Below are 115,343 nucleotides of genomic sequence, written 5' to 3' on the forward strand. Positions count from 1 at the left end.
CGGGGTCGGCGGTGGCCAGGTCCCGGCGGATTTCGACGGCCTCGCTGATGGCGTGCAGGGCCCCGTCATGGTCACCATTGTCCGCAAGGCGAATCGAGAGGACATTGAGGCTTCTTGCCAAACTGACGGGGGTGCTCATGCCGGGAACCGTGTGGGATCGAAGCCATGAGACCTCGTGCTGGAGGAGCGCGACGGCCAGCGCGTTCACGTGCGGGACGAAGTGTCTGGGCAGGACGGCGAGCGACTCGGCGACGTCTCCGAGATGCGGGCTGAGGGCATTCACGATCTGGCCGAGGGCGGAGGCGATGGTGGGGCCGCTCGGCAAGCCATCCCGCGCAATCGCCGCTTCCTTGACAGCAGCGAGGGTGAGTGCGGGAAGGGCGGCTTGGAGGGCCTTCCCGGCGGCCGCGTTGAAGCCCGGATAGGCGTGCATGGTTTGGGTTGTGGCAGCTATACGGGCCATGACGATCAGAGGCTGGGCAGTGGTTGGTCCGCGTGCTGGGTCGATGGTTGCTGCCAAAGTCGCGGGGAACTCGGTGAGGGTGGTCGCAATGAGGTGTTCGCCGAGGAGATCGGGTTCGAGAGGATTCCAGAATCGGGGACCCGGGTAAAAATGCCGATACCAGCGCGCCCAGGCCATCCGGACGCCCAAGGCTGTTTCCTGGAAGTCGGGCACGTGCTGGAGGAGCCCGGCTCCCTCGGTTTCGCTGTCGGCTCCGGCGAGCGTGGCCATGGCAGTGGCACGGCGTGTGACGATCCCGTCCGGGTCTTTGGGCCGTTCGGCACTACGGGTCCAATGGCTTGCTTCGTGGCTGACGATTCCTTCGAGGAGACCTTCCCGGGTGTCGGGGAGCGCGCTACCGGGGTCGTGGACGGTTAGGTACGCGGTGGCGGCGACAAGGAGTGGGTTTCCGAAGCTGGCCGCGGTAAGATCCGGCAGCGTTGGGGCGGTGGGGCTGGCGCCGCTGAACTCCTGGGAGCGTTCAGCGAACGCCTTCCAGCTTCTGCGGAACAGGTCTTGTCGGTCGTCGAGGTCCCAGGCTGCTTCCTCGAGGATGACTTGATGGCGGGCGGCGGCATCGAGTATGGCGTCGAGGTCGTCATCGCCGGTGCGCAGGGCGTCCGTCCAGTCCGTGCCTCTGGGGGTACGGCGGACGAGGAGGAGGATGCGAATTCGGTGCGCTGGTCCAGCGGCGCGCTGGAGAGCTGGCAGAAGGGCCTCAAGCTCCCTGGTGCGGGTCTCGGCGTAGTCGATGACGACCAGCATTCCGGGCGCACCGGGGCCGGTGTCGGTGCCTATGGTTCGTTCGATCGGGATTGATTCGGGCCGGAAGGGGCCGAGGAGGCCCGTAGCCCAGTCCTCTCGGGCGGCGCGACAGAGTTCGACGGCGAGGCGGGTCTTCCCGGACCCGCCCCGTCCGCCGACCGTACGGACGGAGAAAAACTCTGACCCGGTAAGCCAGCCGCGCAGCGCCTCGATATGCCCTGCGGGATCAAGGTAGGGGACAAAGGCAGCGCGGGCCCGCAGAAGCCTGGATGGGTCCCTGACGGTCATGCCAACGGGGACCCAAGCCGACTTCAGGTTGTAGGCGAAAGGCTGCCCGCCGTACACGACGGTGACCGTGGAGTCGCTGACGGACCCAAAGGCCGGGCTCTGATGCCCGACCGTGTCCGCTGTTCCTTCGCCCACCGCGTCCCCCTGACTAGGCCGGAGGCGCGTGAGGCGGCGAGGCGGTGCCGTAGCTGAGGCTCAGGTTGCCTCCAGAGACCTGGCCGAAGGCGGGGGACTGATCACCGGAGGTCGCCGCCTGGCCTTGCGCGGCCGCGGGCTGGGACTTCTCCAACAACTTGGCGAGTTGGTCCAGAAAATCAGGGTCTGCCTGGGCCTGGTCCACAATAACGCCTTCGAGGGCCTTTACGCGTGAGGAGCTGTCCGGGGCATCCTCTACCCGGGCGAGGGCTTGTTCCCCGACCTCGTGGCCTTTGAACCGGCCCTTGATCCACGCCGTCAGGCCGGCAGCGGCGTCCTCGCCGGCCTTGGACACGGCACCTTCATAAAACTTCGCGATTAGTCCGGCAGCGGCGACCGCTAATGTCACAGGATCCACAAGTGAGCCCCCAATTGTTCTGCGGCGCACCGCCTCAACCGGCACGCCTCCTACACGCACCCTAGCCTGCAGCACTCGGCATCGGAAACTAGGCGCGGCAACAATTGCCGCCGACCCCATACAACTTGTGGCATCGGGCTGGTCCTACCGGCGATAGAGTCCCGCGGGGTTTGGCCACCGCGAGGTTGCATGTATTCGCAGTCCAACCATCGGATGCGGAAGACTGTTGCCGTGAGCAACTCTCCCCGCACTGGCAAGCAGACCCGCCACCGCATTGGCCTTGCCGTGGCCGGCCTCAGCCTCGGCACGTCGCTGAACCCGCTGAACTCGTCCATGATCGCCGTCGCCCTCGTGGTGCTGCGTGAGGACTTCCGGCTCGACGTCGCGACCGTCACCTGGGTGATCACCGCCTTCTACATCACCTCGGCCGCGGGGCAGCCGCTGATGGGGAGGCTGGCTGACAGGTTCGGTCCGCGGAAGCTCTTCATGCTGGGCATGGCACTCGTCATCGCGTCCTGCGCGCTGGCGCCTTTCTCGCCGAACTTCGTGTTCGTCTGTATCGCCCGCGCGCTCATGGCGCTGGGGACGGCGACGGCTTACCCGAGCGCCGTCGTCATGGTCGGCACCCTGGCTCGGCTGGCCGACACGACCTCGACAAGGCCGCTGGGGCGCATCCAGATGGCGAACACCTCCGGTGCGGCGGTGGGTCCGGTGGTGGGCGGGCTGCTCGTAAGTCTGGTCGGATGGGAGGCGCTGTTCCTCATCAACGTGCCGCTGGCTCTGGCTGCCCTGCTCATCGTGCGGAAGGCCTCGCCGCCAGATGAACCGCGGGAACAGGGCAGCATCGCCACCCTCCTCCGCGACTCGGACATCCCCGGCATCCTCGCTTTCGTGGGCAGCATGGTGCTGCTGCTCATGGGTCTGCTGAATGCCCTGCCCGGACTCCGCTGGTGGCTGCTCGGCGGTGCCATGGTGTTCGCCGTGCTGTTCGCCTGGCGCGAGCTGAGGTTCGACAGGCCGTTCCTGGACCTGCGGCTGCTCGGCAGGAACCGCCCGCTGTTGCTGGTGTACCTGGGCTTCACAGTGTTCAGCGGCGTCTACTACTTCGCATTCTTCGGTTTGCCGCAGCTGCTGCAGGAGGCCGCGGGTTACAACCCCGGGCTGGTGGGAGTGCTGATGCTGCCGCTGGCGGCCATGTCGGTGGTCATCACCCCGCTCGCCGTGAAGGCGATCGACAGGTTCGGCGTGCGGCGGGTGCTGATTGCCGGCGTCGTACTCCTGGCGGTGGCGGCGGCGGCGCTCTGGCTCCTGACGGCGTCCTTCTTCGTTCCGCTGGTGCTGGTGCTCACCGCACTAATGGGCGTCCCGTATGGCTCGGTCAGCATCGCCTCGAACCAGGGGCTGTACCTCTCCGCCGCGCCGGAGGACAGGGGAGTGGCCGCCGGGATCTTCCAGACCTGCCGGTACGTCGGCGCCATCAGCGCCACTGTGATGATCGGCATCTTCTACAGCACCGGGGTCAACCAGGAGAACTGGGGCCGCATCGTGCTGGTCATGCTCGGGCTGAGCGCGGTGACGTTCGTGGTGTCGCTGCTGTGGCGGGAGCGGAAGACGGCGTAATCGTCCCGGCGATGTGTCGTCAGCGGCGTGCGCGGCCGCTTCGGCGTGTACTTCCTGTCGGCAGGGTGCGGACGGCAATGACCAATGTAAAGGCTGTCGCGAGGCCCAGAACCGTCCAGGCGTAAATCTCCCGGCCGGGGAGGTCGGTTGTGGCAAGCCAGCGGATGGAATAGTTCGCGGTTGCACCAATAGGAAAGGTGAAGACCCAGAACATCGGCGTGAAGGAAAGCTTGCGGTACTCGGGGAGGAGCATGACCTGCATCAGCGCCATGATCACCAGCACGCCTGTGAGGGCGAGCTGCACTGCCCCCACGGGTCCTGGATGTGACACCATCCAGGCGATATTGGCCGTTGCAGGCGCTGCCAGATATGCGGACAGTCCGGTCGTAGCGGCTGGTGGCAGCGCGCCCCCTGTCATCAGGCGCACGGTGACGACGGTTCCTACGACCAGCCAGAAGAACGCGCCAGCACCAAACGCGGCCATAGCCGCATCATGGGCGTGGATGCTTGAGAATCCGATGCTGGCAACGAAGGATCCGGCCACGACGGGCAGCAGGTAACCGGGATGGATGAATTGCATGGATACCCCGCCGGTGACCCAGTGGGCCAGGAGCTGCGCAGCGACGATGGCAAGGGCGGCAATGAAAGCCACACACAGCCAGGCGCCCCATGGCGGCAGATACTGGCCGTAGTGCGACGAAAGCAGGATCCCCACCAGCGGGATGAAGGACGCAAAGGGCCCTGCCACCTCGTGTCGCAGGTCGGCCCGGAATGTTCCCTTCCGGCGAAGGCCCCGGAACACGTAGACGGCGGTCAGAACCAGCCACAGGGAGCCGGCTGCTCCGAACAGGATTTCCTCCGGCCACATCGGGGATCCGAGTGTGCTCCTCGCGGCGGACCAGCCGCCGCCGAGGCCGGCAAGCCCCAAGGGAATGCCGAAGCGGCTCAAAGCGGCCATTCCCGAATGGGTGGCCGAGGGCAGGGCGCCACCCTGGGCGGCAGGCGTGAGCGCTGCGATGGTGGCGGTATCAGTCATCGCGTCAGTCCGCCCGGTTGGTGGGGGAAGATGAGCAGCGTGCTCGTTGCGGTGGCGAGGAGTTCTCCGCTGGCGGTGCTGAGGCGGCCTTCGGTGAATATCACCCGCGGGCCGGATTTCACCACCGACCCCTCTGCACGAAGAGCACCCTTCTGGAGCGTGATGGGCCCCAGGTATTTAACCGCCAGATCGATGGAGGTGTAGCCGACCCCTGCTTCCAAAGTGCTGTGTGCTGCGCAGCCGAGTACCGTGTCGAGGAGCGTGCACGCCAGGCCGCCGTGCACCATCCCAAGGGGGTTGTAGTGCGCTTCACCGGGCCAGCACTGGAACTCGACGTGACCGTATTTAGCATCGACGAGATCGAAATTCATCAGTGAAGCGATCGGCGGGGGCGCAATGCTGCCGTCGCGGAGGCCGGAAAAGTAGTCCAGACCCGACAGCCGTGGCAGCTGTTCGAGCGCGACGGCCGGGTCCGTCCAGGTGAAGGTTTCCGAGCGCTCCGCCGAGGCGTTGGTTGACACGGGGGTTTCCTCCTTAGGTTCTCTGCAGGTCTTCAGGGTTTGCCGCTGTCACACCGCGGCGTTGGCTGCGAGAGCCGGGTACAGATCCGCGATTGGACCGGACAGGCCGAGCTTCACGCCGGCGCTAATGTCGTCCACCATGACCTCGTAATCACCCTGCTCGAGCCCGTCGTACGACTTCCGTGCGACTTCCTCCGGGGAGGTCTTCGGGGCATCCACGCCCTTGGCCATGGCTGTGTCGATGTAGCCGACGTGCACACCCGTGACCTGCGTGCCCTGGGGCGCCAGCTCTACTCGGAAGGAGTTGGTGGCTGACCATAGTGCGGCCTTTGATGCGCTGTAGGCGCCGGTGAGTGCGATCCAGCTGAGCACCGAGTGGATGTTGAGGACCGCCGAACTCTCGCTGGCGGCGAGCACCGGCGCAAATGCCCTGGTCAGGGCAACCGGTCCGAAGAAGTTGGTCTCCATGACTTCACGGAACTCCTCGTCGGAGAGCGACAACAGCGTGTCCGATTCGACGCTCATGCCGGCGTTGTTGATCAGGACCGTGACGTCCCGGGCCTGGGTAACAGCGTCCCGGATCGAGTCGGCCATGGTGATATCGAGCGCGAGAGGGACGATCCGGGAGTCGCTCCACTCTTGCGGACGTCGGGCTGTTGCGTACACCTTCGCGGCACCCCGGGCGAGGGCCTGTTCCACGAGTTCGCGGCCCAAGCCGCCGTTCGCACCGGTGACAAGGACGACGGCGCCAGATAGCAGTGGCATGGTTTCTCCTGGTGTCGGATCGGGTGGCGGCACGGTTGCCGCGGCCTCACAGTCTCAGGTTAGCCGAGTCGGTTGGATTTTCCAACTGACTGTATGATTGGAGAAAGTACTGAAAGCAGGTGAACGATGCACCGGCCGACCGATAAGGCAATGGATGCTCCGAGGGCATGTTTCATCGCGGCAGGCCTGGACGTTCTAGGGGAGCGGTGGGCGCTGCTGGCGCTTCGCGAGATGTCCCTGGGCGTTCACCGGTTCGATCAGATCGCACGGAATACCGGTGCGTCCCGCGACATCCTGACGGGCCGGCTGCGCACCCTCGAAAGCCGTGGCGTGATCGAGCGCGTCCAGTACTCCGAGCGCCCCGCGCGCTACGAGTACCACCTCACAGCTTCCGGGGCCGAAGTGGCACCCATTCTCATTTCACTCGCGGCGTGGAGCAGCACATGGATGCGCGATGAGACGCCCCGTGCCTCGTACCGGCACAGCTGCGGGGCCGACTTGAAACCGTTGGTGTTGTGCGCGGAATGCGGTGAGGAGTTCACGCCAGGAAGTCTGATGCTGGGACCGCTGGTGTCAACGGGCGGAACGGACCCGGCGTCGGGCCAGTAAGAGCAAAACCGAAACAGAGGACGACGGCGGTACCTCCCGCCGTCGTCCTCTGGCCACCGCTACTGGGCGGAGTGCCGGTTGCGTGCCTGGCGCGCCAGCCGGCTGAAGGCAAAGACGAAGACGGCCTCGATCAGCACCATCAGACCGAGCAGCAGCCACCGGCCCTGGCTGATGAACACGACCGCGCCGGTGAGGACCAGGACAGTTCCAAGCGCCAGGGCGTAGACGGCGAACCCGAGGGCCACCCTTGCACTGCGCACGCCGGTGCGGAAGCCAAAGCCCTGCGGCAGTCCGCCGGGCAGTCCCTGGACGCGGTCGGGCCCTGCGGGTGGGAGCCGGTCGAACTCCTGCCACAGCTCCTCGTCGTGATCCCTGTCGGTCATGCTTCCATTATCCCGCGCTAGGGGTTGCTCCTGCTCCCGGTTCGACAGGAAGCCCCGCCGCCTTCCACTCCGGGAAACCTTCCTCGAGCCTCATCGCCTGGCGCCCGTGGCCCGCAAGCTCACGCACGGCGTCGTCCGCGTACACGCAGTAAGAGCCGCGGCAGTAGGCGACCACTTCGGTTTCTCTGGGAATCCGCCGGAGGCGGGCCTTCAGATCGTCTACGGGCACTGAAAGAGCGCCCGGGATGTGGCCGGCGTCGTACTCGGGGCGTGGCCTCACGTCGAGCACGACGACGTCACCCTGCCGCAGCCTCCGCTGCAATTCATCCCGGCTGATCGTACCCAGACCCGCGCGGTCGCCTATGTATAACCGGGCCAGCTCGCCCAGCTCCCCGGCGTGTGCTTCGGCGGTTTCGCGGAGTGCCCGCCAGAGCCGCTCTACTGAGGGCCCGGCCAGGGAGTAGTACACGCGCGTCCCGGACCGGCGGGATGTGATGACCCCCGCCCGTAGAAGGCGCTGCAGGTGCTGGGAGGTATTGGCGACGCTTTGCCGGATCTCCCCGGCCAGCTCATCCACCGAGCGCTCGCCCTGGGCAAGAACGTCGACAAGTTCCGCTCTCCGTCCGTTCCCCAGCGCCCGCGCCGCTTCGACGAGGGCGTCGTAGAGCGCCTCCTTAGCCTTATGGTCTCCCATACCAAGCCTCTCCCTAACTATTCAAGCATTCTCTTGACAAGGGTACCGCTCCGGGCGTCTTATTCAAGTACCTACTTGAATAAGAAAGGAGTGGCGGCAATGGCCACCATTCAGACTTCCGAGCATCAACAGTCGCGCCTCCGCGCAGGAGCGGTTCTCATGGCATTGGCGGGCCTGGGATTCATCGGTTACGGCGTGGTCTTCCTCGTCCTCAACTTCACGGACGCCTTCCTGGAGTTGGGCATTGGCCCCGAGCAGGTGGACAAAGGTAAGGAACAGATCGAGGCCTTCAGTCCGCAGCTTTACCACTACATCAGTCACCTGCACATCGCGCTCAGCGGATTCATCGCAGCGGCAGGCCTGGCCGTCGTGGCCTTGTCGTGGTACGGCGTGCGCCGGGGCGAGCGGTGGGCCTTGATCACGGCCATCGTCGTACCGGTCGTCGCGCTCGGCGTTGCCCTGCCTGCCCACTACCCTTGGGGTCTGGCCACCCTCGGCCACCTCGGGCTGATCTACCTCGCCGTCATCATCTTCCTCGTCGGGGTTGTCGTTGCATTTAGTGCTATGAGAGGCCGGGTGGCGAGGGCGTAACCTCTGGCTCCAAGACCGGCAGGGGCCCGACCGGGCTTGCCGCAGTCGGCGTTAGCCTGCAATGCCGAAGTCCTCGGGGGGATCTGCAGACCGTCCGGCCCCTGGAGCATCCCAGGCGACCACAGTGAATTCATCCGACAAATCTTCCAGCTGCCGCTGCCAGGTGGTGGGGCCGTCTCCAACGTAGCCGGGAAGGAGCACCAGCGGTGGTCCGTCGCCAACACGCGTATAGGCCACACTCAGCCATCCAGATCGACCAAGTCCACATCAACACCCCCATGCTTGACCTCGTGGGTAACTCGATGATCCAGCCAGAAGTGTTGTCAGGCAACAGGCGGAGGAGGGCCAATGAATGTGCCAGTCCGCGGGCGGCGAGTGAACCGTCTTAGAGGCCCATGGCAACGCCGAGGAACGGCGCATGACGGCGGAGGCCGAGTCGTGTGAACGGGCTGCGGTTTTTCATTGTTGTGCCAGTAGGCCGGTGGGAAGATGGTCGGAGAGTTGGGCCTCCACCGAACGGGGATGCCGGCGAACTGACGGCACGTGCCCAGCCTGAAAACAGGCGGTGACCGAGCCATGACAGAGCACCATCTGCAGCAGCGGCGATTGCGTGTGTCCGACGTCAACGTCGTCAACCACCGGACGCTGAGGAAAGCGCTCGGCGGGACCATCGTGGGCAACACCATGGAGTGGTACGACGTCGGCGTGTTCGGCTACCTGATCACCACGATGGGTCCGGTGTTCCTGCCCGAAGCGGACAGGGCGGTGCAGAACCTGTTCCTGCTGGGAACGTTCGGCGCCACGTTCATCGCCCGCCCGCTGGGCGGCATCTTCTTCGGCTGGCTGGGCGACAAGATCGGGCGGCAAAAGGTCCTGGCCATGACCCTGATGATGATGGCCGCCGCGACGTTCGCAGTCGGCCTGCTTCCCGGGTACGCGGTGCTGGGCATCTGGGCCGCGGTGCTGCTGGTGGTCACCAAACTGGTCCAGGGCTTTTCCACCGGCGGCGAGTATTCCGGCGCCACCACCTTCGTATGCGAGCACTCACCGGACCACCGCCGCGGCTTCTTCGTCAGTTTCCTGGACATGGGCAGCTACCTCGGCTTCGCGCTGGGCGCCGCACTGGTGTCAGCGCTCCAGCTGATCCTGGGGCAGGGGCAGATGGAGGCCTGGGGCTGGCGCATCCCGTTCCTGATCGCAGGCCCCCTGGGCATCGTGGCCATCTACTTCCGCATGAAGATCGAGGAGTCACCCGCCTTCAAGGCCACGCAGGAGGCGGAAGCCGTGGCCGCCAAGCATCACGAGACCGACGACGAGCTCCGCCCCGTCGGCCCGGTGGGGATCTTTAAGGACCACTGGCGCCGCATCGTGCTGGCCATGATCCTGGTGGCCGCCGGCAACACCGTGGGCTATGCCCTCACGTCCTACATGCCCACGTACCTGACCACCAACAAGGGCTACGACGAGATCCACGGGACGCTGCTGACCGTTCCGGTGCTGGTGGTCATGTCCCTGTGCATCCCGCTGACGGGACGCCTCTCAGACAGGATCGGGCGGCGGCCCGTGCTCTGGATCGGGGCTATCAGCACTGTGGTGTTTTCACTTCCCGCGTTTCTTCTGATCTCGATCGGGACCGTGCCGGCCACGCTCGCCGGGCTGGCCCTGGTCGCGTTTCCCGTGGCGTTCTTCGTGGCCATTCTCGCGTCGGCGCTGCCGGCGCTGTTTCCCACGGCCCACCGCTACTCTGCCATGGGCATCGCCTACAACTTTGCCGTAGCGATCTTCGGCGGCACCGCCCCGTTCATCATCGCCGCGCTCATCCAGGCAACAGGCAACGACCTGATGCCGGCGTTCTACCTGATGGCGACGTCGGCCATCGCGGCGGTCGCCATCTACTTCCTGCCGGAATCCGCGCAGCGGCACCTCCCCGGGTCCATGCCAAGTGTGGATTCGGACGAAGCCGCCCGCGAGCTGGTGGCGACCCAGGACCACAACCCCCTGCTGGAGATGGACACCCTGCCGTTTGACAGCAGCTATGAGGAAGCGCGGGCGTCCCATACGGGAGGTCCCGGGCGTCCGACGGTGATGTGATCGATTGGCGTTTGGTGTGGCTAGTGGTGGAGTGATGGCTCCTTGGCTTCCCGCTGCGCGTCGTCGACCAACCGCGCTGTTTTTGTGGCCCAGCGAACAGGGTGCCTCCGGCCCGCCTGTATAAGGACAGGATCGACGGCGACCGCCACCGCCGCTGCGACGGGAACCATGAGCCGGACAGCCAGTTACTCGACCTCTTAAAGCAATCGCGTGTGTAAGGTCTCACAGGAAGAACTCAAACACTGCTGCTTTAGGTCGCTAAACGCGGCTAAGCCCCCAGCGGTGCACCGGGGGCCTAGCCTGCATTCGGAGAGCTACTTGACGGCTACAAAGACCTTGTCACCCAGCATGCCCGGCCTAACAGCCAGGACGCCTTGGCCAGCAGTGGCGGTGGGCACTTCAATGGCCATGTTGCCGGTTGCGGTCCCATCCTTATACAGCGTGCTCGTCGTATCGATGGGCTTGGGAGCTACGACAGGGTTGTCGAGTCCGTTGACGGTGGTGCCCTTTGCCGTGACGTACTCGACTGAGACGAAAGCGGGCATCTGACCATCAGCGTCATCGCCGATATACGTAGCGGAGTAGTTCACGAGGATGTACTCGGAACCCTTGGCCGGCGCTTCATTGAACTGATTGGCCGCGACCACGGCATCCGTGGCATTCAGCGTGACCGAATTGATGACTACGCGCCAGTCGTCTGACTCTACGACGGAGCGGATCGGGTACGGGTTCTCACGCGTTCCGGCTTTGGCGGCAGGATCTTCCTTTGCCGCTTCCTGGCCGTTCGCACCTGCGTCACCAGAGGGTGCCGCGACTGTGGTGCCGCCGCTGCCGAAAGCGTCGTCAAACGATGTCGCGACGACAGCAGAGAAGACGACAAACCCGACGATCGTGCCAACGATCGAGACGATAAGTGCGGTCACCCCCGTCCATTTGACCCTATCTTTCAAAAAGAGTGAAACGATGGCCAGAACAAATGCAATCGGCAGCAGTACCCAGCCAACGATGAGTGCACCGGGCATGCAGGCAAAAATGAACCCGAGCACCGCTGCGATAAGCGCGATGAGCCCGACGACGTTCGATTGCTTCTTCGCCTTCGCTGGCCGGGGCATGCGCGTCTGTGTTGGCGGACCATAACCTGGCTGCTCGAGAGGTGGCTGCTCAGGCCGGCCCGGTGCCGTCTGCTGGTAACCCTGTTGATGTGACATTTGTTCCCCAGATTTCTACTAGTCGTGCAAATTTCGGCTTCAGCCAGATTGCAAGCCGAAGTCGGTAAAGGTGTTGTGGCGGTTGTTTCAGCCACGAACATCAGCGGGAGGTTTTTAAGTCCTGACGTGCCGAGAGGGCGCCGAAGGCGTTTCCGATTACCTTCCCAGACAGGGCCTTCTCATCCGGAACCAGGAGGCACGGCTTTTTGGGTCAATTTCGAGGGGGAAGCTTGGCTATCCGCAGGACCTGTTGGCAGGTGCTCTACTGTTCGAAGGTTAGGCGTCGCCGCCGGCATTTCAGGAATCCCTTGGGAGGGATTATTTTCGCTCACGAATGATGCCCCCAGGTTTGCGTGCAAGTTACTTCTTTCGGACTGCCAGTCGGTCAAAGAGGTCATCCCATTGATTCTGGTTTCCGCTCGGATGCGGACATTCAGCATTTGCCGGTGTCGCTACAACCTTGTCGAGAATGAGCTTATTTGCTTTCCCGGGGGACGGATGCGGAGCTGGGCTAATCCTCGGTCAACATTCGGGCTTTCTTGAGCTGATCCTGAGGTTCGATGACGCCTATCGGTTTCTTACGCGCTGGGGTGCCACCTAACGAAGGCACCCGGAATAGTGGCGCTGGTTGTAGACCACCGTCAATCCGCCAGCCCCGTGCCTCCCCCCGGGGCGGGGCTCATCCACCCTCTTGGCCGCGTTCACTTTCCCGACCGGCGATGTCCCCTCGACACGCGACAGCTGCCAGATCCGCACCGATGTGAGCCGCTTGGGCCCCGCCTTCTTGACCCGGCTTACTGGCCGAATCCCACAATCGTTTCGCCTCTCAAGAATCTCGACCGGGCTTGAGTCCGCGTAGGCCGTGGAAGTCATCGACGGTGAACCCGACACAATAGATGGAGCGCACCCAGCCCGGGACTTGCGCGGCTATAGAAGTACATTTCGAGTTGGCCGTGCCAGCAGCCGCATTCATGCACGCCGTCAGATGCGGGCGGGCTAGTGCTTGAGCGCCGGTTCCTTGAGGTCCGGCTTTGACCAGCCGCGCTCTCTGCGACCGGGCGGGTAGGCGTGCCTCCGGCCCGCCAGCGTGATGACAAGAGCGATGACGACCGGCAGCGCCGCTGCGACGGGCACCATGAGCGGGCCGGCCACCACCAAGGCAGCGGAGCCGTAGAGCGCGCCGATGGTGATACCGAGCTGGATGGTCAGGACGGTGAGGCCGTTGGCCGCGTCCCGGTCCTCGCGCCCGGCGCGGAGGATGGCGGCCTGGTTGTAGATGCCGATCGCGCCGAGGCCTGCGCCCCAGACGGTCATGAGGATCATGGCGCCGGGGATGGTTCCGCCGACGAGCGGAAGGAGGAGCATCGCGGCGGCGATGGCCGCCGTCGTGATCAATAGCGAACGGCGGGGCCGGGAGTCAACGGTGATGCCCGCGATCCAGATGCCGATGAGGCCGGAAGCGCCGAGGACGGTGAGGGAGAGGCTGGTGGCGTAGTCGGGCAGGCCGGCTTCGCGGATGAATGGCGCGATGTAGGTGAAGAGCGCGAAGTGGGCCAGGACCAGCAGCGGCCAGGCGATGGCCACGGACTTCACCCCGGGTTGGGCGATGGCCTTGCGCATCGAGGGGCGGACGGCGTCGGGGACCTGGCGGACCTGGGGTAGCAGCCAGACGGCCAGACCAGTCAGGAGCAGGCCGAAGCCGGCCAGGAAGAGGAAGGAGGCGCGCCAGCCGAGGAGCGCGCCGAGCGCGGTGCCGACGGGGGCGCCGATGGCCATGCCCAGGCTGTTGCCGCTGAAGACGATGGCCAGGGCCTTGCCCACCTTGTCGGCCGGGACCACGCGCGAGACGAACGGCGCCACGGTGGTCCAGAGCAGGCCGTGCGCCAGGCCGCCGACAAGCCGCGCGCCCATGGCCGCTGCGAAGTTGGGTGCGAGCCCGACGAGGACGTTGCTGAGCGCGAAGGTGAGGACGAGTGAGATGAGCAGGGTCTTCCGCGGGATCCTGGCCAGCAGCCGGGCTGCCGGGATCACCGTGACCACGATGACGGCGGCATAGGCTGCGGTAAGGTAGCCGGCCACCGGCTCGGTGACGTTCAGGCCTTCGCTGATCTGCGGCAGCAGGCCGGACGGCATCAGTTCGGTGGTGATGGCCGTGAACGTGATGGTGGGAAGGACCAGCATCGCGGCAAGCGGGAAGCGTTTGGGCGCAGGCAGGGGCACGGCGGAAGACATGGGGGAGCGGATCCATTCAAAGGGAGGAGCGGAAAGGGACGTCGCTGGCCCGGAAGTTCCAACCACAAAGGTGCCCGGTTTATCCACCGTGAGGCAGGCCCTGCCAGACCCTGTTTAGGGGCATGCCATTTAGGGCACGTCGCGGGTTAAGCCGGTCGATGATCCGCTGTGGACGCCGGGCCCGGTCGCTTGCGACCCTATCCCTTTCCGTCCGGAGCAGCTACAAAAATTTTCTTAGGAGTTTGCGCAATTTTTGTAAGTGCTGCAGATGTCGGTGGCGGGGGATACATTTCAGCCATGACCACTGAAGCGCAGTCCGCAAAGAAGAGAACGGCCGTCCGCAATTGTCCCGTGTGCGGGCAGGAAGCCTGGCGGATCGCATACGGCATGATGATGCCCGACGCCATGGCGGAGCACCCGAAGACGGAGTTTGCCGGCTGCTGCCTGACGGAAGAGGTGAGGATCTATCCGGCCACCGGCAAGGTTGAGTCCGGCGTACCCAGGTGGGCATGCCAGAACCCGGAGTGCCGGCACCGCTGGTGGTGACGGCTGGCGGAGCGTTGTTCTATTAGGAGGCCGGGATCATCCAGAAACCGGCAACGGCAGTGCGGCCCGGCTCGGTGGTCATGCGAGTGAAGTGCGCGGATACGGGTCCCACCTGAAGATCCACTTTCACGCTCGTTCTGGTTCCGCAGTCGAGGGCCAACTCATGCGCTGTTCCTCCTCGTCGGTCGGGCTGTGAGATGGTCAGCGATGCTTTGACTACTCCAACGCAGGCAGCTGTGACTCTGTACCTGCCCTCTGGTATTCCGGCGGCCGATGTCCGGAATCCGTCGTTGCCGAGTCCGCCTGATCCGGCCAATACAAGACCGTCAGGCTGGGGGCCCAAGCGGGCGTCCAGTTGCGTCTGGTTTCTTGCCTGCGCCTTGGCAACGCCCGGGTCCGCCTTCGGCAGGGGAGGTGGTGCTGGCGGGGAGGTTTGGGTTGGCGTGCTACTCGAAGCCGGGCTATCGTCCTGGTACTCACAGGCACTCAGTGCGACTCCGGAACCGGCCAGAACCAGCAAAAGCGCGCTAGCCCCCGCCCAATGATTTTCCCCAAGTGCTGACATGCCCCAACCCTATCGGCATCCAGGGTGAAGTCGTCTCGGTGCTGGCTGAAGCGGCGTGGTCACGCCCCCGGCACAGGTCGCGGACGTCCCGGTGGGGCTGGGGACTGGCCCGGACGGAGCCGTTCTTCAACGGCACGTCCAGCTTTGCCACCATCTCCGCCGGCGCGGCCATCGCGGCGTACTCGTTCGCGGGTTCGACGCCGTCACTACCCTCACCAAGGAGACCGCGGACCCGCGCCGGACCGTGCCCGTGCCCATGCCGTCATGCTCCTAGCGCTGATCGGGGGCAGCTTTCGTGGCCGGTCTCCTACGTTGGTCCGCCCCGGCGCTCATCGCCTTGCAGATCAGCGGGCAGCTGTTTGGCGCGGTATTCCTTTCCGGCCTCGTGGTAGCGCAGTTCGCCTCCGGCCTCGCCGCGCAGGCCAGCGTCTCCCGCCCGATCTACGCTTTGGGCCGCGACACGGTGCTGCCCAAAGCGGTCTTCGACCGGCTCAGCGCCAAGTTCCACACCCCATGGTGAACCTGGTGGTCACCGACATCGTCGGCCTGATCGCGGTCTTCCTGAACGTGGACACCTTCACCTCGTTCATCAACTTCGGCCCCTTCAGCGCCTTCACTTTGGTGACCCGCCGGGGTGGTGTTCCACTGCATGCGCCAGCGCCGTGCCGGGCACCAGCTGAACCCGGTGTCCTATCGGGGGTCCAGATGGTCGGAGCCATCATCTGCCCCTATCTGCACTCCCAGCTGGACAGCAACGCCATTACGCTGGGACTGTCCTGGCTGGCACCCGGCATCGTGGTCCTGGCCCTGATCACCCGTGCCTTCAAGGCGGCACCGCCGGCGATGATCGCTTTGAACCACTCTCGGGGTTCACGGCACACAAGGGGGAGTCCGGGCAGCCACCGCCGGCTGCTCCGCATGTTTGACCAGCCACAACGCTAGTCAAACAAGCTCCACCTCGGTCCTGCGAACTACCCTGTAAGTCGTCACTTCTTCGGGATTCAACGTGAAGACGGGCTGGGACTTCTCTCTTGAGCCGCCAAAGTCTTCCTCCGCGGGCAGATGTTTCCCACGGGAGCTGGCCCAGAGGGCGGCGATACGGCGTCGCCCACCTCGTCCTGGTCGTAGAACAGGACGTAGGTGGGTTCAGCGTCTTGTGCGCTTCTCAGCCGGATGCCATCGATTCTTGTCTTCGGAACCCACCGAAAGAATTCGGTGACAATCTGTGTCGGGACGTATTCGATGTGGGGGCGACTGTGCGGCAGGAGCGGGGCAGTGACCGCTTGCGCGAAGTCGCGGAAGAACTGGAAAACCCCATACGCGTTTCGGTGTTTCACGTCAAAAATGCTGGGCAGCGTCAGCACCCCGGTTAGATCCAGTACCGTGAGAGAGCGCTGATTTCGGAATGTCCCGATTCTCGCGAAGCTGTGTGTTCCATGAGTGGCGATTTCCCGTACTGCAGTTGTGGCGGCGGCAGAGGCGTAAAACATCGGAATGCCTTCGGGGCTCATGCGGTTGGCTGCAGCGAAGTGTGCAGGAGCGGGCCCGAGCTCTTTGGCTGTGCGAAGAGTCGACGTGGGATTCTGGATTAGCCTTCCTCGGAAAAACTTGCTGCCGGGCGGGATATCAAGGAGAAGATCGAGGTCCCGATTTTCGACGTACGGAACCAGCGACCACAGGAAAGCCGCGGAGCGCTGGCCAGGACTGGCCATAATTTCGCCATTGGCGTCAGGCATGAAGATGAAGCGTGACTCGGACTTCACAGCCGCCACGAAGCTTTCCCATTCCCACCGGACAACCTGCACCGAGTTTCCGTGAAGACTTTGAATCCACTCATGGTCCCGAGCAGCCTCCGATATGAGCTCAAAGAGGACTTCATCAACGTCCGAGGCGAAGGCGCCCGCACAAACACTAGAAATGACGTCCCCCGAGTCGAGATTCTCCGGGTCAAAATACCCCCAATCCGGTAGGACCTGGTGCGGGGGTTCATAAAGGAACTCCACCGCGTCCATCACCTCCAGCAGTAGTGACTGGATCGGAAACAACAGTGAAGGTGCATTGTAAGAGCTGTCCTTACACAGGCGGCAGCAAGCCTGGATGACTACGTGTTTGGATAACAAAGCAGTCAGGGAAGGGTCAACAATGTGTGACAGGCACATGTTGCCTTCAATTTTGTAATAACCACGCAACTCTATGAATTCCTGTTCTCGCTGGCAGTCTCCACGCCTAGAAACTTGCCACACACCAAGCGACGTTCCGTTGGTTGGTGAGCAAGAACCGGTTCGCAGCCGACGGCGCCACTCTGGTGGCCTTCCCGGAGTACGCCACGAATGAGAAGAAGATCGTGGACGCCTCGTTCCCGGCCGTGGCCGAGCCGATGGACGGCCCCATCTGCCGGGAACTCGCGGCCACCGCGGCCCGCCACGGCATCGCGCTGGTGGCCGGCATGGTGGATCGTCCGAGGAGGAGGGCCGGGCGTACAACACTTTGGCGGCCTTCGGTGCGGACGGCACCAGGCTCGCCTTCTACCGGAAGATCCACCTGTTCGACGCGCAGGACTTCGGGGAGTCGACGTACATCAAGCCCGGCCCGTCGACCGAGCCCGTGGTGTTCGAGTCCGGGGGAGCGCGGTTCGGGCTGATGACCTGCTACGAACTGCGGTTACCGGACCTGGCCCGGTCCCTGACCGACGCGGGCGCCCAGGTGCTGCTGGTCTGCTCGTCCTGGGTGCCGGGCACGCACAAGGCCGAGCAGTGGCTGGCGCTGAACGCGGCACGTGCCATCGAGAACAGTGTTTATGTGGCTGGCGTGTGCCAGGCCCCGCCGGTGTCCGTGGGCCGCAGCCTGCTAATGGATCCGATGGGGTACGTCGAGGCGGATCTCGGACTGGAACCGGTAGTGCGGGCGGTAGAGGTTTCCCTCGGGACGGTGGCGCGGGTGAAGGAGCAGTTCCCGATGTTCCGGCAGCGGCGGCTGGGGTAGGGGGCGAGGAGAGCCTTCTCAATGTGACGACAAATGCGGTCTGGCTTTTCAGTAGGGGTCCCCATTTGGTTGTGAGTTGTGGTGGACCGATGATCTTATGGCTAATTGCCCAGCGAGAGTCCTCACGGTGGCAAGGCGATTGCTCCTTGCGTCCGGCCGTATGATGGCGATCGAGCTCCCAAACTTATATTGCGGAGCCGACGGGATCATTGACAATTACGAACGTCTTGAACGGGATACTTTGCAGCGCAAAAGAATAGATAGCCACAGGCCCGAATCGTGGCTGGGCGCGCGGTTTGCCGCAATCCGAACCTGGTTGCGTCAAGTCCATTGGTGGTGGGTTGGCGGCTTAGTAGTCGTTGGACTCATAGTCACTGTCTCAGCCTTTTTTCCGCGGTACTGGGTGGGGGCCCAGGAATGGCGAAGTTGGTTGCCCTGGCAGTTGTTGGACAGGGAAGACCTTCCACTAGTCCAGTCCGTGGTGACCAACATCGGTACTGCATTCTTCACCGCGGGTCTGCTGGCACTCTTCGAGCCACTCCTTCGTGAGACCGTTCGGACAGAGGCGACGACCACTGCATCTGCGGTCGCTACAACAGTGACCGAACCTCTAAGTCGGCGGCTGACTTCGTTGGAACAACGCGTTGCAGCGGCTGTGGACGAGGAAATGCGATCCCAAGAAGAAGCCATTAGCACGGCAGAGACTACGTTTGATTACGGTTCTGTCTTTGCCTTAATGAGTAAGGCACTAGAAATTAGTGCTCTGGATCGCCAGCAAATCACCGTTCAGGCCACAGATCAGCTAGGTGAATTGGTTCTGACCCTTGCCTACGAGGAAAGCGAGAGATACTACGATCATGAGCGAATCGGCACGAATCGTTTCCTGGTATTGCGCGTCGATTCAGAGGCGATCGAAGAACCTGTTGAACAAGTATGGGAGTCGGAGGAAGATTTCAGCAAGGTCGTAGGTCGACTCCTCGTCGACCTCACCAAAGTCGGAGCTGGCATTCGTCGGGATGTCTCCTGGGGCCTTGCCACAGATCGGTTGGCTCGTGCGTTGGGCCTCGCGATCCGTTCTTGGCGAGGAGACGGCGGCACCCTATCACAGCTTCGGGGGCGACTTTCTGAGGTGGTGGCCGACCGCTGGTACATCACCGATAAAGGGCTGTCCGCACCTTCCTACCAGCTGTGGGTGGAGGCGTCGAGTTGGCCCCCGATTCGAGCCGATGGTGGTTTTGGACCAAAGCGGAAACCAGCAGCCACGAAACCAGAAGAAGCCGACCAAACCGAGTGGGATTACGTGATTGCTCGATGCGACGGTCGATTTGCCAAGCAACTGGATGCCTTGGGCCGGCCTTTGTCTTAAGAGGATCCGCCTGAGCCGGCTCATTCGCCGGAAACAACTACTTCTCCCAATGAGTTCGCCGCCCAAGCGACATGTGCGGAAGACTGTTGCCTGAGCAACTCTCCCCGCACCGTCAATCAAACCAGCCAGCGCACCGGCCTGGCAGTCGCCGGCCTCAGCCTGGGCACATCCCTGAACCCGCTGAACTCGTCGATGATCGCGGTCGCGCTGGCGGTGCTGGTGGTGCTGCGCGAGGACTTTCGGCTCGACGTCGCCACCGTCACCTGGGGGATCAACCGGCTTCTACATCACCTCGGCCGTCGGCCAGCCTCTGATGGGGCGGCTCGCCGACCGGTTCTGGCCGGCGAAACTCGTATGCTGGGCACGGGCTGTCGTGTCCTGGGCGAATCGTCACCCCCTTGCCCGAGCCGCGATTCAGGACGTTCTCACCGTTCAATTCCGTTCATCGTTAAGCAGCTTTAATGCATCGTTGCGGTTGTAATAGGCTTCCCGTACCTCTTCCTTTGGCGCGCGGTTCCCATCAGGCCCCGGTGAACGCTTCTTGTTTAGGATCAACTCTGTCTCGCGGTACTCTTCCGCTGTGGTCCGCTCCTCCCGAGGCGTCGGCTCTTCATCCGGGAACCAGACCGCCGTGGCTTTGTTGGCCTCCGGCAGTTCATTGCCAGTCTGTCCCCCGGACCCCAGCCCACGGGAAGCGCCGCTCCACCTGTATTCCCCTCCTTCGTGAACTTCCGGGAATAAAGACTCATCAACCTGATGAGTCTCTTTGTTCTTCGGCCCGCACTCATAGCTGAATGTTTTCATGCCCCAAAGCTAGCTGACAGGTCGATCCGGCAGGCGGTGCAACACCCTTCTTGCTGCCGCGCACAGCCAGCAGTTCAGTGCAATGGACAGTACAACCATCGCCGCATGCTCGGGGCACACGGGCGCCAGATATGGGACCTGACCTTCGTCTACCGGCTTATTATGTCAAGCACCGGTTGGGTGCCGGGCGTGCCAGCTGGCTGAAGGCAAAGACAAAGAAAGACAAAGACGGCCTAGATCAGCACCATCAGCAGCAGCCACGCCCTGTCTGATGAACTCAACCGCGCGGGTTAGGGCCAACACTGTTCGCGGGTGGTGCCACCACGTTCGTGTGCGAGCATTCGCCGGACCACCGCCGCGGCTTCTTCGTCAGCTTCCTGGACATGGGCAGCTACCTCGGCTTCGCACTGGGGGCCGGGATGGTGTCCGCCCTCCAGCTGATCCTGGGCCAGGGGCAGATGGAGGCGTGGGGCTGGCGCATTCCGTTCCTTGTCGCGGGTCCGCTGGGCATCGTGGCCATCTACTTCCGCATGAAGATCGAGGAGTCGCCCGCCTTCAAGGCCACCCAGGAGGCCGAAGCCGTGGCCGCCGCACACCACGAAACCGGAGACGAGCTCCGCCCGGTGGGGCCGGTGGGGATCTTCAAGGACCACTGGCGGCACATCGTGCTGGCCATGATCCTCGTGGCCGCCGGCAACACCGTCGGCTACGCGCTTACGTCCTACATGCCCACCTACCTGACGACGACCAACAAGGGCTACGACGAGATCCACGGGACGCTGCTGACTGTTCCGGTGCTGGTGGTCATGTCGCTGTGCATCCCGCGGACCGGGCGCCTGTCCGACAGGATCGGCCGCCGCCCCGTGCTGTGGATCGGGGCCATCAGCACGGTGGTGTTTTCGCTTCCCGCGTTTCTTCTGATCTCGGTCGGAACCGTGCCGGCCACGCTCGCGGGGCTGGCCCTGGTCGCGTTTCCGGTGGCGTTTTTCGTGGCCATTCTCGCGTCGGCGCTGCCTGCGCTGTTCCCGACGGCCCACCGTTACTCTGCCATGGGCATCGCCTACAACTTCGCGGTGGCGATCTTCGGCGGCACCGCCCCGTTCATCATCGCCGCGCTCATCCAGGCGACAGGTAACGACCTGATGCCGGCCTTCTACCTCATGGCGACGTCGGCCATCGCGGCGGTCGCCATCTACTTCCTGCCGGAGTCCGCCCAGCGGCACCTGCCGGGCTCGATGCCCAGCGTGGACTCGGAGGAAGCCGCCCGCGAGCTGGTGGCAACGCAGGACCACAACCCCTTGCTCGAGATGGACAGCCTGCCCTTCGACAGCAGTTACGAGGCCGCGCAGGCGGCGCACGGGGGCCGTCCCAACAGGCCGCCGGTGATGTGACGGTTCACCGGCCGCCGCTGAGCTAGTACCGCTGAGTCAGTGCCGGGGCAGTGTGCGTTATGCCGCCAGCCCGCTCCGCACCTCCCCAATGCCCTGCGGAATCCGCGTCTCGGCCAGCCGCTTGGCCAGGTACTTGGCGTCCCGGCACACGCCGGGGAGGGTTTCGGATGCTGCCGCGAAGATGAGGTCCTGCCCCAGCAGGTACAGGCGCGGCAGCGCATCCACGATCCCGCGGTGCTGCTGCCCCCGCCAGTCCGCGGGCAGCGCCGGGATCTCCAGCCATGGATAGGCCTCGGTGAAGCCGGTGCACCAGATGACGTTGCCACCGGAAGGCTCCGGCCGTCGTCGAGCATCAATTCGCCCTGCCGCACTCCGGCGACCCGCGGCACCAACTGGACGCCGGCGGCACGGAGGTCCGCGGCCTTGGTGCGGATCAGCGGCCTGCCCATGCCGGCCAGCTTGGGCAGCACCTTGCGCCCTACCGGCATGCCGGTGTTCAGCACGTGCATCCCGGCAAAGCGCACCATCGGGATGAGGAACCAGGCCGCGGTCCGGCCGTGCCGGAACGGGATCTCGCCGGTCGCCCTGCCGGCCAGCCACGTTTCATGAGTGCCGCTGGTCTCCAAGGCCTTCGGTGTTGTCACGGTTGTGCTGGAGTTGGCCTTCCCCGAGATGGTCCTGCCCGTCCTGCTCAACATTGTGCGCTCGACCTGCTTGCTGGTCTGGACGTCCGCGCTCCTTGCCCAGCTCGCGCTCCGCATCCGCGCCGACCGCGAGGGAACGGAACTTCCCCTGCGGATGCCCGGCTTCCCCTGGCTGACGGGCCTTGGCCTGGTCATTCTCGCGGCCATCTTCACTGTCGGATTCATCGGCGAGATCCCCGTCCCCAGCTCCTGAGCACCTTCGGCCTCGTGGCGCTCCTGGTAGTGGCGAACTGGCTCCACCACCGTTCCGGCAAGGTTGCGGGCCGCATTGAATCTGAGGACCGCGATAAGCACCCGGTGCCTGGCGACTGAACCAGGTGCTTGAACCAATTCGGGGGTTGGGCACACGAAGGGCGCGTCCGGTCTAGCCGGGCGTTCCGGCGCTGCATGTTCGTTGGTCTAGGGGGGTAACGGCCGATTTTGGGAGCAAACGATAGGAGCCCGCTCGGTGCCGATGCCTCTGCGCCAGCGAGGATTCGCTCCATGCTTAGAAAGCTGCTTCAGGACCCTAAGGCGGTCGGCCTCCGACGCCCGGCCTCTGGACTCAGCCAATGCCAGAGGGCCGGTAAAGTGATCAAGAACAAGACCTAAGAGGGGAAATGTGGATGAGTAACCTGGGCGGCTACCAGACAATAACAACGATCGTCAAGGCACTTGGTGGACCCAAGAAAGCCGTAGGCCTCATCCTCGGAGGCACGCTTGCGGTTGGCGGGGTCGTGGGCTCATTTGTGCCGAGTGTATTCAAGGCTGCGAAAGACGCCATCGAGAAGCGCACCTCACACAGCCCGACGACGGGTCAGATGTTCACAGTTCACGCTCACCGCGACGGTGAGGGTCGCAGCGAGCCGAAGCTTCGCGCCGGCGACCAGTTCCGTATCCTCGAGCGGGACGGGGACGCGGTCCTCATCGAAGTGCTGAACGATGATGACAACCCTTACTTCGTATCCGGAGAGATGCTGGCGAGGATCTCCGACTTTCCAGCGAACGAAGCAGCAGGGGACGATTAGCCCTCTGGTCGGAGTTCTGCTATTTCGGTTGGAAGGAATAGGTTGGAATATCCCCGATTGATGCTTGACAGTAATGTGTGGCGCTACCTCGTCGACGCCGACGGAGTGGAGCAGGTTCGCCGCGCCGCAAAGTCCAGAGTGCAGATCGTCGCGTGCCCCGCGGTCGCTTTCGAGGCGCTACGTGGCAACGACGCAGTGGTTCGCCGCAAATTGGCCAAGGCCATGACGGAGGGTGCCTGGACACGGCTTATGCCTGAGGCATACACGGAAGCAGCAGAGCTGCATCAGGCAATATCCAAACACCGGCCGGACTGGCTTCTACCAAGTCCGGACATGCGCCAGTGGTACCGATTGCAATCAGATTGGAAGCACGGTTGGTGGCAGCGAGCCCGGCATGACGTTGCGGGAGAAGCAGAACGAATCAACTCGCTGGACCACGGCCGTCTGCAGGCGGCTCGAGCTGCATCGGAATTTCTCCGCCAGGATGCTTTGACCAACGGGGTGACATTCGAAAAAATCAATTTCGACCAACGCGTCAGCTTCCAAGTGCCGAGGGACGGGTGGGATGGTCTTCCGTTCGACGCGTGGCGAGCGGAAGGCATGTTTAACTGGTGGGAGGAGCTATTCCCTAGGCGTCACTCCTCGGCCTACTTCGAGTGGATGACACCGCGGTTGAAGGTCGACCTGATTGCAACTCAACGGGCAGAATGGGTTACGTTCTGGACGCGGGATGCTTCCGTAAACGACCTACCCCGCCAATGGATTCGTTGGGCACTAAATTACGCTCAGCGAACGCGAAAAACGACACCTGGAACAGCGGTTGACAATCAAATTGGTGTCTACATGGCTGACTGCGATTATTTTGTAACGTCGGACAAAGCCCTCATTGACTGTATCGACAAAATCCGGGACGTTTCGCCTGTCCCTTTAGCCTCGTGTCGGCGCCTCCCCGGGGGGCCCGGGGCAGTCCCTGCTTTGCTCAACGTGATCGAAGAGTGTGCCGCTCGCTAGGACTACGCGTCCATAAGTGTCCCGGGCTTCGGAGGCTCCCGTCATTTGTTTCCCACCGCAAGTTCTCGGCTGGCTTAGTAAAAGACGGACCAGTCAACTGCTTCAGACCAAGTCCCGCCTCAGGTACCCCAGCTCATCTAGCTGTATTGACCACGAACGTTAGTGACGCTCACGGCGTGGTTTGGTGACATGAAGAAGACCTCCGGGTGGAGTGGGGCTTGTCTAGAGTCCAATTCCACGCACGGAGGTCTTCATGTCCCACCCTAACGCTCTTCTGACGCCTCGCGGCCGGCCTCAGCTCGCGCAATGTGTCGTTGACCAGTGTTGGAGTCTGCGCCGGCTGCGGAACGTGTTTTAGGTCTCGGTGCCAACTGCTGCTCGTTGGGCTCAGGGCTACCGCGAGCATGGTCCGGATGGGATGCAGGACCGGTCCAGCCGCCCGCGGTCTTCTCCCCGGCGGACGGCAACGCGCACGGAACGGCGGATCATCGCCGTGCGCGTGAACCGCCGGTGGGGGCCTGCCAGGATCGGCTATCTGCTGGGCATCCATCCGTCCACCGTGCACCGCGTTCTGTCCCGTTACCGGCTTGCGAAACTGGCCTGGCTCGATCGTGGCACCGGGCGGGTGATCCGACGACACGAAAAGCCCGGGGACCTGGTCCATGTCGACATCAAGAATCTCGGCCGGATCCCGGACGGCGGCGGGCACCGGGTCTTGGGCAGGGTCGCTGGCCGGAAGCACAGGACCGGCGCCACGGCCAACCGCAGGCCCGGCTACCACTATCTCCATAACGCCGTCGATGACCATTCCCGTCTGGCCTACACCGAGATCCTCACGGACGAACAAAGGAAACAGCAGCAGCCTTCTGGCTGCGCGCCAACGCCTGGTTCCAGGCCTAAGGGATCACGGTTCAGCGCGTCCTGACCGACAATGGGAACTGCTACCGGTCCCGGGCCTTCGCCCAGGCCCTGGGACCGGAGATCAAGGACAAACGCACCCGCACTTACCGGCCGCAGACCAACGGCAAGGTCAAACGGTTCAACCGCACCATGCTGGAGGAATGCGCCTACAGCTGCCCCTATCGCTCAGAGGCCGAGCGTGTCGCAGCTTTCGCCGGCTGGCTCCACGCCTACAATCACCATCGAGCCCACACTGCCCTCAAAGGTCAGACACCGGCCAGCCGCGTCACCAGCCTCTCAGGTCAATACATCTAGCTGAACATCCTGGGCACCAAAGTGGCGGACAAGGCCACTACGTGCTGATGGCATTCCGGCTGCTGGTCACCGTGTTCTTCGTGGCGCTGGCTATCGGTAACGTGATGTCCGCCAATTGCGCCGGGAGACTGGCCAGCGGGCGGCTGTTCTTCAACGACTCCGCCAGCTTCGCGACCATCTCCGCCGACGCGGCCATCGCCGCGTACTCGTTCCTGGGCTTCGACGCCGTGACCACCCGCATCGAGGAAACCATCTACCCCCGCAGGACCATGCCCCGCGCCATCATCTTCGTGGTCCTGACCGGCGGCGGCTTCTTCGGGGCGGTGTCCTAGATGACCCAACTGTTCCACCCAGGTGTTCGACACTCGGCCTCCGCGGTCAGCTCCATCGCCCTGCAGATCGGCGGGCAGCCGTTCGGCGCCGTGTTCCTGGCCGACCTGGTGGTGGCGCAGTTCGCCTCCGGCCTCGCAGCGCAGGCCAGTGGCCTCGCGCCTGCTGTACGCGATGGGCCGGGACTCGGTGCTGCCGAAGGCGGTCTTCGGCCGGCTCAGTGCCACGCTGTTGGCGTTCGGGCCCGACGGCGACCGGCTCGCCGTCTACCGGAAGATCCACCTGTTCGACGCCCAGGGCTTCGGTGAGTCGGCGTTCATCAAACCGGGCCCGTCCACCAGCCCGGTGCTATTCGAGTCCGGGGGAGCGCGGTTCGGCCTGATGATTTGCTACGGTCTGCGGTTTCCGGAAACTGGCCAGGTCACTGGCCGACGCCGGCGCCCAGGTCCTGCTCGTTTGCTCGTCTTGGGTGCCCGGGAACCACAGGACAGAGCAGTGGCTCGCGCTGAACGCGGCGCGGGCCATCGAGAACAGCGTGTACGTGGCAGGCGTGTGCCAGGCGCTGCCGGTCTCAGTGGGCCGCAGTATCCTGATTGATCCCATGGGGGTACGGAATCCGATCTCGGGTTGGAAGCGTGTGTTCGGGCGGTGGATGTCTCGCTGGAGACGGTGCACCGTGTGCGGGAGTCGTTTCCGATGTTCCGGCAGCGGCGGCTGTAGGTGGGCGGCTGACAAGGTGCTGGCACAGGGCCTACGGTAACTGCGGGCTGGGTGCGGAAGGAGAGTCTCAGTCAGCTCCATCGTCTAGTCCCGCCTGCTTAGCGAGTTCGTCGAAGGCAGGCATCACGGAAAGAACAGCCCGCGCCGCCGCGGTGTGGGCGAAGGCGAGCAGCTCTTCGTCGACGATCTCTTCGTTGGTCTCACGCCGCTGCTGTTCCTGGTGCAGGAGCAGCAGGTCAAGCCCGACGCCGAGCGCATACGTCTCCCGGGGGGTGTCAAGGCTGACCAGGTTCCTGGACCGAGACTGCAGGTACTGCTTGAGGGGCGGGTATTCCTGGTTGAGCATGACCACGGGGATCAGGGCCTGCCCCAGCGAAGCAAGGTCGCCATACTCCGAGCGCGTGGCGGCGAGGTCCGCTGCAGCGGTCGGGACCACCTCGCCCACGGTCGCCCTCGTCCACTCGTCCTGCGCGTCGTGATCCGTCCAGACCAACGCAACGTTTCTGCCCGGCTGCGCTCCCTGTTCTCCGCTGCCACCACCCGTGGCTTTGCCGGATCCCATGCCGGTGGCACCGATAAACTCAACCAATTCGAGCTTCGTCCAAAACGTGATGGTCTCTCCTAGGCCGACACTGTCTTTGAACCAATCGCGAAGGCTGATCCTGAGCTCCTCTATGCCCGGCTCGAGGCCCTCGGGTACTGCAACCATGACGCGGAAACGACCGTTGCGCACCTGCCCAAGAGCGAGTTCCTGCTCTCCGATGCCTGCGTGATCGCACTCGACCGTAAGCTGGCCGCGTCCTGAAGTGAAGAAGGTGTCCACCACATCGATCGTGAACGGAATGGATCGGGTCTTGCCGATCTCGGCTCGTGCGGTAGCCGGACCGGTTATCCTGGTCGGGTCGGCGTTCAGGTCGACCATTTTGGTAACCCCGCCGCCGCTGCTGGAGGCATTGCCCGGACCCGGAGCGCTGCCAGCGGATCCGTTGCCATCGCCCAAGGCGAAGCCCTTGAGGCTGAGAATCCTGCCGATGCGGCGCGCGATATCGAAGGTCGGCATGTCACTATCGGTGCGCAGGGCCTCCCGGATGAGGCGGGAGTTCTCTTGTTGCAGCGGCTCCCAGTCGTCGAGGAAACTACGGACAGTCTCCTCCAATCTAAGGGCGGGATCGTTGCGGACTAGGTCGCTTCGATCAGCAGTAAACAGGCTCGTGCGCAGTTGAATGGGGAGCTGGTCGGTGTCGATGGTGACCAAGATACGATCGCTCAGCCGCTTGAGCGCGGTCTTGCTCTTGAATTCCGCAGCGGTCCAGTGGTGGTGGACCTGACCGTTAGACAGGAACAGTACGACGTGACCGGCGGCCGCGAAGGAGCTCCGCGCACCAGGCTGATTTTCTTTAGCAAAAACCCAGTAGCGCACGGGTAACTGATAAGTAGTGCCGCCACTGTTGAAGGGCAGCAGCTCCTCGCCTTCGGGGCGGTCGGCGTTGGGGTTGTCGCGAAGCCGGCTTGCGAGGCCGCGCATGTTGGTGCTTCGGCCTCGGCCGCTGATCTCGTTGGTGAAACGGACGGGCATGACCGGTCGGAAAAGACGAGTATTGACGACTGTATCGAATGTCTTGGCGTCGCCCTCGCGAACACGCTGGAGGCCGTCTACCCCGTAGCTTATCAGCGCGACGTGCGTGCCTGGGCCGAATCCCGGCATGTCGGAAGCAGGGCATGACCATGGCACTGCCTTGTCACCTGGCTGCATCCAGGGCCCATCGACCAGATAGTAGGCACTTGCTCCTTTGGTCAGTGCCTCCCACTCGACCACCGCGACGGTAATCATGTCCTGCTCACCGGGCGCCAGGAGTTCAGGTGCGCGACGGCTGACAACGACTACGGCGCGTGCATTGCGATAGGTCATTGCACCACCGATACCGAAAGCACCCTGCAGATACAGCCGATCTTCCTTGTAGCTGCCGCCGAGCTGGAAGACTGTCGTAGGCAAATGCTCCGGCCGCAGGCCGCATCCCGAGTCACGGAAGACGGCCGTGAGCCGCTTTGTGCTGCTGGTCGGACGGTCCGACTCACGGAACACCACGCTGACTGGGTGCTCGCCTAAGGTCTCCTGGGCAGGTAGCAGGGCTCCGGCAGCCTCGTGCGGACTGGCGTAGGGCACCGTTTCTGGGCTACGCCAGCGGTTGAGGGCAAGTCGCTCAATGACGGCATCCTGCATGTTCGTGACGAGCTCGATGAGCTTGAGGTCATAGCTGCCAGACGACCCAATGAGGCCGTGATTGTTGACCTTGTCGCCGACAGGGCGTTTGTAGCGCCTTCCCACGGAACGGGCGATCAAGTCCTGCACTACTCTGGCATCACCGACGGTTGCCGCGTCGAGCGCGGCGGCGATGAGAATTGCATTGTTGATGGGTGTCTTGGGAAAGGGTGTGCCGGCCATAATGAGCTCCTTGGCGCAAGATGTCGATAGGACTGCCACTGCCACTGCCTGAGGTGTTGGCGGGATGGCTATGGCCGGTTCAGCCTTCGGCCGAATAACGACGGCTTGCTCGCCACCGTGCCGTGCTCAAAGGAAGCTGGATTCGAGCCGCTTGGCAATCTCGCTCGCAGCGCTTTCCCACGCTTCGCGCCCGGCAAGGGCCTTTCCGCTATCCTCATCCACGAGGGTCCCGATCAATGTGGTTCCGGCACGTCGGAAGTCGATTTCGTCAAGCGGCTTCATCACCTGCGAGATGCTCCGCCCCGTGGAATTGGAGGCACGGTGGACTGCGGCAGCGATGGCGTAGATGACGTTGGCACTGGTCAGCCAAGTGGCCTCCCGCAGCAAGACGACGCCCTTCTCGGTAACGAGGGCCTCGACCACTGGCGGTATCTGGCTGAAACCGGTCCAGAACTCGAGGATCTCGTTGTATGCCCCGTCCTCGTCCTTTAAAAGCGCGAGGTTTACCGCTTCCTCCCAGCCGCGGGTAGTGCGCTGTCCCGTTCCTATCAGCAGAGTGCCGGTTGCATAACGTAGCGTTTTGAAGCCCATAATCTTGGGCGAGAGCTTGCCCGGAGAGTCGACAAGAAACTCTATGCGGTTATTGGCAACCACGGGGACGATGGACGGCTTAATGACACGCTCGATGAGCAGGCGGTTGATGGCTTGCCGGCGGTCCATAGACTGTGCTATCGAGGCGTTTAGTGGCTTGGCGTTGTTCTGAAGGTCAGTGAAGTCTTGTGCGCGGCGAACTGGGTCATCGTCGAGTACGACGGTAACCGGCTGGCCGTTATCGGTGAGCCGCTTCAGGACATCGTCGCCGTGTTGATGGGCCTGGATGACGTCGCTATAGGCGGATGTACGGTGCCCCCCATCCCCAACCTTGAACTTGGCTCCGGGGCGTACGTAGAGGATCCCCGGACTGATAGGCGCCTCAGGATCGTCGGGCTCGAAATGGGCGTCCTCTAGGCCCATATAGACGAGCAAGGCGTTGAGGACGTAGTCCTCAGTCGTCTCGATGTACTTGGCGATCCCTTCCCGGTGCGCCTTGTCCTCTTTGCGATTGGTCCCGCTCCCCGACAGCGGATCCCAGTTCTCGCGGCCACCCACCGTGCCGACGAAGTTCACCGGGCTCATCACTGTGGTGACCATCTGACGCGTGCCCATTTTGTAGCCGATTCCGGGGAGGGCCACGCGACCGAACATGACCGTCCGCTTCGTCCGTGTGGAGGTGACGTCCGAATCTGGAATCTGGCTCACGGGGTATCCGATCTCACGTATTGCCCGTTGGATACGGGAATATTGGCTACGCTACGCCAGAACGAAGTATTTTACAACCCCCACATCTTGCGTATTGGCCGCCAGTCCGACTCGGCGAGACCCTAGGATAAAGCTAGTTAAGTGATTTCGATACTGCCTCGAGCCCTGCCTTCCATGGGAGCTATGCGGTGGGTGGGGAAAAGAACGGCCGAACGGCGGCGCTCGCCCTCACGTTCGGCCCCCAGGCCGTGCCTGCACGCCAGCCACAGTTGTCTGCCGTCGAGCTCCCCAGGCATCTGGATAAAGATTGCAGGCCCGGGCGTTCAGCGCTTCGGAAACACCGACGGAGGTCCGCCGGCGGCTCGAGCCGAAGCTATGGCCTCACGCCTGGCCAATCAGCCGGGTGTATCTACCCAGACGGGAAGAACGCGCCCGGCATTCACGTGCATACTGAGTATTTGAAGCTTTGAGCGCCACCTGTTCGTGCGGTTCAGCGCCGGGGTTCGCGCGAGAGAGCGCCAGCGGTCGCATGGCCTGCCGCCGCTGACGCCCTCCGTGACAGTTGCTAGGCGGTTGCGAGTGCCGTGTGCTCGCGCATGTTGTAGTTGCCTGTCTCGACCCAGATCGTGTTGTGGATGATCCGGTCCATGATCGCGTCGGCGTGAACGCCGGAGCCGAGCCGCTGGTGCCAGTCCTTCTGCGAGTACTGGGTGCAGAACACTGTTGACGTCTCCCCGTAGCGGCGTTCCATCAGTTCCAGCAGCATGGTGCGCATCGATTCGGTGGGTCGATCCAGCAGCCACTCATCAATGACGAGCAGGGTGAATGCGGCATATTTGCGCAGGAACTTGCCGGATCCGCCAGGGGTGTCTTGGGCGGCGACCCAGGCTTCCTCGAGGTCGGGCATGCGGACGTAATGCGCGCGGACGCGGTGTTCGCATGCGCGTTTAGCAATCGCGCATCCCAGGTAGGACTTCCCCCGACCCGGTGAACCCTTGGAAGACAACGTTCTGCTGCCGGGCCACGAACGAGCAGGTGCCCAGCTGGCTCAGCAGCAGCCGGTCAAGACCTCGCTCGTCGAGGAGGTCGATGCGCCGCAGGTCAGCGTTCGGGTAGCGCAGCCCCGCCCGCCGGATCAGGCCGGTGACTTTGGCATGGGTGAACGACGCGTAGGCGTCATCGACGACCAGCCGGAGACGATCTTCGAACGGCAGGCTGATGCTCAGCGTCTCGTCTTGGGTATCTATGGCTTCCAGCAGCTCGCCCGCGTTCATCTCCCGCAGCTTGCGTTTGGTTTCCGTGTCGAGGCGGCTCATCGGGTCCCTCCTGCGTAGTAGGAGCTGCCGCGCACGTATCCGCCATCTTCGTCAGCAGGCTCCTCGACGTACCCGGTTTTGTCCTGCCCGGTGTCCAGGATCGGCCGCAGGTGGGCGTAGCGGGGCGATCGTATCGGACCGCGCAGCGCGAGCTGGCATGCGGCTTCCACTCGGGCTGGCGAGAACTTACGAGACAGGCGCAGGACCGCCAGTGCCGGGTCGTAGCCGGCTTCCTCGATGCGGACGGACTCGAAGATCTTCTCGATCACGGTCACGGTCGCCGGTCCCATCCGTAACGCCCAGGCGTCGATCCGGGCCCGGTCCCAGGCTTGCCAGCCGTGCCCCTCGGGAAGGTCGGCTTCGTTCGTCCGATACTGGTTCGTCGTCGTCACGGGCAGCAGCAGGTGGCTGGTCAGGCGTTCATCACCCCGATAGATTTCGAGCATGGTGTCCGTGACGCGAAGATCAACATGCGCGCCGATGTGGGTGAACGGGACGGAGTAGAAGTTTTTTGCCCAGACCACGTGTCCGTTCCGGCCTACTTTGCGCCCGTAGGTCCAGGTGCTGATCTCGAAAGCCATCGCCGGCAACGGTTGCAGCAGCGGCTTCTCCTCGGCCGTGAACACGCTCAGCCGGGAGCCTTCCCGCTTCTGGAACGGCTGTCGGTTGTAGGCATCGGTCTGCTCCCGAATCCGGGCCCGCAGCTGCACCAGGGACGTGAACTGCTCCTGCCTCAGACCCGCAATCACCCAGGTGGCGACGTGGGAGACAGTGTTTTCGACGCTCGCTTTGTCTTTCGGGTGCCGCACCCGGCCCGGTAGTACCGCCGCCGAATAATGCGCCGCCATCTCGCGATAGGCGTCGTTGAGGACGACTTCGCCCTCGCGCGGGTGAGAGATCACCCCGGTCTTGAGGTTGTCCGGGACGAGCCGCGGGACCGTGCCGCCGAAGAATGCGAACATCGCCGCATGCGCGCGCAGCCACGACTCCTGCCGCATATCCAGCGTCGCCTCCACTGCTGAACGGCAGGCACGCGACGAACAAATACACCTTCAAAGACCTCTCCCGTTGCCGGGTCAACGAGCTGCATCGTCGGCCCGGACCAGTCGACCTCGACGCTGCGGCCGGCCTTATGACCGGCCCGGGACGACGCGCCAGTGACCTTGGCGTATTCCCCGTAAAGCCTGCAGAACCGGTCATAACTCATCGCCGCTTGCCCGGCCCGACTGCACCGGTCGAGATACTCCTGGTGCAGCAGCTTCAACGTCACACCAACCCTGGCCAGCTCGCGGTGCACCTGGACCCAGTCCGGTTGCGCGAACACGCTCTCCCGCACCCCGCGACCGGGAAACAGCGTCAGATACACCTCGCCCTCAGACTTCTCCGCAACGTCGTCCCAACCGAGCCCGAGCTGATCCGCAGCATCGATCACCGCCTGAATGCTGTGCCTGGACATGCCCTGAGCAAGCGAGATCGCTCTGCCGGACAGGCCCTGGTTACGCAACTGCAAGACGAGCTTCGCCTTGATCTTCCGTACCATTACCGGTACTCCTTCCACCACGTGGCCGTCACGCGGTGGAAGGAGCCTTGCAGGTGGCGCTCAACCAGACCAACACCGGCGCTGACCAGCGCAAATCGTGGGCTCGGACCCCGGCGCTAACCCGCACCACACATGGACCCCTCAAGAGCGAATACTCACATACCGGAACCGGCGTGGAGCTGGGGAATCTTCAAGGGTGAGCCATTCGTTAGAGGCGGGCGGCTGGTCGCGAAGCTATCTGCGCAAGGTAGCCGCAAATGTTCCCGTGAAGTAAGACGCAGAAGAGTGCGCTTACCCGGCTGTTGTTCGACCACAGCCGAGCGCGGGTCCTAGTCGCTGGCTTCGGAGTGCTCGGCACCTTTCGGTACAGCCGGATATCCAACCGCTGGCATGCGGGCAACGAGACGACTCACCTAATGGGCTGGATCGAGCCGTAGCACCCATTCGGCCGTCAGCACTTCTGACTCACCTAAGTGGTTGCGCCTTGGATCTCATGTTCGCTGCCAACTGCTGTCCGCTGATGGATTGATAGTCGTATCTGGCGGCGAGCGCCTGTTGATCGCCCGAGGGAGGGCGGCATTGTGGCTAATGGACGCTCGATGGACGGTTTCACAGTAGGGCGGCGTGAAAACGACTTTGGTGCCGTTTTCACGCCGCCAAGTTTCAGCTGGCCGCTATCCGAGCGTCGTGGTCGCTGAGGTTGTAGCCTTCGTCGCCCTTGGTCAGGATGGCGGCATCTGCCTTCCTCTTGCTGCGCACAGTGAATCCGATCTTTCCCTTCGGTGCAGACGCCAACGGTGCAGCATAGGAGATCATGACTGCGATGACAGCTGGGTCTACATCTCCCGATAGTGATGACGGATTACTCGGTGCGCGCTTCCCTGGGTCGTGAGCAGGGGTCAGAAGGATGGCTCCGCGCGTGGGGGTTCGGAGATCCTCTATCAGTGCCGTAACACCCTCGGCGGTCCTTGGGTCAGCGATGGCTTCCGCGGCGAGACGCTGGCGGCCAGAGCTACCCGAGAACGCCCAGTTCCTCTCCTCACGGCGCTTACGCTGCAAGACAGTCAAAGGAAGGCCCTCGACTGTCACCGGAGTGCCTTCCGTCAGATCGGGCAGGATTATCACCCAGTCCCGGATTCGCCCTTCGATGCTGGCCTTCTTTAGGAATTGTAGTTGGGGCTCGATGTCGAAGCTACCGAAATTGGTCTTCTCAAGGACCTGGATGAAACTCTCTGCAGGGACGACGCCGTATCGCGACGGATACTCTTTGCCGAAGTCTGTGATGAACTCCGTGGTGTTGCTCGCGGCTTCGATCAACGGACGTACGGCCTTAAAGTTCATCCGATTGATCGTATCGTTCTGTTCGGGCAACGCGTTCAGGTCCTTCAGCCGGCCGCCATCGCCGCGTTCGGTGACGACCGCGTTGTACCGCTTATTCGCTGCCGTGGGAGCCAGCCACTGAAGATGTTGGGTGACAAGGGGAGGCACGTCACGGGGGCGGACCTGCGGACGGCCGTCTTCGTCAAGCTCGGCGTATCGAGCTAGTTCTTCGCGAAAGAGTTCCTCATCGATGACGATCGACTCAAACGCTTCATAGAGGTCGAAGTATTTCTGGCCACTTAACTCTGAACGCCCGATGTAAAGGCGCACCAAGTCCCTGTAGCCCCCGCGGAAACCAAACCAGCGTCCCATCTGCATTAGTGTGTCTGCCGCCAGGGTCTTTCGGCGATAGTAGGACACAGTTAGACCCTCAACTGTGAACCCGCGACTCAGCTTTGTTCCACCGACCAGAATTCGCCAGACGGGCCTCTTGTCAAAGTTTAGGTCTTCCTGGTGAGCTTGAAGATCTTTGTCGCCGTTTACAACCAGCACGGGGTTCTGGCTGGAATTGATTTTGTCGAGAGCCTTGCCAATGTACGGTCGAAGCGCTTCGAAAGAGGAAGGAACCAGGGACTTGTCCTCGGTGCGAGCTTCCATGACGGGGAAATAATCATCCACCCAAAGTGCTTCAAGTCGTTGGAGGCCCGTCGATGAATACCCCCCACCTGCCCAAAGGTCACGAATCAGTGCCGCAGTGTCCTTGTGCTGGCTCATCTTCATGGACTCGTGGACGAGCATGGTGTGGTGCCTGAATGTCAGCTCCGAGTTGGCCTCGCGGTACAGCTTGACGGCACCAGACAACAGAAATGCGTCCAGAGAACTCCGCAGCGAGCCCTCGATCGACGCCGGATCGTCGCCCTTTACTGGACGGACAAAGGCGGCTTCGTTGGAGTTCGCGACGGTTTTGGCCCCGTTATCAAACTCGACGTCCAGGTCGTGGAAGTCTTTGGCACCCATGTACCCTGCTGGCCGCTTCAAAGAGATGATGAAGTCGTTCGGGAAGATATCTTCCGCATCCTCAGGATCGACGAACACGTTCGCGAACGGTGTAGCCGTATAGCCTACATATTGGCCTCGCTTAAGAGTCCCGAGCAGGTTCGCAATTTCTCGGTTCACGGCTGTCCGCTCCTGTTTCTCAGTGAGCGACGGACGCTTAGTGTTGACTGACGCCTGGTCAGACTCGTCATCGATGATGAGCGTAGGGATCTCAGCCAAACCGATCCTGAGGGACCTGAGGTCAGCCACAAGTTTTTTCAGAACCGTGGTGTTCTTTTTGACGACGACTATCTTGGCATCAGCTTTATACAGGTTGTCGGGATGGTAGAGCGGCTTTGTCTTGTCTCGAAGACCAGTGCGGAACTCGAGGGCGTTCAGGCCCTTCTTGAGGCGTTTGTAGTCGTCTGCGTAACCCGACAGGCGAACGATATCGACAAAACCAGCTTCGGAGGGCTGGATCCCGTGGGAGAGGAACTTGTCCCAATCCGTATCGTCCAGGTAATCGATGTCCTTGCGGTGGTCAGGATCGTTCACGTCCATGCCGCCGATAATGTTCTCTTTGCCCACCAGCTCCATGTCAAGACGACGTTGGGTCTGGGTGCGCAGGATGTTGAGAGTTCCGCCGAGGACGATGATAAGTCGGTAGCCTGAGTCGATGGCCTTAGCTATCGTCCCGGTAAATTGAGCGGTCTTGCCGCTCTGGACGTAACCCACAACCAATCCTTTTGACTGGTAGGGAGTTTCGTTCGTGGGGTCGCTGAGTCGGCTGACCACTTCACGCGTGCTGACGTCCAGGTCTGCGATCGCCTCCGCCGGCCACCCTTTGCCAGCAAGTACGCCGCGGTATGCCGGCCAGTAAAACGAGTGCTGCTTGGCGCGCTCGTCCGTGTACCAGGGGTCCGCTTCAGTGGCGATGACAATGTCGCCTTCCTCGGACCGGACAGGCCATTGCCCATTCACCGCGTCTTTGGCACCGGCGCTGAAGCCAAGCAGCGTTAGGACGCGATCCCTGCGCCAAATGGTTGCAGGCTCCGAGCCCTCGAACCACTCGCCCTGAGACGTGGCGTCCCACCTAGCCAGGGCGAGCTGGAACTCCATCCGGACGGCATCGTTGACGTTCTCCGCCGTTAGTGCTGATACTAGCTCATCTTCTTTTATGCCCGGAAAATCTTCTAGCTCAAGCTCACTGTTCACTCGTGCCAGCAAGGCTTTCGGTCTGCCCGCGCCCATCACCTTTAGATGGGTGGTGATGGCCTCGCGAACTGCGGATGACGACAACGTTTCCCCCATAGGATCCGTCCCTTCTTGGTCAGACTAGTTGGTCGATTGAATTGGTTTGATGTAGAGGAGTAGGTGCAGTCGCGGGCTCCCTACTGCTGACGTCCACTCGGTAGGACACATCACTGACAGTTTCGAAGTGCGGGACCACAGACTTCAGCGCTGCGGTGGTAATTGCAGGGAAGTCGTCTGTGACAAGGTAAGTCTGGATGGGACTGCGCAGCATGAAACGCTGGGAATACAAATCGCCGTCTTCACGGCGCCATCCGAGGCCTCGCAGATAGCCCCAGAACCGCTCGATTTCGGTGTCCAGCGATTCAGCGACGCCGGTTACCAGCTCGTTCAAGGACTCTCCCGAATCCAACCCTGCCCGCGTTATCTGCACTGAAATGAGCCACAAATCGCGTCCTGGTATCTTCTCCAATTGTGATGCCGAGCCAATTGTATGGATCCGCTTCTCGCTGGTCGTCGTCTTGCACTCGGCGTCGAAAGTGCTAAACACGAAGTCGTGTTGCTCGCTCGCTGGCCCCAGCCACGCATCGACGGCAAAAGCCTCACCGATTGAAGCGATGAGTTGGCGCATGAGGAGTAGCTCACCGTACAACCCGTGCTGCTGTTCGGCGCTTAGTCCGCTCTTGCCACGCAGCAACGCCTTGTAGTTGCCGAGTGCTGCCGTTGTAGCCCGCGCGAAGCTCGAGCCGGCGAACAGTTCATCAATGATGGCCGTCAGGATGTTGTAGGCCTCGAAGTGGGCGTCGGCAGCATCCACTCGGATCTCGAACTCACCGTCGGGACCATCGCCGAGGACGGCAAAGGAAATTCGGCTAAATTTGCTGACGTCCGGCTCAGCTCCCTCGGCCGGCGCAGTCAGGGCGATCTCTTCGTGGATGGGGTCTATGGTGATTTCGCACCTCGGAGAGTCGATAACACGGTGCCTCGAGATCTCTCGTTCGGCGAATAGTCTCTCTAAAGAATCCGGATCGAAAAATCGGTGCTGGAGGTTACTCATGGTCGCTCCCAGAAAGTGGTTTGGAGACACGTTCGATGTCGTCATTCAGTGCTAGTTCAAGTGCCATTGCCAAACGGAAGTGTTCTTGTTGTTTGTTTCTCTGCAGATGTGATTTAAGGAACTCGTGTTCTAACAGCACGAAGAGCAGGGTCTTAACAAATTGCGCGTCATTGGTGGAGCCGGGCGCACCGCCGTTGATGTGCTCTCGGTATTTCTGGTTCAGGTAGATGGTCCGCTCCTCCAAGTCGATCTCATAAAGGCCCATGCTGAGCGATTTCCAAGCAATTTGGATCGGCTCTGAGTTCGGTCTGAGCATCTTTTCATTGGATGCGATCATTGTCCTGCTTGCATCCGAGAAGCCGCGCCCCATGGGTGCGAAGCGCCGATGTTCTCTCGTACGCCGGTTGGACTCTTTGAAGGCGCCTCTGGCCGTGTCCAGGTACTGACGGAACGTCACGCCCGAACTGCTAACAGCTCTGTCGATTGCCGTGGTCAAGGCCGGAGTAAATTGAACTCCGGTCTTTTCAGGATTGATCTTGACGTGCTCGTCGATACCGGTGCCGACGTCGAAAATCACCCGGGCTAACTGCAATGCCTTCTCGTTAGGGAGGAGTTTCGGCCATCCGCCGAGATGCTGCAGTCGGTCGCGACGGTACACAAATATGCCTTGGTGGTGTTCCCTGTCTTTGCCCAAGAGACGTGCCGCGGCAGATGATCCACCGGCTGGCAGAATGTGGCACTCGAGCGTGAACTCCTGACCGCCGACCTGTCCTGTCAGTTTCATCGGGTAGTCGTCGTGCCCGCTTTGCCTGTAGTCGAACGGGTCGGTGGGCTCGAGCCTGGAACTCAAACCCTGCTTGGAGCTGGCAGCGTCGAACACATCGACGTAGATGTCTACTGCACCGGTCTCTAGGAGCCTGTGAAAGATGACAGACAGTTCTTGCTTGAGCGCCACAAGTGCGTTCTCGAACCATCGCGTCTGATCTGCGAGATTATCGGCCGCAGACATGCCATGCACGTCGGACCACTGCACGACTGTGCCCGTCGTCAGATCGAAGCCGTAATCAGATGCGTAGAGGTGCGCGAGTGCGGAGGATTTACTGAGGATGTCGCACTGAGCGCCATTCATCATGGAGTCTTTCGTCATCCGCATGCCGGTCGGATCGTTATTCGCTGCCCTGGTCCACACGCTAAGCACATTGGCCTGGCTGAGGGAGCTTGCTTTGAGGCCCATGCCGAAGTGGCCGAGTTCGTCCGGCCTGTAGCAGCGACGACGGCCCACGGTCATCCCGTCGCGGAGCCCAGCCGGAGTCATCCCTTTCCCGTTGTCGACGATTTGTACGCCAACAACGGTCCCTTGACTTTGCAGGAACCGAACCAATACCGCATTGGCTTCAGCGCTTATGCTGTTGTCAATTACGTCGGCGATCGCCGAGCTCAAGGTGTGATGCTTGCCAAGGCCCTCCATGGCTTTGGAATCGATAGGCAACGTGACACGCTCTACGGCCTCTTCGCCCCCGAAGAGGTCCACAGGACCCGTCATGACTCGTCCTCGAACCTAGCTGACTCGAACTTGAGCTGCGTGGCATTCTCGCGGACCACACGTACGGTCTCGGCATCGAATCCTGCGGCGCGGTTGGCGATGACCTCGACTGAAACCTCGAGGTCGGCATCGGGCACGGTGGCAAGATGATTCAGCACCTCGTCGTAGACCTTCTGCAGATCCGCTCTGAGCGCTTCAGCACGCGCGTAGAACGTGCCGGTGAACCTTACATTCTTGGCGCGCTCACGCTTTGCCGGTTCCAGCTGCTCCCACGGCAGCCTCGTCCTCCCGTCTTCCTTGCCGCCAGAGGTTCTACCCTCGGTTATATCCGCGGGCTCGTCGGTAGTTGCGCGTGCCTTCGCCGCTTCTCGCTCCCGCTGCTTCTCAGCCAGCCTTGGATCTACCAACAGGGTCGAGTCGGTGATAGTCCCAAACGAGTCATTAGTCATGGGTAGTGCCAGCCCGAGGAAGTCCCCTGAAGCCTCGTCATACCCCTCCGCCAGAGCGAAGCCCTCGGTACTCCAAGTCGGCAACTCCAGCACGGCACGCACACCTGTCTCGAGGACTGAGCGGTCACGGATACGCCGCAGGTAGGCGTACTGCGTGTAGTACCCCCACAACTCGCCTACAGTGATGCGTCCAGCGTTCCAGCGTGCCCTTAAACGCCCATCGAGGGCCTGTTTTATCGCGGCCGGTGCGTTGACCACGCGCAACGCATCATAGCGGACCAGCGCCGTGCCTGTCCGCTCTGTGAGCGACTCCGTGCCGCTGCCGATCTTCTGTTTTGACCATTGGACCGCGTGGCCCTCGTGGATCTCGGGCGCGAGGGCCCATAGGTACGTGCCGGACAGTCGGAGATCCACCGCCTTACGGCTTTCCGCGAGCCGTGCCTTGACCTGGGTTTCTTGTTGGCGAGTCAGCCCGAGATCATCGATTTGGCCGTTGATGTCGCGCCACGCAATGAAGTCACGGACCGCAGTATCAAGCGAGACGTACTCGTTCTCGTCGGGTGCCAGGAACACAACCGTGTTGCGGTGCTGCCGATTCGCGGACCCGCGATGTTCATACACATCGTGAGCGAACGCCAGGGCGTCGCTTGTTTCCGCTTTGCTTCGGTGCCGGTGCTTAGGGTGAAGGAGGACAAGCCGAACGCCTTCCACATCAGGAACGTCCGAGGAGGACGACGGCGCCACGACCGTTCCGGTGAACGCGGAAGTCGCGCGCCCCTCGACTTTGTTGAGGCGGTCCACAATCTCCTGCCAGACGTCTTCTTTGTGCAGTCGCTCGGCAATGTCCTTAGCCTTGCGGCTCACTGAGGCCTGGACATCGAACCAATAGCGGCTGGACTCGGAATAGAAGTACGTGGCCTGCTCTGACATGAGCTGAAGCGCGCTGCCAAAGTTTCCCACCACATCGCCGGGGATGGCCACTCCAAGGGCAACATGCTGACGTTCAATGCCCTTGTGCGCGCTGCGGAGCGTTGGGGCGGAGCCCAGGAAAATCGTTCGTGCCAAGCGTCGAGACAGAAGTCGCTGTTGGAAGGCTGGCCTCGACGCATCTATCCGGGCCGGGGTAGCTGCCGAGCCGTCGACGTCGGCATCGATGATGGGCTTCCATTGGTCGTCGAGGTACTGCGTGATCTCGGTGAGAACACCGTCGGTGTCGAGCGGGACGCTGCCCGGCATGATCATGGGGCTCTGGTCACCAGCCATCCATAGCTCGTGGACCACTGTGCTCATAAGCCGCAGCACGCCGCGGGTTCGCTGGAACCTCTCCAGCGTGGACCAATCGCGGTAGAGGCGCTCGAAGAGCTCGGGGTGGATAGGGTACGCCTCGGCGATGCGGCGCTCGTATTCGCGATCCATGGTTTCGACAGGGAACTCATCCCGATGATTTTTATAGAACTCCGCGAACTGTCGAGCCGTTGATGAGATGTCGACGGAAGCATCACCGGAGGGAGCTTCAAACAGCCGCCGGCGCACGATCTCGAATGATTCGCGGGACGTTGCTGGCCGCCACTGATCTGCCACCCGACGGACCACGTTTTGAAGACGCTCGAGTGCAGCTTTGCCGTTGGCGCCGCCGACTTCGAGGTCGGACGAGGAATCCTTTCGGCCTTCCGAGGTGTGGTCGGACGCTGGAATCGAGACCACCAGCATGACGCCGGGAACTGATTTCGCAGCTTCGGTGAGCGTCTGAGCGAAGGTGAACTGCGTGTCGAAGGTGCCGGCTGGCAAGCCATCCCGCGCGTACAACTGCCGGGCATATGCCACCCATTCGTCAATGAGAATGAGCGACGGCGAGTAGCGGCTCAGCAGCGTCCTAAGGCTGGCGCCTGGATTGGTTCCGGAGACGTCTGATTCCTTGACGATGTCGTAGCCCGAGCGGCCACCGAGCTGCCAGGCGAGTTCGCCCCACAATGTGTTGACGACGGTGCCATCCTCCTTGGCGGTGTCCTTCCCCGGCGTTACGGCGATGTGATTTCCCACGAGGACGGCGCGCCTGCACGTTCCGAGCGCCTGGAGATCGGTGCCACTGAGGAGCTCTTGAATTTCCTGAGGGTACTCACCGAGTTCGTGGCCTGACATGATGTGCCAGAGGGCGAGCATCGAGTGGGTTTTGCCGCCGCCAAAGTTGGTCTGCAGGTTGATCACCGGGGGAGCATTGAGATCGCCGCTAATGCGGCGAACGGCTTTCGCGAGGAGATCCTTGAGGCCTTCGGTCAGGTAGGTGCGGCGGAAGAACTGCACAGCATCGATGTATTCCTCGGATCCGACACCTTGTGCCACCATGTGGAGGTCAGCTGCGAATTCACTGGCATTGAAGGTTCCGCTGATGACATCCGGGTGCGGTTTGACGACGTCGCGCCAGGCTTTGATGGTGGACGATCCCGTTTCCGTGAGGACACCCGATGCGGTGGCCTTCTTGACGTCTTTTTGGAAGTTGCTGTTGCGGAGGTCCTCGCGGGAAGCCCTGATTTGATCGGCGCCAACAGGCGACCCAACTACTCGCAAGAGTCGTTCGAGAGTGTCCAGTGCACGATAGGCGTCGTCGAAGTTGACTGGTTTTCGGTGCGCCCAGTTATTGCGGATATCGCGGGCCTCGCCAGCTAAATTCTGTTCTGCTCGGGAGAGTTTGCCGTCAAAGGGGAACCAACCGGGAATCAGTTTTTCCGTGAGTGCTCGGAGCTGATCATTGGGATCGAATCGGTTGTACTGTTTTGCCGCCCCGTTTTGTGAATCTTTGGCAGCGAGAATGATCGTCCAGTCCTTGCCTGGGGGCACTTTAGATGCGAGCGCTTCGGCGACGAAGGGCTCCAGGCCCTGCGCCAAAATATCGAGTGCCTTGCCGATTCGGTCGAGATTGCTCATTGCCATGATGCCCCCATGTGTTTTTCTAGAACTCGTCGTCGAGGAATTCGAAGTCGAATCCGGTCTGTGTGGTGGTGGATGCGCCTGATTCGGAGGCCCGCAGGATATCTGGCCACGCGGTGGCCAGGCTGTTGAAGGTTTGGCCAATGGCAGACCAGTTCTTCCGTTCAGCGATCGAGTACAGGAGGTACGCGAGTTCTTTCACTGCGTCCAAATCGATCCGCGAACCGGGTGTCTGTTTAAGCCTGGCGACCAGCTGGCCAGCATCCTCGATGCCCTTGGCTTCCAGGATACGAGCTGTGTGAAGCGCAGCCTCCCAGACACTGAGACGCTGGTCGCGGCGGGGATCGTAGTCGTCAGGTAGTTTGGCCGGGGTAAAGAGCTGGACCTTGCCTGCACGGCTGGTCAGTATTCCGCCGCGCTCCATTCCGGGAACGGAGGTGTTCAGTGCTGTTGCCTGGTTCTCGGCATCGCCAAATAATCCCGCATCGAATCCATTCTGGTCGAACCACTTGAGCGCCCATCGGGTGTCTGAATCGAAGTCGCCTTCCAACTCATTGAGCACTTCCGCCAACACTTGGTTGATGAGTTCGAGAGCCGTGCGGACGCTCATGGCAGAGCCGTCTGCCTCAGTGACCTTTGAATACCTCGTAAAGACCGCCATTCCAGGTCCAATGGTGGACTGGGCCAGGTCCACCGGAGCCACGGCGGCTTGCTGAAGCTGATGGAGCTTGGATGGAAGCTCGAGGCGGAGGACGGCCAAAAACCCGCCGCGATCGGTAGACGACGCTGATTCGCTACGTGGGCGGCAGGCGAGAACAATGGATGAAGCAAGCGCATTCGTACCCGAACCAATCATGCGGTTGCTGAGTTCACTGCGCACCGGCCATGTGGCAGTGACAGTCCAGCCCGCACGGACGATGCCTTCTAAGATAGTGGCCCAGCCCGTTGCTGACGTCCCGTCTTTGGTTTTTTCTGCCTGTTTGAAGGCGTAATAGATGGCGATTGGGTAATCAGCCGCTGCTTCACGTCGAATTTGGCGAAACACGTTCTCGAAACCAGATTCAAAAAATTCGGCCGCAGCAGTCTTACCGTTGTGACGGTAGGGATTAGCAACCAACTCCTCGCTTTTTGGGACCAAAACCGTTCGTTGAAGACTGTCAAATACACCGCGCAACATACGTCGTTGCCAGACGTAGTAAAAGTCGGAAAGATCCGAATAGCCGATGTTGTCGTAATAGGGAGGGTCTGTGGAGACGACGTAGCCGGAATATGAACGGGTTTCAGCGTTCTCGGGGGAAACTGTCCCACCGATTCCATCTCCTAAGCGTTCTACGACGCGTCCGACAATATTCACGCTTTCCGCCAACGTCCCGCTGGATGACGCGAATGGGTTGGCTTCGGCGAAGTCCCAAGCCATGGCAACGGCCTGGCGGGCAAAAATTCCCCGTACCTGTTCCTTTGTTGTACTTGAGTCCCAGGTGCAGACAGCCGAGTTTCGATCGCCTATTCTTGAAACTGCCAAACAAAGGTATAGTGCCACCGCATCAGCATAGGCGGCCGCTCCTGTTCCGCCAGCCTCGAGACGTTCGCCTTTATGGAGTCCTGCCGTCAATGCGTCGGTAAAAACTCTTTCTCGCGCTCTAATGACTAGGTCGCTAAGAGTAGTTAGAGCTATTAGCTGCCGACTTGTGAACAGGTCTGAGAACCTCGTCAACCCATAATTGGGTGTCTTGAAATCGCGGGGGTTCCTCGGTAGGTCGCCATCCGGAACGTCAGCAGGAGTCTGACAGCTGGCGGCCGTGTCCAACTGGTGATCGTCGGGCGCTAGATAGATACGTGAACGCTTTCCTTCTGCAACGACGGCCATCAGGTCTGAGCCCAAGCCAAATTCTTGGCCTTGTTCACGAATGTATTTCAGGGCCACGCCGGCGCCGCATGAGATGCAGACGGCACCTGTCCGGCCTACAGTCCCGTCGTCGACGGGGGATGGTGCGTTGTCCGGGTCCGTTCCGATTGAGTAGCTGACTGTGCCGTCCATTACGGATGGCACGACGTAGGCTTCTTTTCCCTTCTTCTTGCCCAGCCACCAAGAGCGGACGAGTGGCATCGCGATTCCGCAAGCAGGGTTGGGGCAGGTTACAGTTCGAGCCCAGATCCAAGCGATGACGTCAGAGGTCTGTCCGGCACCAAGCTCGGCATGGGGGTACAGATGGCCAATCTTCTCCTGTGCGGCGGTGCGCATCCACTCGCCGTAGGCACGGACATCGGCGGCCAGGCCTTCGGCGCCGGACCACGCCGTCGTCTGCCTCTCAGAAAGCTCAGGGAAGACAGGTGGCGCGTCGGCGAACTTTGGCGGTATTTCGATAAGCGCCTTGTTAATCAGCACAGCCACCGGGTTGAGGTCGGACGCGTGGGCCTCGAGGCCGAGGCGCTGAGCCTCGAGCGGGATCGATCCACCGCCCGCAAACGGATCCAGGATGGCGGGCGGGCCGTCGGGGCCAGCGGACTTCACGATCTCGGCGTGAGCTGCCTTGAGGAGTGCCTTGTTGTTCGAGTTTTCCCAGACCACAAGCTGCTCGATGATGCGGTGGAGGCGGGCGCGCTCGGTGGCCTGTGCCTCTTCGGTAGGAAACCGGTCCGGGTGTGAGGAAGGGTCATCGACCAGCTGGGCGAAGAGCACGGCACGGGCCGCGGCAAGGGGGCGTCGGGCCCACCACAGATGCAGCGTGGACGGGTGTCCATGGCGTATGGACTTTTCGCGTGCTGACTCCCGATTGATGACCTCGAGGGGCATCGAGACCTCGATGAGTTTTCGCTTCTCCGCGTGCATACGTGCTTAGTCCATTCATGTTGTGCTGCCAGATCCGGGGCGCCCCGTTTCCACAATCAAATGTATACTCCGCTGGCTGGCTGGACGGCATCGGGCTCACGTGGCGAATCGAAGGTCTGAGGATTGGTCATGGCTGAGGCAGGCGCGCCAGCCGTGTTGACCAAGAAGTGTCTTAGTGGCCGGCTAAGCTAGTGGTCATGCCACAACGTCTACGCCTCATCGACCTTTTCGCCGGCGCAGGCGGAATGACTCAGGGATTCAAGTCCACTCAGCGATACCAAACCGTGGTCGCCGTCGAGCTCGACAAGTATGCTGCGGCCACTTTTGCGCAGAACCACAAAGCGGCACGAGTCTATGCCGGGGGGATCGAGGAATGGCTGGACGAAGGTCTCGTGCCGCAGGTTGACGTGATCATCGGGGGTCCGCCTTGCCAAGGATTCTCAGCGCTTGGAAAGCAGGACGTGCTCGATGAAAGGAACTTCCTCTGGCGGAAATACGCGGAGACCATCATTCGGGCCCAACCGAAGTATTTTGTGGTGGAAAACGTTCGGCAGTTCCTGACGTCGCCACAGTTCGCCGAATTTGAATCATGGGCGTCAGGGGGTGGTCCCCTGCAGGATTACGAGCTTCAGCCGCTCTTACTGAATGCCGCGGACTTTGGCGCCTACCAAGCTCGCACGCGAACAATCGTGATCGGGCGGCGGAGGGGACTTCCGGAGATCCCAGTGCCGGCCGTCGGGCCGTTCAAGGGACAGCACCGCAGCGTCGAGGACGCATTCACTGGGTTGCCAAACCAGCGGGTCATACCTCGGGCCACGTCCGTGACGGACTTTCCAGACGCGAGGACTGAAGTCGGCGGCATGACGATGCGTGGCCCTTTCACCACGCCCGAGCTGCACGTCACGCGCAACTACACCGATCTGTCCCTGAAACGCTTCGCGAAGATCCCAGCGGGCGGCAACCGGTTCAATATCCCGGACGAGCTGTTGGCTAACTGCTGGCGCAAACACAAGAGCGGCTCGGGCGACGTGATGGGACGCCTCCACTGGGAGAAACCGTCAGTGACGATACGAACGGAATTCTTCAAGCCTGAGAAAGGCCGCTACCTGCACCCTGATCCGACCGTTCATCGTGCGATCACTCACTTCGAGGCCGCGCGGCTCCAAGGCTTCCCCGACGACTACAAATGGATGGGCTCGAAGACGGCAATTGCCAGGCAGATCGGCAACGCTGTCCCGATTCAGCTCGCTGCATTCTTAGGCCAGCTCATAGCCGAAGCGTGGGACGCCGCACCGGCAGGGGCCGAAACTGGGCCGTCGAGTAGAAGCGATAAGGCAGCCTGATGCTGAGCTACAGAACACTTTTCAACATTAACCCGGGGTCAGACTCCGACGTGGTTCAAGGTGTACTGAACAAGACCTTCGATTGGCTCCGAGAGAAGGGCTTGGACCCCGATTCGGTCACAGCCAACCAAGAAGTCGCAGTTGCAGATCATGCCAAGGTGAAGTGGATTGCCCCCGACTCCGCAGACTTTGCTGACACGCATCGCCTCATCCTCACGGAAGAATCGCCCATCGGGGAGTGGGTCTCCACCATCACCGTTCGGCAACCGGTCGATGGTCGTCCATGGTTTTGGATGGACGTTGAGGGACCAGAGTGGGCTGGGGCGCCCAGGCTGGTCCGGTCGTTGATCGAGGATTACGCCTGTTCGGATCGCGGCGTCAAGCTGACAAATCGGCCAGTGGTAGTTCGGGCACAGCAGGTGGATCAACTCATTCAGCTCCTCGGCCGAAACGGCCGGAGGACTCTCTCGTTCATTGCTGGAAGTAGCGCTGGACTGCCGATGAAAGAATGGACGGAATTCGTCGGCAATATTCTCAAGCAGACCACTGGTCAAGCATCTGCCTACGTGCTCGATCCGGTTGCAACGACGATGTTCAACCAGCGAGTTGGAATGGAATTCGGTGTGAGGCCGGGCATGCTACGGACTTACCTTCCCGACTTGGACGTCAATGATCCGCAAGATTCAGCCCGACACCGATTCCTGACGACCGAGTCAATCGCCTCGCAGCACGTGGGACGTCTCCGTAAGACACTCAGCTACAAGGCGCGTGAGGTGGCCCAGACATCACTGTTGGATGACAGCATCAGGCTGCTGGATCGACGGATTGATGACCTGGAGCTTCGACTGGCCCCACCCATCATGAAAGCGCTGGCTGGTCGGGGAGCACAAGGAGAACCTTCCGCTGCGCCCACCTCTGATTTGTCGGTACCTCATGACGTCGCGGAAGCGGATGCCCCGGTTTCGGAGTCCAGCACGTCTGACATCATGAAGGCTTCACGGGCTGCAACGGAAGGGTATTCGGAAGCACAGACTACCGATGCCCCCCTGGGCGAGCAGGCCGAGATTTATTTGGCGCTGCGTTCACTGGTCGAAGAGTATGCAGGCGGCGAGACGTCATTCGCGGCCGTGGAGACTGTCCGAGGTCTGTTGGAAGCTGGTGTTGCCGCCGAGGCATTAAGCACCCGTCTCCTAGCAAAGATCGACCAAAAGTCGGCCGCGCTCGATGCCGCAGCCGTGGAACAGGCGAAGCTGCGCCACCTCATAGACGACCTCGAGCTAGACGCCTGGGACACGTGGGAGCAGCTCGAAGCGCAGTATTCGCGAACCCGAAGTGCCCATGACGCAGAATTCAAGCTGCGGGCGATGCTGGCAAAAGCAGGCGGTGACATCGACTGGACCCAGCTAGATGAAGGTCCACCCGCCGAGCTTTCCGTGCCGCAAAACTTCAACAGCCTGGTGGAGGCCTTTGCTGACCTTCCCTACGTTCTGTACACAGGGGACAAAGAAATCACCGCGGGCCTTGACAACTATGATGCGGTGGGCCGCTGGTGTGGCATGACATGGAGCATTCTGGTGGCGCTCAACGACTACGCGAGCTTCAAGGCCCAAGGCGACGATATTGGAGGCGTGCAGGCTTACCTAGAAAGCCCTCCGCCAGGTGGCCGAACGTACCATCCTGGGCGCCACGCTCGAGATGAAAGTGAATCCGTCAAGAACAATCCAAGCTACTCCGTTCCGCGGACCTTGGTCGTCCCAACGAAGGTTGATCCTAGTGGCGAGGCTTTCATGGGTGCGCATTTTCGCATAGCAAAGCACGGATTGGTGTCCCCGAGGCTGCACTACCTTGACGCGACTGCAGTCGCGGGAAAGATCATTGTTGGTTACATCGGGCCACACCTGCCGAACACGCAGACCAATTAGCTGTCAGGGCCCTGACCCTTCTATTTCGTCCCAAAGGAGATCAACGACTCGCTGCTGAACGCTGGGGCCCATTTCGCGTAGAACATCGAAGAAGTCCCTGGCAATACCCTGAGCCACATGTTCAAGCATGGGTTTCAGCTCGCCGTTAGAAACGGATACCAGTGATGCCTCGTCGTCAGTGCCTGGAGTAACGTTCTTGGCGCTAATGCCCTGATGGCTGTTTGCGGCGTCAATTTCAATGTTCAGCAGCTCGGCTCCAGCTATAGGTTCGCCGTCGCCGCTTTCTTGGGAGTCCGCCGCTAGGTCTGCGGCTTCGGTGGCGCTGGGGGCGATGAAGTCCGCGAGTACTTCCGGAACCCTATCGGCGCGCAGGATGACGTCGAGATGGCGGACTGTACGCGTGAGGGCAATGTAAAGGAGCTTGTCCCCTTGCGCGAGTTCTAGAATTGCTGCTGGCTCGACGACGACCACGGCATCAAACTCAAGGCCCTTGGACTCCTCAGGGGAAACCAGATTAATGCCCTGCGACAACCCACCATCGGCCGATTCACTGTACTTGATTCCAGCTGAACGGAAAGCGCTGCGAACCGAAATCATCTGGGCTTCCGCGACAACCACCCCCACAAACAAGCCTCGTGAACTATATTCCTTCACGGACAACACGGCCGAGTCCATCAACTCGTCTGAGGCCACAACATGCCAACGAGGCTCTTCTTCGATCTGCCGTGGGAATGCCTCCGGCGCAGTCAGCCCGGGCGCTGCCGTGGCGAGGACTCTTGCTGCGACCGCCAGGACAGGTGCCGGGACGCGATAACCGATGGTCAGCTCAGCTTCAGTGAAGTTGCCTTCGGTGCCAAGGGTCGTGAGGACTTGGTTCCAGTCTTTGCGTGAATAAGCTGAAGTTGCCTGGGCGATGTCGCCAACCACCGTCATGGACCCGTTCTGGCTGCGCCGGCGAACTGCTCGAAGCTGCATATAGGAGAGGTCCTGTGCTTCATCGACGACAATGTGCCCATATCGGCTGAGCGTGCCACTAATTGCATCGGCGGCACAGTCGATGACGCCCAAGTCCGCCATCGTCCATGGTTCGTCCCCGATTCTCGTGGCCGCCGGCCGGTAAAGGAGCTCGACTTCCGATTCAGTGGCGCCTGCTCGAACGAGCCTGTCCTTCGAGCCGTACAACTCCCGGACAAACTGCTGGGGCGAAAGCGATGGGTAAACCCTCTCGGTTTGCTCCTCCAATGAAGCTCGGTCGATCAGCGGCGCGGAGTCCCTTCTTCCGGCGTCGATCCGGCCAGCTACGGCAGTTTGTAAGGCAGCCCTGAATTGAGCCCGCCGCCGGCTATATAGGCCACTGCTGGCGATTCCTGCCAGGAGCTGTTCGATCTCCTCCTTTGAGACGGATACCGACAATGCGGTGTCTATCCGTTTCACCTCAAGCCCATCTGCTGGGACCCGCGCTCGTCTGCTCAGCCCCTTCTGGACGATTGACTCCATTTTTGCGGAGCCCTTCTTACGTGCCACGTCCGGCTTGTCGATGCCGCGCGGCGCGAAGTCGCCTGCAAGCAACTGCGCAAGCGACTGTTGAACAACATCGATATCGCCGAGAGTAGGCAGAACACGCCGGATGTACTTCGTGAATGTAGGGTTGGGCCCGACGACCAGTACGTCTCTCGGCTGCAGCTCTTCTCGGTAGTTGAACAATATCCAGGACACACGATGAAGTGCGACCGCCGTCTTGCCCGTCCCTGGGCCGCCCTGAATGACGAGAAGTTGGTCCTTGGGAGCCCTGATGATCCGGTTTTGAGCGGCGGTGATGGTCCGCACGATATCTCTCATGAACTCACCGCGACCGCGGCCAAGGTCCTCTAGCAATGGGTCTTGCTCGCCGACGAAAGTTCCCGCCGAGATATCGTCGGAAAGCTCCTGGAAGATCACATCGTTGAATGATTCGATTCGGTTGAACGTCGTGGTGAAGATTCTCTTGCGAGTAAGCCCTCGCGGTTCTTCGTGCGTTGCCTCATAGAAGATTTCGCCGACTTGCGACTGCCACGGAGCAACAAGGAGGTCATACTTTTCGTCCCGGATGGCAACGCTGCCAAGGTAGATGGTCTCGCCATCCTCCAAGTCCATTCGTGCCGTTGCGACGGCCTCAGAAGGCTCGAGCATTCTGCGGTCCATCAGTGCCGCACGCTGACTTGAGCGCTCGTAGACGTTGCCGCTGACTGTCGAGGAGCCGACGTCGGCACGCCGCTTGTCGTAGGCCTGCTTGGCTACGTCAAAATAGTCTTGCTCTAGTGCCTTTTCGGCTTCAAAAGCGTCTTGATCGGTGTCCTGCAACTGTGCAGTCATGGTGCCCCCTGTGACTCGTGGAACAAATTAAAGCAGAGAGGAGCGACAACGACAGGTATGTGGCATGCGAGCCTGATACGAGGTAAACAATTGTTCCAAATGCCGTGTATCGTAGGCATGCTGGACGCCAAGCACCGTCGTCAAGAGCGTGCGAAATTCCCGCAATTCCTCTTGTGCCCTGACACCTCGATTTACAGGTACGGATCCGAGCAATAGCCTGGACCGATGCTTACTGACGCGCCTAGTATGACGGACGACTTCGACAGCAGGCTTCGCACGGCTGCTTTCGCCTGGCTAACGAGCAGAACTCTCCAGCGCACGGGGAACCTTACTTACTCCGAAGTCCAGAGTTTTGTTTTTGAGGGACGCCCTATTCCGCTCAAGGACCGAGTGAAGGGGATATGGAAACCAGCAAGTTTGAGCTCGGCGCTCTCCATAACGACGACATATCGTCCCCCAGGCGTCGTACGACCCTACGATGATCTAATTCATGAGAGTGACGGGCTGCTGAGGTATAAGTGGGACGGACTCAAACGGGATGAGCCGACAAATCGTTCGGTGAGATCGGCGATGCAGTCTGGTGTTCCGTTGATCTGGTTTTTCGGAGTCGGAAAAGGTGTCTTTAAGCCGATTTTTCCGGTTTACGTGGTGGGTGAGGAAGAGGAGAACAGGCAATTCATACTTGACGCTGACCCTTCAGCCGTCGCCGATCGTGCGGAAGGTGTTGCGGAGCAGTTCCTCCGCCGATACCTCAAAGTAGAAACTCGCCACAGGCTTTTTCAAGCTGTCTTTCGGGGAACAGTGATGCGCGCGTATAAAGGGCGATGCGCGGTGTGCAGCCTTCAGCACGGCCAACTGTTGGACGCTGCGCACATCATTCCGGACCGCGACGAGGACGGTATTGCGAGCGTCGTCAACGGGATGGCGCTCTGCAAGATTCATCATGCAGCGTTCGATGTCGGCATTCTGGGCATTCGGCCGGACCTCGTGGTCCAGATACGGTCAGAACTTATGCACGAAGTAGACGGCCCGATGCTTCGGCACGGACTCCAAGACATGCACGGGAAGCGAGTCTCAGTACCGAGTGCGAGAGCTGAGAGGCCAAGAGCTGACCTTCTCGAACGCGCGTTTGAGCGGTTCCGGCAGGCTGGTTGAGGCGGGTCAGAGCTTGTCTATCCAGGTCTCTTCTTCTCGGTTATCCCACGCAGACCCGGAGGTGGGCTTGGACGGGACCATCTTCTCTTTGATACGCCGGAGTACGAGGCGTACATCCTTTCCTAGAAGGTCCCTTATGGTGGTGACGGAGCGGATAGTGCAGCTTTCAATGATTGCTCGCCGGTCGTCCATTGAGTTGATGTCGGCGGCGGCGAAGGCATCTCGCAGCTGCCGCACCTGGGCGTCGCTGATTGGTATGTCCGCGAGTTCATCTGGAGCTTCGGCGGGCTGGGCAAAGATGTCAAAAGTGCTGTCGTTCACAATGCTTCCTAGTCGATTTTGCAGAACTCCAATTCTGCCATGACGACGAGCGCCTGCACCGGTGATCCGCAGCGGGTGGGTCTAACTGTCCAAGGGCCCGACCAACTGTTGGCGACCCTGTACAGACACTGCCCTTATGAAGGAAGCTCCTTGAAGGGGCCACCCGGCGGCCGCGCGGATCCGCGAGTGCAGCCAGCCCGGCGCCGCGAATTTATCGCCAGGCACTGGTGCCCAAGTGTCGGGGGAATTGGTGCCGCGATTCTGTCAGTGGGCGGCGGTATGTTCTGACGCACTGCAGGTCGCCGTGCAGCCTGCTTGAATACCCACTACTGTTATGTCAGTTTAGGGTCGGCCAAGTGCCGAAGATGGGGGACAGGCTATGGGGCTTTCCAACCGTGAGTACGTGGGGCGCGCGCTAGAAATGCTAGCGTTCAGCCTTGGTCCGCACATCGCTTCAGTGCTAGATGCCCTGGCGCCGGGCATTGCGTGGTCCAAGCTCCTCGAACACAAAGATGCCGCGGCCGGAAGAACAGCGCAAAGCTACTCGGCCACGGACTTGAGTGTGCAACTGCGTGTCATGACGGAGTCCCTCGGTACTCTCGGCTACCCCTTCAACCTCGCCCATGCGGCACGAAGCTACACCTCGGAGCTTCGGCTGACTCGTAACCTGTGGGCGCACAATGAGGCCTTCGACGACGACGACACGTTCCGGGCACTTGATACGGCCAGCAGGCTAGCGAAGTACCTCGAACTAGAAGAGGCTCAGCAGTCTCTCGACGAATTGCAAAGCGACTTCAAGAGCCGTGGCACCGGCGACAATGAGAGAGCCGGTGAAACGTGCACGGTCGCTGGCCAAGACGAAGGGTTGACCGACGCTCTGCCCGAACAGATCGCCGAACCCCCGCTCAAACAGCACCGGCTCACCGTGGAAATCACGGCGGCCGAAGCCCTCAGCTACGCCATGGCCCACAACGGTTTCAAGTTCGTTCGTCAAGTCAGAATCAACAACCCGGGCACGGAGCTCCGTGGGGCCGCTGTTCACATTGAAGTGCTGTCCACCGCCGGAAGGATTTCTGAGGAGTTCCAGCAGTTCATTGACCTTGCCGCCGGACAGACGATTGTGCTGAACGATCTGGACGTGCCCGTCTCGGCGAACACGATGTACCAGCTCTCTGACAAGCAGACGGGAAGCGTGGTTGTCACCGTCAATGCTGGCGCCGCCACCACTAGTGCTGCAGAGATCGGTAGAGCGGAATCACGAATCGACCTCCTCCCTGCGCAGCTTTGGGTCGCCGGAAAGGGGCTGGTCTCCTACGAGTTTCTAGCTGCTTATGTCCAGCCGCACCACCCCGCGGTCGCGAAACTGGTCTCGGAGGCGGCTGACCTTCTGCTGGAAAAAACGGGTAGCAGCAGCCTTGACGGATACATGGAAAGCGCGGATCGCGTCGACGAGATCGCCTTCGCCGTCGCGCTAGCGGCGAGCAACCGCGACATCCGCTACAGCATGCCCCCGGCGAGCTGGGGACTGCAGGGACAGCAGGTCCGCACGCCCACTCAGGTCTTGGAGGAGCGGCTCGGTACCTGCCTGGATACCGCAATTGTCATGGCGGCGGCACTGGAATACTGCGGCATCGGACCGTTGCTCTGGGTCGTTGAGGGCCATGCCTTCCTCGGATACTGGAGGGAGGAGCGCGCGCTGCCCACTGCCGCCTCCGACGATATTGCGGAGCTCGTCAGCCTCGTGCAGCGCGGCTACATCGGGCTCATTGAGACCACGCTGCTGACCGGAAGCCAGCCGATCACGCTGGCCGCGCTCCAGAACAGCCCCTTGGCCAAGTACATCGAGGCGGGCAACGACGGCATTCAGGCCGTAACGGACATTCGCCGCGCACGCCTGGACGGCATTTTCCCGCTGCCGGCCCGAACAACTTCGGAGACCGGGGCTCCGGTAGTCACGACCTACACGCCGGAAACCAAGGCCGCGCCCGTCCTTCCGGATAAGGTGGGCAAAGTCGCCCGCACTCGGGGACACGAAACGGACGTTCCTGCGCGCGTCACACAGTGGAAGAACGCGCTGCTGGATCTGAGTTTGCGGAACCGGCTGATCAACTTCACCGACACGGCACGCTTCCCGCTGGCCGTGCCGAGCTCGTGGATTGGCTCGTTTGAAGATCTCATCAACAACGGCACTTCGGTCAGCCTGCTTCCGTCCAACCAAATCAGTGCCGTCTACCAGGAGCGCGGCATCCGCTTTGGCCGGGACTTGCCGCAAGAAGAGCTGATCGGGATGCTCAGTTCCAAGAAGGAAGTCTTTGCCGAAGTCAGCGAGGACGCGTACAGCAGCAAGATGCGCGGACTGGCTTATAAAGCCAAGACGCAGCTGGAAGAAACTGGCGCCAACAACCTGTACCTGGCTCTCGGCAGCCTGGTGTGGGAGCTGGATGGGCGGGCTCTACGCTCCCCGCTTGTCCTCGTGCCGGTGAACCTGACCTCGGCCGGGAAACAGGGCCTGTATCGCGTGACCTTGGACGAAACTGGCCAATCCACGCCCAACTACTGTCTCCTCGAGAAGCTCGCCCAGTCCCACGGATTGAGGATTCCGGGCCTTACTGAGCCCGCAGAGGACGGCTCGGGCATCGATCTTGATGCCGCGTTCGATGCAGTCCGGGAGGCTGTCTCTGCAAAGGGGCTCGCCTTCCGGGTGGAGAACACCGTGGACCTGTCCATGCTCCAGTTCGCCAAGTTCCGGCTTTGGAAGGATCTCGACGAGAACTGGGAGCAGTTCTCCAAGAACCGGCTGGTCCACCACCTCATCAGCACCCCCACGGAACTGTTCCAGGACCCCGTGACTGCGGATGACGACGTCGACCTCGACGCCCTCGCTGCCCAATGCCCCATTCCGGCGGACTCATCGCAGCTTCAGGCTGTAGCGTCGGCGGTGGCCGGGCAGACCTTCGTCCTCGAAGGACCTCCCGGGACCGGTAAGTCCCAGACCATCACCAATCTGCTCACCCGCGCCATCGTTGAAGGCAAGCGGGTCCTGTTCGTCGCCGAGAAGCGCGCTGCTCTCGATGTGGTCCAGAAACGCCTGAACGAGGTGGGCATGGGGCCGTTCTCCCTCGACCTCCACGACAAAGGCAGCAAGCCCGCCGTTGTCCGCGCCCAGATCAAGCACGCACTGGAACTCCGTTTGGATTCAGACTCCCAGCAGCTTGAAACCGCTTCAACAGATCTGGCGGCCGCACGCCGAGGCCTCGTCCGCTACGCCAGCAACCTGCATGAGGAAAACGGCGCGCATCTTTCCCTTTACAGCGCCCGGACCAAGGCGCTCACCTACGAGCAAGACGATCCTGCGATTCCGCTGGGAACGGACTTCACTGCCTCCGCGAACGATTCGATTCTGGAGCCGGTCCGGAGCGTTCTGCGTGAGCTGCCCGAGTTCACCGACCGTGCCCGCCCGGGGAAGGACCACCCGTGGCGGTTTGTCGCCGTTGTTGCCGGGCCGGAGCAGTCGCAACAGCTGCTGGCCACGGGGCGCCGGCTCGACGCAGCGCTGGACGCCATCCGCTCTGTTGAGGGATTGGCCCAGGTCGTCTTCTCCGCCGGGCAGCCGTCCGACGTCGGGACGCTCGCCGCGCTGCTGGAAGACCGGAGCGTTCCGCTGGAAACGCTCGACGCCGTCAGGTCCGGGAAATGGTCCACAGGTGCTGGCCACTTGGAACAGCTGGTGGCCGCGTTCGCCGCGGTCAATCACCCGGGTTTGGAACAGGTAGGGCCGGAGGCTATGGACCTGCCGCTGCAGGACATCCTGGCGCGCGCCCAGCAGGCGGCGGCGACCGGGTTCTTCGGACGCAAAAAGCGGCTACTGGCCGTCGCTGCGGAATTGGACAGCGTGCTGTACCAGGGCTCAGTGATTCGGCACAAGGCACTGGTGCCGCTGCTGGAGAATCTGGTCACTGCACAGCAACAAATCCATGGCTTGCAGCATGAGGCTCAGGCGGTGCCGGGCGTCTCCGTGCCTCAATCGTGGAACCCGTTGACGGAGGCCGGGCAGGCCGCGTTGAACCACCGGCTGGGATGGCTGCGGTGGGCCGCGGAGGCAGTCGTTCCGAACAACAGGAAGGGCGCCCTTCCGTTCCAGCGGGCTCTGCGCACCTTCCTCAGTGACGGACCGCCTGTGCACGAAAACGTGGTCGCGTGGCTGTACGAGCTCGCACAGGCGTGGGAGGCCTTCGCCAAGATCCCTGTCGTTGCAGATTCCGAATTGAAGAACTGGATCGGCGATAAGGGGTTTTTGCAGGTCTGGGGCGACACCCGGGCATCCCGGCGCCTGGATGCCGCCGGCTCGGCGCCGCTGCAGCGCTGGGTTGAGCTCTTGGAGCACGTTGAACCACTGCGGTCCGTGGGGCTCCACGGGGCGCGCACTGCGATCCTCAACGGGCTTCTGGATGCAGACGACGCCGCAGCCGCCTTTGAACGCGGACTCGCCGAAAGCTCCCTCGAGGAACGGAGTCTGGCCACGGGGCTGCAGGACTTTGATGCCCACGCACACGAGCGGACCATCGAGCGGTTCACTTCGCGTGCAGCGGCTGTGCGGGAGCTCCTGAAGCACAATCTTGCTGCTGGCGTCGTCAGCGGAAGGCGCGTCTCGTCGTCGTCGAACTCCGGCCGCATGGGCGAGCTGCAGCGCCAGCTGACACGCCAGCGCGGCGGCATGACCGTCCGCAAGCTCATGGAGAACTACGCAGACCTCATCACTCACGTCATGCCGTGCACCCTGGTCAGCCCGGACTCGGTTGCACGGTTCTTTCCCGCATCGGCGAATCTGTTCGACATCGTGGTCTTCGACGAGGCGTCGCAGATCCGAGTGGCGGATGCTGTTGGTGCAATGGGCCGGGGTTCCTCAGTCGTGGTAGTGGGGGACAGCAAGCAGATGCCGCCGACGTCCTTTGCAGAATCCTCTGGCGATTCTTCGGACGAGGTCGAGAACGACGTCACCGCGGTGGAGGACATGGAGTCCATCCTCTCCGAGTGCGTGGAAGCACGGGTTCCGCGGCAGTGGCTGTCCTGGCACTACCGAAGCCAGGACGAGTCCCTCATTGCGTTCAGCAATCAGCAGTACTACGACAGCAAGCTCTCGTCCTTTCCCGGACCGTCCCACGGGGCCCCGGATGCCGGGCTCCGCGGCCACGGCGTCAACTTCGTCCGGGTGGACGGACAGTTCCACAGGTCGGGTCCGTCCAAGGTGTTGCGCACCAACCCCATTGAGGCCGCTGCTGTTGTGGAGGAGGTCCGCCGGCGCTTCGATTCGGATTCCTCAGGTTCCCCGTCGGTGGGTGTGGTGACGTTCAACCTGCAGCAGCGGGCACTCATCGAAGGCCTGCTTCGCGGCACGGACGATCCCCGGATCATCAAAGCGCTGGACGAGGATGCAGAAGGTTTGTTCGTCAAGAACCTTGAGAATGTCCAGGGTGACGAGCGGGACGTCATCCTGTTCTCCACCGGCTTCAGCAAGAACGACAAGGGGTACCTGCCTCTGAACTTCGGGCCCCTGAACCGGGCTGGAGGCGAGAGGCGGCTCAATGTGGCGGTGACGCGTGCCCGGCGGCAGGTGATTGTCTTCTCCAGCTTCAGCCCGAGCGAGCTGCGGTCGGAGGAAACCAGCTCAGTGGGCATTAAGCACCTGCGCTCCTACCTGGACCTGGCCGAACAGGGAACCGCGGCCCTCCCTTATGACGGGCGCCGGAGCATCGGCGTGGACCTGCACCGTGAAGAGATCGCTGATGCACTCCGGGACCGTGGCTTTGTCAGTGCGACTGACGTGGGGCTGTCCGACTTCAAGGTGGAAATCAGTGTTGCTGTCCCGAACGATCCCAAGCGACCGCTGATGGCTGTCCTCCTGGATAGTCCTGCCTGGGCCGCCCGCCGGACCGCGGGGGACAGGGACGGGCTTCCCGGCGATGTGCTCACCCGCATGATGCGATGGCCGTCGGTGCAGCGGGTTTGGTTGCCGGCGTGGCTCGCCGACCGCGACGCCGTGCTGGACAAGCTTGAGGCTGCACTGGCGCAGGCCTACGAAGCCGCTACGTCTGTTCCCGAGCTTTCTGCTGCTCCGGAAGGCGAAGCTCCCGAGGAAACGCGCTCCGGACGCCGAGCAGCCGGGGCGGCTGTTGCAGTGGAGGACTATGTCCTGGTTGCTGGCAAGGACAGCTCCCAGCCAGGCCAGGGAGCACTGTTGGAAGCCGTTCGAGCAGAACCGCGGCCAGCCACGGTTGTCGCCGCATCCTCCCGTGCCTGCTACAAGCCCTGGGCGGTCAAGAATCTGGGACGTGTAGACGTACTGGACACCTTGCACACACGCGGCTCCGTGGCTGCCGTGCGTGACGCCATCCGGGCCGTAGTTGAGGCCGAGGGGCCGGTCCATCAGGGACGCCTTGCGAAACTGGTTTGTGCAGCCTTCAGCCTCAACAAGGTGAACAACGACCGGATGAATTCGGTGCTGGATGTCCTCGACGATGGTGTTCACTACTGCGATACGGACGGCTTCATATGGGACGCATCAATCGACCGGGAAATGTGGGAACACTTCAGGCCGAACAGTTCTGACCTAGCGAGAAAGCCCGACCATATCAGTGTGGTGGAGATTCGGAACGCGATGGTCGAAATTGTGCGCGTCTCTGGCGGTATTGCCGTGGATGAGCTGCACCGTGAAACGCTCCGAACCTTCGGCGGGAAGAAGCGAACTGCAGGTATCCTCGCACGTCTGAATCAGGGGTTGCAGTACGGCGTCGACACTGAACGGCTTGAGCTGCGAGGGGAATCGGTGCACTTGGCTGGCTGAGGGCCATCGGAATCGGAGATCTTCCGGCCGTGGGTTGAGCCGCACACTCACACTGATTGCTTGGGGGGTGGCTCGAATACCTGCGATGTCCTCTCTGAAGTATAAATAATAAGCAATGAAATACATTGCCACTGCGCCGGTGGGCGCTAATAAGATTGTCGTAACGTGCCCTGCCCTAGAGATAGCCGAGTAGCAAATGCCCGAAAAGAACTCGAAGAGCAAGATCCATGCAGCGGAACAGCCTCTGAACCAAATATTCGGTCCCCAATTCGAATTTTCCATCCCGGACTACCAGCGACCGTACGCCTGGGGCGGCGAGCAAACTAGCCAACTGTTGTCCGACATAATGGAAGCCCAGCGGCGTAACCCTGACGAGCCTTACTTTCTAGGCTCACTCGTCCTCGTGAAGGATGATGGCAGCCCCAAGGCCGACGTTATCGATGGTCAGCAAAGGCTGACTACTCTTACGATCCTCCTGGCCGTACTCCGTGAGTTGAGTGAAAATCCTCAAGTGCGTTCGGAAATGCACGAGTACATCGTGGAGCCAGGGAAGATCACCTCGGGCATACCAAGCAACCCTCGGCTACACCTGCGGGCCCGTGACCGTGGCTTCTTCACTTCCTATATCCATGATCAAGGCAGAATGCAGGAGCTCTTTGATGTTCCCGATGCTCAGCTAAAGACGGATGCTCAGAAAGCCATTCGCGACAACGCGAAGCTTCTTCACGACGAGCTAGTGGACCTGTCTGAAGAACAACGCATGGCGCTCATCATGATGCTGACCTTGCGGACTTTTTTGGTGATGGTATCCACTGAAGATCTGGACAGCGCTCACCGCATATTTAGCGTCATGAATGCTAGAGGGCTTGATCTTTCAGCAGCCGACATATTTAAGGCCGAGCTTATCGGACGTGTCCCAGAGAACCTGCGCAGCGATTATGCCGACAAATGGGAAGTTGCTGAGGTAGATCTAGGCCGAGATGGTTTCTCGGATCTGTTCCAGCATATCCGAATGATCATGACCAAAGTTCGCGGTCGGCAGGAGATTCTCAAGGAATTTCGCGATCAGGTCCTGTACCCGTATTTGCGGACGGCCACAGCGGCTTCCTTCATCGATAACGTGCTAATGCCATACGCCGAAGCGTATGAAACGGTGCTCGACAGGAGCTATCAGTCCTCCGGATCTGCTAACCACATCAACAAGTGGCTCGTCAGGTTTGGCCAGCTTGACAACCAGGACTGGGTGCCGCCCGTACTGTGGGCTTTCCGGCATCATGGAAATGATGAGGCGTGGCTGAACGCCTTCCTGGAAAAGCTTGAGCGGTTGGCAGCGACGATGCTTATCCGGCGCGAGTACCAGACACCCCGCGCCCAGCGTTACGCGAACCTGCTTCGGGATCTTGACGCGGAATTGGGGCTGGAGGCTCCCAGCCTCGAACTGGACAGGCTTGAACGTCAGGCGGCTCTTGAGGGACTTTCCGGGCCGATTTATCAAGCAAAGCGCGTCGTCAAATACGTGCTCCTAAGGCTCGATGAAACGCTGGCAGGCAACTCCGGCGTGACTTACGAACACCCAATTATCACCGTGGAGCATGTGCTGCCCCAAAACCCGCAAGAATCCTCGATATGGAGGGACACCTTTACAGAAGAAGAACGGTTCGAGTGGACTCATCGCTTGGCGAATCTTGTTTTGCTCAATCGACGCAAGAATGCGGAAGCCTCTAACCGGGAGTTCGATCACAAGAAGTCTCGATACTTTTCAGGTTCGAATGGTTCCGCCCCTTTTACATTAACAATCCAGGTCAACGCGACTCCAGAGTGGACTCCGGAGGTTTTGGAAGCCCGTCAGAGGCATCTAACGGCCAAACTTGCTGATCTCTGGTCGCTCTCGTAACTATCGGGTTGGTGGATAAAAATGAGAAACCCGAACTCCGCCGTCGTCGTCTGTGAGGAATGCGGCGCAATAACCCGTCTGAACGTACTGACTGGGCGCATTTATTCTCACCAGAGCCCCGGTGAGCTCGAAGCTTGCCGGAACTCAGGGCAGCAGATCGACGCGCCACTCGATGGAGAAAAGGTCGAGATCGCGCCACTTCGATATGAAGCGAGCCCGTCGGCGTACCAGTTGAGTCGGATGGGTCTGCGAGCATAAAGGCGATCAGCGGTGGGCTACCAGGCAGGGGACGTCGTCGATAAGTGGATCTCAATACGGCAGAATTAGAGACTCTTCGACGGTGACCATGATGGGAAATGTCTACGGGCAGATCTGGCGGCCACCATTTGCGGTTTGTACTGGCACGGTGGAACGCTCCAACTCGTCAGTCTGGTGTCCATACGGGTGCGGTTGGTCTGAACCATGGAAGAGGGCATCCTGCCACAAGCAGGATGCCGTCAGCCGCCGGCTCCGGGATCTTAACGACCAAGAGAGCTATGCACCGTAGGGCTTCCACTTTGCCAGAATGGCTTCCAGTTGAGGCGCTGCCAGCTTGTAAGAAAGTCGCGCTGCCCGACATTCTTCGGTCACAGAAGACATTGACTCGCAGGCGTCATTCACCATAATTGCTGCCAAGTTTTCGGCTTTTGCGACGGTATCCTCCACTAGGGACTGCATATCCGCCGGATAGGGACTTAGTTCGCTCAATTCTGCTGCCAGGATCTGTGCGCGGATCGAGTGTGTCTGCTTGCCCATTGAACAGGTCAGCGCCTGTACATTCTCGGTAAACGCCTTTGGGTTGCCATCTGCAACATACTCGTAAAGGTCGCAATCGGTATCCAGTTTGATCTGAGCGACATTTGCATTGTGCTCCGAAACAACACCTGCGAGCTGCTGTGGAGTTGATGTTTCGACTGTAGGTGTGGGGCTTACAGCCGTCGTCGGGGGAGCTGAGGACTCCGATGATCCTCCACTTCCACATGAGGTGGATCCGATGGCGACAAAAATCAGCACAACAACCAGCGCCAGGCAGTTCTTCATGGTAGTTCCCTAGTCCGTAAGAAAATAACGATCAAGAATAGCAGTGCGGGAAGTATGATTTTGCAGGGCGCCAGTACCTCAAGGCTCGTATCTGTTGTGACGGCAAAATTCGCGGCGAAGGGCTGGCAGTGAGAGATGCGGTCGACCTTCCCACCGATCCATCGCTAGTCGGCTGCCCTCGTATTCCTAAATTGATAGTCATTCGAAGTGGGTGAGGTGTCGGCAGCCCGCACGGTGTACTCCTCCAGCCGTTTCAGCGCCGGCTGCGACGAAGGATCACCCACTGCATCGGCCCCAACAGCATTCGCCACCGCCAGTGCCCGTCCGTAAGGAAGCCCGCTCCGCAATGCCAGAACGAGCGCCGCGCAGAACGCATCGCCCGCCCCGATCGTGTTTGCCACCCTTACTGCTGCGGCAGGCGCATCGGACACCTTCCTGCCGTGCTCGAACATCGCCGAGCCGTCTTTCCCATACGTCACGGCCACCAGCTTTGCGCCGGCCAGCGCCGGGATCAGCTCATATTCGGTCTCGTTGACGATCACCAGGTCGCACCGTTTCAGCAGCTCTGTCGGCAGGTCCATGGCCGGAGCGGCGTTCAAGACGAAGAACCCTGTGCAGCGCCGCGCCGCCTCCAGCACCACGTCCAGGCCGACCTCGAGCTGGCACAGCACCGTCTCGTCGGCAGTGAACTCCACGCCTTCCAGCGAGAACGCTGAGTTCGCCCCCGGGCACACCACGATCTGGTTCTCCCCGTCGCGGTCCACGACGATCAGCGCGGTGCCGGTCGCATCGCCGTCGAGCACCGTCACATCAGTGGTGTCCACGCCGGCGGACGAAAGGGCATCGAGCATCTGACGGCCCTGCCCGTCGTCGCCCACCGCGCCGATCATGCGGGCGCTCCCGCCCAGTCGGGCTGCGGCCACGGCCTGGTTGGCCCCCTTGCCGCCGGGCTGCTGCTGCAGGATGCCGCCGCCGATGGTCTCCCCGGCGGTGGGGAGCCGATCCGTGGTGGCGATGATGTCCAGGTTGATGCTGCCGACGACGGTGAGGGCAGAAAGTCGAGTGCTCATAGAGAAGTCCTATCAGGTTGAGCCTGAGGCGGCTGGATTAGGAAACAGTGTACGTCAGGTTGAACTTGCTCGTCATACGTGGTTGTATAACAACTCACATCCCAATGGCAGGACGGGCCTGCAGAACAAAGGAGTTTGATGTGAACACACCAGCCGCGGGCACCGCTTCGCCGCCTCCCGCCGTCGACAATGAAGCAGTGGACCAGACCAAACTTGGCGGCCGCAGCGCCGCCCTGCTCATCGTCACCCTCCTGCTCGGCGTGCTGTCCTTCCAGCTCAACGCCAGCATGGTCACCCCGGCGCTGCCGCAGATCGCCGCCAGCTTCGGCCTGGGAGCCGACGCCGCCGCCCCGGTGCAGTCCATGTTCTTCCTCGCCGGCGCCATCGCCGGCCCGGTGATCGGCAGGTGGAGCGACTTCATCGGCCGCCGCGCCGCCCTCCTGCTGGTCCTGGCCATCATGGGCGCCGGCACCGTCCTCTGCATCGCCGCCCCGACGCTACCGATCCTCATCGCGGGCCGCTTCCTACAGGGCGTGTCCAGCGCGGTCTTCGCCCTCTCCTACATCGTGCTCAGCGAAAACCTGCAGCCGCGTGTCTTCGGCACCTCCGTGGGCATCATCGCCGCCATCAACGGCGGCATCGGGGGAGTGGACGGCTACGTCGGCGGCCTGATGTCCGAGACCCTCGGCTTCCGGTCCATCTTCGCCGTCGTGCTGGTGCTCACCGCCGTCGCCGCCGTCTGCATCCTCAGGACTGTCCCGACGGGACGGCCACAGGGTGTCCGCGGCGCCATGGACTGGTGGGGAGCGGGCTCGCTCTCGGTGTTCCTGGTGTTCATCACCTACTTCGTCTCCGGCGGGTCCGCCGCCGGCTGGACCGCCCCCGGCACCCTGGCCCTGCTGGCCGGCACCGTGGCGTCGTTCGCCGCCTTCTGGATGATCGAGAAACGGCGCAGCCACCCGCTCATCGCCGTCCACCACCTGCGCTCCCGCCAGGTGTGGCCCGTCATCGCCACCACCGTCCTGACCCTCGCCGGCATCTTCGCCGTCATGAACTTCACCGTGGTGCTGCTCAGCCAGGATCACGACGCCGGGTTCGGGCTCAGTGCTTCTCTCTCGGCCCTGCTGTTCCTCACCCCGGCTGCATTGATTGGTGTGTTTGCCGCACCTTTGGCCGGGTGGCTCGCCGGCCGCCGCGGGTGGATCAAGACCCTCCGTTTTGGGACGGCGCTGAGCCTGGCGTCCGCCGTGGCTGCCGCCCTGTTCGCCGGCAACCAGGTGGCGGTGATGGCCGCCGTCGCTGCCCTCGGCATCTTCTACAACGGCCTCTTCCTCACCGCGATCAACGGACTCTCCGTCCTGCTCTCGCCCAAGGAGGCCCCGGCCGCCCTGCCCGGCATCAATGGTGCGTCCTTCGGCATCGGGGCGAGCCTCGGCGTCGTGGTTGTTGCCCCGTTCGCCGCGCAGGCGACGTCCGCCGGCTACGCCACCGCTCTCTGGATCTCGGTGGCCATCACTGCCGCCGCGTTTATCGTCAGCCTCTTCGTCGCCGCCCCCAAGGGCGAGACCCTCTGATCCTTCCGCACGAACCGAAAGAAGAACCACTCCCATGACCAGCCACCCGTTCTACCTTGACTGCGACACCGGCATCGACGACGCCCTCGCCCTGGCCTACCTGCTCGCCTCCCCGGAGGCGGACGTGCGGGGGATTGGCGCCGTGAGCGGCAACGTCAGTGCCGCCGTCGGCGCCCGCAACACCCTGGACCTGCTGGAGCTCGCCGGGCACGCGCACATCCCCGTCGCCCTCGGCGCGCACAACCCTCTCGCCGGTTCCTTCGGCGGGGGAGCGCCGTGGGTGCACGGTTCCAACGGCATCGGCGAGGTTTCGCTGTCTGAGTCCTCTGTTTCCCTTGCGCCGGAGACGGCGGCGGAGATGCTGGTGCGGCTCGCGCACGAGCACCCCGGCACGCTGCGGGTCCTGGCCATCGGCCCGCTGACCAACATCGCCGAGGCGCTGCGGCTGGAGCCTTCCCTGCCGGAGCTGATTGCGGAGATCACCATCATGGGCGGCGCGGCCCTGGCCCCGGGGAACCTCACGCCCGTGGCCGAGGCGAACATCGCCAACGACCCCGAGGCCGCTGCGCTTGTGCTGTCCGCCGACTGGAACGTGACCCTGGTGCCGCTGGACGTGACCATGACCAACGTGCTGGAGGAGAACCACCGGCAGGAGCTGCTGGCCTCGTCCGGTTCCGTGCCGCGGGCGCTGGGGGAGATGCTGGGCTACTACTTCCGGTTCTACGAGGGCATCTTCGGCCGTGCCTGCTCCGCCATGCATGACCCCCTCGCGGCGGCGCTCGCGGTGGGTGCCGTGACGGCTGCCGTTGCGCCGGTGGTTCATGTGGACGTCGACACCACATCCGGGCCTAGCCGCGGGCAGACCGTGTGCGACCTGCGCGGGCTCTACATGGACTACCCGGAGCAATCGGGCGCCCGCTGCCGAGTGGTGCTTTCCTTGGATGGCGACTTTGCGCCGCACCTGGTGGAGAGGCTGCTGTCGCTTAGTGCCGCGGAAAGCACGACGGCGGCACTTCAGTCCGCGAACCAGGTGCCCGCGGTCGCCTGACCACGCCCCTCACCCGGAGTTTTTGTACAGATAATCCGCGTTTGGCACGATCCAAGCCGTGATACCTGTACAAAAGCTCCAGGGCGGGGTGTGGGTTGAAGTCTGGAGGGACTGAATCACACAGTTCAGTTGGTGGCCGGATGGGTCGGTGCAGTTTACCTATGAGCTATAGGAAAACTATTGACAATAGGCGAGATAGTCCTAGGCTTAACCCACAACACTTTCAAAGAGAGGTCTTGTGGAGGCTAAGGCTAAGCCGCAGGACCCGCGCCCGGGCCGTCATGCTGCCCGACGCGGCGAAATCATCCAGGCGGCTTGGGCTGAGGCTGAGGCCCAGGGTTTGTCCGCCATATCGCTGACTCAGGTCGCCCGCAGGGTTGGGCTGCGCCAGCCGTCCCTCTATTCCTACTTCCCTTCCAAGAACGCACTGATCGACGCAATGTTCGCCGAAGCCGCAGGCGCACTGCTCGACACGGTCGATCATGTGCCTTACCCGGAATCGCCCCGGGCCGGCGCAAGGATGCTCGCACGAACCGTACTGGAGTTTGGGGTCTCCCATCCGATCCAGAGCCAGCTCATCTTTCAACGCACCATTCCGGGCTTCGAGCCGTCCGCAGAAGCGTATGCGCCAGCTCTGAAGATGCAGGCAAAATACTCCCTGAAACTCATCGACGCCGGGCTCACGGCGCCGTCGGACGTCGACATCTTCACCGCTCTCGTGGCCGGATTGTCCAGCCAGCAACTGGCCAATGAACCAGGGGGCTCCCGCTGGGTCTCACAGCTGGACACTGTTCTTGACATGTTTTTCGAATATCTGGACAGGCGGAACCGGACCCGGTCCGACCCGCCGTAAGCGAAGGCAGGGATCGCCATGCCGGCGGACAAAGCTCCTACAGACGTCGCTGCGGTCGTCCGAATCGCACACGACGAAGCCATGCAGATCACAGCAGAGGAAAATCGGCGATTTCTTGTCCTGTTGCAGCAACTCAGCTCCGCAGACTGGCAGAAGGCCACCGACTGCACCCGCTGGACGGTGCGCGACGTCGCTGTCCACGTCATCGCCTCCGCGGAGGCACAGTCCTCACCCCTGGAGTTCCTGCGCCAGGTCTGGCAGGGACGCAAGCTCACCGCACAAATCGGCGGCCGGCACTGGGTCGACGGGGTCAACGAGGCCCAGCTTCAGAACCGTAGGGCCCTGACTGCCGCCGACATTCCGTCCCGCTGGGGGTCCGCTTCCAGCGCGGCGCTTAGGGCTCGCCAACGGATGCCAGCCGCCGTCCGGGGCCTTCGGCTCCTGCCTCTGGGCGAGATGGACGGAGTCGACATCGGATGGCAGCCGCTTGGGTACCTCTTCGACATTGGGTTCACCCGGGACGTGTGGATGCACCGTATTGACATCTGCCGGGCGACCGGCCGAGACCTGAGCCCGACCCGTGACCACGATGGCCGTCTCGTCGAAGACATCGTCGCAGAATGGGCGACCAGCCACACGGAACCGTTCACCTTGAAGCTGACCGGTCCGGCCGGCGGCATGTTCACCCGCGCGGGGAGTCCGGGGAGCGACTGTTTGGAGATCGATGCCATCGAAAGTTGCCGCCTCCTCGCCGGTAGGGGAACGCCCCACGGCGTGCTCCGCCACCCCTTGCCACTCTGAGGCACCAACCGCACTTGAACCGTGTCTCGAGCTAAGGAATGCGTATTGCAAATCAACAAACGGACGCTAAAAGCGGACGGGTTCACCGGATTCCGGTCGTTCGAACAGTTGGAGATCAATCGCGTTCCGCAGGCTCCCGGAATCTATGCAGTGCTTAAACCCGAAGGCTTCGATCGGGAAGCACCGGTAACCGCGGACTGCGAAAGCGTATTCAAGAGTTCACTGACTTCGGCCGCGGGAAGCCTGTCGGCCATTGGGGCGGCCGGCTCATTTGGCAACTCGCCAACTCGCGATCGCTGGTTATCGCTTGGAAGGAGCTGCCAGCTGAGGTGGTGAATTCTGCCGAAGCCGCGTACCACGCTGAGTTCGTCAGCATTTACGGAAAACTGCCCTTCGGCAACTTGGTTCAGGCCAGGACAAAGGGAGGATAAGCGACTCAGGGCAGCTCCAGGCGCTCGCCGACGCGGACTGCGTCCTCCGACAAAACGTAAGCAGTCCGCCGTCGTTCCAGTCTCTCCTGCTGCACAGGCGACGGGATGTGTGCGCCCTTCGCCCGATTGCATCTGGCGCAGGCAGCGACGAAGTTCTGCAAGCTGGTAGACCCGCCCTTGGACCAGGGGTAGAAATGGTCGCCGTGCTCTGCAGGACGTGAGCAACGACGGCGGAAGCCGGCTTCCATTTCGCACTGGCCGCCGGCCCGGGCCATTCCTTCGCGGCGCTGCTGCCGGGTGAAGCGGCGTACGGGATCGCGGCGCCGCACGTCGCGGGAGCGGATGATGAGCACTGTGGTGATCAGGGCAACAATGACGAGCCCCGGGGCTGTGACGGCCGCCAGGAGGCCGTCGAACATCTCGCGCAGGATGCTGGCGACCGAGGAGCCGGTCTTGCCGAGGGTTACGTGGGTTGTGTTCGGCTGGAAGGAAAGGATGGCTGCGGCGATGAGCCAAACAGTGGCCGCGCTTATGCCACCCGAAGGGCCACCCGTGTCCAGTAGATGCGGTTCAGTTCCAACATTTGGTCGCTCCCCAGCAAGACTCCGGCAAGGTGTTCGGCGTTGTGCCGCTCACTGAGGGAGATCGTACATTGAACTTCGAGGCACGGTGCTACGGAATTTTGCCCGGCGAAAAGGCATTCAGTCCGGCGTCGGTTGCAGCGGCGACCAGCCTAAAAGCACGTACCCGGAGAATGCCTCCAAGATCAAAGCCGGTCTCCTCACAGCGGCGGAACCGGGCGATGCTCATCACCTGCATGGTTCACCTTTTCCGCGAGGTCAGACGCCCAGGGGCGGATTCCGTGGTGGAACAGCATGCCTTCGGGCAGTCCCTGAACGTTCGCGACGGAACCGGAAATATCGATGGTGATCCGGCTGTCGGCCATGGGGGCGTTGGTGATGTGCAGGTCGCCGTAGGATTCGGGAAGAACGGGATCCATCCAGAGGCCGCCTCGGGCGACGTCGGCGTAGTAGCCCATCAGGCTCTTCACGAGCTGGATCGGCGTGGTGGCGGCCCACGCCTGCGGCGAGCATGCCGTGGGATAGGGGACGGGTTCGTCGAAGTGCTCGCGGCTGAAGCCGCAGAACAATTCCGGCAGCCGTCCTTCCGAGTACTCGGCCGCCTCAAACAAGGCTGTGGAGATCCGCTGGGCCTGCTCGACGAGGCCGTAGCGCAGGAGACCTGACGCGATGATCGCATTGTCGTGGGGCCAGACCGATCCGTTGTGGTAGCTGGCGGGGTTGTAGGCGCCCATGTTGCTGGCCAGGGTTCGCACGCCCCAGCCGCTGAACATCTCGGGGGACATGAGCCGTTCCGCCACCAGCGGGGCCTTATCCGCATCGATGATCCCAAACAGCAGGCATTGCCCCATGTTGGAAGTGCAAGCGTCCACCGGCCGCTTGTGGCCGTCCAGTGCGACCGCGTAGTAGCCGCGGTCCGGCAACCAGAACTGTTCGTTGAACTGCCTCTTCAACTGTGCCCCGAGGCTCCGGTACTTGGCCGCAAGAGCCAAGTCGCCGGCGTCGTAAGCTATCCAGGACCGCGCCATGTAGGCGCTGTAGACGTAGGCCTGCACCTCGCAGAGCGCGATCGGGGGCTCGGCCAGGGTGCCGTCCGCGAAGTTGATTCCGTCCCACGAGTCCTTCCAGCCCTGGTTGATTAAACCGCTGTCGTTGAGGCGTTCGTACTCGACGAAGCCGTCGCCGTCCTTGTCGCCGTAGTCGCGGATCCAGTCCAGGGCCCGGTCCACGTGCGGCAGCAGTTCCGAGATGGTTTCTGCGGCGAATCCCCAGCGGCTGACTTCCCCGAACAGGGCCACGAACAGAGGCGTGGCGTCGACGCTGCCGTAGTAGGCGGACTTGCCACCCAGGGCCAGGCCGCTGGAGACATCGAGCCTGACCTCGTGCAGGATCTTCCCTGGTTCCTCCTCGCTCATCACATCTACCACGCTGCCCTGACGCTCTGCGAGGGTCTGGATGGTGCCGAAGGCCAGGGACGGATCCACCGGCAGCGCCATCAGGGAGGCCCACAGGGAGTCCCGGCCGAACAGCGCCATGAACCAGGGCGCGCCGGCGGCCACCACGATCCGGTCCGGGTGGTCCGGGTCCTCGATGCGAAGTGCTCCCAGATCGTCATAGCTGCGGCGGAGCGTCCGCTCGATGGAGCGGTTGCCCATGCGCAGCATCGGAATCTTTGACACCCACTCCTGCCGGCGGAGGTCGCGCGGAGACAGCCCACCCTCGTCCGAACGAACAAAGGGCGCCGCCGGACCGGACATGTCTGCGGTGGGCACCACGCTGACGGTGGTGCTCCATTCCCCATGCGCTGGGACAACGGCGTGATACGTCAGGGCCTCCGGTGTGGCTTCTGCGCCGATGCCTGACACGACGACGCCTTTCCGGATGTCCTGCCAGACGGCCCGGATGGTCAGCGCATCACCGTCCGCCTGGCGGGACTCGTCCCAGCGCCGCTGAACGCGCGCCTCCTTCACCTCGAAGAGGTCAGCGAAGTCCGCATCGACCCTGAGGGAGACCACGCAGTCGGCCGGTGCCGTCGCGTAGTTCCTGACGGTGATCTGTTCCAGGATTCCGGTGCCCACCTCGCGAAGGCGTTCGACGATCAGCGGGCTGTCCGCGTGCCCGTCCGGGCGGGGGACGCGGCCGGCGAACAGGGCCCTAAACGGTTCCTTGGTCTTGGCGGCGAGGGACTCCAATGGGGCTCCGTTAACGGTCAGATGCCAAGCGGACAGGATGCGGGTGTCCTCAAAGAAAACCCCATGCGGATACTCCGGGCTGATGTCGCCGTTCGCCCCGGAGATGCAGAATGATGAGCCCTCCACCAGGGTGACCGCGCCTGGCCCCGGCGAACCTGCAGCAGTGTCAGCATTCCATCCAGCCATCCCTGCTCCTTCAAAGGATCGGCGTCAACGGCTCAGCGCCGCGTTCGCCGAGCGGATCCTCCTACGATCATCCTGCTCAAACCGACGCTACGCCTGCGCGCCGATCGGTACCAGTGGCACAAGCCGGCACAGCACCTACTGAAGACGCTGCTGCCCTTGTCTTCGAAAAAGCACGACTGCGCGGCCTACTATTCATGTATGCGAACTAGCCCGTTCTGAGTCAACCGTCGGCGGGCCGCATCAATCTCGGGAGCAGACATGAACGAAGACCGGACAAACCCGACAGTGAAGTCGGCCGACCGGGCCCTGACTGTGGTGGAATTTGTTGCCGGAAAAGGATCGGCAAGTTTCACCGAGATCCTCGAGGCCCTCCGGTTGCCCCGGTCCAGCGCACACGGGCTGCTGAATACGCTGTGTTCCGCGGGCTGGCTGGACCACAATGCAGCCAACCGGCAGTATTCGCTGGGACTGAGGGCCTGGCAGGTTGGCCAGCTGTACACCGGACACCAGACCCTGGCAAACGTCGCGAAGCCCGTTATGGACCGGCTTTCCAGCTCGTTGGGGGAGACAGTTCAACTAGCACTCCTTGACGGTGTGGAGAACGTGTACATTGCGATCAGCCAGGCATCCAGCGGAATGAGGCTGGGGTCCTCGGTAGGAATGCGCCTTCTGGCACACGCCACCGGAATCGGCAAGGCACTACTGAGCATGCTTGAGCCCGAGGATGCGCTGCAGCGGCTCAGCTCCGTGGCGTTGCCGCGCCTGACGGCAAAAACCGTTACCGACGTGAAGGATCTGGCGGAACTGGTTGCCCAGGCGAAGGCCAGCGGGTTCGCGGTGGATGACGAGGAATACCTCGACGGATGCCGTTGCGTAGCCGTTCCGCTTACCAGCGAGGCCGGCGGAGGAATGAACGCTGCACTTTCGGTGACGATGCCGACCCTACGGACGGACGAGGAGTGGCCGGGAAGCATCCTGCGGCCGCTAGCAGGAGCAGCGCAGGAAATCCGCGCTCTCCTGGGAGTCCGTGAGCCGGGGATTGCTTTGCCCGCCGCGCTGGTGAAAGCGTCTTAAACAGGCTGTATGGCCCTGCCTGATAGAGGCCATCACGTAACTGTTGCTGCTTGGAGTGACCTGTGCCATACTCATCCTGTTCACATTCTTGAACTCTAATTCATGCTCATGAACTCAATGAGGAGTTACTTTGTCCAAGCAAGTGCCTGCTCCCACCAGCGAAGCGCTGGCGCCGATCGTCAAGCGAGTTACCCGGCGGCTAATTCCCGTCCTGCTGCTGATGTACATCCTGGCGTTCCTTGACCGCTCCAACCTCGGGTTCGCCAAGGCCGCCTACCAGGCCGACACGGGCCTGTCGGACGCTGCGTACGCGCTGGGCGCCGGGATCTTCTTCCTCGGCTACGCTGCCCTGGAGGTCCCCAGCAACATCCTGATGCGGCGGCTCGGTGCCAAGATCTGGCTGGCACGGATCATGATCAGCTGGGGCATCGTCTCGGCACTCATGATGTTCGCCCAGAACGAATGGTCCTTCTATCTCCTCCGGGTCCTGCTCGGCATCACGGAGGCGGGCTTCTTCCCCGGCGTGATCCTGTACCTGACCTACTGGATCCCCGCGCAGTTCCGCGGCCGCGTCAATGGCCTCTTCTACTTCGGCGCACCGCTCGCCTTCATCTTCGGCGGACCGCTCTCAGGCCTGCTTCTGGACCTCGACGGCCTGGGCGGACTCCAGGGCTGGCAGCTGATGTTTGTCGCCACTGGAGCCCTCACGGTCGCCGTCGGACTTTGGGCATTCTCCTACCTGGACAACGGCCCGGCCGATGCCAAGTGGCTGAACGCGAGTGAACGCTCGACGCTTATCGCCGCCCTCGACGCGGAGGAAGGGGCCAAAGCGGACCACTCTCCAAAGGGCGCCCTGCGAGCACTGACCAACCCGAAGGTCCTCTACTTCTGCGTCATCTACTTCACCATCCAGATGAGCGTCTACGGCGTCACCTTCTACCTGCCCACCCAGATCGCCGCGCTGGTCGGCAGCAAGGTGGGGCTCGGCGTCGGCCTGATGACGGCGGTGCCCTGGGGCATCGCCATGATCGCCACCTTCCTGCTCAGCCGGCTGGCAGACCGGACCGGACGCCGCCGCCTCGTGGCCGCTGCTTCCCTCACGGCTGCCGCGATCGGTATTTTTGGCTCCGCGCTTACTGACAATCCGCTCATGGGGCTGGCGGCACTGTCCCTGGGCGCAGCCGGATTCATCAGCGTACAGCCGGTGTTCTGGACGCTGCCCACTGCGATGCTCGTCGGAGCAGCCGCTGCAGGCGGCATCGCGCTGATCAACTCCATTGGCAGCCTGGGAGGTTTTGTCGCCCCCATCGCAAAGACCTGGGCAGAATCGTCCTTCGGCCCCAAGGCAGGACTCTTCCTGCTCGCCTTCACAGCACTGCTCGGCGCCGTCCTGCTCTACAACAGCCACCGGGTCAGCAAGGTCGTTGACAGCACGCCGCTTACCCAGCCCACCGAAGAGAAAGTGCACTGATGAAGGCCCTTGAACTGAAAGACTTCCACCAACTGGTGGTCGTGGAACGGGACGAACCGATGGCTGGCCCCGGCGATGTCCTGATCGACGTCGTAGCCACCGGCATCTGCGGATCGGACATCCACGGCTACACGGGTGAGAACGGGCGCCGGGTCCCAGGACAGGTCATGGGGCACGAAACGGTGGGACGCATCGCCGCGCTCGGTGCCGGGGCAGATGCATACGGCCTCGCCGTCGGCCAGCCCGTCACGTTCAACCCGCTCATCAGCTGCAACGCCTGTGAAGCGTGCGACGCCGGCCAGCAGCAGCACTGCCCCGACCGCACCGTGATCGGCGTCAACCCGTCCATCGTCTCGGCTTTCGCCGAGCAGGTGGCGGTGCCCGCGCAGAACGTCGTGGCACTGTCCGCGGGAACGCCGATCGTCTACGGTGCATTGATCGAGCCCCTGGCCGTTGCGTTCCACGCCGTCCGGCGGGCCCGCATCAGCACCGGCCAAAAGGTCCTGGTGATCGGCGGCGGCCCCATCGGCCAGTCCGTCATCCTTGCCGCCATCCAGGAAGGGGCAGGGCAGGTCCTCGTCTCCGAGATGGACCCTGCCCGGCGTGCCCTGTGCCAGCGCCTTGGCGCGCAGCCCCTCGACCCCGCTGCCGCCCCACTGGACGAGCAGGTCCGGGCCGCCTTCGGGACCCTGGCCGACACAACGGTGGATGCCGTTGGCATCAAGCCTACGATCGCCGGCGCCCTGGAAGCCACCAAGTTCGGCGGCGTCGTTTCGCTGGTGGGCATGGGCTCACCCGAACTGGCCTTCAACGCCTACCGGGTCTCCACCGAGGAACGGGAGATCGTAGGCAGCTTCTGCTACAACAACCAGGATTTCCGCGACGCCGCCGCCTGGGTGGACCAGGGGTCACCCGTCCTGGCCGAACTCATCAGCCGTGAAGTCACCATGGACGACGCCGACGCCGCCTTTGCCGGTCTCGCCTCGGCCGATGGCACCGCCGGCAAAGTCCTGATCCGCCTCGACTCAGCAAGGAACAGTTAGTGAGCATCGAAAACCGCATCCGTCACGTCCGCGCCTATACCCTTCGCGGCGGCGGCGCCGACTACCACGACCAGGACGCCGGGCACTGGATAGACGACCACATCGCCACGCCCATGTCCGTCTACCCGGAATACCGGCAGTCCCGCCAGAGCTTCGGGCTGAATGTCCTCGGCACCCTCGTCGTCGAAATCGAGGCCGACGACGGCACGGTGGGTTTCGCCGTCACAACGGCTGGGGAGCTGGGTGCCTTTATTGTCGAGAAGCACCTGGCCCGTTTCGTCGAGGGTGCCCGGGTGACCGACATCGAAAAGATCTGGGACCAGATGTACCGGTCCACGCTCTTCTACGGCCGCAAGGGCGTGGTGCTGAACGCCATCAGCGCGGTGGACCTGGCGCTGTACGACCTGCTGGGAAAGATCCGGCAGGAGCCCGTTTACGCTCTCCTCGGCGGGCCGGTCCGCGATGAACTGACCATGTACGCCACCGGCGCACGGCCGGACGTCGCCAAGAAGCTGGGATTCATCGGCGGCAAAATGCCCCTGCACCACGGGCCGGCCGAGGGCGAGGAGGGCCTCCGCAAGAACCTGGAGATGATCCGGGACATGCGCGAAAAGGTGGGCGACGACTTCTGGCTGATGCTCGACTGCTGGATGTCGCTTGATCTCGACTACGCCACCCGGCTGGCCCACGGCGCGGCGGAATACGGCCTGAAATGGATCGAAGAAGCCCTTCCCCCGGATGACTACTGGGGCTACGCCAAGCTCAAGAAGCAGGTTCCGCCCAAGATGCTGGTGACCACGGGCGAACACGAAGCCACCCGTTGGGGCTTCAAGCTGCTCCTGGACATGGAATGCGCCGACATCATCCAGCCCGATGTGGGGTGGTGCGGCGGTATCACCGAACTCACCAAGATCTCGGCGATGGCTGACGCCAACGGCGCGCTGGTCATTCCCCACGGATCGTCCGTGTACTCGTACCACTTTGTCGTTACCCGGACCAACAGCCCGTTTGCCGAGTTCCTCATGATGCACCCGACGGCCGAGGAAGTGGTTCCCATGTTTTCCCCGATGCTGCTCGGCGAGCCCGTCCCGGTAAACGGCAAACTCAAGGTTCCCGAAACCCCGGGCTTCGGAGTCGAACTGAACCCGGCGCTGGAAAAACTGCGGCCGTACACGCACTGACCGTCCTCTACAGGCAAGGAAACAAATAAATGGAACTCATGCGCTTGGGCGAACCCGGGCAGGAACTGCCGGTAGCCAGGGAAGACGGGAAATACTTCGATCTGCGGTCCCTGACCGCTGATATCGACGGCGGTTTTCTCGCCAACGACGGCATCGCCAGGGTACGCGACGCACTCATGGCCGGCTTGCCGGAACTTGAAGGCGCGGCATCGCTGCGGATCGGGGCACCCGTCGCCAAGCCGGGGGCGGTTCTTTGCATCGGCCAGAACTATGCCGCCCATGCTGCAGAATCGGGTGACGCCCCGCCGTCGGTCCCGATTCTCTTCTTCAAACACCCCAACACCGTGGTTGGCGCCTTTGACCACGTGGTGATTCCGCCCGGAGCCGAGAAAGTGGACTGGGAGGTTGAATTGGCCGTTGTCATGGGCAAACGCGCCTCGTACCTCGAGTCGCCGGAGGAAGCACTGGACTATGTTGCCGGTTATGCGGTGAGCAACGATGTGTCCGAGCGGGCATTCCAAGTGGACCATTCGGGCGGGCAATGGTCCAAGGGCAAGTGCTGCGCTACGTTCAACCCGCTGGGCCCGGCGCTGGTTCCCGCGGCGGAAGTAGGGAATCCCCAGAAGCTGCGGCTGCGGTCCGCCGTGAACGGGGAAACGAGGCAGGACTCCAACACCTCGGACATGATCTTCTCGGTGGCCCACATCATCTGGCATCTGTCGCAGTACCTGGTCCTGGAACCCGGCGACATCATCAACACGGGGACCCCGCAGGGTGTGGCACTGTCCGGCAAGTTTCCCTACTTGCGCGAGGGCGACCGCATGGACATCAGCATCGAGAAGCTGGGCCGCCAGGAGCAGAAGCTGGTCGCGTACACGAAGCAGTAACTGCAGCGTGAGCGCCGCCTCTTGCCCGGTCCCGCTGCTTTGGTGAGGGACCGGAGCAAGGTTGGTGCCGCCGTCGTACGAGTTAGCAGCATGAGGGCTTCGCGGACCACGGTACGGCTGACCTTCATGTCGGTCCCGAGCTCGGTCTCGGTGGGGCGGCGCGCCTCGAGCCAGACCGCAGCAGGCTGTTGCGGACGGCTACGCTACCTGGAGCAGCCCAACCGGTGCCGGGCGATGCTGGCGCGAGCGGGTCAGGAGAGCCAGTCGGCGTAGTGGGTGGGGGCGAGGTGGGCGTTCTTGTCGGTGAGAACGTCCCCCTTGACGACAGCGAACATGCCGGCGCTAGGGTCGGGAACGACCGTACGGCTGTCGCCCTTGCGGGACAGGGTGATCCGGCCCAGCTCGTCCAGGGAGAAGATCTCGGGGCCGGCGATGTTGCGGATGCCATTCAGCGGGGCGCCCGCGGCAACCTCCGCCACCGCGTCGGCAACGTCCTTGGCGGCGATCGGCTGGATCGGCGTGGCGGGCAACCGGACGGTGTCGCCGTCGGCGGTCCAGGACAGGACCGCGTCCACGAACTCCATGAACTGCGTCGCCCGGACGATGGAGTAGGGGATCGGCCCGGCCGCAAGGATGTCCTCCTGGAGCACCTTGGCCCGGTAGTAGTCCAGCTCCGGCACCTGCTCGGCGCCGACAATGGAGAGGATGACGAAGTGGCCGACGCCGCCCTTCTGGGCCGCGGCCAGGAGGTTGTCCATTGAGGTCTGGAAGAAAGCCGGGGAGGCTTCGTCGAACGTCGGGGAATTCGTCAGGTTGACGACGACGGCGGCCCCCGCCAGCGCCTCGTCCAGTCCCTGGCCGCTGATAACGTCGACCCCGGTGGACTGCGAGTGCGGTACCGCCTCGTGCCCGGCGGCGTTCAGATTCTTGACGACCTGGGACCCGATCAGCCCGGTACCGCCGATGACTGCGAACTTCATGACATGCCTTTCTTCGGGAGTGTGTGCAGTGTATGGCGCATGAACCACGTGTGGATGGCCTGCACCAACCCCGGATAGATTTTGTCCGAGTAAATCGGCCGAGGGCGGCCCGTGATAGTAAGCATCGATGAACGTGGCCGTCTCGTCCAGAGGCGCCCAACCCGTACGGGCGTCCGCAGCTGTGAAGCCCTTCGGCAGGGAGAAGCAGCATGAACTGGGTAACTGGATCCGGAAGCCACGCTTGGCGCGTCTCTAGTGACTCTGACGAACAAGTGGCGCTGATTCAAGGTGCTTCAGGGCGCAAAGGGATGCCCGGCCGATTACGGCTGGGCATCCCTCGTTGAAATGCCCCCGTCAAAAATTTGGGGTAATTTTCCGGCAGACACTAGGTAGCCGGGCTGCATTGGAGCAAGATGCTCGGTATGAAAAATGTAGTTATAGCCAGCCTCGCCGCCGTAGTCGTAGGTTTTGGCGCGATCACCGTGGCTGTCCCGAGCAACGCGGCAACGGAGCCGCAGCAGATCCCTGGCCAGATCATCGTCAAGTTCCGAGACAGCGGCGCTGCGCCTGGGCTGCTGCGCCAGAACGGCGTCAGCGACGGCGTCGGCATCGGCAGCACTGGAGCACACCTCGTCAAGGTGCCGGCCGGCAAGGAATCTCAGCTCATCGAATCCCTGAACCGGAACCCGGCCGTTGAATACGCCGAGCCGGACCAGCTCGTTACCGCCGCCGTCGACGAACCCGACCCGGACTACTTCCCTCGCCAGTACGCTCTGCACAACGAGGGGCAGTCATTTACCAGCACCAACAACACGGTAACCGTGGCAGGGGGCACGGCTGACGCCGATGTTGACGCCGTCGAAGCCTGGGACGTCACTACCGGCGAGGGCATCAAAGTTGCCGTGCTCGACACCGGTGTTGCAACTGACAACGACGACATTGCGGCGAAGGTGGTTCTACGCGCCAACTTCAGCACCGCGGCAACGGGCGAAGACAACTACGGCCACGGCACGCACGTGGCCGGCATTATTGCCGCCACCAAGGACGCGGAGGGTGTCTCCGGTGTATGCCCGGACTGCTCCATTTTGGACGGCAAAGTCATCGACGACAGCGGTTCCGGCTCTACATCATCCATTGTCAATGGCATCAACTGGGCGGTTGAAAACGGCGCCAGGGTCATCAACATGAGCCTCGGTCAGCGCGTTCCATCGCTGGCCCTCGAGGATGCCGTCAACAATGCATGGAACAAGGGTGTGGTGATAGTAGCCGCAGCGGGCAATGCCGGTACCCAGGCCCCGATGTACCCGGCCGCATACCCCAACGTCATCGCCGTCGCCGCGACCGATAACAACGATGCCAAAGCCTCCTTCTCAACCTACGGCGGGTGGGTTGATGTGGCAGCGCCCGGGGTGGACGTCTACTCGACCTTCCCGAAGCACCCCTTCACTATCGGTACCCAGAGCGGCCGCGAGATGGGCTATGACATCGCCAGCGGTACCTCAATGGCCTCACCCATGGTGGCCGGCGTTGCCGCGCTTGTCTGGAGCACACCTGCCGGCACCGCAAACACGTCAGTCCGCGCCACCGTCGAATCAACCGCCGACGCCGCGGTTACCGGCACGGGCACCTACTGGACGCATGGCCGCGTGAACGCGTGCAAGGCTGTGGCTGGTGTGTGCGACCAGCCATGAGGCGACTGCAGGACTAGGACTGGAGCGACTGCATCACCGAGAGGTGGCCGGCGCGGTCGGCGATGAGGCATTTGGCGAGGTAGAAGGGCCGGTTGGCGTGCCGGACATACTGCGTCAGCACGAGGACCGGGTCCGACGCGCGCAGGTCCAGCAGCTTGGCGCGGCTCGGGCCCACCTGGCTCAGCCCGATCTGGCACTCGCCCGGGCCGAGCCCCCGGCCAGCCGCATTGTTGAGCGCCGCGAGCAGGGTAGTGCCGCCGTCGTCGTTAATTTCCAACGGCGCCGCGGCACCCCCGGCGAAACTGACCGGCTGCGCGGAGATGTTTTCCTGCAGGTGGGCGATGGGCTCGCCGTCGCGAATCAGGACGGACTCCCAGAGCCAGACCTCGGTGCCGGGTTCGACGCCGACGCCGGGGGCCACGAACTCGGAGGCAGGCTGACGCTCCACCTGGATGCGCTTGATCTGGATCTGGTGTCCGGGGCCGCCGAGGACTTCCTCGAAGGGGCGGATGCGTTCGATGCCGATGCGGGGGAGGGTGTCGGAGACGAACCGGCCGACGCCGCGGCGGGCGCGGATGAGGCCGTCCTCCTCGAGCAGCATCAGGGCCTCGCGGACCACGGTTCGGCTGACTTTCATGTCGGTTCCGAGCTCGGTCTCGGTGGGGAGCATGGAGCCGGGCTGGAGCAGGTTGTTGCGGATGGCTTCGGCGATCCGAGAGTAGACGGCGACCCGGAGCGGTGAGCCGGGCTGGGCCTCCACCGGCTGGGACAGGAACCGGACGGCGTCCTCGTGCACGTTATGCCTCGCTTGCGTTAGTTCGGGGGAGTCAAGCCTAGCAAGTGGTACGGGCTTGTTGGACAACCAGAGTGCATCAGGCTTGGGCACGTTATTGAAGCAGGGTTCAGCTCGCGTAAACAGGACGCCCGGCGATTCCATCGTTCACAGATCGAGCCTGAACTGGGTCGGCTGGCATTCGGCCTTGTCGGTTACCGTCCCCACATTGAAAGAAAGGCTGAGCATGGGCACCGCAGGGCCGTTCGGCCCTGCGGCGCCTTCTTTACTACTGGCTCAGGCTGTCACTTGGCTGTACAGCTACCCGTCGTGTCGGAGGGGAGGTTGAGCTTGACCCTAATCTTCTGAGCAGCAGCGTTCGGCGAGCTTTCCCATGTATTCCAAGCCGTTATCAGGTTGGCTTCTGTGGTCTGGCTTGCCACGTTCGCGGCGCTGCTTAGTTCCACGTACATGTTGTCGGCGAGAGCCGCTACATCCGTTTTTACCGATCCAGGCCATTTGGCCGCTGGGTCTGAAAGGCGCTCGATGGTCTTGCGATAGCCGTCACGAAGAGCTGCGGTTGCTTTCCTCGCGGCCGCAAGGTCCAAAGGTTCGGTCTGTAGAACCTTGTTCGCCTTGTCAGCCAGAAGATTGCTTGGGCAGACCGCGTTGAGGTAATACTTGCCCGCCTCAGGTACGGTCATCACCGTTGGACTAGGAGTTGGTGTGGCCGTTGCGCGGGCGCTCGACGAGACAGGCGCGGCCGGGGTGCTAGTTTGTCCTCCTCCGCTGCAGGCCGTGAGAGCCAGGGCGGACAGGGCCAGGACGGTATAGATCTTCTTCAATTAATTCCCCATTTTGTGCGAGTGGTAACCACGGCACATTAGCCGGTCGCGACGACATTGATGAAGTTTGATCTGAAAATATTCGTGTCCTCAGCGTTCGACGGTCTAAGGACATGCCGCACTTCACGAAACTGACTGGTTTGGCCGGACGTACAGCGAACCCACGTGCGAGACGAACGGCTCGATCACGTGGATCTTCTGCAGCGGGGTGGCGATCAGCAGCTGGAGCTTCATCTTCTGGAATAGCTGCAGCCCGTACCGCCTGGATTCGCCGGACCCGAGGCCGAACGCCTCGTCGATCACCACGAACCGGAAACTTCGCTGCTCGCCTGCTCGCCTGCTTGCCCCCGCCAGCCGCGCCGGAAGCCAGCCTGAACTGGAACGCCAGCGCCGCTGCGAGGATTGTATACGCCAGCTTCTCCTTCTGCCCGCCGGCCTTGCCGTCAGAATCCGTGAAATGCTCGACCTTTGCCGTCCACCGCTCGTTCAGGGCGGTTCCCGCACGTCTCGGCCCGACGTGTTCTGGTGCTCCAGTTGGATGTGCCGGTCGCCCATGTTCTACTCGGTCCGCGCAGCGACTGGTTGATCCCGCCGATCCGGTTCATGAATTGCACACAAGGCAAAGGTGCGACGTCTTGTGAAGAAATCCGGAGGGTGGCCCTCGGTTGCGACAGGCTTAACGTGCGGGCCCTGGTTTCGACAGGCTCAACCAGCGGACCTCACACCCCGTAGAAGCTCTTCCGCGCCTCGACATAGCGTTCCCGGACGCCGAAGCCCCAGTCGCCGTCGGGTTCGTAGGCGGCCTCGATGCTGCGCTTCCAGTCGGGAAGCTCTCCAGTGGCTGCCCATGCGGCCTGTTTCGCTGCGCCCAGCGCAACATACTCCCTGCTTGCCGGCACCTCGACGGGGAGGTTGAAGATGCTTGCTGCTGCCTGGCGCAGGGCCTGCGATTTGGAGCCTCCGCCGATCAGGAGAATCTTGTCCAGGGTGCCGCCGGATTGCCGCAGGACGTCGATGGCATCCGCCAGTGAGTTCAGCACGCCCAGTACGGAGGCGCGGGCGAGGTTTTCCGGGGTCATGTTGATTCTGGTGAGGCCAGCCAGGCTTCCGCTGGCCTGGGGCAGGTTGGGGCTGCGCTCGCCGTCGAGATAGGGAAGGAAGGTGAGTCCGCCGGCATCTCTGCCGGCGGCCAGTGCCAGGGAGTCCAGTTTGGCCAGGTCGACGTCGAGCATGGCTGCGGTGGCGGCCATGACCCGGGCAGAATTGAGCACGGCCAGCAGGGGCAAGTGGCCGCCCGCCGCGTCCGCGAATCCCGCGATGGCCCCGGTGGGATCCGGCATGGGGGAGGGTGAGCTGGTGAAGACAGTTCCTGACGTGCCGATGGAGACCACCACCTCGCCCGGGCACAGGCCGAGTCCCAGCGCCGCTGCGGCGTTGTCCCCGGCGCCGGCGGCGAGCACGGCACCGTCGATGCCCCAGCCGTTCTGCACGATGCCGGCCTGATCGTTCGATGCCACCACTCGCGGAAGGCGCGGGACCCGTCCGAAGAATCGTTCCAGCAGGTCTGTCCGGTAGCTGTTGGTGACGGGGGAGAAGTAGCCGGTGCCGGAGGCGTCGCTCCGGTCGGTGGTGAACTCCCCGCCCAAGGCGCCGTTGAGCCAGTCATGGGGGAGGACCACCTGATCCACACGGGCTGCGCAGTCAGGTTTGTTCTGCGCCAGCCATGCCAGCTTGGAGATGGTGAACGACGCGACGGGGACGAGGTTCACGGCATCCACCCACGCTTCGGGACCCAGTTCAGCCCGGAGCCGTGCTGCGTCAGCCGCACTGCGGGTGTCGTTCCACAGCAGGGCATCGTGGACGGGCGTCCCCGAACTGTCGAGGGCCACCATCCCGTGCTGCTGGGCGGCGATGCCGGCCGCCGCGACGGAACCGCCCAGCCGGTCCGCGCCCGCTAAACGCCACGCCTCCCGCAGCGCGGAGGTCCAGACGTGCGGGTCAACTGCGGTGAGGTCGGGGTGGGCCGCAGCGCCCGATGCGATGACGTCACCGCTTTCGGCGTCCACAGCAAGGACCTTGCAGGACTGGGTGGAGGAGTCCACCCCGATGACTGTGCTCATTGACTCTTCTCCTTGTCGATCAGGTCAGTCAGGGCCTGGGCCAGCGGCGTATCAATGATCAGCGTGGTGACGAAGCCGGCTCTGGCCACGGCCAGCACGGCTTCAGCCCGTGCCTCCCCCTGGGCCACGGCAACCACCTTCGGGGTCCGCTGCAGCTGCTTGATGGTGACGGCGATGATCTGTTCGTCCAGCCCCGATTCCACCGCAACGCCTTTTGCGTCCAGCAGGCGTCCCGAGCATTCCCCGACGGCGCCGGCCTCCACGGCCGCCTGCCTCACCTGGGCGTCGGCCCGGTCCCAGACGGTGGAGGTGGCGGGCTTCCAGGCGCCGATTGCCACGACGGCCAGGTCGAGTGAATCCGCCTTGGCCAGGGCCTCGGCGATCTCCGGCTGGCGGCGCAAGCCGGCCGCCGTCGTCGGATCTTCAACCACCAAAGGTGCCCACAGCGGCCAGCTGAGACCCCCGCTCACGTGTCCCAGCCGCTGGATCAGCTCAAGGGGATTGCTCTCGCCTTCTGTGGGGAGGGCGCCGGCAAGCTGGACGATGTCGCACCGGGGAAGCTCCCGGACCAGCCGCGAGGCCACGTCCAGGGTGCGGGACCAGGAGATGCCGATGGTCCCGCCGGCGGGTGCCTGCCGGGAAATTTCGACGGCGGCCGCCTTGGCCAGGATGCCGCGCGCCTGGATCACGTCCCCGGTGGTCTCCGCAACGATGACCTCGCCAATCCCCAGCGCGGACTCGATGCGCCGGATGTCGGCAGCGGAGACGCGGGACGGGAAATGCACCTTGATTTCCACGATGCCCTTCTCGAACGCCTCCGTGAGCAGGCGGGCCACCTGGAACCGTGAGATCTCATAGGTGGCGCCAATGTCCACCTTGGAACGGTTCTCCAGGTAGTACTCGCTGCTGATGCGCGCCAGAAGCTCTTCATGGGAGTGCTCCGTCATGCTGGTCACCTCTCGCACATCTGATCATTTGAGTATTGCCTCTTGCTCAAACGAGTATATATGACTAGAGTCACATGACAGATGAGCAGTTAGCGAAGCTCATATGAGCATACTCAACCGAGAACCGACCGGGGCCGAGCGGCCCCTAGAGTCCGGGCCCACTACTTCGGCCCGGCCTCGTGTCCCGACTCTTGAGCACAAAGGAGTTCTTATGCGTCCCAACATGCGCGCCGCCTCGCTGGCCGCAGGTGCCCTGTGCATCGCCCTGTCCGCCTCGGCCTGCGCCGGAGCCGGTGGCGGATCAGCCGCAGGCGACCGGAACAGCATCAATGTCCTGATGGTGAACAACCCGCAGATGGAGGACCTGCAGCGGCTCACCGCGGACAACTTCACCAAGGAAACGGGCATCAAGGTCAACTACACCGTGCTGCCGGAGAACGATGTCCGGGCGAAGATCAGCCAGGAGTTCTCCAGCCAGGCCGGCCAGTACGACGTCGCGTCCCTGTCCAACTACGAGATCCCGTTCTTCTCGGCCAACGGCTGGCTGGCCCCGCTGGACAGCGTGGCGAAGGATGCCGCGTTCAACCAGGACGACATTCTGCCGGCCTACACGGCGTCCCTCACCGGCAAGGACGGCAAGCTGTACGGTGAGCCGTTCTACGGTGAATCCTCGTTCCTGATGTACCGCAAGGACATCCTGGAGGCCAAGGGCCTGGACATGCCGGAGAAGCCCACTTGGGATGAAGTGGCCGATATCGCGGCGAAGGTTGACGGGGCGGCTCCGGGGATGAAGGGCATCTGCCTGCGCGGCCAGCCCGGCTGGGGCCAGGTCTTCGCGCCGCTGACCACCGTGGTGAACACCTTCGGCGGGACCTGGTTCGACAAGGACTGGAACGCCCAGGTCAACAGCCCGGAATTCACCGCCGCCACCGAGTTTTACACGAAGCTGGTCCGCGAGCACGGTGAAGCCGGGGCCGCGCAGGCCGGATTCACCGAGTGCCTGAACAACATGAGCCAGGGCAAGGTGGCCATGTGGTACGACGCCACCTCCGCGGCCGGCGCCCTGGAAGCCGATGCCTCACCGGTGAAGGGCAAGATCGGCTACGCCCAGGCACCGGTGAAGAACACGAAGTCCTCCGGCTGGCTGTGGACCTGGTCCTGGGCCATGCAGGCGGCCTCAAAAAAGCAGGACGCCGCCTCAAGGTTCATCGCCTGGGCCAGCTCAAAAGATTACGAGGAACTCGTCGCCGCCAAGCTCGGCTGGGCCAAGGTCCCCTCCGGCAAGCGCATCTCCACCTACGAGAACGCCGAGTTCCAGCAGGCGGCGCCGTTCTTCAAGGCTGAACGCTTCGCTATTGAGAACGCCGACCCGAAGAACCCCGGCGCCCAGGCTCGCCCCGCCGTCGGGATCCAGTTTGTCGGCATTCCGGAGTTCGCTGCCCTGGGCACCAACGTCTCCCAGGGCGTCAGCTCGGCCATCGCAGGGCAGGGCTCCGTGGCTGACGCGCTGGCCAAGGGCCAGGAAGCCGCGCAAAAAATCGGCAACAAGTACAAGTGACCACCACTGAACCGCAGGAGAATCCCATGACTACCGCAACGGCGCGCATCTCCCGCCCGGGACACCACGCAGCCACTCCTTCACGAAGCCCCCGGTCGCGTGAACGCGCGCTGGCCTGGGCGCGGCGCGCACCGCTGCTCCCGGCCCTGATCTTCCTCATCATCGTCACCCAGCTCCCGTTCGTGGTGACGCTGATCATCTCGTTCCTGAACTGGAACAGCCTGAGCCCGGACAAGACCGCCTTCGCCGGCCTGGAGAACTACGTCACGGTCCTCACGGACCCGGACCTGCGCCAGGCCATCTTCACCACCATCCTGCTCACGGTCTCGGTGGTCCTGTTCAGCCTTCTCATCGGCCTGGGCCTGGCCCTGCTGCTGGACAAGAAGTTCATTGGCCGCGGACTGGCACGCACCCTGCTGATCGCACCCTTCCTGGTGGTCCCCGTGGCCGCGGCCCTGATCTGGAAGCATGCCCTGCTCAACCCCACGTACGGGCTGATCAACGGCATCCTGACCTGGGTCTGGTCCCTGTTCGGCAGTGACGCCGCGCCCCAGCTGGATCTGCTGTCCCAGGCGCCCCTGATGGCGGTCATCGTGTCCCTGGTCTGGCAGTGGACCCCCTTCATGATGCTGATCCTTCTCGCCGGCCTGCAGTCCCGTCCGATGGACACCGTCGAAGCAGCCCAGATGGACGGCGCCACGCCGTGGGGCATCTTCCGGCATCTGACCCTGCCTCACCTGCGCCAATACCTGGAACTGGGCGGCCTGCTAGGCGCCATCTATATCGTGCAGAACTTCGACTCCGTCTTCACCCTCACCGCCGGGGGACTGGGCACCGCCAACCTGCCCTACGCGATCTACCAGACGTTCTACTTCGCCAACGAGTACGGCCTGGCATCCGCCGCCGGCGTCGTGGTGGTCATCGGCACCATCATCGTGGCGACCTTCGCCCTCCGCACCGTTTTCTCGCTCTTCAAGAAGGAGGCAGCACGATGAGCACCCTCACTCCTGCCGCAGCCCAAGGCACACCCTCCGGCCCCACCGCCCTGAACAGCGGCAGTCCCCGCCGCAGTTCCGGAAAGCTAAAGTCCAAGTCCCGGATGGACCCCACCCGGAACAACACCGCGGCCGGCATCGCCGCCTGGCTGCTGGCCCTGCTCTTCGCCACCCCGGTTCTGTGGATGATTCTGACCTCCTTCCACTCCGAAACCGACGCCGCCACCAACCCGCCCTCCATCGCGGCCAACCTCACCCTGGACGCCTACAAGGAGTTCTTCGGCGCCAGCTCCGGAGTGAGCCCGTGGCCGCCCATGATCAACTCCGCCACGGCCTCGATTCTCTCCACAGTCCTCGTCCTGGTCCTCGCCATCCCCGCGGCCTACGCCCTGTCGATCCGGCCGGTGAAGAAGTGGACGGACGTGATGTTCTTCTTCCTCTCCACCAAGATGATGCCGGTGGTGGCCGCGATCCTGCCGCTCTACCTCTTCGCCCGCACCGTCGGCGCCCTGGACAACATCTGGTTCCTGATCCTGATGTACACGTCCATGAACCTGCCCATCGCGGTGTGGATGATGCGCTCGTTCCTCGCTGAGGTGCCGGAGGAAATGCTGGAAGCCGCTCAGATTGACGGCGCGAACCTCCTGCTCATCCTGCGCAAGATTATCGCCCCCGTGGCCATGCCGGGCATCGCCGCCACAGCCCTGATCTGCTTCATCTTCAGCTGGAACGAACTGCTCCTGGCCCGGGTCCTCACCGGCGTCGTCGCCGGCACCGCCCCGGTGTTCCTGACCGGCTTCGTCTCAGGCCAGGGCCTGTTCCTCGCCAAAGTCTGCGCGGCCGCCGTCGTCATCTCGCTCCCGGTGCTGTTCGCCGGCTTCGCCGCGCAGGACAAACTCGTCCAGGGCCTCTCGCTCGGCGCGGTGAAATAACCAGCGCGGTCAACTAGCCCCGCACTCTTATCCCGACTTTCAGAGGAATACTTTGATGACCACATCAACCGCACAGTCCCCGGCCCCGGGCCAGCGTGAACAGCAAGCACAGCCGGACGTGCCCGCCACCATGCGTGCCGCTGTCCTGAGAAGCCAAGGCGACATGGCAATGGAGACGCTGCCCGTCCCGGACCTCGAGCCCGACCAGGTCCTGGTGCAGGTGGCCGCCGTCGGCGTCTGCGGCAGCGACGTCCACTACTACGAACACGGCCGGATCGGCGACTACGTGGTGGACCACCCGCTGATCCTCGGCCACGAGCTCTCCGGCCGGATCGCAGCCGTCGGAAGCTCCGTCAGCCCTGACCGCATCGGCAAGCGCGTCGCCGTCGAACCCCAACACCCCTGCCGCACGTGCAAGCAGTGCAAGGCGGGCCGTTACAACCTCTGCCCGGACATCGAGTTTTACGCGACGCCGCCGGTCGACGGCGCCTTCGCCGAATACGTGACCATCCAGAGCGACTTCGCCTACGACATCCCGGACAGCGTCAGCGACGAGGCCGCCGCCCTCATCGAACCGCTCTCCGTGGGGCTCTGGGCCTGCGAACGCGCCGGGATCCGCCCCGGCAGCCGGGTACTGATCGCCGGTGCCGGACCCATCGGCATCATCGCGGCCCAGGCAGCCCGCGCCTTCGGCGCCACCGAAATCTACATCAGCGACATCGCCGAGGACCGCCTGGCCTTCGCCCTGGAACACGGCGCAACCCATGCGATCAACGCGAAGACGGACACCGTGGAAGGGCTCGACGTCGATGCCTTCATCGACGCTTCCGGCGCACCGCAGGCGGTCCGTTCCGGAATTAAGGCCGTAGGCCCCGCCGGGAAGGTCATCCTCGTGGGGTTGGGGGCGGACGACGTCGAACTCCCCGTCTCGTTCATCCAGAACCGTGAGATCTGGCTCTCCGGAGTCTTCCGCTACACCAACACCTGGCCGCTGGCCATCCAACTGATCGCCGACGGCAAGGTGGACCTGGACATCCTGGTCACCGGAAAATTCGCCCTCGCCGAATCCGAAGAGGCACTCATCGCGGGCAAACAGCCCGGGCAGCTCAAAGCCGTCGTCTACCCGGGCCGCTGACAGCCCGCTCTGAAAGGAACACCACATGCTCACAGATTCCGCACTGGCAGAACTTCCGGCCAGCCTGGCCAAACCGTCCTACGACCGCTCGGCTTTGACGGCGGGGATCGTCCACTTCGGCGTCGGCGGCTTCCACCGCGCCCACCAGGCCATGTACCTGGACCAGCTGATGAACGCCGGCCTGGGACACGACTGGGCCATCTGCGGAGTGGGCGTCCTGCCCGGCGACGCCCGCATGAAGCAGGTCATGGACGAGCAGGACTGCCTGTACACGCTGGTGGTGAAGAACCCCGACGGCACACGCGAAGGCCGGGTTATCGGCTCGATCATCGAGTACCTTTTCGCCCCCGAGGGCCCGGAAGCAGTCATCGAAAAAATGGCCTCCGACGCCGTCCGGATCGTTTCGCTGACCGTCACGGAGGGCGGGTACAACTTCCACCACGTCACGGGCGACTTCGACGCCGAAAACCCGGACGTGGTCCACGATCTCCAGGCGGGAGCCGCGCCGCGGACCACCTTTGGACTGGTCACCGAAGCCCTGCGCCGCCGTCGGGAACGCGGCCTGGAACCTTTCACCGTGATGTCCTGCGACAACATCCAGGGCAACGGCGATGTGGCCCGGAAGATGTTCACCGCCTTTGCTTCGCTCAAGGACCCGGCACTTGGCGCCTGGGTCGCCGAGAACGTGCCCTTCCCCAACAGCATGGTGGACCGGATCACCCCCGTCACCACAGACGAGGACCGCCAGGCCATCGCCGAGGAATTCGGTGTGGAGGACGGCTGGCCGGTGGTCTGCGAACCCTTTGAACAGTGGGTTCTGGAAGACCACTTCAGCCGGGGGCGCCCGCCGTTCGAAAAGGCCGGCGTGCAGCTGGTGGAGGACGTGGAGCCGTACGAACTGATGAAGCTGCGCCTGCTCAACGCGAGCCACCAGGGCATGTGCTACTTCGGCTACCTCGCCGGCTACCGCTACGCGCACGAGGTGGCGCAGGACCCGCTGTTCGCCCGGTTCCTGCTGGACTACATGGACAGGGAAGCCACCCCGACGCTGCAGCCGGTGCCCGGCATTGACCTCGACACCTACAAGCGCACGCTGATCGAGCGCTTCTCCAACGAATACGTGCGCGACACCCTGGCCCGGCTCTGTGCCGAGAGCTCCGACCGGATCCCGAAGTGGCTCCTGCCGGTAGTCCGCATCAACCTGGAGAACGGGGGAGAGGTCAAGCGGTCAGCGGCCATCGTGGCGAGCTGGGCACGGTATGCCGAAGGAACGGACGAGGCGGGTATCGCGATTGAGGTGGTGGACCGGCTGAAAGACACCCTCATGGATGCCGCCGCCCGCCAGCGGCAGGACCCGCTGTCCTTCATTGCGAACCGGGAAGTCTTCGGCGACCTCATTGATGACGAGCGCTTTGTCACCGCGTACTCCGAAGCCTTGGCCAGTCTGCATGACCGGGGCGCCAAGGAGACGCTTCGCCGGCTGGAGTCCTGACTTCCCGGTATCAGGACAACCCATCCCACTCCGAGTTTTTGTCCAGATAATGGCCGCTCCGAGGGTTTTAGGAGCCATTATCTGGACAAAAACTCACCTCCCAGTGCCGCTGGCGGACGGTAACCGGACCTGCGGGCGCCAGCGACAAACGGACGCGTTACATGTAACGTTGAATTATGAGCGTTAGGGATCGGGTGGCAAGGCACCGGCTTGCCATGCGCGAGCGAGGGTTCCGACAGATTCAACTGTGGGTGCCAGACACAAGGACGGAAAAGTTCAGGTACGAGGCTGAGCGCCAAGCACTGGCGGTTGCCGACTCTGACCGTGCAGGCGACGACCAGGATTTCATAGAACAGATCTCGGAAGACTGGCCGGAGTGAATCGCGGCGAGCTGTGGACGGTGTCCGGCGGGACATACGCGCAAAAGCCCAGGCCCGCGCTCATCATTCAGGATGACCTATTTGCAGCATCCGAGTCGGTCACCCTACTGCCACTGACGTCCCACCTCACGGACGCCCCATTGCTGAGACTGACGGTTGAACCGGGACAGCTCACCGGCTTGGAGCGCGTAAGCCAGATCATGGTAGACAAGCTCACAACAGTCCGCCGCTCCAACCTGGGGCAGCGGGTAGGCCGGATAGATTCCAAGACGATGGTTGCAGTTGAACAATCGCTTGCTGTCTTTCTCGGGCTGGGGCGCTGACTAGCCTAATTTCCGGGTTTCGACAGGATCAACCACCGGGGCGGAGCCGTTCGAGTGCCCAGTCCCAATTGATGAGCTCCTGTTCGAGGCGGACGGATGGGCCGTACTTGTCGCTGCCCAGTGCATCGTAAAGCGCCGACTCTTCCGCGGACAGCCTCGTCAGCGTAGCGCGCGACGGTGATGGCTCCGTTCCCCAGGCGTCGCGGTGGGCGAGTAGCGTTTCCTCATCCATCAGGACGCTCTCTACATGCAGGTGTACGGCGCGGAGTTGGTCAAGGATCCGGAAGCCGTGTGTGTCGATGTCGCCCCAGTAGAGGACCTCGCACTCGCGGAGCCAGCGGGCCTCCCGCAAAGATGAGAATCCGTAGCCTGCCCCATACAGCGCCAGCGTTCCGGGCCTTTCCGGCAGCGCGAGGAAATTGACCTGGTTCTCGGTCGCGATCACAGTGTGCACCGGCAGTTGCAGAGTACTGAATGCCTCTGCGGTGACGGTGATATCCCGAGCGCCGCCGAGTGCAGGAATCGCTGGGTCGAGGATACGGAAACGGACGAGCTCAGGCGGGTGCAGAAACCCATGACGGCGGGCGAAGCGGGCTGCCGGGGTACGGCCGGCGCCGTCGTCCAGGGCAACCTCGGGCTCGGCCGCTGCTAGGGCCTCGTCTAGGGGCGCCTCGGAGTCGGTGTCCGCCCCGTCAACCTCTGAGCCGGGTGCAGTGACAGCGGCCAGCAATTGATCGATGACCTGCCGGTGCCGCTCAATGAACTTCGTGTGCACGCCGGGAAGTCCCAGCTGCCGGACGTAGATTCCGGGCATCGGGTTGTCCCGAAGCCACAGCGCCACCCGCGCGGCGGAAAGCACATCGTTGCCCAGCTCCAGCAGCTTCAGCGGCCGACGCGCGGCCCAGCCGCACAGCAGCGGATCCAGCGCACCGAGTCCCGCAACCAGTTCCCGGAACCGCGCCGCCTCCCGGGACTTCCCGACAAACCCGATCTCGTCGTCTACCGTCGCGAACACTGCCGCCGCGGGGATCCGGTTGGAGCCCACGGTGCGGCGCCCCACCTCCACTGTTTCCAGCTCGTACGGACCAACCCCGGCGAACAGCTCAGCCGCCCACCGCTGGGCCGCAGCGTATTCACTCAACAGTGTTGCCGCCGTCGGACGCTTCAGTGAACGGCGTCGCGGATACGCGCCCGACGGTTCAAGCAGCTCCCGTAGCAGCGCCCCACTGTTCCACGCCTTCAGCGACTGCGCCCGCAGCCCCGCCGCCGTCGTCCAGGAGTCACCCGCCACGCCGGTCCCGTTCGTCGCGGTATTCCTGGATGGTCATGTTGCGCAGCTGCGAGTCGTCGCCGTTGGTGTTCGCCACAAACCCCACGTGCGAGACGAACGGCTCGATCACATGGATCTTCTGCAGTGGCGTGACGATCAGCAGCTGCAGCTTCATCCGCTGGAACAGCTGGAGCCCGTACCGCGCAGACTCGTCCGACCCGCGGCCGAACGCCTCGTCGATCACTACGAACCGGAAACTCCGGCCGCTGTTCTTGGTTTTGGATGCGCCTGCACCGGACCCCAGCCCGAACTGGAACGCCAGTGCCGCCGCGAGGATGGTGTACGCCAGCTTCTCCTTCTGGCCGCCCGACTTGCCGCCGGAGTCCGTGAAGTGCTCGAACTCCTCGCCGGTCTCGGTCCACTTCTCCGACGCCGAGAACGTGAACCAGTTCCGCACATCCGTCACCTTGGCCGTCCACCGCTCATCCAGCGTGCTCAGGCCCTCGCGGCCGCGGAAGCGCTCGATCAGCCGCTCCACCTGCAGGTACTTCTGCTCCGAGTACTGGTCCTCGTCGCCGATGGTTCCCTCCGAGCAGGCCCGCAGGTCGACGCCGAACTCCCGCACGTCCTGGTCCGACGTGTTCTGGTGCTCCAGCTGGATGTGCCGGCCCGGGTTGTATTCGATCCCGGCCAGCGACTGGTTGATCTCGCCGATCCGGTTCACGATGTCCTGCCGCCGGCTGTCCAGGAACGCGTTGAACGCCACCACCTCGTGGATGGTGTTCTGGTTCAGCGACTCCTTGAAGTGCGCCTCGAACCGCGGCAGATCGTTGCTGACCAGCTGCTCCAGCAGCCGGTTGTAGTCCGCCGCGGCCTCGAGCGCGGCGTCGATGTCCGTGGTCTCGTTCGGGTGCTTGTTGCGGAAGTCCGCCATCAGCCGGACGGTGCTCTCCGCCGCCCGGGCGATGCGCTTGGACAGCGCATCAATCATGTCCGTCAGCCCCGCGCGGACGGTGCTTTCCGCCGCGCCGGTGTTCTTGTACGTCAGCGTTTTGTCCCCGAGCGCCGCTTGGGTGAGATGTTCGACGGCGGCCAGCACGCCGCCGTCGTCCGTCAAGGGTGTCTCGGCGAGAATGCCGCGGCATTCCTCAATCGCCTCCGCGATGTCCCTCGCGTCCTTCTCGTTGGCGCCCAGCCGCTCACGCAGCTTGCCGGCCCGTTCCTCCAGCCGCTCCAGCTCGTTCGTGACGGCGGATTCCTTGACCGTCAGCTGCTTCAGCACATCACTGGCCGTCTCAAGCTCGAGCTTCTCCGCCTTGAGCTCCTCGATCCGCCGGGCCGTGAACTGCCAGCTGATCTCGCCGAAGTCGGCCACCGAGCGGACGGTGCCGAGTTGCTGGTTCTGCCGGCCCAGCGCGCCGAGGCTCTCGTTCACCTTGGCCAGTTGGGCCTCCGTGGCCGTCAGCTGGCCCCTGACCTCGTCCTGCTCGGCGAGGAAACGGCTGATCTTGTCGTGGTTGTCCCAGCCGAGCACATAGTTGCGCCGGTCCGTGAGCTCCCGCCGGTCGTCCTTTTCGTGCCGGCCGCGGCCGCCCTTGAGCTGCCCGTTGACGGTCAGCGCCTTGGGGTAGCGGCGGAAGTCCTCGAGGGTGTCGCAGCAGACATGGTCGAACCGGGTGGTGAGCTCGTCCAGCAGGAAGTTGCGGAAGGGCGTGTTCGGCTTAATGGCGATCTTCGCGGCCAGCGTGCCCGGCTCGGCCGTCCTGGCCGCCGGCGATTCGCCGATCCGCAGGTAGACCAGCCGGCCGCGCAGGTTGTTGGCATCCACCCAGCTGCTCACCGCGGGGTAGTGCTCGGCCGGTACCAGCAGGGACAGCGCGAAGCCGTGCAGCGTGCGCTCGGCCGCGCCCTCCCAGGCGCCCTCGCCGTCGCGGACCCGCAGCAGCTCGCCGGCATACGGCAGCGCCGTTTCCGCGATGCCCGTTCCGTCGCACAGCCGACGGCGGAGTTCCAGTTGGGGGAGCGGCAGCAGGTTGGGGCGGGCCTGCAGGCTGCGCAGTTCGGCGCCGATGTCCGACGCCCGGCCGGTCAGGACGGTATGCGTCATGGTTAGCTCGGTGCGTCGGTCCTGCAGCTCATCGGAGCTCTTGCCGAGTGCTGCCTCCACCTCGGCCAGCCGGGCGCGGTTGCCGTCAAAGAGCACTTTGTCCTCGGGCGGCCGGAGCCCCAGGTCCTTCGCCGCCGCGGCGTAGGTGTCGAAGCGCTGCCGCTGGGTCCGTGATTCGACGGCGAGCCGGGCCATGTCGGCGTCGATGGCGGCGAGCCGGCCGCCGCCGTTGGTGCGGATGTCCTCCTGCACGGCGGACAGCTCGTGCCGCTTCTCCGTGATGTCGGTGCGCAGCTTGGTGCTGTCCTCCTGAAGCCGTTCGCCGGTGCGTTGCAGCTCCGCCTGGTGCTCGAGGCTCAGCTGCAGCTTCCGGTCGGTGAACCACGGGTGCAGCTGGTCGCGCTGCCGGCGGGCCAGTTCGTCGTCGTGGCTCAGCTTCGCGTGCTGGGCGGCGCCGTCCGTGATCGGCGTGAGCAGGGCGATCTGGTCCTTGGCCCGGAGCACCGCGTCGTGCGCCTTCTTCAGGTCGTCGAAGTGGTGGATGAGGTTGCCGATGCGCTCGCCGACGTTGTCCTCCTCCAGCATGTTGGTGCGCACGAAAGAGGTGATGTTCTCCACCTGCTTCATGGACACCGTGCGGTGGAACAGCTCCATGGCCTGGTTGCCGCTGATGCCGAACTGCCGCTTGAAGGCGGCGGAGTAGGGCTCGAAGGTGTCGTGGACGGCAGCGCCAGCCGCGCGGAGTTTCTTCTTCAGCTTGACAGGATCCTGGCCGAAGTTCGAGAAGTCCGCCGCGATGGACTGGTCAACCTCGGCGAGCGAGTAAAACCGGCTCGGCTGCCCCGCCTCCTGGGTAGCCCAGAGCGTGATGGCCAGCGTGACCGACTTGCCCAGCACAGCGTTGTTGAAGACGGCGAGCACCACGGTCAGCGCTCCTGTGCTTCGCAGCGCCACCGGCTTGGAGTACTCGCCGCCGGTGCTGCGCGTGCTCTTGTGGAACCCGCGCACGTACGACATCAGCGAGCGTTCCTTCTTCTGCGCGCCGGCCGCCTTGTTGTACTCAATCTTGTTGGCCGGCAGCAGCAGCGTGGTTATCGCGTCCACCACCGTCGACTTGCCCGAGCCGATGTCGCCGGTGAGCAGGCTGTTGGCGCCGTCCAGCCGGAACGTCCGCACGCCCTGGTGGAACGTGCCCCAGTTGAGCAGCTCCAGACGGTGCAGCCGGAAGCCCGGGGGAGTCCCGCCGTCGTCCGTCTTTTCCTCCAGGCTGAAAAGCGTGTCCTGAACGTCCGTGGTCACTTGCCGTCCTCCTCTTTGGTGACCGGCGCTCCGGTGGGTCCAGCTCCGGTGAGGGTGGCGCGGTAGTCCGCCAGCCGCGCGTCGAACTCCTCCAGCCACTGGGCGTCCACGAACGCTTTCAGGATGCGCGCCACCTCGTACGTGCCGGGCTGGCCGCGGAGTTTGCGCAGGAAGCCGAGGTCCACCACCTTCCTGATGCCGGTGGCGAGCCGGTCCATGATCCGGGCCTCGTTGCTGGATTCGGGCAGGAAGACGGCCACCATGTCCGCGATGTCCTGCTCGGTCATGATGAGCCGGAGCTCGCTGCTGTTGGTGTCGAACTCCAGCATCCGGCCGCGCAGGAGGGCCAGCAGCAGGCTGACGTGGAAGGTCAGTTGCCGCCGCGGGATCAGCCGGGGGAGCGTGCCGTCCGCGTCCTCGCGCGACTTCAGGAACGCGTAGCCCTCCGACTCGTCCAGGATCAGGTCCAGCCCCAGCACGGACACGTAGTCGCGGACCTGGGAGGTCAGGCCCAGCAGCGACTGCCAGAGCTTCTCGTCCCCTTCGGCGTACAGCACGCCTTTGAAGAGCCGGGTGACGACGCCGGGAAGTTCCTCGGGCGTGCGGCCTTCCGTTTCCGCTGTGGCTGGAAAATTGGCTGCCGGGTTCATGCGGGCCTTCCGAAGATGATCTGTTCGAGGGTGGCTTCGCGGATGCTGCCGTCTTCCAGCTGCCAGGCTATGTGCTGCTCGGCGTCGGGGTTGATGGTGGCCCAGTCGGACTCCGTGGCCAGCTGGTAGTAGGCCACGATCTCCGCGAGCCCCTGTTCGACGGGGTGTTTCTTGGTGACGTCCGCGAGGGTGGCCTGCTCCGCCCCTTCTGCCAGCACGGCGTCGATGTTGGCCTTGAGACGTTCCTTGTCCACGTGGAACTGGCTGAACAGGGCGCCGGCGTCCACGTCGGCGTCGTCGGCGGTTTCGATCTGGTCCTCCACCATGACCCGCCGGCTCGGCTCGTACAGCGGGCGTTCGAAGGGGAGGGTGATGTCCACGTGTGGGGCGCTTATTTCTGTGAACTCCCCTGGCGGGGGCTGCTCCCTGGTGGCGAGGGCGCCGGATTCGACGCTGCGGATGAGCTGCATGATGCGCTTGTTCTCCAGGAACACCTTGTCATCAAGCAGCCGGCGCATCTGCTGGGACAGCTGTCGGACGGTGCCCTGGGTCTGCTCGACGGCGGGCAGCCAGTCCTGGTGGAGATTGGTGACGGTATGCAGGCTGTCTGACTGTGCGAGTGCCTCGATTTGGGTGGCGCGCTGGAGGAGCTCCTGCAGTTTCCGCCGCGACTCCGGCGACATGAGGTAGTCCCAGAAGCCCTGGAACGTCCGGCCTTGGAGGGAGCTGCTGATGTCCTGCTGGTTGGCGAAGATCGATTCCAGGAGCTCGCCCTGGGTGCCGTCCCAGGTGGCGATCTGCTCGCGGACCTGGCGGTCCAGCTTGCGGAAGTTCTGCTCGACCTCGCGGAAATCCGAGAGGAGGTCCTTGGCAAGTGCGGTCAGCTGCTGGAAGTGGTCCAGCGCCTCCGGGGCGGTCATGACGCGGATGTTGCCGTCGCGGATGCGCTGCATCTCGGCGTCGATGTTGTCTCTTTGTTTTTGGAGTTCTTCGAGCCGTTTTTCGGGGTCTGTTTCGGACTGCTGGACCAGCCGCTCAAGAACCGCGAAGATGCTGGTGAGCCGGGACTGGGTGGCGACGAAGTCCCGTCCGCGCAGGCTTTCGACCCAGCGGACCACGTCCTCCGCCGCGGCGGTGAGGTCGTAGCGGGGCTCGTCCTGGCCCTGGATGTAGTACTTCCGCAGCCAAGCCCTTTCGGGGGCGGCCCAGTCGTCCAGGTACTCGGCAGCCTGGCGGGGGAACTTATCCTCACCGTAGGCATCGCGCAGGCCGAAGAGCACGTCGTCGAGGCTGTCGATGAGCTGCTGGCGGCCGAGGTTTCGCTGGTTGGGGCTGGTGAACGCGGCCATGAAGAACGAGACCGCGAGCGGGGCGTTCTGGGCGCGCAAAAGCGACCAGCCTGCATGGTTCTCACGCAGCGCGTTGATTGCGTAGTAGTCCATCGTGTCCTCGGTGTTTTGCGGCCCACTTGCCGTCAGTTCACTCTAAAGGGCACCGCGGACATTTCTTTCGAGTTTTTGGACAGATAATGGCCGTTCCGAGGCCTTCAGGACCCATTACCTGTACAAAAACTCTCCGCATTTTCCGGGCGGGCAGGTCTCCTGGCGTCAGCGCTATTCCGCGCCACGCCTAGGCCTCCTCGCTGCCCCAGCGTCCTAGCGCGATGATCGCCTCACGCAAGGCAAGCCCGCGATCGGTCAGAGCATAGGCCCGGGTGTTGTGGCGGAGGGGCAGACGGGACAGTACCCCGGCCGCTTCGAGCTCGCGCAGGCGGGCCGCGAGAATGTTCGTCGGCACTCCGAGGTCACGCTGCAGATCACCGTAGCGCTGCGGCCCGTCGAGCAGCCGCTCCACGATGAGCAAGGCCCACCGTGCTCCAACGATATCGAGGGCAGCGGCGAGGTCGCTCACTCGGTCGGATCGGCGTCCGGTTTCATCCAAAACGGCGAGTAGTGGTAGCCGTCGGGGTCATCGAACTGGCGCTGGTACATGAAGGGGTAGTCGTCGATATCACCGATCCGCCCGCCGGCGGCACCGGCGCGCTCGACGAGCTCATCGACCGCCTGTCGGCTGCCGAGGTCGAACGAGACCGTGACCTTCGAGGGCGTATCTGGTCCGCCGACCAGCTCCTCGGCGCCGCCGACGCTCGCATACATCTCGCGGCTCCCGAGCATGACGTACTGCTCGGGCGCGATCGCGAAACATGACACGTTGTGATCGGACATTTCAGGGTTGAGGGTCCAGCCCAGGGCGGTGTAGAAGGCGGTCGCGCGCTGGACGCTTTCGACCGGGCAGGTGATGAAAAGGCTCATGCGGCTCATACTTGCAAAATGCAAGTATGACGTCAAGACCTCGGCCGCACGGTCCGCAACTTGCAGGCGTGTAGGAGCACCTTCAGAGGTAGGGGTGATAAATAGGGGCCAGACCCTGCGTGGACTTTCAACGGTAAATGGCGGCACTATTTGTCGCGCTCCCGTGGGCCAGCCAAAAATGTCTCCAACCCTAGTGATTTGAGGCATCGGTTATGAGACATGTCGCCTTGGTACGGCGATGGGTTCAGCTGCTCGCAGGGGAGCCTTGAAGGGATGCTCGACACCCTCTGGCGGACCTTGACCGGCTGACAGATCGTCGGAAAGACAGTGCCGTTAGGCACGTCAGTTCTTGGCTGGGCCACGCCGACTCACGGACTTTTCCAGCTCCGCAAGCTTCGCCAGCAGCCAAAACAACGGGGAGAGGGGACGCTGGCCGGTCACCTAAGCCGCCCCGCCCACCGGCAAACGATCTTGGTTCGCCGTGCCAGCACCCCCTTCCATCCGCTTGGCAGACATAGAAGCGTCCACAGAACCCATACCGGCATCGGAGGCAAGACCCCCATCAGCCGCGTTCACAACCTCAGTGGGAATTACACCCAGTGCAGACGACTCTGCACATTCAGTGCAAGGAACTTCGAAGGAACCTGACAATGCCTCCACTAACGCAGGGTTGTCTCATAACTCCGTGCAGTCCGATTGCAAGCAGCAAGATGTCGCCGATCGGGCGGCCGCACGGCTAGGCGCGTTCTACGGGGAGCCACAATTCACAGCTGGCCGTGCTGAAGTCGGCGGCGCGGTCCAGGACTGCCACGATCGCGGGCCCGGGTCGGAGCCGCCACGGGCTTGACGGGAACCAGTCGGTGGCGGTGGCCGCCCACGTGGACTGCAGGACCGCCGGGTACTCGCCTTCGGCTTTGAACACCGCCCAGGTGCCGGCAGGAACTTCGATTGCGTCGAGCTCCTCGGGCACCGGCGTCTTTTCGGCGACGGCGACGCCGTGGAGGTAGGTCAGTTCGCTGCCCTCCGTGTAGTCCGGGTCGACATCCGCGCTCACCTGGAGCAGGCCCGCGGGCTCGGTGTTGCTCAACGCTTTGAGCCGAATGTGCTCGGCTGCCGGCAACGAGGCGATGTGCGCTTGGATGTGCGGATTGGCGCCGTGGTGGATGAGCGGCACCCGGGCCGAATGGCCGATGAGCCTGAATGCCGGTCGGTCTGCGATGCGAGCGTCCATGGTGGTGTTCCCTTCTACGGTCAGGCGGAACCTGAGCTGCGGTTGCGTACGAAGGGGGCCGCCGTCCCGGCGCACGTCACCGGGGCCGACGCCATGCACCGACCGGAACGCCCGGCCGAACGCCTCGGTGGAACCATAGCCGTACTTCACTGCGATGCCCAACAGCTCGCCCTCGTCGAGAATGTCTGCTGCGGCGACCGCCATGCGGCGCCTCCGGACATACTCGGACAGCGGCATACCGGCCAGCGATGAGAACATCCGGCGGAGGTGGTACTCCGTCGTGCCGAAACTCATCGCCAAGCCGGCGACGTCGATCTCGTCCGTTAGGTGGCCCTCGACGAATTCGACGAGCCGGTTGAGCACTGCAATCACGGTGCCCCCTTTCGACTCCAAGCCTGCCCGTCTGCTTCGCCCCGCACCCTACTATCGCGGCCGGATCCGATCATTATCCATCTCGCAGGCCTGCCCGTAAGCTGGTCCGTCTAGCCCGGAGAAACTTAAGGAACACTCATTGCCGATCAATAAACAGACGCTGAAGGACGACGGGTTCGCCGGATTCAGATCGTTTGATCAGCTGGATATCAACCGGGTTCCACGGGCCCCCGGAATCTATGTAGTGCTCAAACCCGAGGGCTTCGAGCGGGTGTTCCTTGCGAGGAGCTTGGGAGCCCGCTTCAAGAAGCGGGATCCGTCCCTGCCCAAACCTGCCTTGGAGGCGGAGTGGATCGACAACGCGGATGTCCTCTACATCGGAAAAGCCGGCCCGGGAAGCACGGGCAACCGCGGACTGCGAAAGCATGTTCAAGAGTTCACTGACTTCGGCCGCGGGAAGCCTGTCGGCCATTGGGACGGGCGGCTCATTTGGCAGCTCGCCGGCTCCCACTCGCTCATCATCGCGTGGAAGGAGCTGGCAGCAGAGGAGCTGAACCATGCCGAAGCCGCCTACCACGCGGAGTTCGTCAGGACTTACGGCAAGCTGCCCTTCGCCAACTTGGTCCAGGCCAGGACGAAGGGAGTTTGAGCCTTGGAGGCGATCGGCTCGAAGGCGATCACCGGCGCAATTTGCGGATGGTCACCCTCCAGCACGCGCGTGGACTCGACCGCCATCGCCCCGACCACTGGAGCTAATCCCTCCGCCTTGGTAGCTTTCAACGCATGGCCATCAAACTTGAGAATGTTGGTATCGCTGTTCGCGACATGGAAGCAGCAATCGCCTTTTTTACCGATCTCGGTCTTACGGTCGTCGGCCGTGACACGGTCAGCGGCGAGTGGACCGATACGGCCGTTGGACTTGATGGAAACCACGCCAAAATCGCGATGCTCCAGACCCCGGACGGTCACGGCCAACTTGAGCTCTTCGAATACATCCATCCCGAGGCGATCGAGTCGGAGCCGACGCGTCCCAACGACATCGGCATGCACCGCGTGGCCTTCTCGGTGGACGACATCGACAAGGCCCTTGAGATCGCTGCCAAGCACGGATGCTATCCGCTGCGCGGCGTGGGGACCTACGAAGACCTCTACAAGCTCACGTACCTCCGCGGTCCCAGCGGGATCATCGTGATGCTCGCCGAGGAACTGAAGAAAGGCAGCTGACGCCCGAATCGACCCGATAGCACCTAGCTGGCGACCGTCTCCTTTGCAGCGGTCTCCTTCGCCTGCATCCATTCGCTCAGCCACGGGGCCCGGACGCTCGTGGTGATGCGGCAGTCGGCCACGAAGGTGCCCTTGGCGCCGGCGTCGATCCAGTCCTGGAGTGCGGAGAGGTCCGCCAGGGTGCGGATGATCGCCGATTCCGCCCCGATCGCGCGGGCGATGCCGCTGAAGTCCACCTCGGGGATCAGCATGGGCTTTTCGGTCAGGCCCTGCGAGCCGTACTGATGGATCTCGGCCCCGTAGGCGGCGTCGTTATAGATCACGACGACGGCGCTGCTCGCCGCGCCCACGAGCGACTCCAGGTCGGACAGGCCCATCAGGAATCCGCCGTCGCCCGCGGCCAGCACCAGGGTGCTGCCGTCGTCCACGGCCCGGGCGGCCCCGACGGCGCTGGCAAGGCCGAGCCCGATCGACTGGAAGGCGGTTCCCACCATGACCAGGTCCTGGGGACGCGGGATGTGCCAGTACATGGGTGCCCAGCCGAGAAAGTGCCCGCCGTCCTGGACCACGGTGCGGCGTTCCGGCAGGACCGCATCCAGTGCCGTGGCCAGCGCCCGGGGATCAAGGCGGCCGTCCGAGGTCTCCGCGGTGCCGGGGTGGTGGCAGGGTCCTTCGGCCAGCCGCTTGAGTGCCTCCGCGCGCCAGACCTTGGAGGCCTCGGCCCCCGAAAGGGCGGCGTCATCCAGCAGCCGGAGGAGCCCGGCGGCGGCGGCCTTCGCATCCCCGGTGACGAACAGGTCCACCCGCGGGTTCGTCGGCTCCATGCCTGCGTCAATCTGGATCACGGTGGCGTCCGGGCCGATCAGGTGCCCGAAGCGCATGGTGAACGGGCTCAGGCTTGCTCCCGCCACGAGCACCACGTCCGCCTCGCCCATCAGCCCGGCGGCGGTATCCGTGCCGAAGCCGCCCGCAACGCCGAGGTAACCCTCGCCCTGCAGCAGGTTCAGCGCCAGTGCTGTCCCGGCGGTGAGCGCGCCGAGGCGGTCGGCGAGTTCCCGGAGTTCGGGGCCGGCTCCGGCGAGGTGCGCACCGCGGCCGGCAAGGATGAGCGGCCGCTTGGCGCCGGCCAGAAGTTCGGCCGCCCGGCCAAGTCCGCCGTCGGCGTCGTCCCTCACGGCAGCCGCCACCGGCGGCGCGGGAAGCTCTTCGTCCGCCGCCTCAACGGCCGCCAGATCGTACGGAATGGCGATGACGACGGCGGTCCGCCGGGCAAGTGCGTACTCCACCGCTTCCTGGGTGATGGAGCCCGCGCTTTCACGGGTGACCGTGAAGGTGACCGCACCCAGCCCGGCGGCGATGGCCGCCTGGTCCACGTCCCAGGGACGGGTGCCACTGCTCGGGGCGTCCCCGGTGACGAGCACGGTGGGGATCTGCGCCTTGACCGCTTCCGCGAGGGCCGTCAGGGCGTTGGTGTAGCCGGGGCCGTACGTGGTGGTCCCGGCCGCGAGGCGTCCCGATGCCCGGTAGTAGGCGTCCGCCGCCGCGATGGCGGCGCCTTCATGGCGCACGGCGGTGAAGCGGAGGCCCTCCTTCTCGGCGGCGTCCAGGAAGTAGACGTTTCCGTTGCCCATCACGCCGAACACATCGCTGAGGTAGCTGCTGAGAACCTGCGCCACCCGGCCGGATACTGTAAGTGAAGTCATGCAGGAATCTTCAGATCCAGACTCCAGATAAGCAAGAGAGTCGATATCGGTTGGGATATTTGTCAGTGGATATCGCTGTATAGTGAAAATATGCACACTGTGGCGCCGGTCACGGCCTCCTTAGCCCGGCGGGCGGCTCTCTTGCTGAGACAGCCGGTTCAGCAGGCCGTCGAAGCGCGGCGGCATGAGTTCCAGGACCGAAATGGCGGTACTGGTCCGCTGGATTCCCTCGATTTCCAGGATCTGGTTGGTGATGCGGTAAAGATCGGCCGTGTCCCGGGCCACCACCTTGGCCATGAGATCCGCGTCCCCTGTGGTGGCATGGACCTCGATGACCTCCGGAATGGCTTCGAGTCCGTTTTCCACCGACCCGGCGCGGGTCTGGCTGATGGCCAGGGAAAGGAAGGCCAGCAGGCCGTAGCCGAAGGCCGCCGGGTCCAGCCTCCGGCTGAAGGACCGGAGGGCGCCGCCGCGCTCCAGCTTGGCGAGGCGCGCGTGCACCGTGTTCCGTGCGACGCCGAGGGTCCGGGAAAGTGCGAGGGCGCTGGCCTCGGGGTCCTCATCGAGGGCGAGGATGATCCTGGCGTCCAGGGAATCGAAGGTGCGGGGATTGGGGATGGTCATATATTCATCGCAGACGTTAGAAGTTGAGCAGAAATCCCAAGGGACCAAGAGTATCTTGCAATGTGGCCGGGGTCACTTCCATGATCAAGCCTCATGACCACTGATCAGATCCTGGCGGCAACCGGCAGGTCGCACCCCATCCTGCGTGCGGCCGTGTCCGGACTCCCGTCCTACGTCCCGGGCCGGCGCAGCGCCGGCGCGGACATTGCGGCACTCGCCAGCAACGAAAGCCACTACGAACCCCTGCCCTCGGCCGCCGCTGCGGTGGCCGAAGCGGCCGGCAGGATGAACCGCTACCCGGACATGGCCGCCGTCGAACTCCGCGAACGGATCGCCGGGCACCTCGGCGTCAGCGCCAGGGAAATCGCGGTGGGACCCGGCAGCGTCGGCGTCCTCCAGCAGATCATCACCGGGATCTGCGACGCCGGTGATGAAGTGATCTTCGCGTGGCGGAGCTTCGAGGCCTACCCCATTCTGGTGGAGCTGGCAGGTGCCAGGCCCGTCCGCATACCGCTGGACGATGCCGAAGGCCACGACCTCGACGCCATGGCCGCCGCCGTCACCGAACGGACCAAGGTGGTCCTGCTCTGCACTCCCAACAACCCGACCGGCGTCCCGATCAGCCACGAACGCCTTGAGGCGTTCCTCCGCTCCGTCCGTTCCGACATCCTCGTGGTGATCGACGAGGCCTACGTGGAATACGCCGACGCCGGCAGCGGCCCCGACTCCCTGGCGCTCTACCGCGAGTACCCGAACGTCTGCATCCTGCGCACGTTCTCCAAGGCCTACGGACTCGCCGGCCTGCGTGTGGGGTACGCCGTGGCAGCGCCGGACATCGCGGAGGGACTGCGCCGGACCGCCATTCCGTTCTCCGTGACCGCCCTGGCCCAGAAGGCCGCCGTCGCTTCGCTGGACGCGGCCGGCGAGATGCAGGCGAGGGTCGCCGTCGTCAAGGAAGAGCGCTCGCGGCTGGCCGCACGGCTGGAAGCCCAGGGCTGGAAACTGCAGCCAAGCCAGGGCAACTTCCTGTGGATCCGGGCAGACGACGGCCTCACGGCCAGGCTCGTGGCCGCCTTCGACCAGGCGGACATCATGGTCCGCGCCTACCCGGGCGACGGCGTCCGGATCACCGTTGCCGACCCTGCCTCCAACGACCGCGTGCTCCAGGTTCTGGAAGCCGTCTCGGCAGCCCAGGCGGCCTGAAACCTCTACCTGTTCCACCTTTACCCGTTCGATCTTCACCTGTTCGACAGACAACCCAGAGGACTCCCCATGGAACAACAGACAATGACGTCTGCCCCGGCGCTTGGCGCCGCCCTGAAACCCCGCCAGCTCACAATGATGGGACTGGGAAGCGCCATTGGCGCCGGTCTCTTCATCGGTTCGGGCGCCGGCATCCAGGCCGCCGGCCCGGCGGTGCTGATCTCCTACCTGGTGGCCGGCACCCTCATCATCCTCGTGATGTGGGCGCTTGGTGAGATGGCTGCCGCCAACCCGGACAGCGGGGCCTTCTCCGTCTATACCGCCCGGGCCTTCGGGCCCGTGGCCGGCGCCACCGTGGGCTGGCTCTGGTGGCTGCAGCTGGTGGTTGTCATCGCGGCTGAAGCGCTCGGCGCGGCAGGCCTGCTTTCCACGATCTTCCCCGCCCTGCCGGTATGGCTGATGGCCTTCGTGTTCATCGCGGTGCTGACCGCCGTGAACCTCACCCGGGTGAAGAACTTCGGCGAATTCGAGTTCTGGTTCGCGCTGCTCAAGGTGGCGGCCATCGTCGGGTTCCTCCTCATCGGCGTCGCCCTCCTGTTCGGCTGGCTGCCAGGCGTCCAGTCACCGGGCCTGGCCAACTTCGACTTCACCGGGGACGGTTTCGCCCCGCACGGTTTCGCAGGGATCGCCACGGCGCTCTTCGTGGTGGCTTTCGCCTTCGGCGGCACCGAGATTGTCTCCGTGGCCGCAGCCGAAACCCAGGATCCTGCCCGCAGCGTCGGACTGGCCGTCCGCACCGTCCTCTGGCGCATCCTCATCTTCTACATCGGCGCGATCTTCATCATCGCGGCCGTGGTTCCTGTGGGATCGGCCGGCCTGAAGAGCCCGTTCGCTGCTGTACTGGAGGCCGCAGGCATGCACGGCGCAGCCACCGCCATCACCTTCGTTGCCGTCGCGGCCCTGCTCTCCGCCCTCAACGCCAACCTCTACGGCGCCTCCCGGATGGCGTTCTCCCTCGCCGAGCGCGGTGAAGCGCCGCGCGTCCTCGCCTCGCTGTCCAGGTCCCGGGTCCCGGTGGTGGCAGTCTTGGCCAGCGTCTCCTTCGGCGTCGTGACGGCGGTGCTCGAGGTGGCCTTCCCGGAGAAGGTCCTTCCCCTCCTGCTGAACATCGTGGGCTCGACGTCCCTGCTGGTGTGGGCCTCCGCCCTGCTCGCCCAACTTGCCCTGCGTCTTCGCGCGGACCGTGAGGGTACTTTCCTTCCGTTGCGGATGGCGGGCTTCCCCTGGTTCACGGGCCTTGGCCTGCTTATTCTCGCCGCCATCTTCACGGTGGGCTTCATCGGCGAGGATTCCCGTCCCCAGCTCCTGAGCACGTTCGCCCTCGTGGCCGCCCTGGCGGCGGGGAACTGGCTGCACCACCGTTCCATGAAGCGTTCCGCCAGCGTCCCCGAGCGCGCAGAGTCCCGGGAGCGCGTCGAGCCTCCGGTACTCATCGACTAGCTTGGGGGTTCTGCGCAAATTGGAGGGCGCGTCCGGCATGGTCGGGCGCGCCCTTCTATTCCCCGTCATCCCCACCCCGAGTTTTTCTTCAGATAATCCACGTTTGGCACGATTTAAGTCGCGATATCTGTTCCAAAACTCGGGGTCTGCCGGGTGGTGTGCTTGGCTACGAGGCGGCTGAGTTGAAGCCGGGATCGGTGGTGGCGGTCTCCAGGAGCCGGTCGAAGCTGCGGATGCCGTAATCAGGCGGCGTGGCGGCGATGACGATCCGCGTCGCGGTGACGGCGTCAGCTTTTGGCTTGGCATTCTGTTTTGCCTTCGGTGGGGGCTGCTGGACGACCTTCAGGTGCAGGCCGGACACCCCGTTCACAGACAGAGGCAGGCTCCCACCATCGAGGAGCAGTAAGCGGAGCCCGTCAGCCGAGAGCTGCTGGCTCCGGTCCGCCGTCAGTTCAAGAATCACGTCATTGACGGTCCCGGTCAGCCGGTGCAGGAACGCCCGCTCGCTCGAACTTTTGGCCCGGATGCCCAGCGTGGTGAAGGCGGTAGCGAAGAGCGCCACAAACAGCAGGGTGGCGCCGACGTCCCGAAGGCCGGGCGCAAAGAGCATCAGGATCAGGCACACGACGAACCCGACGACTGTAAACCGGCCGAACATGGCGCCCGCTTCCTCGCCCGGCCTGCCCGTCCACTGCTTGGAGGTGAAGCTGCACACTTCCCGGGAGTGGGTCCGTGGAGTTGGCATGATCAGTTCCCTTTCACTTCGAGCAGGGCTTCGGCCAGAATGATTGCTTCCCGTGCTTCGCGAAGGCTTTCCCGAAGGCCGGGATCCGGGAAGCCGAGGCTGGTGCCGCCCGGGGAGACGGCAAGATCGTCGGCGACCTTCCGCAGGTTGTCCCGCTCCAGCGCGAGCATCCGCGACGACGTCAGCTTGACTCTGCTTTTCTCTAACTCAAACAGCGACGTGTTGATCTGGTCCCGCCGCGCACGGATCGCGCGGCACACCCCCTGGATGCGCAGAGTGCGGCTGGTGAACATCCGCTCCATCTTGGCTGCAACGTCTTGGAGTTCCTTCAGGGTGCTGTATCTCCGCGCCTCATGGGTTCCGCTGTGCCGGGCCAGGAGCTGGCTGATGAGCGAGAGGCGTTGGCCCCACAGCTCGAGGCCTGCCTGGTTCTGGGTGAGGAGCAGTTCCGCAGCGCCGAGGGCCGTGGCCAGGGCATCCCTCCGCGGTGTGAGCTTGCTTGGCCGCTGCGTCCAGCCGCGCGATGAACTGTCCGTAGTTGTCGAGCGCCGGACTTTCCTCCCGGCTGGCCACCGCCGTGGTGGGCGGGGCAGGCGGCCCGTTGGCCGCCGTCGAGCTTTCCTTTGGCGTACCGATACGCGGGGGAGTCGGGGGCTTTCGCGGCGGGAAGGCGCGGGGTTCCGATCCGGAGTCAGGTGCGCAGTCACTCATGATCAATCGTCCCCGTTCATGATCCGTCCAGGGCAGCCTCACACCGCCACGGACCAAGCAGGAGCGCCCGCGCGCCTGCCTGTGAATGCCCATTGTAAAGCGGAGGACGGGCGTTGTCTGCGGGTCCGGCGCCGGCAGGATCGCTGAAGGCCATGAACCAACCTTGCGTGTTGATACCGAGCGTCTTAACTTTTAGAAGCGAGCGTCTTAACTTTTAGAAGTGCGGACGGCGCGCGGAGTGACGCCGTCCCGCGAACCCCGTGGAAGCGGCTGCCCGGGAAATGAGGTGGGAAGCAGGTCAAGCGTGAAGTCCCTGCGAGAAGTCATACGAAGCGAGTTTTTCCCGTCCGCGGCGGCGCTGACGCTCGTTGTCCTTTTCTGGTTGGTCGGGTTGCTGGGCGGTCTCTCGCTGCTCAGCAGAAGCCGCCCGCCGCTGGACACGCTGAGTTGGTTGCTGTTCGTCTACGCCTCGGTGGTCCTGTCCAGTGCTGTTGGCCTGTGGGCGGCAATCGATCTGCTCCGCCGGCTGTCCCGACGGCGGCATGGGCTGTCCCGACGGCGGCAGGAACAGTCCCGGCGGCGGAAGGGCCGGGACAGTGGCAGCGGCGACGAATAGTTGCACGGGCAGGCCGGCACGATCCGGCGCTAACTTGCCTCAGTACTCCACCCTTACGGCCGTGGGCGTGATCCGCAGTCTTCCCTCCGTCTCGGCGGTCTTCTCGATGGCTTGCCCTACCTGCTTGGCCAGCATTGCTATGGAGGCTTCCTCCCTGGACATGTGGGGCCACTTCGACCGCCACAGCGCAACATCAACCGCGATGACGGCGCGGATTTCCTCGAGGGATTCACTGAACACGAAAATCCTGTCCTCGTCGACGCGGGACGGAACTACGACGGCCACGGAGGTGTCGTGTATCCGGACGACCCCCAGATGGCCGAGCCCGAGCTGAAGGGCAGAGGCAAACGACTGAAGTTCAATGGAGGACATCTGCGCCTCCCTGCTCGAGGCGTCCTCGAGCATCCTGGAAAATGCCGACAAGCTGACCATAGTGTTTCCCCTCCCAGTCTTGGGCGGACGCCGTTCGGCAGCCCCGCCCCCTAAGAGGTCCGGCCCCCCGGCCTACGGACCATCCGTTGCATTGACGTGCCAACCAAATGGCTGCCAACACGGTTAAGAGCTTGACGGGGGCGACAAACGAGTGCAAGTGACACGCGGCACCATGGCGAAGAAAGTCGCGCCACTCCCCGGGGCCCGCCCCCAGCCTGTGCCCGAAATGAGGATGGACATAAGGAAGGGGCCGACGACGGTCTGGGGAGCGCCTCCCTGGGAGGTACAACGTCGCCGGCCCCGTCCTTCACCGGAGGGCCCGCCGCATCATGGGGTAATGCGTCTGGGCCACCCTCCCGCCCGAAGCGAAGCTGCTTCGGAAATCTGGCGCAGTGAGCGGAGATGGGAATATCTGGGCTTTTCTCAGGTGGGTTGGCGCCGGCTCAATGGACCACCTCCTGTGGCTGCTGGCTGGAGTCCACTTCCTCTTCTGCTGTGTCAGCGGTGCTTGCCGGGGCGTTGACGGTGTTGGTTCGTTCCGGTTTGTACCAGCCCACGGCGCGTCCACGGAGGGCCTGGAGTAGGGATCCGACGAGCACGTAGGCGCGGAGGGGTTCGTAGATGAGCCGGTAGATCGGGACGATAAACAGGTGGCGGGGGTCTTCGCGGACCATGATGACGGCGACCAGGGAGATGATCATGTGGGTTGCGGCCACGAAAACTGCGAAGACAGCAATGGCCTGCCATTCACCCTTGGACAGGCTGACCGCGGCGACGATGAGGGTCATGGGCATGAAGACCAGTGGCACCAGGACCGACAGGAGTGCGTAGGGCATGGTGAGCAGGCCCAGAGCGCCGTAGCGGGGGTTCAGGAGCATGCCGCGGTGCTTGTACAGCGTCTGGATGTTGCCGTACGTCCACCGGAGACGCTGTTTGAAGAGCCCCCTGACGGTCATTGGCGCTTCCGTCCACGCGACAGCCTCGTTTTCCTGGACGATGCTGTAGCCGAGCCGTTGCAGGGAGAGGGTCAGGTCGGCGTCCTCGGCGAGGGTGTCGTGGGAGTACCCGCCGGCCTGGACGAGTGCTTCGCGGCGCCAAGCGGCGCAGGCGCCGGGGCAGATGGAGATCGCTCCCATCAGGCCTTCGGCCATGCGCGTGACGCAGATCCCGGAGAGGTATTCCAGGCTTTGCCAGGCGGTGAGGATGTTGCGCCGGTTGCCGACTTTCACGTGTCCGGCGACGGCGCCAACGGGCTTGCCCTTGGACTGCGCAACGAAGTGCCGAGCGAAGGCCTTGATGGTCTGTTTCTCGAACAGGGTGTCGCCGTCCAGGGTGACCACCACCTCTCCAAGGGAGTTGGTGATGCCGTTGTTGCTGGCAGCGGATTTCCCGGCGTTGGGCTGGTGGATGACCCTCAACTGGGTCCAGTTCTTTGCGTACCCGTTGAGGACTTCGGCGGTGCCGTCGGTGGAGCCGTCGTTGACGGCGACGACTTCGAAGTTGACGTAGTCGCTGGCCCTGAGGGCATCGAGGGTCTTGGCGACCACCGGTTCCTCGTTGTAGACGGGCAGGACCACGCTCACGGACGGCCAGTCCGACTCCGGGACGGTGTCCCAGGACCGTTTTTTCATGCGGCGGTTACTGATGAGGGCCAGGACCACGTACAGGAAAGTCAGCAGGGTCAGGGAACCGACGCCGAACCAGAACAGCCAGCCGATCAGGACGTTGGGGGTGACCAGGGTTGAGGTGAAGGTGGCCAGGGTCAGGTGATCGTCAACGGTGGCGCCGACGCTGCGCTCAGGGACGTATTCCTGGGGCAGCAGCGGCTGGACGGTGGTGAACTTGTAGCCCTGCGCCTTGGCCTGTGGAATGAAGGCCTTGAGCATCTCGATGGTGGAGGAGCGGTCGCCGCCGCCGTCGTGGACCAGGACGATGTGGCCCTTGCCGTCGAGGCTGGGAGTTGCGATGGCCTCGCCGGGTGGGTGGTCCCAGTCCCTCGTGTCGAGGTCCATGTTGATGTGCATATAGCCCAGTTGCTGGGCCTGCAGCAGGGCCAGGGCGTTGTTTTCCGGGTCGCCGGTGGGAATGCGGAAGAGGCGGGAACCGTAACCGTCGGTTGCGCGCATGACCCGGTCCGTGCCGATGATCTGCTCCCGGTTAAACGCATCGTCGTGGTCCCAGAAGTTGATGTGCGACATGGTGTGGTTGCCCACCATGTGCCCTTCCCGGATCAGCCTCTTGAAGACATCGGGGTTTTTGACGATGTTGTCGCCCAGCGTGAAGAACGTTGCCGGGACGTGTTCACGGGAGAGCAGGTCCAAAACCTGGGGTGTGAACGTGGGGTCCGGTCCGTCGTCGAAGGTCAGCATCAGCGTGTGGTCCGCGGGTTCCCCGTAGGAGTCAAGGACGTAGGGGCGGTTCCCGATCAGGTCCAGTTCGTCCTGGCTGGTTACTTGCCTGAATATTGTGGTGCTGAACGGGTCCTTCAGGAAAACCTTCCCGCCCGTCCGCTGGACCAGTGCAATCCGGTCAATGGCAAAGCCCACGTCCTGGCCGAGCCAGGGGATATCCTCCAGGTCACCGGAGTTCAGGAGCTGCCGCGGATAATCTTGTGACTGGTTCGGCTCCGCTTTCCACAGCGGAGCCGTGGCGCCGGGCAGGATCCACACCAACGACAAAGCCCCCACCACCATCAGGGCTAAAAAGCTGTTCAGAATGCGGCGCCACCGCCGGCCGCTCGGATCATAGAATATTGGTCCGGCGGACAAAGGAAGCCTCGGTGTCCGGTGCTTCACTGGGTCTCCTCGTGCTGAAACGGAAACGGTTAGTGCGGATGGCACTGTCACCGGCCACCCATGGCGTGGGAGGCCGACTGTGCGAAACGCCTGAGACCGGGGCGCTTCGGACCGAAGGTATTCGCCGGGGAGTGACTGGACGGGGCCCTCTCATGGGGCGTACCCCGTGCCGGCAACCTGTCCCGCGAACGTTGGTCCTTATCAACTTGCGGACAGTAATGAATTTTCCGCTCAGACCTTGCAAAAAGCATGCGAAGCCACCCGGGTGGCCCCGCTTTTGGCACCCAAATAGGGGGGATTCTCTACCCGTGGCAGGCTAACCGCCAGCTTTACCCCACCCGTTTGCAGGGTGTGTCCTGTATCGCCTGCCGTCAGGGGGTGCCGAGCCGCCAGCGCGGCGGGAACCAGGCGTGCGTTAGGAAGAAGGACATCATCAACCAGCCTGCCAGCAGCAAGGGGTAGTCGGGTACCCACGCTGAATAGTGGCGTCCTTCAGCCCACCCCTCCTGGGGATGCCCGTGGAGGTAGGAGGCAACCACGGCAAGGCATCCCAGGATGATCCCGGCTATAGATATTTCCCCGTTGGCGATCCACCACCGCCGCACTTTCGGGACCCTCCTGATCGGAAGTCCAAGGAGCACCATGGCCGCCATGGAGACCAAGGGGACGACGACGACGATCGTCACCCCGAGCGTGATGGCCCGGGTAGGGTCAGGGCTGATGACCAGGGTGGACGCGATCCGCGCGCAGGTGATGGCCAGCACCACGAAGGCGACTGCCATCTGGGTCCGGAATGGGTAAGGCCTGCCCGGGCGAAACGGATGGCCGCCCTCGTGCGGCCGGGCTGCCGGCCGGCTATGCGGGGATGCCTGAAACCCGCCCGTTGCCGGCCTCATCGGACCATGGGGCTGACTCTCGGGATCGGGCTTACTGGGCACACTTTCATGATGCCTTAGAATGCCCTCGGGGGAGAAACGATTTCGCCGGAGATCCGGGAAGTTTCTCCTTTGCAGCCTCCCGCAGAGCCAGCGCTGCCTGGACCAGCGCGGCGTGCGTCAGCGCCTGCGGATAGTTGCCGAGCAGGGCCCCTGAGGCGGGTTCGATCTCCTCGCTGAACAGGCCCAGCGGGCTGGCGTGCGCAAGGAGGGCCTCGAACATTTCCGTGGCCTCGGCTGCCCGTCCCGTGAGGGCGAGGGCCTGGGCGAGCCAGAACGAGCAGGGCAGGAAAGCCCCCTCATTACCCGGCAGGCCGTCCTGGCCCGGCGGGTAGCGGTACAGGAAGGGGTAGCCGGCGGACAGCTCCGACCACACCGCATCCACGGTGCCGCGCAGGCGGTCCGAGTCCGGTGCCTCGAAGCCGGTCACCGGCAGGATCAGCAGGGCGGAATCGAGATCACCGGAGCCGTACGAGCGGGTGTACGTGTTCTTCGCGGCGTCGAAGCCTTGGGTCCTGATGTCGGCGGCAATAGCTTCCCGCGCACTTTCCCAGCGGCGCCGTCGGCGGGTGCTGATGTGGTGGCTCCGGGCAACACGCAGCGCCCGGTCCAGGGCCAGCCAGCCCATGATCTTGGAATGCACATGGTGCGCCGCGTCGGCCCTGATTTCCCAGATACCGGCATCGGGCTCCGGCCAGCGCCGAGCCACGAGATCGGTAAAGCTGCGCATGGCCCGCCACGTCTCCGAGTTGAGCCGGCGCCCCTGCCGGACGAGGTTCCACGCGGCGTCAAGGACCCAGCCGTAGCCGTCGAGCTGGTGCTGGTGCGCGGCGCCGTTGCCCACCCGCACCGGAGCGCTGCCCGCGTAGCCCGGCCAGCCCTCCAGCGTGCGCTCGCGGGGGACATGCCCTCCCGTAAGCGTCAGCAGCGCCGGCAGCCGGGGCCGCTGCAGCCTGCTCGCGTGCAGGAGCCAGTTCAGGAAGTTCAGGGCCTCGCCGTCTTTGCCCAGGCCGAGGAAGGCGGCGATGCCAATGCTGGCGTCCCGCGGCCAGGCGTACCGGTAATCCCAGTTCCGGATGCCGCCCGGGTCCTCCGGCAGGGACGTGGTGGGGGCCGCGACCGGCGCGCCCGAGGGGGAGTAGGTCAGCAGCTTCAGTGTCAGCAGGCTCCGCAGGACTGCTTCGCGGAACGGGACGTCCTCGCTGATGCCTGACGCCCACTCCCGCCAGCGGGCTTCGTCGGCCTCCACCAGGTCCCACGCGGTTTCGGGATCGACCCACACCAGCGGTTCCGTGTAGGCCAGGGCGAGCACCATCACCACGGGACGGCCGGGCTCAACGGTGATTGTCGTCGTCGTGCCCGGCAGTACGCGCACCCCGCCGCTGACGCCGAGCGACATGGCCAGGGCGCCCCATTCGCAGACCACGTGCCGGTCCTGCCGGACGCGGGGCCTCAGGTGGCGCTCGCCGAAGCGGGGGTTAAGTTCGACGGCGGCTTCCGCGGGAGCGCCGTCGGCCTCCAGCCGGCGGATGAGGAGGGTAGTGGGCAGCAGGCGGCCGGATACTTCCGCCACCATGGCTTCGGTGAGTGTCAGCGTGCCGCCGTCGGTGGCCCAGACTGTTTCGAGCGTGGCGGTGTGCGGCCGGTAGCGGCGGACGATTTGCTTGGACGCCCGGGCCGGACCGGCGCGGAAGGTGCCCGCGTCCGGGCCGCCGAGCAAAGCTCCGAAGACGGGATCGGCGTCGAAGGTGGGCGCGCAGAGCCAGTCGATGCCTCCGTCGGCCGAGACCAGGGCGGCCGTGCGGGTGTCCCCCAGCAGGCCGTAGTCCGCAAGGGCGGGGGAGTGCATGGCGTCCATGGTGCGTCCACCTTCTCTCGCTGGGGTCAGCCGGCCGTGAGCAGCAGCCCGAGCAGTGAGCCGTAGACCAGATGGGCCGCGACGGCCACTGCCGGCGTCTGGATTCCGTAGTTCAGGCCCAGCAGGCCCGGAGGTTCGAGCGCTGCCCGGCTGGCCGGACCCGCCCTGGTGCTGGCCATCCTGGGATGGATGCCCGGCAGCAGGGGCAGGATGACGGTCAGTGCGACGGCGACATGCAGGAGTCCCAGCAGGGCGCCGATCCACCACGTTGCCCGGCCCAGCAGCGCAAACACTGCCGCGTAGCCCAGAGCGAAGACCTGCCCTGCCGCGAGGTGGATGAAGAAGCCGGCGATCCGCGCCTTGTCCGGATCGGGAGTGACCAGGCTGCCCAGGACCAGGGGCAGGTCGAGTCGGGTCCAGCCGGCCATCTGGAAGGCGATCATCACCGCGGTCAGAGCCGTGGTGGCCAGCAGCCCGAACAGCGCCCAGCCTTGCCAGTCCATCTCAACCGCCGCCGCGCTGCGTGGGCGTTGTTTGCGGGTGTACCGCTGTCATGACGCACCTTCTAAAACTAAGTTGTCTAATTTTAGAGCCGAGGTTGGGTGGTGGGCAAGGGCCGACGGCGGATGCTCAGGCGAGCGTCCGGCGCTCGCCCACGCTTACGGCATCCTGGGCAGTCGCGTGGTGAGGTTAGCTTGTGCCCGCCGGCTCCTCGGCAGCTGATCCCTGATGGAGTCTGTGGCCAATAAACCAACGCGGGGTCACTTAGCGCCCAATGA

At 63.3% G+C, this 115,343-nt stretch carries 90 protein-coding genes and 8 pseudogenes (1 of these 98 running past the window's edge); 47 read left to right on the top strand and 51 right to left on the bottom strand.

The features are described from left to right. Both ACTHQX_RS12145 and ACTHQX_RS12150 read right to left on the bottom strand, forming a co-directional pair. A protein-coding gene (locus ACTHQX_RS12145; RefSeq protein ID WP_440157957.1) for a tetratricopeptide repeat protein crosses the window boundary here: on the bottom strand, positions 1 to 1,690 show its 5' portion. It extends 1,106 nt beyond the left edge of the window; the window shows 1,690 of its 2,796 coding nt (coding positions 1-1,690); the start codon lies at positions 1,688 to 1,690; its stop codon lies beyond the left edge, outside the window. A gap of 13 nt (positions 1,691 to 1,703) precedes the next feature. Next, a complete protein-coding gene (locus tag ACTHQX_RS12150) occupies positions 1,704 to 2,099 on the bottom strand; it encodes a hypothetical protein (RefSeq protein ID WP_440157958.1) in 396 nt (131 codons plus the stop codon). Between the two features lie 222 nt (positions 2,100 to 2,321). Between ACTHQX_RS12150 and ACTHQX_RS12155 the strand changes: the two genes are divergently transcribed. After that, on the top strand, positions 2,322 to 3,728 hold the full coding sequence (locus tag ACTHQX_RS12155) for an MFS transporter (RefSeq protein WP_440157959.1): 1,407 nt from the start codon (positions 2,322 to 2,324) through the stop codon (positions 3,726 to 3,728). Between the two features lie 19 nt (positions 3,729 to 3,747). Here the strand turns inward: ACTHQX_RS12155 and ACTHQX_RS12160 are convergent, their stop codons facing one another. The 3 genes from ACTHQX_RS12160 to ACTHQX_RS12170 are packed head-to-tail and all read right to left on the bottom strand — an operon-like array spanning position 3,748 to position 6,050. Further along, complete coding sequence (locus tag ACTHQX_RS12160) at positions 3,748 to 4,764, bottom strand: TDT family transporter (protein WP_440157960.1); 1,017 nt, start codon at positions 4,762 to 4,764, stop codon at positions 3,748 to 3,750. Then, entirely contained in the window at positions 4,761 to 5,285 is a 525-nt protein-coding gene (locus ACTHQX_RS12165) for a PaaI family thioesterase (protein ID WP_440157961.1), read from the bottom strand. The genes ACTHQX_RS12160 and ACTHQX_RS12165 overlap by 4 nt, the downstream gene beginning before the upstream one ends. Positions 5,286 to 5,333: 48 nt before the next feature. Next, positions 5,334 to 6,050 carry an SDR family oxidoreductase gene (locus tag ACTHQX_RS12170; protein WP_440157962.1) on the bottom strand — a complete coding sequence of 239 codons (717 nt, stop codon included), beginning with the start codon at positions 6,048 to 6,050 and terminating at the stop codon, positions 5,334 to 5,336. 126 nt (positions 6,051 to 6,176) lie between these two features. On the opposite strand from ACTHQX_RS12170, the gene ACTHQX_RS12175 reads away from it, so the two are divergent. Further along, complete coding sequence (locus tag ACTHQX_RS12175; protein WP_440157963.1) at positions 6,177 to 6,659, top strand: winged helix-turn-helix transcriptional regulator; 483 nt, start codon at positions 6,177 to 6,179, stop codon at positions 6,657 to 6,659. Between the two features lie 59 nt (positions 6,660 to 6,718). Here the strand turns inward: ACTHQX_RS12175 and ACTHQX_RS12180 are convergent, their stop codons facing one another. Beyond that, positions 6,719 to 7,042: a hypothetical protein gene (locus ACTHQX_RS12180; protein ID WP_440157965.1), complete on the bottom strand. Its 324-nt coding sequence runs from the start codon at positions 7,040 to 7,042 to the stop codon at positions 6,719 to 6,721. 7 nt (positions 7,043 to 7,049) lie between these two features. Next, on the bottom strand, positions 7,050 to 7,736 hold the full coding sequence (locus tag ACTHQX_RS12185; protein ID WP_440157966.1) for an ArsR/SmtB family transcription factor: 687 nt from the start codon (positions 7,734 to 7,736) through the stop codon (positions 7,050 to 7,052). A 99-nt stretch (positions 7,737 to 7,835) separates the two neighbouring features. Here ACTHQX_RS12185 and ACTHQX_RS12190 point away from each other — a divergent pair, with 99 nt between their 5' ends. Beyond that, entirely contained in the window at positions 7,836 to 8,327 is a 492-nt protein-coding gene (locus ACTHQX_RS12190) for a hypothetical protein (RefSeq protein WP_440157967.1), read from the top strand. 576 nt (positions 8,328 to 8,903) lie between these two features. Next, positions 8,904 to 10,418, top strand: coding sequence for an MFS transporter (locus ACTHQX_RS12195; RefSeq protein ID WP_440157968.1), 1,515 nt, complete (start codon positions 8,904 to 8,906; stop codon positions 10,416 to 10,418). 314 nt (positions 10,419 to 10,732) lie between these two features. Here the strand turns inward: ACTHQX_RS12195 and ACTHQX_RS12200 are convergent, their stop codons facing one another. Then, positions 10,733 to 11,530, bottom strand: coding sequence for a DUF308 domain-containing protein (locus ACTHQX_RS12200; protein WP_440157969.1), 798 nt, complete (start codon positions 11,528 to 11,530; stop codon positions 10,733 to 10,735). Between the two features lie 1,092 nt (positions 11,531 to 12,622). Then, positions 12,623 to 13,858, bottom strand: a complete 1,236-nt coding sequence (locus ACTHQX_RS12205) for an MFS transporter (RefSeq protein WP_440157971.1) — start codon at positions 13,856 to 13,858, stop codon at positions 12,623 to 12,625. A 297-nt stretch (positions 13,859 to 14,155) separates the two neighbouring features. Here ACTHQX_RS12205 and ACTHQX_RS12210 point away from each other — a divergent pair, with 297 nt between their 5' ends. The 3 genes from ACTHQX_RS12210 (at position 14,156) to ACTHQX_RS12220 (ending at position 15,911) form a co-directional block, all read left to right on the top strand. After that, positions 14,156 to 14,404, top strand: coding sequence for a hypothetical protein (locus ACTHQX_RS12210; protein WP_440157972.1), 249 nt, complete (start codon positions 14,156 to 14,158; stop codon positions 14,402 to 14,404). An 860-nt stretch (positions 14,405 to 15,264) separates the two neighbouring features. Then, positions 15,265 to 15,489 carry a hypothetical protein gene (locus ACTHQX_RS12215; RefSeq protein WP_440157974.1) on the top strand — a complete coding sequence of 75 codons (225 nt, stop codon included), beginning with the start codon at positions 15,265 to 15,267 and terminating at the stop codon, positions 15,487 to 15,489. A gap of 5 nt (positions 15,490 to 15,494) precedes the next feature. Next, positions 15,495 to 15,911 carry a hypothetical protein gene (locus ACTHQX_RS12220; protein ID WP_440157975.1) on the top strand — a complete coding sequence of 139 codons (417 nt, stop codon included), beginning with the start codon at positions 15,495 to 15,497 and terminating at the stop codon, positions 15,909 to 15,911. Between the two features lie 59 nt (positions 15,912 to 15,970). Here ACTHQX_RS12220 and ACTHQX_RS12225 read toward each other — a convergent pair whose 3' ends face one another. Beyond that, positions 15,971 to 17,158, bottom strand: coding sequence for an RES domain-containing protein (locus tag ACTHQX_RS12225; RefSeq protein ID WP_440157977.1), 1,188 nt, complete (start codon positions 17,156 to 17,158; stop codon positions 15,971 to 15,973). 37 nt (positions 17,159 to 17,195) lie between these two features. Beyond that, a complete protein-coding gene (locus ACTHQX_RS12230) occupies positions 17,196 to 17,417 on the bottom strand; it encodes a hypothetical protein (RefSeq protein ID WP_440158050.1) in 222 nt (73 codons plus the stop codon). Between ACTHQX_RS12230 and ACTHQX_RS12235 the strand changes: the two are divergent. The 3 genes and pseudogenes from ACTHQX_RS12235 to ACTHQX_RS12245 form a co-directional block, all read left to right on the top strand. Next, a pseudogene (locus ACTHQX_RS12235) lies at positions 17,311 to 17,951 on the top strand (nitrilase-related carbon-nitrogen hydrolase). The gene ACTHQX_RS12230 and the pseudogene ACTHQX_RS12235 sit on opposite strands and share 107 nt — an antisense overlap. A gap of 478 nt (positions 17,952 to 18,429) precedes the next feature. Beyond that, positions 18,430 to 19,317, top strand: a complete 888-nt coding sequence (locus ACTHQX_RS12240; RefSeq protein WP_440157979.1) for a hypothetical protein — start codon at positions 18,430 to 18,432, stop codon at positions 19,315 to 19,317. 90 nt (positions 19,318 to 19,407) lie between these two features. Further along, positions 19,408 to 19,696 (top strand): annotated as a pseudogene (locus tag ACTHQX_RS12245) (MFS transporter); the annotation flags it as partial. A 53-nt stretch (positions 19,697 to 19,749) separates the two neighbouring features. Here ACTHQX_RS12245 and ACTHQX_RS12250 read toward each other — a convergent pair. Further along, positions 19,750 to 20,121: a hypothetical protein gene (locus ACTHQX_RS12250; RefSeq protein ID WP_440157980.1), complete on the bottom strand. Its 372-nt coding sequence runs from the start codon at positions 20,119 to 20,121 to the stop codon at positions 19,750 to 19,752. A gap of 299 nt (positions 20,122 to 20,420) precedes the next feature. On the opposite strand from ACTHQX_RS12250, the pseudogene ACTHQX_RS12255 reads away from it, so the two are divergent. Next, a pseudogene (locus tag ACTHQX_RS12255) lies at positions 20,421 to 21,512 on the top strand (MFS transporter); the annotation flags it as partial. A gap of 57 nt (positions 21,513 to 21,569) precedes the next feature. Here the strand turns inward: ACTHQX_RS12255 and ACTHQX_RS12260 are convergent. Beyond that, the gene (locus tag ACTHQX_RS12260; RefSeq protein WP_440157981.1) at positions 21,570 to 21,737 is read right to left on the bottom strand and encodes a hypothetical protein; all 168 of its coding nucleotides are present in this window, start codon (positions 21,735 to 21,737) and stop codon (positions 21,570 to 21,572) included. A gap of 9 nt (positions 21,738 to 21,746) precedes the next feature. Between ACTHQX_RS12260 and ACTHQX_RS12265 the strand changes: the two genes are divergently transcribed. The 8 genes and pseudogenes from ACTHQX_RS12265 to ACTHQX_RS12300 all read left to right on the top strand — a co-directional run bounded on the left by ACTHQX_RS12265 (position 21,747) and on the right by ACTHQX_RS12300 (position 26,539). Next, positions 21,747 to 22,121 (top strand): hypothetical protein, encoded by a 375-nt coding sequence (locus ACTHQX_RS12265; protein WP_440174593.1) that lies wholly within the window; start codon positions 21,747 to 21,749, stop codon positions 22,119 to 22,121. Beyond that, positions 22,122 to 22,409 carry a hypothetical protein gene (locus ACTHQX_RS12270; RefSeq protein ID WP_440157982.1) on the top strand — a complete coding sequence of 96 codons (288 nt, stop codon included), beginning with the start codon at positions 22,122 to 22,124 and terminating at the stop codon, positions 22,407 to 22,409. It abuts the gene before it with no gap. 412 nt (positions 22,410 to 22,821) lie between these two features. Beyond that, the gene (locus ACTHQX_RS12275) at positions 22,822 to 23,223 is read left to right on the top strand and encodes a hypothetical protein (RefSeq protein WP_440157984.1); all 402 of its coding nucleotides are present in this window, start codon (positions 22,822 to 22,824) and stop codon (positions 23,221 to 23,223) included. A gap of 60 nt (positions 23,224 to 23,283) precedes the next feature. Beyond that, complete coding sequence (locus tag ACTHQX_RS12280; RefSeq protein ID WP_440157985.1) at positions 23,284 to 24,234, top strand: hypothetical protein; 951 nt, start codon at positions 23,284 to 23,286, stop codon at positions 24,232 to 24,234. A gap of 253 nt (positions 24,235 to 24,487) precedes the next feature. Continuing rightward, positions 24,488 to 25,449, top strand: a pseudogene (locus tag ACTHQX_RS12285) (IS481 family transposase). Positions 25,450 to 25,490: 41 nt separating this feature from the next. Then, positions 25,491 to 25,781: a hypothetical protein gene (locus ACTHQX_RS12290; protein ID WP_440157986.1), complete on the top strand. Its 291-nt coding sequence runs from the start codon at positions 25,491 to 25,493 to the stop codon at positions 25,779 to 25,781. 172 nt (positions 25,782 to 25,953) lie between these two features. Beyond that, a pseudogene (locus tag ACTHQX_RS12295) lies at positions 25,954 to 26,118 on the top strand (hydrolase); the annotation flags it as partial. A 109-nt stretch (positions 26,119 to 26,227) separates the two neighbouring features. Then, positions 26,228 to 26,539: a nitrilase-related carbon-nitrogen hydrolase gene (locus ACTHQX_RS12300; RefSeq protein WP_440158047.1), complete on the top strand. Its 312-nt coding sequence runs from the start codon at positions 26,228 to 26,230 to the stop codon at positions 26,537 to 26,539. A 27-nt stretch (positions 26,540 to 26,566) separates the two neighbouring features. On the opposite strand, the gene ACTHQX_RS12305 is transcribed toward ACTHQX_RS12300, so the two are convergent. The 9 genes and pseudogenes from ACTHQX_RS12305 to ACTHQX_RS12345 form a co-directional block, all read right to left on the bottom strand. Further along, complete coding sequence (locus ACTHQX_RS12305) at positions 26,567 to 28,942, bottom strand: hypothetical protein (RefSeq protein ID WP_440157987.1); 2,376 nt, start codon at positions 28,940 to 28,942, stop codon at positions 26,567 to 26,569. Positions 28,943 to 29,068: 126 nt separating this feature from the next. Beyond that, on the bottom strand, positions 29,069 to 30,241 hold the full coding sequence (locus tag ACTHQX_RS12310; RefSeq protein ID WP_440157988.1) for a DNA sulfur modification protein DndB: 1,173 nt from the start codon (positions 30,239 to 30,241) through the stop codon (positions 29,069 to 29,071). Between the two features lie 565 nt (positions 30,242 to 30,806). Then, a pseudogene (locus tag ACTHQX_RS12315) lies at positions 30,807 to 31,557 on the bottom strand (ATP-binding protein). Then, positions 31,554 to 33,097 (bottom strand): annotated as a pseudogene (gene istA, locus ACTHQX_RS12320) (IS21 family transposase). Before istA ends, ACTHQX_RS12315 begins: the two co-directional pseudogenes overlap by 4 nt. A 663-nt stretch (positions 33,098 to 33,760) precedes the next feature. Then, complete coding sequence (locus ACTHQX_RS12325) at positions 33,761 to 36,763, bottom strand: Z1 domain-containing protein (RefSeq protein ID WP_440157989.1); 3,003 nt, start codon at positions 36,761 to 36,763, stop codon at positions 33,761 to 33,763. A gap of 19 nt (positions 36,764 to 36,782) precedes the next feature. Beyond that, a complete protein-coding gene (locus tag ACTHQX_RS12330) occupies positions 36,783 to 37,760 on the bottom strand; it encodes a PD-(D/E)XK motif protein (protein WP_440157990.1) in 978 nt (325 codons plus the stop codon). Further along, on the bottom strand, positions 37,753 to 39,303 hold the full coding sequence (locus ACTHQX_RS12335; RefSeq protein ID WP_440157991.1) for an ATP-binding protein: 1,551 nt from the start codon (positions 39,301 to 39,303) through the stop codon (positions 37,753 to 37,755). The genes ACTHQX_RS12330 and ACTHQX_RS12335 overlap by 8 nt, the downstream gene beginning before the upstream one ends. Then, entirely contained in the window at positions 39,300 to 42,674 is a 3,375-nt protein-coding gene (locus ACTHQX_RS12340; protein WP_440157992.1) for a DUF499 domain-containing protein, read from the bottom strand. The genes ACTHQX_RS12335 and ACTHQX_RS12340 overlap by 4 nt, the downstream gene beginning before the upstream one ends. A gap of 25 nt (positions 42,675 to 42,699) precedes the next feature. Further along, complete coding sequence (locus tag ACTHQX_RS12345; protein ID WP_440157993.1) at positions 42,700 to 45,507, bottom strand: DUF1156 domain-containing protein; 2,808 nt, start codon at positions 45,505 to 45,507, stop codon at positions 42,700 to 42,702. A gap of 197 nt (positions 45,508 to 45,704) precedes the next feature. Between ACTHQX_RS12345 and ACTHQX_RS12350 the strand changes: the two genes are divergently transcribed. Beyond that, positions 45,705 to 46,850, top strand: a complete 1,146-nt coding sequence (locus ACTHQX_RS12350) for a DNA cytosine methyltransferase (RefSeq protein ID WP_440157994.1) — start codon at positions 45,705 to 45,707, stop codon at positions 46,848 to 46,850. Further along, a complete protein-coding gene (locus ACTHQX_RS12355) occupies positions 46,850 to 48,772 on the top strand; it encodes a hypothetical protein (RefSeq protein ID WP_440157995.1) in 1,923 nt (640 codons plus the stop codon). Before ACTHQX_RS12350 ends, ACTHQX_RS12355 begins: the two co-directional genes overlap by 1 nt. Before the next feature lie 3 nt (positions 48,773 to 48,775). Here the strand turns inward: ACTHQX_RS12355 and ACTHQX_RS12360 are convergent, their stop codons facing one another. Further along, positions 48,776 to 51,124 (bottom strand): HelD family protein, encoded by a 2,349-nt coding sequence (locus ACTHQX_RS12360; RefSeq protein ID WP_440157996.1) that lies wholly within the window; start codon positions 51,122 to 51,124, stop codon positions 48,776 to 48,778. Positions 51,125 to 51,349: 225 nt separating this feature from the next. Between ACTHQX_RS12360 and ACTHQX_RS12365 the strand changes: the two genes are divergently transcribed. Continuing rightward, entirely contained in the window at positions 51,350 to 52,279 is a 930-nt protein-coding gene (locus tag ACTHQX_RS12365; protein WP_440157997.1) for an HNH endonuclease, read from the top strand. A gap of 6 nt (positions 52,280 to 52,285) precedes the next feature. Here ACTHQX_RS12365 and ACTHQX_RS12370 read toward each other — a convergent pair whose 3' ends face one another. Next, the gene (locus ACTHQX_RS12370; protein WP_440157998.1) at positions 52,286 to 52,600 is read right to left on the bottom strand and encodes a hypothetical protein; all 315 of its coding nucleotides are present in this window, start codon (positions 52,598 to 52,600) and stop codon (positions 52,286 to 52,288) included. 421 nt (positions 52,601 to 53,021) lie between these two features. On the opposite strand from ACTHQX_RS12370, the gene ACTHQX_RS12375 reads away from it, so the two are divergent. Together ACTHQX_RS12375 and ACTHQX_RS12380 are read left to right on the top strand one after the other, a co-directional pair. Continuing rightward, positions 53,022 to 59,441 carry a DUF3320 domain-containing protein gene (locus ACTHQX_RS12375; RefSeq protein WP_440158048.1) on the top strand — a complete coding sequence of 2,140 codons (6,420 nt, stop codon included), beginning with the start codon at positions 53,022 to 53,024 and terminating at the stop codon, positions 59,439 to 59,441. Between the two features lie 196 nt (positions 59,442 to 59,637). Then, positions 59,638 to 61,335 carry a DUF262 domain-containing protein gene (locus tag ACTHQX_RS12380; RefSeq protein WP_440157999.1) on the top strand — a complete coding sequence of 566 codons (1,698 nt, stop codon included), beginning with the start codon at positions 59,638 to 59,640 and terminating at the stop codon, positions 61,333 to 61,335. Between the two features lie 534 nt (positions 61,336 to 61,869). Here the strand turns inward: ACTHQX_RS12380 and ACTHQX_RS12385 are convergent. Together ACTHQX_RS12385 and ACTHQX_RS12390 are read right to left on the bottom strand one after the other, a co-directional pair. Beyond that, positions 61,870 to 62,415: a hypothetical protein gene (locus ACTHQX_RS12385; protein ID WP_440158000.1), complete on the bottom strand. Its 546-nt coding sequence runs from the start codon at positions 62,413 to 62,415 to the stop codon at positions 61,870 to 61,872. Between the two features lie 164 nt (positions 62,416 to 62,579). Further along, a complete protein-coding gene (locus tag ACTHQX_RS12390; protein WP_440158001.1) occupies positions 62,580 to 63,485 on the bottom strand; it encodes a ribokinase in 906 nt (301 codons plus the stop codon). A gap of 140 nt (positions 63,486 to 63,625) precedes the next feature. Between ACTHQX_RS12390 and ACTHQX_RS12395 the strand changes: the two genes are divergently transcribed. From ACTHQX_RS12395 to ACTHQX_RS12415, 5 genes and pseudogenes are all read left to right on the top strand, one after another. Continuing rightward, the gene (locus tag ACTHQX_RS12395) at positions 63,626 to 65,059 is read left to right on the top strand and encodes an MFS transporter (RefSeq protein WP_440158002.1); all 1,434 of its coding nucleotides are present in this window, start codon (positions 63,626 to 63,628) and stop codon (positions 65,057 to 65,059) included. 34 nt (positions 65,060 to 65,093) lie between these two features. Then, on the top strand, positions 65,094 to 66,107 hold the full coding sequence (locus ACTHQX_RS12400) for a nucleoside hydrolase (protein ID WP_440174595.1): 1,014 nt from the start codon (positions 65,094 to 65,096) through the stop codon (positions 66,105 to 66,107). 238 nt (positions 66,108 to 66,345) lie between these two features. Beyond that, a complete protein-coding gene (locus ACTHQX_RS12405; protein WP_440159233.1) occupies positions 66,346 to 66,960 on the top strand; it encodes a TetR/AcrR family transcriptional regulator in 615 nt (204 codons plus the stop codon). A gap of 81 nt (positions 66,961 to 67,041) precedes the next feature. After that, positions 67,042 to 67,761 (top strand): maleylpyruvate isomerase family mycothiol-dependent enzyme, encoded by a 720-nt coding sequence (locus tag ACTHQX_RS12410; RefSeq protein WP_440159234.1) that lies wholly within the window; start codon positions 67,042 to 67,044, stop codon positions 67,759 to 67,761. Positions 67,762 to 67,806: 45 nt separating this feature from the next. Next, positions 67,807 to 68,192, top strand: a pseudogene (locus ACTHQX_RS12415) (hypothetical protein). Positions 68,193 to 68,197: 5 nt separating this feature from the next. Here the strand turns inward: ACTHQX_RS12415 and ACTHQX_RS12420 are convergent. Both ACTHQX_RS12420 and ACTHQX_RS12425 read right to left on the bottom strand, forming a co-directional pair. Beyond that, positions 68,198 to 68,611 (bottom strand): HNH endonuclease, encoded by a 414-nt coding sequence (locus ACTHQX_RS12420; RefSeq protein ID WP_440159236.1) that lies wholly within the window; start codon positions 68,609 to 68,611, stop codon positions 68,198 to 68,200. A 362-nt stretch (positions 68,612 to 68,973) separates the two neighbouring features. Next, positions 68,974 to 71,151 (bottom strand): amylo-alpha-1,6-glucosidase, encoded by a 2,178-nt coding sequence (locus ACTHQX_RS12425; RefSeq protein ID WP_440159237.1) that lies wholly within the window; start codon positions 71,149 to 71,151, stop codon positions 68,974 to 68,976. Positions 71,152 to 71,409: 258 nt separating this feature from the next. On the opposite strand from ACTHQX_RS12425, the gene ACTHQX_RS12430 reads away from it, so the two are divergent. From ACTHQX_RS12430 to ACTHQX_RS12450, 5 genes are all read left to right on the top strand, one after another. Continuing rightward, complete coding sequence (locus tag ACTHQX_RS12430; RefSeq protein ID WP_440159238.1) at positions 71,410 to 72,225, top strand: IclR family transcriptional regulator; 816 nt, start codon at positions 71,410 to 71,412, stop codon at positions 72,223 to 72,225. Positions 72,226 to 72,355: 130 nt separating this feature from the next. Continuing rightward, positions 72,356 to 73,696: an MFS transporter gene (locus tag ACTHQX_RS12435; protein ID WP_440159239.1), complete on the top strand. Its 1,341-nt coding sequence runs from the start codon at positions 72,356 to 72,358 to the stop codon at positions 73,694 to 73,696. Then, the gene (locus tag ACTHQX_RS12440; protein WP_440159240.1) at positions 73,696 to 74,739 is read left to right on the top strand and encodes a zinc-dependent alcohol dehydrogenase; all 1,044 of its coding nucleotides are present in this window, start codon (positions 73,696 to 73,698) and stop codon (positions 74,737 to 74,739) included. Before ACTHQX_RS12435 ends, ACTHQX_RS12440 begins: the two co-directional genes overlap by 1 nt. Further along, the gene (gene rhmD / locus ACTHQX_RS12445) at positions 74,739 to 75,920 is read left to right on the top strand and encodes an L-rhamnonate dehydratase (protein WP_440159241.1); all 1,182 of its coding nucleotides are present in this window, start codon (positions 74,739 to 74,741) and stop codon (positions 75,918 to 75,920) included. Before ACTHQX_RS12440 ends, rhmD begins: the two co-directional genes overlap by 1 nt. Positions 75,921 to 75,949: 29 nt before the next feature. After that, positions 75,950 to 76,807, top strand: a complete 858-nt coding sequence (locus ACTHQX_RS12450) for a fumarylacetoacetate hydrolase family protein (protein WP_440159242.1) — start codon at positions 75,950 to 75,952, stop codon at positions 76,805 to 76,807. A gap of 251 nt (positions 76,808 to 77,058) precedes the next feature. Here the strand turns inward: ACTHQX_RS12450 and ACTHQX_RS12455 are convergent, their stop codons facing one another. Continuing rightward, positions 77,059 to 77,787: an SDR family oxidoreductase gene (locus ACTHQX_RS12455; RefSeq protein ID WP_440159243.1), complete on the bottom strand. Its 729-nt coding sequence runs from the start codon at positions 77,785 to 77,787 to the stop codon at positions 77,059 to 77,061. Positions 77,788 to 78,209: 422 nt separating this feature from the next. Between ACTHQX_RS12455 and ACTHQX_RS12460 the strand changes: the two genes are divergently transcribed. Then, positions 78,210 to 79,478: a S8 family serine peptidase gene (locus ACTHQX_RS12460; RefSeq protein WP_440159244.1), complete on the top strand. Its 1,269-nt coding sequence runs from the start codon at positions 78,210 to 78,212 to the stop codon at positions 79,476 to 79,478. 13 nt (positions 79,479 to 79,491) lie between these two features. Here ACTHQX_RS12460 and ACTHQX_RS12465 read toward each other — a convergent pair whose 3' ends face one another. The 5 genes from ACTHQX_RS12465 to ACTHQX_RS12485 form a co-directional block, all read right to left on the bottom strand. Next, complete coding sequence (locus tag ACTHQX_RS12465; protein ID WP_440159245.1) at positions 79,492 to 80,274, bottom strand: GntR family transcriptional regulator; 783 nt, start codon at positions 80,272 to 80,274, stop codon at positions 79,492 to 79,494. Between the two features lie 281 nt (positions 80,275 to 80,555). Beyond that, positions 80,556 to 80,954 carry a hypothetical protein gene (locus ACTHQX_RS12470; RefSeq protein ID WP_440159246.1) on the bottom strand — a complete coding sequence of 133 codons (399 nt, stop codon included), beginning with the start codon at positions 80,952 to 80,954 and terminating at the stop codon, positions 80,556 to 80,558. Positions 80,955 to 81,218: 264 nt separating this feature from the next. Further along, positions 81,219 to 81,401, bottom strand: coding sequence for a hypothetical protein (locus ACTHQX_RS12475; protein ID WP_440159247.1), 183 nt, complete (start codon positions 81,399 to 81,401; stop codon positions 81,219 to 81,221). 413 nt (positions 81,402 to 81,814) lie between these two features. Further along, positions 81,815 to 83,215 carry a xylulokinase gene (gene xylB, locus ACTHQX_RS12480; protein ID WP_440159248.1) on the bottom strand — a complete coding sequence of 467 codons (1,401 nt, stop codon included), beginning with the start codon at positions 83,213 to 83,215 and terminating at the stop codon, positions 81,815 to 81,817. After that, positions 83,212 to 84,162 (bottom strand): sugar-binding transcriptional regulator, encoded by a 951-nt coding sequence (locus ACTHQX_RS12485; RefSeq protein WP_440174596.1) that lies wholly within the window; start codon positions 84,160 to 84,162, stop codon positions 83,212 to 83,214. Before ACTHQX_RS12485 ends, xylB begins: the two co-directional genes overlap by 4 nt. 211 nt (positions 84,163 to 84,373) lie before the next feature. On the opposite strand from ACTHQX_RS12485, the gene ACTHQX_RS12490 reads away from it, so the two are divergent. The 7 genes from ACTHQX_RS12490 to ACTHQX_RS12520 all read left to right on the top strand — a co-directional run bounded on the left by ACTHQX_RS12490 (position 84,374) and on the right by ACTHQX_RS12520 (position 90,977). Continuing rightward, entirely contained in the window at positions 84,374 to 85,720 is a 1,347-nt protein-coding gene (locus ACTHQX_RS12490; RefSeq protein ID WP_440158004.1) for an ABC transporter substrate-binding protein, read from the top strand. Positions 85,721 to 85,746: 26 nt separating this feature from the next. Further along, positions 85,747 to 86,715: a carbohydrate ABC transporter permease gene (locus tag ACTHQX_RS12495; RefSeq protein ID WP_440158005.1), complete on the top strand. Its 969-nt coding sequence runs from the start codon at positions 85,747 to 85,749 to the stop codon at positions 86,713 to 86,715. Then, positions 86,712 to 87,647, top strand: a complete 936-nt coding sequence (locus tag ACTHQX_RS12500) for a carbohydrate ABC transporter permease (protein ID WP_236807514.1) — start codon at positions 86,712 to 86,714, stop codon at positions 87,645 to 87,647. Before ACTHQX_RS12495 ends, ACTHQX_RS12500 begins: the two co-directional genes overlap by 4 nt. Positions 87,648 to 87,702: 55 nt before the next feature. Next, the gene (locus tag ACTHQX_RS12505) at positions 87,703 to 88,782 is read left to right on the top strand and encodes an NAD(P)-dependent alcohol dehydrogenase (RefSeq protein WP_440158006.1); all 1,080 of its coding nucleotides are present in this window, start codon (positions 87,703 to 87,705) and stop codon (positions 88,780 to 88,782) included. 25 nt (positions 88,783 to 88,807) lie between these two features. Further along, positions 88,808 to 90,274, top strand: a complete 1,467-nt coding sequence (locus tag ACTHQX_RS12510) for a mannitol dehydrogenase family protein (RefSeq protein WP_440158008.1) — start codon at positions 88,808 to 88,810, stop codon at positions 90,272 to 90,274. Positions 90,275 to 90,450: 176 nt separating this feature from the next. After that, complete coding sequence (locus tag ACTHQX_RS12515; RefSeq protein WP_440158009.1) at positions 90,451 to 90,654, top strand: antitoxin MazE family protein; 204 nt, start codon at positions 90,451 to 90,453, stop codon at positions 90,652 to 90,654. Next, positions 90,651 to 90,977 carry a type II toxin-antitoxin system PemK/MazF family toxin gene (locus ACTHQX_RS12520; protein WP_440158010.1) on the top strand — a complete coding sequence of 109 codons (327 nt, stop codon included), beginning with the start codon at positions 90,651 to 90,653 and terminating at the stop codon, positions 90,975 to 90,977. Before ACTHQX_RS12515 ends, ACTHQX_RS12520 begins: the two co-directional genes overlap by 4 nt. A gap of 28 nt (positions 90,978 to 91,005) precedes the next feature. Here ACTHQX_RS12520 and ACTHQX_RS12525 read toward each other — a convergent pair whose 3' ends face one another. From ACTHQX_RS12525 to ACTHQX_RS12555, 7 genes are all read right to left on the bottom strand, one after another. Continuing rightward, the gene (locus tag ACTHQX_RS12525) at positions 91,006 to 92,268 is read right to left on the bottom strand and encodes a Wadjet anti-phage system protein JetD domain-containing protein (RefSeq protein WP_440158011.1); all 1,263 of its coding nucleotides are present in this window, start codon (positions 92,266 to 92,268) and stop codon (positions 91,006 to 91,008) included. Beyond that, complete coding sequence (locus tag ACTHQX_RS12530) at positions 92,258 to 95,653, bottom strand: ATP-binding protein (protein ID WP_440158012.1); 3,396 nt, start codon at positions 95,651 to 95,653, stop codon at positions 92,258 to 92,260. Before ACTHQX_RS12530 ends, ACTHQX_RS12525 begins: the two co-directional genes overlap by 11 nt. Beyond that, positions 95,650 to 96,303 (bottom strand): DUF4194 domain-containing protein, encoded by a 654-nt coding sequence (locus ACTHQX_RS12535; protein ID WP_440158013.1) that lies wholly within the window; start codon positions 96,301 to 96,303, stop codon positions 95,650 to 95,652. The genes ACTHQX_RS12530 and ACTHQX_RS12535 overlap by 4 nt, the downstream gene beginning before the upstream one ends. Then, positions 96,300 to 97,745, bottom strand: a complete 1,446-nt coding sequence (locus ACTHQX_RS12540) for a DUF3375 domain-containing protein (RefSeq protein ID WP_440158014.1) — start codon at positions 97,743 to 97,745, stop codon at positions 96,300 to 96,302. The genes ACTHQX_RS12535 and ACTHQX_RS12540 overlap by 4 nt, the downstream gene beginning before the upstream one ends. 187 nt (positions 97,746 to 97,932) lie before the next feature. Beyond that, complete coding sequence (locus ACTHQX_RS12545) at positions 97,933 to 98,214, bottom strand: winged helix-turn-helix transcriptional regulator (RefSeq protein WP_236807525.1); 282 nt, start codon at positions 98,212 to 98,214, stop codon at positions 97,933 to 97,935. Further along, complete coding sequence (locus tag ACTHQX_RS12550; protein WP_236807526.1) at positions 98,211 to 98,615, bottom strand: VOC family protein; 405 nt, start codon at positions 98,613 to 98,615, stop codon at positions 98,211 to 98,213. The genes ACTHQX_RS12545 and ACTHQX_RS12550 overlap by 4 nt, the downstream gene beginning before the upstream one ends. 736 nt (positions 98,616 to 99,351) lie before the next feature. Then, positions 99,352 to 100,218: a GyrI-like domain-containing protein gene (locus tag ACTHQX_RS12555; RefSeq protein ID WP_440158015.1), complete on the bottom strand. Its 867-nt coding sequence runs from the start codon at positions 100,216 to 100,218 to the stop codon at positions 99,352 to 99,354. A gap of 139 nt (positions 100,219 to 100,357) precedes the next feature. Between ACTHQX_RS12555 and ACTHQX_RS12560 the strand changes: the two genes are divergently transcribed. After that, positions 100,358 to 100,867 carry a hypothetical protein gene (locus ACTHQX_RS12560; RefSeq protein ID WP_440158016.1) on the top strand — a complete coding sequence of 170 codons (510 nt, stop codon included), beginning with the start codon at positions 100,358 to 100,360 and terminating at the stop codon, positions 100,865 to 100,867. Here ACTHQX_RS12560 and ACTHQX_RS12565 read toward each other — a convergent pair. After that, positions 100,813 to 101,151, bottom strand: a complete 339-nt coding sequence (locus ACTHQX_RS12565) for a hypothetical protein (RefSeq protein ID WP_440158051.1) — start codon at positions 101,149 to 101,151, stop codon at positions 100,813 to 100,815. The genes ACTHQX_RS12560 and ACTHQX_RS12565 overlap by 55 nt on opposite strands. Between ACTHQX_RS12565 and ACTHQX_RS12570 the strand changes: the two genes are divergently transcribed. Beyond that, on the top strand, positions 101,044 to 101,442 hold the full coding sequence (locus tag ACTHQX_RS12570; protein WP_440158049.1) for a VOC family protein: 399 nt from the start codon (positions 101,044 to 101,046) through the stop codon (positions 101,440 to 101,442). The two genes, ACTHQX_RS12565 and ACTHQX_RS12570, sit on opposite strands and share 108 nt — an antisense overlap. A gap of 23 nt (positions 101,443 to 101,465) precedes the next feature. Here the strand turns inward: ACTHQX_RS12570 and ACTHQX_RS12575 are convergent, their stop codons facing one another. Continuing rightward, positions 101,466 to 103,145, bottom strand: coding sequence for a thiamine pyrophosphate-binding protein (locus ACTHQX_RS12575; RefSeq protein ID WP_440158017.1), 1,680 nt, complete (start codon positions 103,143 to 103,145; stop codon positions 101,466 to 101,468). 120 nt (positions 103,146 to 103,265) lie between these two features. Next, positions 103,266 to 103,769, bottom strand: coding sequence for an Lrp/AsnC family transcriptional regulator (locus ACTHQX_RS12580; RefSeq protein WP_236807531.1), 504 nt, complete (start codon positions 103,767 to 103,769; stop codon positions 103,266 to 103,268). A 93-nt stretch (positions 103,770 to 103,862) separates the two neighbouring features. Here ACTHQX_RS12580 and hisC point away from each other — a divergent pair, with 93 nt between their 5' ends. Together hisC and ACTHQX_RS12590 are read left to right on the top strand one after the other, a co-directional pair. Further along, complete coding sequence (gene hisC, locus ACTHQX_RS12585; RefSeq protein WP_440158018.1) at positions 103,863 to 104,972, top strand: histidinol-phosphate transaminase; 1,110 nt, start codon at positions 103,863 to 103,865, stop codon at positions 104,970 to 104,972. 69 nt (positions 104,973 to 105,041) lie between these two features. Further along, positions 105,042 to 106,472: an amino acid permease gene (locus ACTHQX_RS12590; protein WP_440158019.1), complete on the top strand. Its 1,431-nt coding sequence runs from the start codon at positions 105,042 to 105,044 to the stop codon at positions 106,470 to 106,472. A gap of 166 nt (positions 106,473 to 106,638) precedes the next feature. Here the strand turns inward: ACTHQX_RS12590 and ACTHQX_RS12595 are convergent, their stop codons facing one another. Then, a complete protein-coding gene (locus ACTHQX_RS12595; protein WP_236807539.1) occupies positions 106,639 to 107,217 on the bottom strand; it encodes a hypothetical protein in 579 nt (192 codons plus the stop codon). 2 nt (positions 107,218 to 107,219) lie between these two features. Further along, positions 107,220 to 107,510, bottom strand: coding sequence for a hypothetical protein (locus ACTHQX_RS12600; protein ID WP_440158020.1), 291 nt, complete (start codon positions 107,508 to 107,510; stop codon positions 107,220 to 107,222). Positions 107,511 to 108,232: 722 nt separating this feature from the next. On the opposite strand from ACTHQX_RS12600, the gene ACTHQX_RS12605 reads away from it, so the two are divergent. Beyond that, entirely contained in the window at positions 108,233 to 108,544 is a 312-nt protein-coding gene (locus ACTHQX_RS12605) for a hypothetical protein (protein WP_236807541.1), read from the top strand. Between the two features lie 39 nt (positions 108,545 to 108,583). Here the strand turns inward: ACTHQX_RS12605 and ACTHQX_RS12610 are convergent, their stop codons facing one another. The 5 genes from ACTHQX_RS12610 to ACTHQX_RS12630 form a co-directional block, all read right to left on the bottom strand. Then, positions 108,584 to 108,976 carry a hypothetical protein gene (locus ACTHQX_RS12610; protein ID WP_236807542.1) on the bottom strand — a complete coding sequence of 131 codons (393 nt, stop codon included), beginning with the start codon at positions 108,974 to 108,976 and terminating at the stop codon, positions 108,584 to 108,586. A gap of 443 nt (positions 108,977 to 109,419) precedes the next feature. Beyond that, on the bottom strand, positions 109,420 to 111,669 hold the full coding sequence (locus tag ACTHQX_RS12615; RefSeq protein ID WP_440158021.1) for a bifunctional polysaccharide deacetylase/glycosyltransferase family 2 protein: 2,250 nt from the start codon (positions 111,667 to 111,669) through the stop codon (positions 109,420 to 109,422). Positions 111,670 to 112,142: 473 nt separating this feature from the next. Next, positions 112,143 to 112,553: a hypothetical protein gene (locus ACTHQX_RS12620; RefSeq protein WP_236807550.1), complete on the bottom strand. Its 411-nt coding sequence runs from the start codon at positions 112,551 to 112,553 to the stop codon at positions 112,143 to 112,145. Between the two features lie 160 nt (positions 112,554 to 112,713). Then, complete coding sequence (locus tag ACTHQX_RS12625; RefSeq protein ID WP_440158022.1) at positions 112,714 to 114,564, bottom strand: glycoside hydrolase family 15 protein; 1,851 nt, start codon at positions 114,562 to 114,564, stop codon at positions 112,714 to 112,716. A gap of 26 nt (positions 114,565 to 114,590) precedes the next feature. After that, on the bottom strand, positions 114,591 to 115,067 hold the full coding sequence (locus tag ACTHQX_RS12630; protein WP_236807554.1) for a hypothetical protein: 477 nt from the start codon (positions 115,065 to 115,067) through the stop codon (positions 114,591 to 114,593). Positions 115,068 to 115,343 lie beyond the last annotated feature (276 nt).

It is taken from the genome of Arthrobacter sp. SAFR-023, from assembly GCF_051965295.1.
Lineage (GTDB): Bacteria > Actinomycetota > Actinomycetes > Actinomycetales > Micrococcaceae > Arthrobacter.

Coding starts and splice junctions, on each gene's coding strand:
- ACTHQX_RS12195 (WP_440157968.1), top strand. CDS start 8,904: ATGACAGAGCACCATCTGCAGCAGCGGCGATTGCGTGTGTCCGACGTC.
- ACTHQX_RS12175 (WP_440157963.1), top strand. CDS start 6,177: ATGCACCGGCCGACCGATAAGGCAATGGATGCTCCGAGGGCATGTTTC.
- ACTHQX_RS12325 (WP_440157989.1), bottom strand. CDS start 36,763: ATGGGGGAAACGTTGTCGTCATCCGCAGTTCGCGAGGCCATCACCACC.
- ACTHQX_RS12250 (WP_440157980.1), bottom strand. CDS start 20,121: ATGAAAACATTCAGCTATGAGTGCGGGCCGAAGAACAAAGAGACTCAT.
- ACTHQX_RS12460 (WP_440159244.1), top strand. CDS start 78,210: ATGAAAAATGTAGTTATAGCCAGCCTCGCCGCCGTAGTCGTAGGTTTT.
- hisC (WP_440158018.1), top strand. CDS start 103,863: ATGACCACTGATCAGATCCTGGCGGCAACCGGCAGGTCGCACCCCATC.
- ACTHQX_RS12610 (WP_236807542.1), bottom strand. CDS start 108,976: ATGGTCAGCTTGTCGGCATTTTCCAGGATGCTCGAGGACGCCTCGAGC.
- ACTHQX_RS12550 (WP_236807526.1), bottom strand. CDS start 98,615: ATGAGCCTTTTCATCACCTGCCCGGTCGAAAGCGTCCAGCGCGCGACC.
- ACTHQX_RS12625 (WP_440158022.1), bottom strand. CDS start 114,564: ATGGACGCCATGCACTCCCCCGCCCTTGCGGACTACGGCCTGCTGGGG.
- ACTHQX_RS12230 (WP_440158050.1), bottom strand. CDS start 17,417: ATGCCGGCCACCAGCGCGATGCCGTGGCGGGCCGCGGTGGCCGCGAGT.
- ACTHQX_RS12425 (WP_440159237.1), bottom strand. CDS start 71,151: ATGGCTGGATGGAATGCTGACACTGCTGCAGGTTCGCCGGGGCCAGGC.
- ACTHQX_RS12535 (WP_440158013.1), bottom strand. CDS start 96,303: ATGAACCCGGCAGCCAATTTTCCAGCCACAGCGGAAACGGAAGGCCGC.
- ACTHQX_RS12540 (WP_440158014.1), bottom strand. CDS start 97,745: ATGGACTACTACGCAATCAACGCGCTGCGTGAGAACCATGCAGGCTGG.
- ACTHQX_RS12330 (WP_440157990.1), bottom strand. CDS start 37,760: ATGAGTAACCTCCAGCACCGATTTTTCGATCCGGATTCTTTAGAGAGA.
- ACTHQX_RS12455 (WP_440159243.1), bottom strand. CDS start 77,787: ATGAAGTTCGCAGTCATCGGCGGTACCGGGCTGATCGGGTCCCAGGTC.
- ACTHQX_RS12595 (WP_236807539.1), bottom strand. CDS start 107,217: ATGCCAACTCCACGGACCCACTCCCGGGAAGTGTGCAGCTTCACCTCC.
- ACTHQX_RS12205 (WP_440157971.1), bottom strand. CDS start 13,858: ATGTCTTCCGCCGTGCCCCTGCCTGCGCCCAAACGCTTCCCGCTTGCC.
- ACTHQX_RS12200 (WP_440157969.1), bottom strand. CDS start 11,530: ATGCCCCGGCCAGCGAAGGCGAAGAAGCAATCGAACGTCGTCGGGCTC.
- ACTHQX_RS12410 (WP_440159234.1), top strand. CDS start 67,042: ATGCAGATCACAGCAGAGGAAAATCGGCGATTTCTTGTCCTGTTGCAG.
- ACTHQX_RS12420 (WP_440159236.1), bottom strand. CDS start 68,611: ATGTTCGACGGCCTCCTGGCGGCCGTCACAGCCCCGGGGCTCGTCATT.
- ACTHQX_RS12155 (WP_440157959.1), top strand. CDS start 2,322: ATGCGGAAGACTGTTGCCGTGAGCAACTCTCCCCGCACTGGCAAGCAG.
- ACTHQX_RS12360 (WP_440157996.1), bottom strand. CDS start 51,124: ATGACTGCACAGTTGCAGGACACCGATCAAGACGCTTTTGAAGCCGAA.
- ACTHQX_RS12350 (WP_440157994.1), top strand. CDS start 45,705: ATGCCACAACGTCTACGCCTCATCGACCTTTTCGCCGGCGCAGGCGGA.
- ACTHQX_RS12305 (WP_440157987.1), bottom strand. CDS start 28,942: ATGGCCGGCACACCCTTTCCCAAGACACCCATCAACAATGCAATTCTC.
- ACTHQX_RS12190 (WP_440157967.1), top strand. CDS start 7,836: ATGGCCACCATTCAGACTTCCGAGCATCAACAGTCGCGCCTCCGCGCA.
- ACTHQX_RS12495 (WP_440158005.1), top strand. CDS start 85,747: ATGACTACCGCAACGGCGCGCATCTCCCGCCCGGGACACCACGCAGCC.
- ACTHQX_RS12510 (WP_440158008.1), top strand. CDS start 88,808: ATGCTCACAGATTCCGCACTGGCAGAACTTCCGGCCAGCCTGGCCAAA.
- ACTHQX_RS12375 (WP_440158048.1), top strand. CDS start 53,022: ATGCTAGCGTTCAGCCTTGGTCCGCACATCGCTTCAGTGCTAGATGCC.
- ACTHQX_RS12440 (WP_440159240.1), top strand. CDS start 73,696: ATGAAGGCCCTTGAACTGAAAGACTTCCACCAACTGGTGGTCGTGGAA.
- ACTHQX_RS12180 (WP_440157965.1), bottom strand. CDS start 7,042: ATGACCGACAGGGATCACGACGAGGAGCTGTGGCAGGAGTTCGACCGG.
- ACTHQX_RS12385 (WP_440158000.1), bottom strand. CDS start 62,415: ATGAAGAACTGCCTGGCGCTGGTTGTTGTGCTGATTTTTGTCGCCATC.
- ACTHQX_RS12430 (WP_440159238.1), top strand. CDS start 71,410: ATGAACGAAGACCGGACAAACCCGACAGTGAAGTCGGCCGACCGGGCC.
- ACTHQX_RS12390 (WP_440158001.1), bottom strand. CDS start 63,485: ATGAGCACTCGACTTTCTGCCCTCACCGTCGTCGGCAGCATCAACCTG.
- ACTHQX_RS12620 (WP_236807550.1), bottom strand. CDS start 112,553: ATGGCAGTCGCCTTCGTGGTGCTGGCCATCACCTGCGCGCGGATCGCG.
- ACTHQX_RS12380 (WP_440157999.1), top strand. CDS start 59,638: ATGCCCGAAAAGAACTCGAAGAGCAAGATCCATGCAGCGGAACAGCCT.
- ACTHQX_RS12630 (WP_236807554.1), bottom strand. CDS start 115,067: ATGGACTGGCAAGGCTGGGCGCTGTTCGGGCTGCTGGCCACCACGGCT.
- ACTHQX_RS12365 (WP_440157997.1), top strand. CDS start 51,350: ATGCTTACTGACGCGCCTAGTATGACGGACGACTTCGACAGCAGGCTT.
- ACTHQX_RS12340 (WP_440157992.1), bottom strand. CDS start 42,674: ATGAGCAATCTCGACCGAATCGGCAAGGCACTCGATATTTTGGCGCAG.
- ACTHQX_RS12210 (WP_440157972.1), top strand. CDS start 14,156: ATGACCACTGAAGCGCAGTCCGCAAAGAAGAGAACGGCCGTCCGCAAT.
- ACTHQX_RS12355 (WP_440157995.1), top strand. CDS start 46,850: ATGCTGAGCTACAGAACACTTTTCAACATTAACCCGGGGTCAGACTCC.
- ACTHQX_RS12600 (WP_440158020.1), bottom strand. CDS start 107,510: ATGTTCACCAGCCGCACTCTGCGCATCCAGGGGGTGTGCCGCGCGATC.
- ACTHQX_RS12400 (WP_440174595.1), top strand. CDS start 65,094: ATGACCAGCCACCCGTTCTACCTTGACTGCGACACCGGCATCGACGAC.
- ACTHQX_RS12280 (WP_440157985.1), top strand. CDS start 23,284: ATGCTTGACAGTAATGTGTGGCGCTACCTCGTCGACGCCGACGGAGTG.
- ACTHQX_RS12335 (WP_440157991.1), bottom strand. CDS start 39,303: ATGACGGGTCCTGTGGACCTCTTCGGGGGCGAAGAGGCCGTAGAGCGT.
- ACTHQX_RS12185 (WP_440157966.1), bottom strand. CDS start 7,736: ATGGGAGACCATAAGGCTAAGGAGGCGCTCTACGACGCCCTCGTCGAA.
- ACTHQX_RS12485 (WP_440174596.1), bottom strand. CDS start 84,162: ATGACGGAGCACTCCCATGAAGAGCTTCTGGCGCGCATCAGCAGCGAG.
- ACTHQX_RS12170 (WP_440157962.1), bottom strand. CDS start 6,050: ATGCCACTGCTATCTGGCGCCGTCGTCCTTGTCACCGGTGCGAACGGC.
- ACTHQX_RS12575 (WP_440158017.1), bottom strand. CDS start 103,145: ATGACTTCACTTACAGTATCCGGCCGGGTGGCGCAGGTTCTCAGCAGC.
- ACTHQX_RS12470 (WP_440159246.1), bottom strand. CDS start 80,954: ATGACCGTACCTGAGGCGGGCAAGTATTACCTCAACGCGGTCTGCCCA.
- ACTHQX_RS12570 (WP_440158049.1), top strand. CDS start 101,044: ATGGAAGCAGCAATCGCCTTTTTTACCGATCTCGGTCTTACGGTCGTC.
- ACTHQX_RS12500 (WP_236807514.1), top strand. CDS start 86,712: ATGAGCACCCTCACTCCTGCCGCAGCCCAAGGCACACCCTCCGGCCCC.
- ACTHQX_RS12490 (WP_440158004.1), top strand. CDS start 84,374: ATGCGTCCCAACATGCGCGCCGCCTCGCTGGCCGCAGGTGCCCTGTGC.
- ACTHQX_RS12275 (WP_440157984.1), top strand. CDS start 22,822: ATGAGTAACCTGGGCGGCTACCAGACAATAACAACGATCGTCAAGGCA.
- ACTHQX_RS12615 (WP_440158021.1), bottom strand. CDS start 111,669: ATGGTGGTGGGGGCTTTGTCGTTGGTGTGGATCCTGCCCGGCGCCACG.
- xylB (WP_440159248.1), bottom strand. CDS start 83,215: ATGAGCACAGTCATCGGGGTGGACTCCTCCACCCAGTCCTGCAAGGTC.
- ACTHQX_RS12580 (WP_236807531.1), bottom strand. CDS start 103,769: ATGACCATCCCCAATCCCCGCACCTTCGATTCCCTGGACGCCAGGATC.
- ACTHQX_RS12345 (WP_440157993.1), bottom strand. CDS start 45,507: ATGCACGCGGAGAAGCGAAAACTCATCGAGGTCTCGATGCCCCTCGAG.
- ACTHQX_RS12505 (WP_440158006.1), top strand. CDS start 87,703: ATGACCACATCAACCGCACAGTCCCCGGCCCCGGGCCAGCGTGAACAG.
- ACTHQX_RS12590 (WP_440158019.1), top strand. CDS start 105,042: ATGGAACAACAGACAATGACGTCTGCCCCGGCGCTTGGCGCCGCCCTG.
- ACTHQX_RS12450 (WP_440159242.1), top strand. CDS start 75,950: ATGGAACTCATGCGCTTGGGCGAACCCGGGCAGGAACTGCCGGTAGCC.
- ACTHQX_RS12160 (WP_440157960.1), bottom strand. CDS start 4,764: ATGACTGATACCGCCACCATCGCAGCGCTCACGCCTGCCGCCCAGGGT.
- ACTHQX_RS12515 (WP_440158009.1), top strand. CDS start 90,451: ATGAGCGTTAGGGATCGGGTGGCAAGGCACCGGCTTGCCATGCGCGAG.